Source organism: Hafnia paralvei (assembly GCF_020150375.1).
Taxonomy (GTDB): domain Bacteria; phylum Pseudomonadota; class Gammaproteobacteria; order Enterobacterales; family Enterobacteriaceae; genus Hafnia; species Hafnia paralvei.
On sequence record NZ_CP083737.1, the window covers coordinates 4487050 to 4602392 of the forward strand.

The 115343-nt window shown below is 48.1% G+C and carries 87 protein-coding genes, 1 tRNA gene and 1 pseudogene (2 of these 89 only partly in view); 37 read left to right on the forward strand and 52 right to left on the reverse strand.

The window, feature by feature from the left end; translation table 11 throughout:
• The 3 genes in view from bcsE to bcsG are tightly spaced (each overlapping or abutting the next) and all read left to right on the forward strand, a layout consistent with a single transcriptional unit that may run on beyond the window.
• Positions 1 to 1376: the 3' portion of a cellulose biosynthesis protein BcsE gene (bcsE, locus tag K9N75_RS20765; protein ID WP_064572479.1), read on the forward strand. It extends 187 nt beyond the left edge of the window; 1376 of the gene's 1563 nt are visible here — the last part of the coding sequence; the start codon falls outside the window, past its left edge; its stop codon occupies positions 1374 to 1376.
• On the forward strand, positions 1373 to 1594 hold the full coding sequence (gene bcsF / locus K9N75_RS20770; RefSeq protein WP_008815583.1) for a cellulose biosynthesis protein BcsF: 222 nt from the start codon (positions 1373 to 1375) through the stop codon (positions 1592 to 1594). Before bcsE ends, bcsF begins: the two co-directional genes overlap by 4 nt.
• Complete coding sequence (gene bcsG / locus K9N75_RS20775; RefSeq protein ID WP_008815584.1) at positions 1581 to 3248, forward strand: cellulose biosynthesis protein BcsG; 1668 nt, start codon at positions 1581 to 1583, stop codon at positions 3246 to 3248. Before bcsF ends, bcsG begins: the two co-directional genes overlap by 14 nt.
• 431 nt (positions 3249 to 3679) lie before the next feature.
• Here the strand turns inward: bcsG and dppF are convergent, their stop codons facing one another.
• The 5 genes from dppF to dppA form a co-directional block, all read right to left on the reverse strand.
• Entirely contained in the window at positions 3680 to 4687 is a 1008-nt protein-coding gene (dppF, locus tag K9N75_RS20780; protein ID WP_008815585.1) for a dipeptide ABC transporter ATP-binding subunit DppF, read from the reverse strand.
• A complete protein-coding gene (dppD, locus tag K9N75_RS20785; RefSeq protein WP_096080182.1) occupies positions 4684 to 5664 on the reverse strand; it encodes a dipeptide ABC transporter ATP-binding protein in 981 nt (326 codons plus the stop codon). Before dppD ends, dppF begins: the two co-directional genes overlap by 4 nt.
• Before the next feature lie 19 nt (positions 5665 to 5683).
• Positions 5684 to 6589 (reverse strand): dipeptide ABC transporter permease DppC, encoded by a 906-nt coding sequence (gene dppC / locus K9N75_RS20790; RefSeq protein ID WP_008815587.1) that lies wholly within the window; start codon positions 6587 to 6589, stop codon positions 5684 to 5686.
• A gap of 11 nt (positions 6590 to 6600) precedes the next feature.
• Entirely contained in the window at positions 6601 to 7620 is a 1020-nt protein-coding gene (gene dppB / locus K9N75_RS20795) for a dipeptide ABC transporter permease DppB (RefSeq protein ID WP_008815588.1), read from the reverse strand.
• A gap of 179 nt (positions 7621 to 7799) precedes the next feature.
• On the reverse strand, positions 7800 to 9428 hold the full coding sequence (gene dppA, locus K9N75_RS20800; protein WP_008815589.1) for a dipeptide ABC transporter periplasmic-binding protein DppA: 1629 nt from the start codon (positions 9426 to 9428) through the stop codon (positions 7800 to 7802).
• Between the two features lie 575 nt (positions 9429 to 10003).
• Between dppA and K9N75_RS20805 the strand changes: the two genes are divergently transcribed.
• Positions 10004 to 10492 carry a YbaK/prolyl-tRNA synthetase associated domain-containing protein gene (locus tag K9N75_RS20805; protein ID WP_224452067.1) on the forward strand — a complete coding sequence of 163 codons (489 nt, stop codon included), beginning with the start codon at positions 10004 to 10006 and terminating at the stop codon, positions 10490 to 10492.
• Between the two features lie 73 nt (positions 10493 to 10565).
• On the opposite strand, the gene K9N75_RS20810 is transcribed toward K9N75_RS20805, so the two are convergent.
• From K9N75_RS20810 to idi, 5 genes are all read right to left on the reverse strand, one after another.
• Positions 10566 to 12128: a methyl-accepting chemotaxis protein gene (locus tag K9N75_RS20810; RefSeq protein ID WP_008815591.1), complete on the reverse strand. Its 1563-nt coding sequence runs from the start codon at positions 12126 to 12128 to the stop codon at positions 10566 to 10568.
• 264 nt (positions 12129 to 12392) lie between these two features.
• Entirely contained in the window at positions 12393 to 14060 is a 1668-nt protein-coding gene (gene eptB, locus K9N75_RS20815; RefSeq protein WP_061059418.1) for a kdo(2)-lipid A phosphoethanolamine 7''-transferase, read from the reverse strand.
• A gap of 262 nt (positions 14061 to 14322) precedes the next feature.
• Positions 14323 to 15132, reverse strand: coding sequence for a pyrroline-5-carboxylate reductase (gene proC / locus K9N75_RS20820; protein ID WP_263481251.1), 810 nt, complete (start codon positions 15130 to 15132; stop codon positions 14323 to 14325).
• 207 nt (positions 15133 to 15339) lie between these two features.
• The gene (gene bhsA, locus K9N75_RS20825; protein WP_004091138.1) at positions 15340 to 15597 is read right to left on the reverse strand and encodes a multiple stress resistance protein BhsA; all 258 of its coding nucleotides are present in this window, start codon (positions 15595 to 15597) and stop codon (positions 15340 to 15342) included.
• Between the two features lie 329 nt (positions 15598 to 15926).
• Positions 15927 to 16436 carry an isopentenyl-diphosphate Delta-isomerase gene (gene idi, locus K9N75_RS20830; RefSeq protein WP_008815594.1) on the reverse strand — a complete coding sequence of 170 codons (510 nt, stop codon included), beginning with the start codon at positions 16434 to 16436 and terminating at the stop codon, positions 15927 to 15929.
• Positions 16437 to 16570: 134 nt separating this feature from the next.
• Here idi and K9N75_RS20835 point away from each other — a divergent pair, with 134 nt between their 5' ends.
• On the forward strand, positions 16571 to 16984 hold the full coding sequence (locus K9N75_RS20835; protein WP_039189154.1) for an ACT domain-containing protein: 414 nt from the start codon (positions 16571 to 16573) through the stop codon (positions 16982 to 16984).
• 68 nt (positions 16985 to 17052) lie between these two features.
• On the opposite strand, the gene adiC is transcribed toward K9N75_RS20835, so the two are convergent.
• The 3 genes from adiC to adiA all read right to left on the reverse strand — a co-directional run bounded on the left by adiC (position 17053) and on the right by adiA (position 22022).
• Positions 17053 to 18414: an arginine/agmatine antiporter gene (gene adiC, locus K9N75_RS20840; RefSeq protein WP_039189152.1), complete on the reverse strand. Its 1362-nt coding sequence runs from the start codon at positions 18412 to 18414 to the stop codon at positions 17053 to 17055.
• Between the two features lie 247 nt (positions 18415 to 18661).
• Complete coding sequence (locus K9N75_RS20845) at positions 18662 to 19423, reverse strand: AraC family transcriptional regulator (RefSeq protein ID WP_008815597.1); 762 nt, start codon at positions 19421 to 19423, stop codon at positions 18662 to 18664.
• 322 nt (positions 19424 to 19745) lie between these two features.
• Entirely contained in the window at positions 19746 to 22022 is a 2277-nt protein-coding gene (gene adiA / locus K9N75_RS20850) for an arginine decarboxylase (protein ID WP_040012426.1), read from the reverse strand.
• A gap of 519 nt (positions 22023 to 22541) precedes the next feature.
• Here adiA and K9N75_RS20855 point away from each other — a divergent pair.
• A complete protein-coding gene (locus tag K9N75_RS20855) occupies positions 22542 to 23087 on the forward strand; it encodes a class IV adenylate cyclase (protein ID WP_061059416.1) in 546 nt (181 codons plus the stop codon).
• 102 nt (positions 23088 to 23189) lie between these two features.
• Complete coding sequence (fliB, locus tag K9N75_RS20860) at positions 23190 to 24413, forward strand: flagellin lysine-N-methylase (protein WP_008815600.1); 1224 nt, start codon at positions 23190 to 23192, stop codon at positions 24411 to 24413.
• 207 nt (positions 24414 to 24620) lie between these two features.
• On the opposite strand, the gene K9N75_RS20865 is transcribed toward fliB, so the two are convergent.
• The 7 genes from K9N75_RS20865 to K9N75_RS20895 all read right to left on the reverse strand — a co-directional run bounded on the left by K9N75_RS20865 (position 24621) and on the right by K9N75_RS20895 (position 33693).
• On the reverse strand, positions 24621 to 25049 hold the full coding sequence (locus tag K9N75_RS20865) for a universal stress protein (protein ID WP_008815601.1): 429 nt from the start codon (positions 25047 to 25049) through the stop codon (positions 24621 to 24623).
• A gap of 165 nt (positions 25050 to 25214) precedes the next feature.
• The gene (pflB, locus tag K9N75_RS20870) at positions 25215 to 27509 is read right to left on the reverse strand and encodes a formate C-acetyltransferase (RefSeq protein WP_008815602.1); all 2295 of its coding nucleotides are present in this window, start codon (positions 27507 to 27509) and stop codon (positions 25215 to 25217) included.
• 83 nt (positions 27510 to 27592) lie between these two features.
• Positions 27593 to 28801, reverse strand: a complete 1209-nt coding sequence (gene tdcD / locus K9N75_RS20875) for a propionate kinase (protein WP_130954345.1) — start codon at positions 28799 to 28801, stop codon at positions 27593 to 27595.
• A 59-nt stretch (positions 28802 to 28860) separates the two neighbouring features.
• Positions 28861 to 30186, reverse strand: a complete 1326-nt coding sequence (gene tdcC / locus K9N75_RS20880; RefSeq protein WP_008815604.1) for a threonine/serine transporter TdcC — start codon at positions 30184 to 30186, stop codon at positions 28861 to 28863.
• Between the two features lie 72 nt (positions 30187 to 30258).
• A complete protein-coding gene (gene tdcB, locus K9N75_RS20885) occupies positions 30259 to 31251 on the reverse strand; it encodes a bifunctional threonine ammonia-lyase/L-serine ammonia-lyase TdcB (protein WP_004091192.1) in 993 nt (330 codons plus the stop codon).
• A gap of 846 nt (positions 31252 to 32097) precedes the next feature.
• Complete coding sequence (locus K9N75_RS20890) at positions 32098 to 32694, reverse strand: DNA-3-methyladenine glycosylase (RefSeq protein WP_224452069.1); 597 nt, start codon at positions 32692 to 32694, stop codon at positions 32098 to 32100.
• A 39-nt stretch (positions 32695 to 32733) separates the two neighbouring features.
• Positions 32734 to 33693, reverse strand: coding sequence for an AraC family transcriptional regulator (locus K9N75_RS20895; RefSeq protein WP_224452070.1), 960 nt, complete (start codon positions 33691 to 33693; stop codon positions 32734 to 32736).
• A 30-nt stretch (positions 33694 to 33723) separates the two neighbouring features.
• Between K9N75_RS20895 and K9N75_RS20900 the strand changes: the two genes are divergently transcribed.
• Together K9N75_RS20900 and K9N75_RS20905 are read left to right on the forward strand one after the other, a co-directional pair.
• Positions 33724 to 34485: an SDR family NAD(P)-dependent oxidoreductase gene (locus K9N75_RS20900; RefSeq protein WP_130961217.1), complete on the forward strand. Its 762-nt coding sequence runs from the start codon at positions 33724 to 33726 to the stop codon at positions 34483 to 34485.
• A gap of 203 nt (positions 34486 to 34688) precedes the next feature.
• Positions 34689 to 35657 carry a chemotaxis protein gene (locus K9N75_RS20905; protein WP_008815609.1) on the forward strand — a complete coding sequence of 323 codons (969 nt, stop codon included), beginning with the start codon at positions 34689 to 34691 and terminating at the stop codon, positions 35655 to 35657.
• 105 nt (positions 35658 to 35762) lie between these two features.
• Here the strand turns inward: K9N75_RS20905 and K9N75_RS20910 are convergent, their stop codons facing one another.
• Positions 35763 to 36791 carry an alpha/beta hydrolase gene (locus K9N75_RS20910; RefSeq protein WP_020303545.1) on the reverse strand — a complete coding sequence of 343 codons (1029 nt, stop codon included), beginning with the start codon at positions 36789 to 36791 and terminating at the stop codon, positions 35763 to 35765.
• Positions 36792 to 37371: 580 nt separating this feature from the next.
• Here K9N75_RS20910 and K9N75_RS20915 point away from each other — a divergent pair.
• Entirely contained in the window at positions 37372 to 38352 is a 981-nt protein-coding gene (locus tag K9N75_RS20915) for an IS5-like element ISKpn26 family transposase (RefSeq protein WP_000019445.1), read from the forward strand.
• A 285-nt stretch (positions 38353 to 38637) separates the two neighbouring features.
• Here K9N75_RS20915 and K9N75_RS20920 read toward each other — a convergent pair whose 3' ends face one another.
• The 7 genes from K9N75_RS20920 to ptsP form a co-directional block, all read right to left on the reverse strand.
• Complete coding sequence (locus tag K9N75_RS20920) at positions 38638 to 39000, reverse strand: PTS fructose transporter subunit IIB (protein ID WP_004091200.1); 363 nt, start codon at positions 38998 to 39000, stop codon at positions 38638 to 38640.
• A gap of 14 nt (positions 39001 to 39014) precedes the next feature.
• Positions 39015 to 39878: an AraC family transcriptional regulator gene (locus tag K9N75_RS20925; protein WP_039185938.1), complete on the reverse strand. Its 864-nt coding sequence runs from the start codon at positions 39876 to 39878 to the stop codon at positions 39015 to 39017.
• Positions 39879 to 40008: 130 nt separating this feature from the next.
• Positions 40009 to 40959 carry a transaldolase gene (tal, locus tag K9N75_RS20930; protein ID WP_224452071.1) on the reverse strand — a complete coding sequence of 317 codons (951 nt, stop codon included), beginning with the start codon at positions 40957 to 40959 and terminating at the stop codon, positions 40009 to 40011.
• Positions 40960 to 41096: 137 nt separating this feature from the next.
• The gene (locus tag K9N75_RS20935; protein ID WP_039185943.1) at positions 41097 to 41414 is read right to left on the reverse strand and encodes a PTS fructose-like transporter subunit IIB; all 318 of its coding nucleotides are present in this window, start codon (positions 41412 to 41414) and stop codon (positions 41097 to 41099) included.
• A 33-nt stretch (positions 41415 to 41447) separates the two neighbouring features.
• Positions 41448 to 42698: a class II D-tagatose-bisphosphate aldolase non-catalytic subunit gene (locus tag K9N75_RS20940; RefSeq protein WP_175320414.1), complete on the reverse strand. Its 1251-nt coding sequence runs from the start codon at positions 42696 to 42698 to the stop codon at positions 41448 to 41450.
• A gap of 18 nt (positions 42699 to 42716) precedes the next feature.
• Positions 42717 to 43769, reverse strand: a complete 1053-nt coding sequence (locus tag K9N75_RS20945) for a PTS fructose transporter subunit EIIC (RefSeq protein ID WP_004091211.1) — start codon at positions 43767 to 43769, stop codon at positions 42717 to 42719.
• A 43-nt stretch (positions 43770 to 43812) separates the two neighbouring features.
• Positions 43813 to 46329 (reverse strand): phosphoenolpyruvate--protein phosphotransferase, encoded by a 2517-nt coding sequence (gene ptsP, locus K9N75_RS20950; protein WP_039185952.1) that lies wholly within the window; start codon positions 46327 to 46329, stop codon positions 43813 to 43815.
• 358 nt (positions 46330 to 46687) lie between these two features.
• Here ptsP and K9N75_RS20955 point away from each other — a divergent pair, with 358 nt between their 5' ends.
• Both K9N75_RS20955 and tkt read left to right on the forward strand, forming a co-directional pair.
• On the forward strand, positions 46688 to 47341 hold the full coding sequence (locus K9N75_RS20955; protein ID WP_130996001.1) for an HAD-IA family hydrolase: 654 nt from the start codon (positions 46688 to 46690) through the stop codon (positions 47339 to 47341).
• A gap of 16 nt (positions 47342 to 47357) precedes the next feature.
• Positions 47358 to 49349: a transketolase gene (tkt, locus tag K9N75_RS20960; protein ID WP_224452072.1), complete on the forward strand. Its 1992-nt coding sequence runs from the start codon at positions 47358 to 47360 to the stop codon at positions 49347 to 49349.
• 396 nt (positions 49350 to 49745) lie between these two features.
• Here the strand turns inward: tkt and rhuM are convergent, their stop codons facing one another.
• The 3 genes and pseudogenes from rhuM to K9N75_RS20975 all read right to left on the reverse strand — a co-directional run bounded on the left by rhuM (position 49746) and on the right by K9N75_RS20975 (position 51360).
• Positions 49746 to 50783, reverse strand: a complete 1038-nt coding sequence (gene rhuM / locus K9N75_RS20965; protein ID WP_061059407.1) for a virulence protein RhuM — start codon at positions 50781 to 50783, stop codon at positions 49746 to 49748.
• Between the two features lie 87 nt (positions 50784 to 50870).
• Positions 50871 to 51050: pseudogene (locus K9N75_RS20970) on the reverse strand (DUF4942 domain-containing protein); the annotation flags it as partial.
• A 215-nt stretch (positions 51051 to 51265) separates the two neighbouring features.
• Positions 51266 to 51360: transfer RNA gene (locus tag K9N75_RS20975), tRNA-Sec, on the reverse strand.
• Between the two features lie 172 nt (positions 51361 to 51532).
• On the opposite strand from K9N75_RS20975, the gene K9N75_RS20980 reads away from it, so the two are divergent.
• From K9N75_RS20980 to yicI, 3 genes are all read left to right on the forward strand, one after another.
• The gene (locus K9N75_RS20980) at positions 51533 to 52108 is read left to right on the forward strand and encodes a DJ-1/PfpI family protein (RefSeq protein WP_008815620.1); all 576 of its coding nucleotides are present in this window, start codon (positions 51533 to 51535) and stop codon (positions 52106 to 52108) included.
• A 190-nt stretch (positions 52109 to 52298) separates the two neighbouring features.
• Positions 52299 to 53756 (forward strand): glycoside-pentoside-hexuronide family transporter, encoded by a 1458-nt coding sequence (locus tag K9N75_RS20985; RefSeq protein ID WP_008815621.1) that lies wholly within the window; start codon positions 52299 to 52301, stop codon positions 53754 to 53756.
• Positions 53743 to 56067: an alpha-xylosidase gene (gene yicI / locus K9N75_RS20990; protein WP_224452073.1), complete on the forward strand. Its 2325-nt coding sequence runs from the start codon at positions 53743 to 53745 to the stop codon at positions 56065 to 56067. Before K9N75_RS20985 ends, yicI begins: the two co-directional genes overlap by 14 nt.
• A 50-nt stretch (positions 56068 to 56117) precedes the next feature.
• Here yicI and K9N75_RS20995 read toward each other — a convergent pair whose 3' ends face one another.
• The 3 genes from K9N75_RS20995 to K9N75_RS21005 form a co-directional block, all read right to left on the reverse strand.
• Positions 56118 to 57305: a cyanate transporter gene (locus K9N75_RS20995; RefSeq protein ID WP_008815623.1), complete on the reverse strand. Its 1188-nt coding sequence runs from the start codon at positions 57303 to 57305 to the stop codon at positions 56118 to 56120.
• Entirely contained in the window at positions 57302 to 57760 is a 459-nt protein-coding gene (locus tag K9N75_RS21000) for a nucleoside deaminase (RefSeq protein WP_004091228.1), read from the reverse strand. Before K9N75_RS21000 ends, K9N75_RS20995 begins: the two co-directional genes overlap by 4 nt.
• A 792-nt stretch (positions 57761 to 58552) precedes the next feature.
• On the reverse strand, positions 58553 to 60211 hold the full coding sequence (locus tag K9N75_RS21005) for a putative transporter (protein WP_008815624.1): 1659 nt from the start codon (positions 60209 to 60211) through the stop codon (positions 58553 to 58555).
• A 443-nt stretch (positions 60212 to 60654) separates the two neighbouring features.
• Here K9N75_RS21005 and inaA point away from each other — a divergent pair, with 443 nt between their 5' ends.
• Positions 60655 to 61305, forward strand: coding sequence for a lipopolysaccharide kinase InaA (gene inaA / locus K9N75_RS21010; RefSeq protein WP_039186048.1), 651 nt, complete (start codon positions 60655 to 60657; stop codon positions 61303 to 61305).
• Positions 61306 to 61363: 58 nt separating this feature from the next.
• On the opposite strand, the gene ghrB is transcribed toward inaA, so the two are convergent.
• The 5 genes from ghrB to glnA form a co-directional block, all read right to left on the reverse strand.
• Positions 61364 to 62344, reverse strand: coding sequence for a glyoxylate/hydroxypyruvate reductase GhrB (gene ghrB / locus K9N75_RS21015; RefSeq protein WP_008815626.1), 981 nt, complete (start codon positions 62342 to 62344; stop codon positions 61364 to 61366).
• 210 nt (positions 62345 to 62554) lie between these two features.
• A complete protein-coding gene (locus K9N75_RS21020; RefSeq protein ID WP_371419455.1) occupies positions 62555 to 62680 on the reverse strand; it encodes a YshB family small membrane protein in 126 nt (41 codons plus the stop codon).
• Between the two features lie 142 nt (positions 62681 to 62822).
• On the reverse strand, positions 62823 to 64244 hold the full coding sequence (glnG, locus tag K9N75_RS21025) for a nitrogen regulation protein NR(I) (RefSeq protein WP_008815627.1): 1422 nt from the start codon (positions 64242 to 64244) through the stop codon (positions 62823 to 62825).
• A 46-nt stretch (positions 64245 to 64290) separates the two neighbouring features.
• Positions 64291 to 65367, reverse strand: a complete 1077-nt coding sequence (gene glnL / locus K9N75_RS21030) for a nitrogen regulation protein NR(II) (RefSeq protein WP_004096784.1) — start codon at positions 65365 to 65367, stop codon at positions 64291 to 64293.
• 259 nt (positions 65368 to 65626) lie between these two features.
• Positions 65627 to 67036, reverse strand: a complete 1410-nt coding sequence (gene glnA, locus K9N75_RS21035; RefSeq protein WP_004096786.1) for a glutamate--ammonia ligase — start codon at positions 67034 to 67036, stop codon at positions 65627 to 65629.
• Between the two features lie 366 nt (positions 67037 to 67402).
• Here glnA and typA point away from each other — a divergent pair, with 366 nt between their 5' ends.
• Complete coding sequence (gene typA, locus K9N75_RS21040; RefSeq protein ID WP_004096787.1) at positions 67403 to 69226, forward strand: ribosome-dependent GTPase TypA; 1824 nt, start codon at positions 67403 to 67405, stop codon at positions 69224 to 69226.
• A 97-nt stretch (positions 69227 to 69323) separates the two neighbouring features.
• Here the strand turns inward: typA and K9N75_RS21045 are convergent, their stop codons facing one another.
• The gene (locus K9N75_RS21045; protein ID WP_224452074.1) at positions 69324 to 70955 is read right to left on the reverse strand and encodes a methyl-accepting chemotaxis protein; all 1632 of its coding nucleotides are present in this window, start codon (positions 70953 to 70955) and stop codon (positions 69324 to 69326) included.
• Positions 70956 to 71253: 298 nt separating this feature from the next.
• On the opposite strand from K9N75_RS21045, the gene yihX reads away from it, so the two are divergent.
• From yihX to fabY, 4 genes are all read left to right on the forward strand, one after another.
• The gene (gene yihX, locus K9N75_RS21050) at positions 71254 to 71841 is read left to right on the forward strand and encodes a glucose-1-phosphatase (protein WP_008815629.1); all 588 of its coding nucleotides are present in this window, start codon (positions 71254 to 71256) and stop codon (positions 71839 to 71841) included.
• A gap of 132 nt (positions 71842 to 71973) precedes the next feature.
• Entirely contained in the window at positions 71974 to 72870 is an 897-nt protein-coding gene (locus K9N75_RS21055; protein ID WP_008815630.1) for a virulence factor BrkB family protein, read from the forward strand.
• Positions 72871 to 72879: 9 nt separating this feature from the next.
• Entirely contained in the window at positions 72880 to 73317 is a 438-nt protein-coding gene (gene dtd / locus K9N75_RS21060; RefSeq protein ID WP_008815631.1) for a D-aminoacyl-tRNA deacylase, read from the forward strand.
• Positions 73318 to 73398: 81 nt separating this feature from the next.
• Positions 73399 to 74328 carry a fatty acid biosynthesis protein FabY gene (gene fabY, locus K9N75_RS21065; protein ID WP_004096794.1) on the forward strand — a complete coding sequence of 310 codons (930 nt, stop codon included), beginning with the start codon at positions 73399 to 73401 and terminating at the stop codon, positions 74326 to 74328.
• 51 nt (positions 74329 to 74379) lie between these two features.
• Here fabY and K9N75_RS21070 read toward each other — a convergent pair whose 3' ends face one another.
• Positions 74380 to 75612 carry an MFS transporter gene (locus K9N75_RS21070; protein WP_008815632.1) on the reverse strand — a complete coding sequence of 411 codons (1233 nt, stop codon included), beginning with the start codon at positions 75610 to 75612 and terminating at the stop codon, positions 74380 to 74382.
• Between the two features lie 273 nt (positions 75613 to 75885).
• Between K9N75_RS21070 and K9N75_RS21075 the strand changes: the two genes are divergently transcribed.
• On the forward strand, positions 75886 to 76881 hold the full coding sequence (locus tag K9N75_RS21075) for an acyltransferase (protein ID WP_008815633.1): 996 nt from the start codon (positions 75886 to 75888) through the stop codon (positions 76879 to 76881).
• A 111-nt stretch (positions 76882 to 76992) separates the two neighbouring features.
• Here the strand turns inward: K9N75_RS21075 and xylR are convergent, their stop codons facing one another.
• Positions 76993 to 78174 carry a D-xylose utilization transcriptional activator XylR gene (gene xylR / locus K9N75_RS21080; RefSeq protein WP_008815634.1) on the reverse strand — a complete coding sequence of 394 codons (1182 nt, stop codon included), beginning with the start codon at positions 78172 to 78174 and terminating at the stop codon, positions 76993 to 76995.
• A 113-nt stretch (positions 78175 to 78287) separates the two neighbouring features.
• Positions 78288 to 79763, reverse strand: a complete 1476-nt coding sequence (gene xylE / locus K9N75_RS21085; protein ID WP_064572459.1) for a D-xylose transporter XylE — start codon at positions 79761 to 79763, stop codon at positions 78288 to 78290.
• Between the two features lie 377 nt (positions 79764 to 80140).
• Between xylE and xylA the strand changes: the two genes are divergently transcribed.
• The 3 genes from xylA (at position 80141) to metF (ending at position 84208) form a co-directional block, all read left to right on the forward strand.
• Positions 80141 to 81460: a xylose isomerase gene (gene xylA, locus K9N75_RS21090; protein WP_039186156.1), complete on the forward strand. Its 1320-nt coding sequence runs from the start codon at positions 80141 to 80143 to the stop codon at positions 81458 to 81460.
• A gap of 76 nt (positions 81461 to 81536) precedes the next feature.
• On the forward strand, positions 81537 to 83006 hold the full coding sequence (xylB, locus tag K9N75_RS21095; RefSeq protein ID WP_039186065.1) for a xylulokinase: 1470 nt from the start codon (positions 81537 to 81539) through the stop codon (positions 83004 to 83006).
• A gap of 293 nt (positions 83007 to 83299) precedes the next feature.
• Positions 83300 to 84208: a methylenetetrahydrofolate reductase gene (metF, locus tag K9N75_RS21100; protein WP_008815638.1), complete on the forward strand. Its 909-nt coding sequence runs from the start codon at positions 83300 to 83302 to the stop codon at positions 84206 to 84208.
• A gap of 111 nt (positions 84209 to 84319) precedes the next feature.
• Here the strand turns inward: metF and metJ are convergent, their stop codons facing one another.
• Positions 84320 to 84640: a met regulon transcriptional regulator MetJ gene (metJ, locus tag K9N75_RS21105; RefSeq protein WP_004096927.1), complete on the reverse strand. Its 321-nt coding sequence runs from the start codon at positions 84638 to 84640 to the stop codon at positions 84320 to 84322.
• A gap of 275 nt (positions 84641 to 84915) precedes the next feature.
• Between metJ and metB the strand changes: the two genes are divergently transcribed.
• On the forward strand, positions 84916 to 86079 hold the full coding sequence (metB, locus tag K9N75_RS21110; RefSeq protein ID WP_224452075.1) for a cystathionine gamma-synthase: 1164 nt from the start codon (positions 84916 to 84918) through the stop codon (positions 86077 to 86079).
• Positions 86080 to 86135: 56 nt separating this feature from the next.
• Positions 86136 to 88571 (forward strand): bifunctional aspartate kinase/homoserine dehydrogenase II, encoded by a 2436-nt coding sequence (locus K9N75_RS21115; protein ID WP_008815640.1) that lies wholly within the window; start codon positions 86136 to 86138, stop codon positions 88569 to 88571.
• Between the two features lie 585 nt (positions 88572 to 89156).
• On the opposite strand, the gene malT is transcribed toward K9N75_RS21115, so the two are convergent.
• Entirely contained in the window at positions 89157 to 91871 is a 2715-nt protein-coding gene (gene malT / locus K9N75_RS21120; RefSeq protein ID WP_020303543.1) for an HTH-type transcriptional regulator MalT, read from the reverse strand.
• A gap of 539 nt (positions 91872 to 92410) precedes the next feature.
• On the opposite strand from malT, the gene malP reads away from it, so the two are divergent.
• From malP to K9N75_RS21165, 9 genes are all read left to right on the forward strand, one after another.
• Positions 92411 to 94819, forward strand: coding sequence for a maltodextrin phosphorylase (gene malP / locus K9N75_RS21125; protein ID WP_185922608.1), 2409 nt, complete (start codon positions 92411 to 92413; stop codon positions 94817 to 94819).
• A 35-nt stretch (positions 94820 to 94854) separates the two neighbouring features.
• Positions 94855 to 96990, forward strand: coding sequence for a 4-alpha-glucanotransferase (gene malQ, locus K9N75_RS21130; protein WP_224452632.1), 2136 nt, complete (start codon positions 94855 to 94857; stop codon positions 96988 to 96990).
• Between the two features lie 331 nt (positions 96991 to 97321).
• On the forward strand, positions 97322 to 99541 hold the full coding sequence (glgB, locus tag K9N75_RS21135; protein ID WP_064572451.1) for a 1,4-alpha-glucan branching protein GlgB: 2220 nt from the start codon (positions 97322 to 97324) through the stop codon (positions 99539 to 99541).
• Complete coding sequence (glgX, locus tag K9N75_RS21140; protein ID WP_224452076.1) at positions 99525 to 101504, forward strand: glycogen debranching protein GlgX; 1980 nt, start codon at positions 99525 to 99527, stop codon at positions 101502 to 101504. Before glgB ends, glgX begins: the two co-directional genes overlap by 17 nt.
• Positions 101505 to 101569: 65 nt before the next feature.
• Positions 101570 to 102853 carry a glucose-1-phosphate adenylyltransferase gene (glgC, locus tag K9N75_RS21145; protein ID WP_224452077.1) on the forward strand — a complete coding sequence of 428 codons (1284 nt, stop codon included), beginning with the start codon at positions 101570 to 101572 and terminating at the stop codon, positions 102851 to 102853.
• Between the two features lie 46 nt (positions 102854 to 102899).
• Positions 102900 to 104330, forward strand: a complete 1431-nt coding sequence (gene glgA / locus K9N75_RS21150) for a glycogen synthase GlgA (protein WP_008815647.1) — start codon at positions 102900 to 102902, stop codon at positions 104328 to 104330.
• 94 nt (positions 104331 to 104424) lie between these two features.
• Positions 104425 to 106872: a glycogen phosphorylase gene (glgP, locus tag K9N75_RS21155; RefSeq protein WP_039186085.1), complete on the forward strand. Its 2448-nt coding sequence runs from the start codon at positions 104425 to 104427 to the stop codon at positions 106870 to 106872.
• Positions 106873 to 107116: 244 nt separating this feature from the next.
• The gene (locus tag K9N75_RS21160; protein ID WP_224452078.1) at positions 107117 to 107959 is read left to right on the forward strand and encodes a helix-turn-helix domain-containing protein; all 843 of its coding nucleotides are present in this window, start codon (positions 107117 to 107119) and stop codon (positions 107957 to 107959) included.
• A 316-nt stretch (positions 107960 to 108275) separates the two neighbouring features.
• Positions 108276 to 108563: a PapB/FocB family fimbrial expression transcriptional regulator gene (locus K9N75_RS21165; protein WP_008815650.1), complete on the forward strand. Its 288-nt coding sequence runs from the start codon at positions 108276 to 108278 to the stop codon at positions 108561 to 108563.
• Positions 108564 to 108644: 81 nt separating this feature from the next.
• Here K9N75_RS21165 and glpD read toward each other — a convergent pair whose 3' ends face one another.
• From glpD to glpE, 6 genes are all read right to left on the reverse strand, one after another.
• Positions 108645 to 110132, reverse strand: a complete 1488-nt coding sequence (gene glpD, locus K9N75_RS21170; RefSeq protein ID WP_224452079.1) for a glycerol-3-phosphate dehydrogenase — start codon at positions 110130 to 110132, stop codon at positions 108645 to 108647.
• Positions 110133 to 110374: 242 nt separating this feature from the next.
• Positions 110375 to 110776 carry a type II TA system antitoxin MqsA family protein gene (locus K9N75_RS21175; protein WP_224452080.1) on the reverse strand — a complete coding sequence of 134 codons (402 nt, stop codon included), beginning with the start codon at positions 110774 to 110776 and terminating at the stop codon, positions 110375 to 110377.
• A complete protein-coding gene (locus K9N75_RS21180; protein WP_004096963.1) occupies positions 110760 to 111071 on the reverse strand; it encodes a type II toxin-antitoxin system MqsR family toxin in 312 nt (103 codons plus the stop codon). Before K9N75_RS21180 ends, K9N75_RS21175 begins: the two co-directional genes overlap by 17 nt.
• A 249-nt stretch (positions 111072 to 111320) precedes the next feature.
• Entirely contained in the window at positions 111321 to 112079 is a 759-nt protein-coding gene (locus tag K9N75_RS21185; RefSeq protein ID WP_004096965.1) for a DeoR/GlpR family transcriptional regulator, read from the reverse strand.
• 33 nt (positions 112080 to 112112) lie between these two features.
• Positions 112113 to 112949: a rhomboid family intramembrane serine protease GlpG gene (gene glpG / locus K9N75_RS21190; RefSeq protein ID WP_008815653.1), complete on the reverse strand. Its 837-nt coding sequence runs from the start codon at positions 112947 to 112949 to the stop codon at positions 112113 to 112115.
• 152 nt (positions 112950 to 113101) lie between these two features.
• Entirely contained in the window at positions 113102 to 113431 is a 330-nt protein-coding gene (gene glpE / locus K9N75_RS21195; RefSeq protein ID WP_008815654.1) for a thiosulfate sulfurtransferase GlpE, read from the reverse strand.
• Positions 113432 to 113704: 273 nt separating this feature from the next.
• Here glpE and K9N75_RS21200 point away from each other — a divergent pair, with 273 nt between their 5' ends.
• Positions 113705 to 114139 (forward strand): hypothetical protein, encoded by a 435-nt coding sequence (locus K9N75_RS21200; protein ID WP_039186093.1) that lies wholly within the window; start codon positions 113705 to 113707, stop codon positions 114137 to 114139.
• 796 nt (positions 114140 to 114935) lie between these two features.
• Here the strand turns inward: K9N75_RS21200 and ugpQ are convergent.
• Positions 114936 to 115343 carry the 3' portion of a glycerophosphodiester phosphodiesterase gene (gene ugpQ / locus K9N75_RS21205; RefSeq protein ID WP_008815656.1) on the reverse strand. The gene runs 336 nt beyond the window's last position, so 408 of the gene's 744 nt are visible here — the last part of the coding sequence; its start codon lies off the right edge, out of view; its stop codon occupies positions 114936 to 114938.

Here is a 115343-nt window from a genome sequence, read left to right on the forward strand (position 1 = left end):
ATATTATCGGCGCTAACTACACGCTTGGCCCCAATAAACTCCCTATTTACTCACTTCCCGAAAAGCGTAAAGCGTTATTTCAGTTTACGGAAGATCTGATGCGCGGTCTGCATCCGAAAAACCGACTGCTGGTGTTATTCACGCCATCAGGAATTTGGGAGCAGCTGCAACCCTATGAACTGACCGAGTGGATGCGAGATACCACCCGCTGGCTACGCCAACAAAATTGCACCTTGCTGATTATCGATTACGGCAAAAGTGCAAATAGCCAGAGAACCATGCTTCAGTCCCAGCATCGTACGCTATGCGGCTTGGCAAGCTTACGCTGGCTGCAAGATCTGCACCGCTACGACGTTGCCTACTGGTGTAATCAAAACGGCGTTACTGCGCAGCAAGACGTGGGGGTCTATTTTGACGAGCGCGGTTGGCATGCCCATGAAGATACGCTACAAGCACCACAACCCCGCAACGATGAACAAATTTATATGGCGCATAAAGCCGTATTGGAAGGGGCTCCACCGCTCTCTGAAAACTGGCATCTGTTTGAAAGCAACCTTGCGTTGTTTAATGCCGCCTATGCCGCTCAAGCCTGTACGTTAGTTTTCCAACTTTCTAATAGTGATCAAATCGATACATTAGCGCGTGAAATTCATAGTTTGCGCCGCCAACGTGGCAAGGCGATCAAACTGGTGGTGCGCGAAAGTACTACCTGCCTACGTTTCAGCGACGAGCGACTATTGTTGGCCTGCGGGGCTAACCTGATAATCCCACACAATGCGCCTCTATCACGTTGTCTAACAATGTTGGAAAGTGTTCAAGGGCACACCTATCCTCGCCATGTACCGTCAGACATTGACCTACTGATTGAAGCCATGCGTCCGCTGAACTTGAAAGGATATATTCCTTACAATACCTTCTGCGAAACGCTGATGTCTTTGATGAATAACACTTTATTACCAGAAGATAGCAAAGGCATTTTAATTGCCTTACGCCCCGTTCCAGGATTGCGCACTGAACAGGTATTAACAATCTGCCGAACCCGTCGCTTTGGTGATTTGGTTACTATCGATGAAAACCGGCTAACGCTGTTTCTTTCATCATGTAGAATCAATGACTTAGATATCGCGCTTAGCCATATATTCCCATTGCCGGTCGATGAGGTCTTCACAAATCGCATGGTGTGGTATCAAGACAAGCTGATCATCGCCGAACTACAGCAGATGCAGTCCAACAAGCCATCTAACTGGCACCTTTCAGACCGCATCACACCGCTGGTAAATCGCAAAAACAGTGAATCTGCGGCGGAACATCCTTTACGCCATTCACCGCAGCCAATCAGGCTATTACTCACGCCAAGTCAGGAGCGTGTTGAATGATGAACAGCATGGATATTTTGCAAATCATCATCGTCTGTGCGGTGATACTTCTGCCATTGGGCTACTATTTGCGTAAAAAACTACCCCATATTCTACAATCAATACGCCAAGTACTCTTCACGCCGCGCTATTTAAAATCCGAGGGGATCCTGCGGCGTAATACTCGCTTACAACGTAACACTTCTGTCACGGTAGACCGTAAAAATGACCAAAAATAGTAACTCCACGAATACCTTAACGGACCTGTGGCACTACTGGCGCGGACTTGGAGGCTGGAATTTCTACTTCCTGCTGAAGTTCGCTCTGCTGTGGTTTGGTTATCTTAATTTTGATGCGCTATCAAATCTGATATTCCTCGCCTTTTTGCTGTTTCCTTTGCCAAACGTCCGTTTGCACCGCTGGCGCAACTGGATAGCGATCCCTATTGGGATTGGCTTGTTCTATCACGATACATGGCTACCGGGGATTAACAGCATCATGAGCCAAGGTTCGCAGCTGGCGGGCTTCTCGGCCTCCTATCTGCTGGACTTAGTGAATCGCTTCATTAACTGGAAAATGATTGGCGCGGGCTTTGTCATGCTGGTTGGCTATCTTTTTATCTCGCAGTGGATACGCGTTACCGTGTTCGTCGTCGGGGCCCTTGTATGGTTAAACGTGCTGCAGATTGCCGGACCTGCATTCTCACTCACACCGGATACCACTAGCGCGAATGCCACAACGGCAGCGGCAGAATCTTCCGATGCCAGCACAAATTCAGCAGGCGTTAACAGCGATCTTCCGGCTCAAACTGCACCACCTGACAATAAGAATCTTTCAGCTTACCTCGACGCATTTTATGCCAGTGAACAGCAGCGCCAAACCCAATTCCCGACGGCGCTACCGGCCGATGCACAGCCATTCGATTTGTTGATTATCAACATCTGTTCTTTGGCGTGGTCTGATGTGGATTCTGTTGGCTTGCAGGATCACCCACTGTGGAAGCACTTCGATATTCTGTTCAAAAACTTTAACTCTGCTACCGCCTACAGCGGCCCTGCGTCGATTCGTCTGTTACGTGCGAGCTGCGGCCAACCTTCGCATAAAGAGCTCTACTCTGCCGCAGGCCAGCAATGCTATCTGATGGATAATCTGGCTAAACTCGGCTTTGGCCAGAGACTCATCATGGACCACTCAGGTAAGTTCGGTAACTACTTGGAAGACCTGCGCAAAGATGCCGGTTTGCAGACGCCATTGGAATCTCAGGCAGGGATTTCGCACGAGCTCACGTCGTTTGATGGCGAACCGATATTTAACGATTTAGAAGTTTTACAACGCTGGCAGCAAACGGTTGAAAAGTCAGGCGATGCACGCACCGCCACCTTCTTTAACCTGATCCCACTGCATGACGGTAATCGTATGGTTGGTAGCAGCAAGAGCGCCGACTATAAGCCCCGCGCACAAAAACTGTTTGATCAGCTAGACGCATTCCTAACGCAGCTTGAGAAATCAAATCGCAAAGTGATGGTGGTTGTCGTGCCTGAGCATGGTGCCGCGCTTGTTGGGGACAAAATGCAAATGTCAGGCCTGCGTGATATTCCAAGCCCAAGCATTACGCATGTCCCCGTCGGTATCAAGTTTATCGGTATGAAAGCACCGCAACCGACTGAAATTATTGTCGATCAGCCAAGCAGCTATCTGGCTCTTTCCGAGTTAGTTGCTCGTTCCGTTGACGGTAAAATCTTCACGGAAAGCAGCGTAAACTGGCAAGCCTTGCTGAAAGGGCTACCACAAACGGCACCAGTTTCAGAGAACGATAACGCCATCGTTATTCAGTATCAGGGCAAACCTTATATCCGCCTCAACGGTGGCGATTGGGTGCCTTACCCGCAGTAATATCGCATGCAAAACAGCGTATCTAAAGGCTCCCCCAAAGGGAGCCTTCTCAATATATATTCCCTTAAATCGCATTTATAACGCGGTATTTACTATGCTCAAATATGCAGAGAATATTTCTGCCGTAACAGAAAGCATTTAATTATGTACACTTGTATGAACACTCTAGGCATTAAAAAAAATATATTTTTGATTGTTTAACGCCCCTACCAAATGCTTCAAATAATAACGATGACCATATTAAGATATTTCTATGCCCATGAATGAATCATAGCCAACTTATAGCTTGCTAATATAATGTACAAGCATACCTTTATAGAACATTAAAGACGCACTAAATACATGGTGATTTATCTCGCGATAGTCTTATTTTTCATATAAAAAAAGAGCTCTTTTCAGAGCTCTCAAAATAGAATCCTGATAAATCGATACTAAGCGCTTTCCGCAGCTTCATCCTGATCCACAGCAAAACAGGCAATCAGCTGTTCGCCATACTGTTTCAGCTGTGGCTGTAGCTGCTTGCAAGTGCCAAATGCACGACGGCAGCGCGCGTTAAAGGCGCAGCCAGGCGGTGGATTTAACGGACTTGGCAGCTCACCGGTCAACTTGATTCGCTCGCGGCGCATGTCTGGATTCAAGCGTGGCGTCGCAGAGAGCAGCGCTTGGGTATAAGGATGTCGCGGATTGTTAAACACGGCATCCTTTGGCCCTTTTTCCACACAGCGCCCCAAATACATCACCATCACTTCATCGGCAATGTGCTCCACCACCGACAAGTCATGAGAGATAAAGACATAAGACAGCCCCATCTCTTGCTGCAAATCCATCATCAGGTTCAGTACCTGAGCGCGCACCGAAACGTCCAGCGCAGAAACAGGCTCATCGGCGATCACCACGTCAGGATTGAGCATCAAACCGCGTGCAATCGCGATACGCTGACGCTGCCCACCGGAAAACATATGGGGATAACGATCGTAATGCTCAGTTTTCAATCCCACTTTCGCCATCATCGCTAATGCTTTTTCGCGGCGTTCAACGGCGCTAAGCGACGTATTGATAGTGAGCGGTTCTTCCAAAATAGCCCCGACCTTCTTGCGTGGATTTAGCGAAGCATAGGGATTTTGGAACACGATCTGGATTTTCTGCCGACGCAGTTTTTCCGCTGTTGCATCCGGCTTAAGCAAATCCTGTCCTTGATAATACAGCTCACCACCAGTAGGAATTTCAATCATGGTTAACAGGCGACCCAACGTCGACTTACCACAACCAGACTCACCAACCACCGCCAGCGTTTTGCCGCGTTCCAACGTAAACGAGACCCCATCAAGCGCTTTAACCAAACGTTCCGCGCCGAATAAACCTTTTTTCACCGGATAATGTTTTTTCAGATCGATAGCCTGAAGCAGCGGTGCCTGCTTATTCAGTGTTGCGTGACTCATAGTGTGGGTCTCCCCGCATCATCAAGCGGCGTATGGCATTTTGCCTTACGTCCGTTGATATCTTTAAGTTCTGGCTCAACTTGACGGCACAAATCGTTGGCATACGGGCACCGAGGGTTAAGCAGGCAGCCATTTGGACGATCGTATTTACCCGGAACAACACCGGGGAGCGATGCCAATCGCGCCTTATCAGCGGCAAACTCTGGCAACGCACGTAGCAGAGCCTGAGTGTAAGGATGGCGTGGGGTACGGAAAATTTCCTGCGCGGTCCCTGCTTCCACAACCTGTCCCGCATACATCACGATAATCTTATGGGCTGCTTCTGCGACCAGTGCCAAATCGTGGGTAATCAGCACCAGCGCCATATTCTCTTTTTGCTGTAGCTCCAGCAGTAGCTCAATAATCTGTGCCTGAATGGTAACGTCCAGCGCCGTGGTAGGTTCATCAGCAATGAGCAGTTTTGGCCGACAAGCAATAGCCATTGCAATCATCACTCGCTGGCTCATCCCCCCAGAAAGCTGGTGCGGATACACGTCCAAGCGCGAGCCTGGATCGGGAATGCCTACCAGCGTTAGCAGGTCGATAGCACGCTGACGACGCGTACTGCGGTTGCCCCCCTGATGCACCTTGAGCGCTTCCATAATCTGAAAACCCACGGTGTAACACGGATTCAGACTAGTCATAGGATCCTGAAAAATCATAGCCACTTCAGCACCTACAATCTGACGGCGCTCTTTTTCAGAAATCTTCTGCAAATCAATATTGTTAAAGCTCAAACTGCTAGCCGTCACACGTCCAGGAAAGTCAATCAGCCCCATGATTGCTAGAGAGCTCACTGACTTGCCAGAACCTGATTCACCAACGATGCCGACAACTTCACCCTGATTAACGCTGTAGCTGATGCGATCAACGGCACGGAACGGCGCTTCTTTTTCACCGAAGTGAACTGATAGCTCGTTAACGTCTAATAAAGCCATAATATTCTACCTCTACCCACTACTGCTTGAGACGCGGATCTAACGCATCGCGTAATCCATCGCCCATCAGGTTAAATGCCAAGACCGTCAGCAAAATCGCTAAGCCAGGGAAGGTCACGACCCACCACGCACTTTGCGCAAATTGCAGTACATCAGACAACATGGTTCCCCATTCTGGCGTTGGCGGCTGAGCCCCCATGCCAAGGAAACCTAATGCAGCCATGTCGAGGATGGCATTCGAAAAACCTAACGACGCCTGCACAATCAAAGGCGCTAAACAGTTAGGCAGAATATTGATAAACATCTGGCGCATCGCACCTGCGCCCGCTACACGAGAAGCGGTCACATAATCGCGGTTCACCTCAACTAACACCGCCGCACGCGTTAATCGCACGTAGTGCGGCAGCGCAACAAAGGTTAACGCCAATGAAGCGTTAACAATCGACGGGCCGAAAATAGCCACCAGAACCAGAGCCAACAGCAGGCTTGGCAAGGCCAGCATGATATCCACAATACGCATGATGACGGCATCAACCACACCGCCAAAATATCCTGCCAGCAGGCCGAATATCACGCCGAGGATCAGTGACAATACGACCACTAGACATCCCACCAGCAGTGACAAACGCGCACCATAAATCAGGCGCGACAGCACATCACGGCCTACATCATCTGTGCCAAGAATAAATTTCCAACTGCCACCGTCTTGCCATACGGGAGGTTTAAGCAAGGCATCGCGGAACTGTTCCGCTGGCAGATGCGGAGCCAACACGTTTGCACCAATCGCCAAAATTAAAACGATGACGATATAGACCAGTCCTACCACCGCGCCTTTGTTGCGTTTGAAGTAGTGCCAGAATTCTTGAAACGGAGTCATCGGCTTAGGCGCGCTTATTCCCGAGGACGTTGTTGTAACGTTAGACATCGTTGCGCCTCCTATTTCTTATGGCGAATACGTGGGTTAACGACGCCATACAGCACATCAACCAGCAGGTTAACCAGAATGATCATGATGGCCACCAATAGCACACCACCTTGTACCACCGGATAATCTCGGCGCTGCAAAGCATCAATCAACCAGCGTCCTAGCCCCGGCCAAGAGAAGATGGTTTCTGTCAGGATCGCCCCCGCCAATAGGGTCCCCACCTGTAGGCCAATGACTGTGACCACCGGCAACAGCGCATTGCGCAACGCATGTACAATAATCACGCGCATACGCCCCAAACCTTTCGCGCGAGCGGTACGGATATAGTCTTCACTCAGCACTTCCAACATCGATGAGCGGGTCATACGAACAATGACCGCCAATGGGATAGTACCCAGCACGATGGCAGGTAAAATCATGTGCATGACTGCATCTTTGAAATCACCCGGCTCTCCCCACAATAGGGTATCAATCAGCATAAATCCGGTTAACGGATAGCTATCATCAAGGAAAACACTGTCGTCTATGCGCCCCGATACGGGCGTGAGATTGAACTGTACCGATACCAACATGATAAGCATGATCCCCCACCAGAAAATCGGCATGGAATAGCCTGTCAGTGAGATACCGACAGCGGTATGATCGAATATGGAGCCGCGCTTCACCGCAGCTAATACGCCGACCGGTATACCGACCGCGATAGCGAATAACATCGCACAGATACCGAGTTCCAGCGTGGCCTTAAAACGGGGGACAAACTCAACCCAAACCGGCGTTCGGCTCTTGAGCGAGGTGCCTAAATCACCGTGCAGTACGTCTTTGACGTAGATGAAATATTGTTGATACAGCGGTTTATCCAATCCCATTTCCGTCATCATCTGAGCATGACGTTCGGCGGAGATCCCGCGCTCCCCTGCCATGATCGTGACCGGATCGCCGGGGATCATGTGAACAAAAGCAAACGTTAATAACGTTATGCCAATAAACGTTGGGATAACTAACCCCAAACGCCGGAGTATGAACTGCAACATATCCCGTACTCTCTATTTTTATGATTGAAGCATTGCTCACAGTACAGCTACGTCTAACGGAGACCCCACCCCAACGCTCCCCTTCACAGAAGAGCGTTGAATGATGAAAATGCCCACTCGGCACAATCTATTTCTATTCCTCCCCCTGACAAGAGGGAGGATGGGAGGGGTTAACGTGGTTAGTCGAGAGACACCTGATCGAAGTGATGTTTACCTAATGGATCAACCACATAGCCTTTCACTTCTTTACGCACTGGCTCATAAACGGTGGAGTGAGCGATGATCAACGCGGGTGCCTGATCATGCATAACGACCTGAGCCTGTTTATAAAGTTCGGTGCGTTTTTCGTGATCGGATTCAGCGCGTGCTGGCTGGATCAAATCTTCAAACGGCTTGTAGCACCATCTTGAGTAGTTAGAACCATCTTTAGCAGACTGACAGCTAAACAGCGTCGCGAAGAAGTTATCTGGATCCCCATTGTCCCCAGTCCATCCCATCATCACGGTCTGATGCTCGCCGTCTTTCGCACGTTTTAGGTATTCACCCCACTCATAGGTAACAATCTTGGCTTTTACACCGACCTTCGCCCAGTCAGCCTGAATCATCTCAGCCATACGGCGAGCGTTCGGGTTGTATGGACGCTGTACCGGCATTGCCCACAGGTCGATAGCAAAACCATCTGCCAAGCCCGCTTCTTTCAACAACTCTTTTGCTTTCGCTGGGTCGTAAGCATAGTCGGTGATTTTGTCGTTGTAGCTCCACATGGTCGGTGGGATCAGGTTCTTCGCTGGCTGACCCGCTTTCTGATACACCGCTTCAATGATCGCCTCTTTATTTACCGCCATCGTCAGTGCCTGACGCACTTTCACGTTATCCAGCGGTTTTTTCTCAACGTTATACGACAAGTAGCCAACGTTCAGACCCGGCTGCTCCATCAACGTAATACTTTTATCTTGCTTCATGCGGTCAATGTCAGCCGGATTTGGATACGGCATCACCTGACACTCATTTTTTTGCAGTTTGGCATAGCGCACGGAAGCATCCGGCGTTATGGAGAAGACCAAGCGATCGATTTTTGGCTTAGGTCCCCAGTAATCTTTGAACGGCTTGTACAGGATTTTGGAGTCTTTCTGATATTGCACCAGTTGGAATGGCCCCGTCCCCAGCGGCTCAAGGTCGATCTTCTCTGGTGTACCCGCCTTCATCATCGCATCGGCGTATTCAGCAGATAAAATAGACGCAAAATCCATTGCCAAATCAGCTAAGAATGGTGATTCAGGACGCGTCAGTTCAAAGCGTACGGTGTTATCGTCCACTTTTTCTACTTTGCTGATCAATTCACCCAATCCCATACCTTGGAAATACTCATAGGTGCCACCAGACACTTTGTAGTACGGGTTTTTTTCATCTTTCTGACGCATAAAGGAGAACACGATGTCATCAGCGTTCAAATCACGCGTTGGGGTAAACAGCTTGCTGCCTTGCCACTTCACGCCTTTACGCAGATGGAAAGTGTAGGTTTTACCATCTGGGCTGATCTCCCACTTTTCGGCTAAACCCGGCTGGATCTCAGTGGTGCCAGTTTTGAACTCAACTAAACGGTTGTAGAGCGGCACAGAACTCGCATCGTAAGTTGTACCAGAAGTGAACAACTGAGGGTTAAAACCTTCAGGTGAACCTTCTGAGCAATAAACCAGAGTTTTTGCCTGAGCACCGGCGGCCAGCGCCAGAGCAACCAGACCAATCCCCAACTTCAACGCACCTATTTTTTTTCCACGGTGAGTGGAGGTGTTCTTATAAGAAGACATAACGCTTGGCTCCGTAGTGATGTGTGTGTCTGCCAGATCTGTTTTTTTATATGCGACCCGTGCAGTGTTGGCTGAAAAGCCAAGGATGGGTGCAACCCGCATGCCAAAGAGAACGATTCTTCGGGGCCACATTGGGTAGCACTTGGAAGGGGCTTCCAGTGTTAATCACCCACCTTATGCATACCAATTTCGCAAGTGTTTAAGGTGACGTCAATATAACCAAAGGTGATTTACAAGGACTGTGATATACAGCATACAAACATTAAAGAAACGTCTTGATAACATTTACAGGATTAAAATTTATGCTAGCAGTCGTTGGTCAGCTTATTTCACTATGTAACAAAATTTTAATAGCGGATATCTCTGGCAGAATTGGTGAAAAAATTATCGCCAAATGCTGAATATCTGAACAATTGGGTTTGTAATTTGCGGCATCGACAGGAGGAAATGCTGTTCTGAGCGAAGTCATGCTCCATTTTGGGGAATCATTTTGGCTGTTTCGCATCATGTTAGGGCATGTTTAATCGCGGTAGAATGACTTCATACCAACAGGAATCCATACGGGAGAAAACGGAATGTCTATCGCAACCTTTGATCGCCTCAGTGCGCTGCTCAATGAACAGCAGGCTCGCTATCGAGTCGTTGAGCATCCAACGGCAGGCAAATCTGAAGAGGTGGCTAAGATCCGTGGCACTCAGCTTGGCCAAGGCGCGAAGGCACTGCTGTGTCATGTGAAAGGGAACGGTATTAAACAGCACGTGCTAGCAATTTTACCTGCGGATAAACAGGCCGATTTAAGCGCAGTGGCACACAGCATCGGCGGGACTCGTGCATCGCTAGCCAGCCCGGTTGAGGTGGATACGCTGACTGACTGCGTTTTTGGCGCTATCCCTCCGTTTAGTTTCCATCCTGACTTATTGCTCGTTGCCGACCCGCTGTTGTTTGAACGCTTTGACGAATTGGCCTTTAACGCAGGCACCCTTGAACGCTCAATGATCTTAAACACGCAAGACTACCAACGTATTGCGCAGCCTAAGCTGGTGTCGTTTGTAAAGCAGGAATAATTGGGTCTGCTCTCATCTGCTCTCAATAGAAAAGGCGCGACAAAAGTCGCGCCTAAACTTGTGTTATTCCACTTTAGTTTTGCGCCAGCTTAAACACGCTCATGCTCTGCATCAAATGCCCACTCTGCTCTTCTAAAGAGCCTGTTGCAGCAGCGGATTCTTCCACCAGTGCGGCATTCTGTTGCGCCACCTGATCCATCTGGGAGATAGCCTGATTTACCTGCTCAATGCCGCGACTTTGTTCGTGCGAAGCCTCAGAGATCTCCCCCATCAGCGTCGTTACCTGACGAATTTCGGTGGCGATCTCAGCCATAGTTTCACCCGCCGATGTCACCATTGACGACCCCTCTTTCACACGACGGGCAGAGTCTTCAATCAGCGTTTTGATCTCTTTCGCCGACTGGGCGCTGCGTTGTGCCAAGTTACGCACCTCACCAGCCACGACAGCAAATCCACGCCCTTGTTCTCCGGCACGAGCAGCTTCAACGGCCGCATTCAAAGCCAGAATATTGGTTTGGAAGGCTATGCCATCGATAACGCTGATAATATCGGCAATCTTCTGAGAACTGGTCGAAATACCCTGCATACGAGTAATCGCCTCGCTAACAATTTCAGCCCCTTTATCTGCCGTATGTGACACATTTCCAGCCAGGTGGTTGGCTTGCTCGGCGTTATCTGCGTTTTGCTTCACCGTGGCAGTTAACTGCTCCATGCTGGCGGCCGTCTCTTCTAGAGAAGCAGCCAGTTCCTCGGTGTGCTGTGATAAATTACGGTTACCTGCGGTCAGCTCTCGAGCCCCCACTTCCACCTGCACACTGGCATCACGCACTTGGCTGACGGTATCGGCCAGCGACGTCTGCATACTGCGTAAACGGCGGCCTAACTTAGCAATCTCTGATTTACCTTCACTTTCAAGATCCTGAGATAAATCACCGTCGGCAATCAGCGAAACATGCGCATCCAGACGATCCAACGGATGCAAAATAATTTTGCGCAGCGCAACCCAACACAGTGCTCCAATCAACAGCGAGAAGGCAAATGCACAACTGATGATGATCAGATCACGCTGGTAATCATTTTGCGCATCTTGCAGAGCTTTCTGCCCGACCTCGTCAGCAAAGGCACGGAAGTCGCGCAAATCCCGATCAAAATTAGCGGACAGGTTGCGCAACTGATCTTCCAACAGGGCGTAATATTTCGCGCTATCATTCGCTTTCAGAGCCTGTAACATTGGGCGTAACGCTTGGCTCACATAAATCTGATAGCTATTTTCCAACTCAGCGCTCAACTGTGCACCACGTGGAGTTAACTTCTTCAGATCGGTAAATTTCTGCATCGCAGCATCAGATTCACTGATTAATTTTTCAGCTCGTTGGCGGCTATCATCGGCTGCCGCTAGCTTCCCCATCTCCATTTGTCGCATCGATAACGCACCCGCAGTGCGTGCTCGCAGGGTAGCATTGAAACTGGCCGCCAACGGGCTCAGCTCTTCGGCCTGCACCTGATTGACGACGGCCAGTTTTTGATTGATTTGGCGAACAGATTGAATACCAATGATGCTAATCATCAGCAATAGCAACGTATAAACAAGCATGATGATGGCCAGCCCACCACGGACTGTCAGGTGTTTACTCATATGGCGATATCCCTAGGAATTAAAGAGCCTGCAAAAGAGAGCGTTAGACGGGGTATGTCTCGTCGCCAACGGGAATGCCTCTCTCTACGGAGAGTAAGTCCAGAACAGAGGAAACTGGCTAACGATTGATCAGTTTATCGGCGCTTTTAAGGGAAACTTGAGGAAAAATTCATGCAGAGGTATGAATGTTTAGATAAAAAAGCCGGAGCGATAGATTCTCTCCGGCTTTTTAAGCCAACTGATTAAGTAAGCTAACTGACTAAATTAGAAACGACACCAGTTATTGTTTTCATTAATACCGCCGTCTGGCGACGTATAACCTAAACACCCCAGAATGGAATCATAGAGCTCAACATGGCGATGTGTTTGTCCCTGTTTGGCCTGCTTTTGTACTTGCGCAAACATTTTAGCGTTATCACCAGATGCTAAGAACTTGTCGGATGCCCAGACCATCAGCGGTACGCGGAACTGTTCCGGCGGAGCCATTTCACGCGGAGTTCCGTGGAAATGTTCGTTATCACTGATCGATTCACCGTGATCGGAGGCATAGAATACCAACGCTTTTTTATCACGCACCTGATCAATCACGCTTTTAATCATGTTGTCCGTATACAAAATGCTGTTGTCATACGAGTTCATCAGCTGTTCTTTGGTGCAAGAGTCATCAACCCCCATGCATTCCGGCTGGAACTTTGCATAGCTACGCGGGTAGCGTTGCGTATACAGATAATGCGAACCGGAGGTATGCAGAACCACCAGATGTTTGCCGTTAGGGTGCTTTTGCAACGAGTTTTTCAGCTCTTCCACCAGCAACATATCATCTACCGGTTTGCCATCGTTACGATGCTCTGCCGCAATCAGCTCACGGAATGAGAAGTTATCGGCATCGGTATTGTTGTAGAACCAAATCTCACTTTGCATCGCAAACAGCTCTGAGCTGAAGCCAATATGGTGAAGCACAGAGAAAATGTTCTGCTCTTTTAGCGTGCGCTGAGCATTATTCTCAGTGCCGCCTTCCCGCACAAACATGCAGCGTAGCGAAAGCTTGGTCGAAGTATCACAAGACTCTCCGCGGAACGCAGCCAAATTAGGCTCTTTCGCCAACTGAGGCGTAGTATCGCGCTCATAGCCAAGAACGCCCATGTGGTCCCAACGGGCAGTTTCGCCAATGATGAATACGATATAAGTATCGTCAATCCCCTCAGGCGCAACATAGGTAAACTTCGCTGCAGGATCCAATAAATCGGCCTCATCCTGACGCTCATCTAGGGCAGTGTAAGCATAAAGGCCAAATGCCGCTAGCCAGTTTGATGGCAGATAAGAGTGGGCGACGACACCGCCATAGCTCGGCATATCCACGTTGTTTTTCTGATCAATTTTCTTCTGCGCGGTCCCCATCATGTTTAATGGAACCCAAACAACGGCAACGATTGCAGCCATAACGGCCAAGGATGAAATTCGCTTTCCAGGCGTTTTTAACTGTTCTAACAGTGTGTTACGCCCAGAACCTAACCAGATAATAGCTAAAGGAATGATGCTAGCAGCGATAAACCAAAGGAGAAATTTCCAACCGACAACCTCGGAAAACAGCCCCAGATCTCCGGGTGAAAACACAGAAATGATAATGCCGTAGCCAATCACAACGTTAAACGCTGTCATGTAGTAACTGGCTGCGACTGAAATCAGGGTAATTAATGTGGCTGCAATCTGAAAGAATCGGCGGCCGCCTAGCGAACAGACTCTCAGCACAAAGAAAGTGAAAAGGAGGACGACTAAAACTTCTAAACTTCCCGTCATCCATTTGGAAAAGTGGAGCCCCTCTTTAACTTCATCAAAACGGCGTAAAAAAACCGGAATATTGAGAAAAATACCAACATAAATCGCTAACAGCAGCGCCTGCATTGGTTGTGATAGCAATTTTATTTTTTGCATTACTTTCTGAAACCTTGTTACCAATCCTAGAAGACATGAGACACACCACATTCCGAATCGTTCAGACTCGGGGAGGGAATTTACCAAGAAAGTTCTCAATCGGCGACATAGTTCTCAATTGCTGAAAAGTCAACATCGATATGAGCACTTTATGAGTACCTTATAATCAATATCCTGACGAAATTTTGCGGGTAATAACATGAGCGATCGTCCTAGAAAAGGGCGATCGCTTCGACATAAGCATTCGGGAGAGAGGAGAGAACTAGCGGCGACTCATTTCTTCAGATTTAGCCATACAACTTTGCATTGCATCCATAACGGCTGCACGTAATCCTTTTTGCTCTAAGACTTTCACCGCTTCAATCGTGGTTCCACCCGGTGAGCACACCATATCTTTGAGCTCCCCCGGATGTTTCCCTGTTTCCAACACCATTTTTGCCGACCCCATTACCGCCTGCGCAGCAAATTGATAGGCCTGCGCACGCGGCATACCGCCAAGAACAGCGGCATCAGCCATGGCCTCAATAAACATAAACACATAGGCAGGCGCTGAACCACTTACACCAACCACGGAGTGAATCAGGTATTCAGGGACAATTTCTGCTCGACCAAAGCTACTAAAGATTTCAACGATAAGCGCGCTTTCATCTTCACTGACCTGTTTATTCGGCGTTATCGACGACATTCCCGCATTGACGAGAGCGGGCGTATTAGGCATGACACGCACCACTTTCTGCCCGTCTTTAAGGGCAAACTCTAGCGTTTCGAGAGTCACCCCAGCTGCAATAGAAACTATAATTGCGCTTGGTTTCAAAGCGTCACGGATCTCACCAAGAATGTTAGCCATCATGTTTGGCTTAACACCCACGATCAACACATCAGCCTCTTTAGCGACTTCATCAGCGCTGTTTGCACCACGGCTGCCAAATTCCTGGCTAATCGCTTCCACGCTTTTCGCACTACGGTTATACACCGTGATATTTTCTGCTGGGACCAATTTACTGGCGACCAATCCACCTAAGATCGCCTTGCCCATATTGCCACAACCGATAAAACCGATTTTTTTATCCACGATGTTAATTCCCACAATGCTCTCCTCAACGATCCCGTTGGACATGATTGACGCTTACGAATGCAATAGAGTTAGGCTACCACCAAAAACATGAGAAAGGCACCGTGTACCAACATGTTGCAGATCGTGGTAAACAAAAAGGCCTCTCCCCATCATGGGGAAAGGCCTTTTCTGTTTTTGAAACTCAGGGGCTAGAGGGGAGAAAACTTATTTGTACAGTTCCGCAGTAGCGTGCATGCGGTTATTCCCAGTAGTGGAAATGATGCGATAAGAAGATGCGCCTGCCTGCTCAGCTTTGGCAGCAACACGAGCTTCTAAACCATCAAGAGTCGTTGCACCGCTAACGGAAACCACACCCATTTTCTGCATATCAGAAGTCGGAGCGGAAGACAGATCTGCAGCAGAAGCAGCAAATGCAGTTACAGAAAGCGCTAAAACTACAGCTAAATTTTTGATGCTTTTCATAATATTTACCTTTCTTGAATTTTTCTATGTTTTGAAAGGCGCTTGCCTTCCGATGACTAAAGAATAGATCGGTTAACGAAGCGTTAAAATCGGATACTTTTGAGCTAGTTATTCAATTTTTTTGAATACAATTTGAACAACTTTACGAATAGCGTTTAACTTCTGAATCAAAGCAGGAATAGCCGCTCTGGTTCAGTGGATAAATATGAGGAAAAACAGAAGGTAGCCCGTTATCAGGCCCAGAGGACAAAAAACGACATGACCGACATTTCATTACAGAATAGGAATGGGTAAAACATTCCCTCTCCCATGACGGAAGAAGGAACCGGTTAGCCCAAGCGTTCAATCACTTTTGGCAGACATAGTCTAAACCACGGCGTAAAACGTTCAGGTTCTAATGCCATTTGCTCAATAATTTCCTCAAGCGGATGGTAAGCGAAGGCGTCAGCTTCTTCTGAGTTAAGCTGCGGCACAACATTGCTGTGGCCGATAAACACATGAGCCAGTTCGTGCTCGATCAGCCCGCCCCCAACGTCGAGGCGATAACTTAATTCAAACGATTCGTGCAAGGCACAGGCCATACCCATTTCCTGATATAAACGCCTCATTGCCGCCTCTTGGGTATCTTCGCCGGGAAATGGATGACCGCAGCAGGTATTGCTCCATTGCCCACCCGCATGATATTTACCCACGGCACGACGCTGAAGCAGTAGCTCTTGATGATCGTTAAAAACATACACAGAGATAGCCCGATGCAGCAGCCCTTGCTGATGAACGGCTAATTTTTCCATTCTGCCAACCGGCATGTCGCTTTCATCAACCAGAATCACTTCAATCATGGCCTTGTCCTCACGCAATCGCAGAGCATTACTATATGCCTATAAGCATACCTAATTGCAGCAAACTTTTTTTAATTTAACGCCACATGAATAGCCCGCTACTCTTGCGCAAAAAACGGAATGGAGAAGTCAATATGAGCGGAATAAAAGAGATCACTCAACTACTGGCCTCTATGGAGCCAGCACTGAATCCGAATACCTTTGTATTTTGTACCAGCCAGAATCTAACCTTGGAACAGGCTAGCAAACTCAATCCGCTTGGCCTTTTTTTTGAAGCCGAAGGGCTCACCCTGATCTTACCGCGAGAAAATGCCCAAGCCGCCGGATTAAACATCAGCAGCAATTTTCGCCAAATTACGCTAACGGTTCACTCTAGTCTCGACGCTGTTGGCTTAACTGCCGCTATCGCTACCGAACTAGCCGAGAATGGCATCAGCGCGAACGTAGTGGCCGCCTATTACCATGACCATATATTCGTCCCGGAAGGCGATGCTCAACGTGCACTTGCTGCTTTAGTTGCCCTACAGCAACGCAGCGCACTAGCATAAACAGAGACCGTAAAAACCGCAGGGCGGAAACCGCTGCGGTTTTTATATTCTATGATGTACGCCTGCTTTTAGTTGCTCGACGGAGCTTTCAGCGATCCGTCAGGATTGGTGCCATCCAACGGATATGGGTTTTTATGCAGACGGTTATAGTTCAACGCATACATGGCGGTAATCACCATCAGTACGACAAATGACCACATAACCTCCTGCGCACCGGACCCCACCACCGCCCAAATACAGTAGATAAAGGCAACGGTGACAACCGCAATATACACAGCGCGATATTTGCCAAAATGACCATGCCCTAGCAATAGCAGCGCCGCACAGGTATAGAGATAAGGTACCAGCGTAAAGATAACGGTCACTGACGAAACAAGGCCAAACTCTTTCGCCGCATTAGGTGAAATGCTCCCGAATTGGCAAATGGTCATCAGCACACCCACAATTAGCAAACCAGCTACCGGTGTACCTGCTTTGTTGACTTTGGCAAAAATAGGAGGGAATAATCCGTCATCAGCGGCCGCTTTTGCTGTTTGACCGGCCAGTAACGTCCAACCACCAAGTGAGCCTAAACAACCCGCGGCAGCACAGAAAGAAACGATGGCTCCTGCGGTATCTCCCAACGCTAAACGAGCAGCGTCACCGAAAGGAGAAGCGGAGACACGCAGCGCAGCATTTGGAATCATCCCCATAATGGCGGTTGTGGACAGCACATAACACACTGCAGCAATCAAAACCCCGCCGATGGTGGCAATTGGGACGTTACGTTTAGGGTTCTTCACAACACCGGCAGCAACCGAGGCGCTTTCAACCCCGATAAATGACCACAGCGTCACGCTAAGCGTGCTTTGAATGGCGCCAAATGTCCCCTGACCACTGACGTTCCACGCCGCCATATAGGTTTCACCCCGAAACCAAAACCACCCGAACACCGCGATGCCCACAATCGGGATCAAGGCCAAGACGGTTGCCACGGCCTGTACGCGAGTAATCATTTTTGGCCCAACGATGTTGAGTAAAACAAAAATCCAGAGTACGGCAACGCAGGTGACGGTTAGCACCATCGGATCTTTTAACGCAGGGAAGAAGTAGCTGAGATAACCTACGCCGATAACCACCATCGCGATGTTACCGACCCAGCAGGCAAGCCAGTACAGAACGTTAGTTTGATAACCAAGAAAAGGGCCAAAAGCACGACGAGCATAAGCATAAGAACCGCCGGGACTGGGATCTAAGGACGACATTTTGGCATAGACCATCGACAGCGCTAGCGCGCCAATGATGGTCACCAACCATCCGTAGATTGCAATCCCACCGGTGGATGCTAGATTTGCCGGCAATAAAAATACACCGGAACCCATAATATTACCTGATACCATGAGAGTAACAGGAATGAGTCCCACTTTATGAGATTCAGAATCCGTAGACATAATCTAACCTTAAGTTAAATAGAAGTTTTAGGGTAAAACCAATATTACGCTCAGAGTGAGATCATTCCAGAGGCTAACGGTGAATATCTCCATTATTAGCATATTTTTAGCCGACGACCATTTAGATAAAACTATATATATAAAGATAAAACATAAAAAGATTACATAACTTTTCAAACTTAAAATATATATAGACTAGCTAGTGATAAATTATATTAAATAATATTTACTCATTTTAATAGAAGAATTATGCAGTCATTCTATCTCGACTACGGTGTACATAGTTTAGGGGGGTGACACCGTAATATTCTTTAAAGACTGAGATAAAATATGACGTGCTGCTATAACCACAAAGAGAAGAAACTTGAGAAATATTTTTATTAAAAACAAGTAGTTGTTCTGCAGCATAACGCATTCTACAGTCAGTAATGATTTTACTGTAGGTAGTATCTTCATTTTTTAGCTTTTTTTTCAATGAGCTAGGACTTAAACACAGACAACTGGCGACTGAAGTCAAGCTCCACTCTTTGTGCATATTGCTTTGAATAATGTTGTAAACATTAGCACTTAAATTGCTTCTCACCTCACGAATAAGAAAAGGTATGAGGCTGTTATTATTGAGAAAAATTGATAGCACTGTGAAAGCAAGGCAACGTCTACGTTCGAGATCGACTTCACAAGTTAACGAATCTTGAGAGAGACGTGCAGCCTCTTGAAAGATGTGGGGAGTTTGGCACCGCTCAATCATAAAACACGGTACAGAGCGTAGATTGGGAGACACTTGGCTGATGTCTTTTTTTAAAAAATGGATATAGTCTTTTATTACATCTCTATTCAAATGCAGCACCGATGAAGGCTCTAATTCTGAGAAATCTATTACGTTATTTTCACAAGATATGAGCATCATGTGATTAGCTTTGAACGTGATTTCATTTTCTTCGTTGAAATTAACGGTGACATCTTTTCGAGTTAAAACGACAACACAATTGTCGTTGCTACTAAGTTTCATAATAAGACATCCTACAGACGTAAAGAATAAAATGCCGCTACTAAACTAGACTTATCGACTAGAGTAATAAGACATAAAAGAAAAAGTAATACATATGATGATTCAAATGCCAATGAATAAAATACAGTGCTTTTCTAATTATTCAATATCTAAAAGATAAATAGAGCCGTATAAATTTATTTACGCAGGGTATTTACTCGATTACAGATTAAAAAGTAAACATTAGAGACAAAAAAGCGCGGGACATGCCCGCGCAGATACTACAAGAGATAAAACTTTATTGTTTTTTGCTGTGGTGTCTTTGCTACATCACCAACGATAGTTACTCTGTGCGAACACACATCACATGGTAAACACCGTTGATAATTTCAGTCCCTTCAGTTTCATGCTCGAAACCAGGGAATTCATGATCCCACGCCTGTAAGGCTCGCAGATAACCAATCTGTGGGCTATCTTCTCCACCGAAGTTTTCACCAGACAGTAACATTGGGATTCCTGGTGGGTAAGGGATGATGGAGTTGGCTGCAATGCGGTTGACCAGACCGTCGATCGCAACCATCTCCACCTTATTCGCAACAATAGACTGATAAGCCTGACGTGGCGTCATCACCGCCTCAGGAAGACCCGAATATGCCGCATTCAGCTTAGCACCAGGGTTATTTTTACGCAGATAGGCAAACATCTTATCGCCCAAATCACGCAGACCTAACTTGCCATAGACCTCAGGATAATCGTCTACCAACTCAGGCAGAACCTGAGATAGCGGGGTATTGGCATCATAATGGCGTTTAAACGAAAGCAAGGTGTTGACCAACGTCCCCCACTTCCCTTTCGTTACCCCCATCGAGAACAGGAACATCACTTGGAAATCCGTAGTACGTGTTGGCACGATACCGTGGCGGCTCAGCCAAGCGGTAACCAAAGCAGCCGGAACCCCTTTCTCCTGTAGCTCACCATCATCACCCATACCCGGCGCTAAAATACTGACCTTAATTGGGTCAAGCATGCTCCAGTTTTCAGGCAGATCTTTGAAACCGTGCCAGTTGTCGCCCGGATTCATCACCCAGCAGCTTTGCTCCGACGCCAGCAGTTCAGCTGGGGCATCTTCGAATGCCATTTGTTTACCGGTGGCTGGATCTGTGACAATTTCCTGATTCCAAGGTTTAAAGAACCAGTCACCATCCTGAGTGAACTCTTTATATAAACGCGCCATCGCTTGACGGAAGTCCACTGCTTCATTAATCACTTCCTGAGTCAGTGACAAGCCGCTATTGCCGTCCATCATAGAAACAGCAACATCGTTAGAAGCGCAAATTGCATACAGCGGCGAAGTGGTCGCATGCATCATGTAAGCTTGGTTAAACCGAGAGAAATCTACCGAGCCACGGCCATCACGTACGTGAATGTAAGACGCCTGCGACAACGCATTCAACAGTTTATGCGTGGAGTGAGTCGCAAACAGCGTTGGACCGTTGCGATCGTTCTCTGTAGGTTCACCACGCATCGCATAGTGGTTGTGATACATCGGATTAAAACGGGCATAACCATACCATGCTTCATCAAAATGAATGCGGTCGGTGGTTTTTTCCAACAATCCCTGAGCGTCTTTCGCGTTATAGCAAACACCATCATAGGTACAGTTGGTGACGACGCTATAAGAAGGCTGCTGGCCGATTTTATCTTTAGTCAGTGGGCTGTTGGCTATTTTCTCTTTAATAACCTCAGGCTGCATTTGCTGAGGATAGATCGGCCCGATAATGCCATAGCGGTTACGGCTAGGGAGCATGTAGACAGGTTTAGCACCGGTCAGAATCAGCCCCTGCTCGATGGATTTATGACAGTTACGGTCAATGACCACTACGTCATCTTCGGTCATACAGGCTTGCATGATGGTGCGGTTGGAGCCTGAAGTCCCTACGACCACAGAATAGGAATGATCGGCGCCAAATACGCGAGCGGCGTTCTTTTCACTTTCACCAAATGCGCCGGTGTGATCGAGCAGAGATCCCAGAGAGGTACGCTCGATCCCCATATCAGTACGGAACAAATTTTCGCCGTAATAATCATGATAGAAACGTCCAGCTGGCGTTTTGGTAAAGCCAACGCCCCCCTGATGACCTGGAGCCGCCCATGAATATTCATGAACATCGCTATATTTCATTAGTGCCGACATCAGCGGTGGCAATAGTTGTTGATGATAACGTTTCATCGCAGCAACGGCGCGGCCAGCAATAAAATCTGCGGTATCTTCGAGGATCCACGCAAATTCGTCAATTTGCTCCATCATCTCGCGGCTCAGTTCCTGAGTCGCTTTTTCTCTGTCGCTGAGCAGGAATACCGGCACATTCTCTTGGCGTTCATGTAACTTATTCAGCAATTGCTGTGCCAGCACCTGCTCTGCTGAATCATCCATACTGCGGCTGAACATCAGGCAATCAATAGCTTCATTCGCAGACAAAATGGCGTAACCATCATCAAATGAAGTCGCTTTTAACACTTCGACGTCTTGCCGCACGAGTTCATCAGCCAACCGTTCAACCGCCGCTCCGACATAAGTGTCTTGATGTAAAAATTCACTTTCAACAATTAATACTTTCATCATGTTTTTATCCTTACAGATAAATAGACATAACGATTAGTCGTGCTGAGGATATTTTAATATATTCTCAGAATACTAGTCGCCATACTTTATAGAATAAGCACTTATCTATGCAGGTCTATTCAATGCTATATCGTTTTTGATTTCGTTAACACGCTGCTAGTATTGCCCCGTTTCATCGTTATTGTAAAGTGCATACCCTGACATGCGAAAACAATATAAAACCAATTAAAAACAATGCGTTAATGTTAATTATTATTATTTTAAACTTCTTGTGAATGACATATATGAACAACGATTTTATTTTTTTACCTCATAGTGATATTTATACTCACACAAGAAAAAAAACTAAACCAATGCTAGTAATATACATTATTAATACTTCACAAATCTTTACGTGAATTGATATTCCATAGCAAAATCGCAGTTTTTTATTTATACATTAGCCAATACGTCTCATAGTTATACTTTGCTAGCGTGTTATTATTGGCTGCATAGCCTCTAACCCTAGGAATAGTAATGAGACACGATCACTTCATCGGAAAATACGAAGCTGAGCTAAAATTTCATCTCAGCGAGCCCGACGCTTTTCTTCAGCACATCACCGCAGCGGGTGCAAAGCCCTTTCATCTTGATAATCGCGAAATTGATTGCTACTACGAGCTTCCCGGTTTTCCACTGATCAATCACGGCGTCAGCATGTGCATTCGTGAAATGCAGCCGTCTGGAATCAAGCTGTGGATAGTGAAGGGGCCAGATGCCTCAGAGTGTGAAGCAATTAACATCGAGGACTGCGAAAAAGTCGCCAGTATGGTCAAAAAGCTGGGGTTTGTCCCAAGCCTGCGTATGGAAAAAAACCGTAGCATCTATTTTCTTGGGCGCTATCACATCACCATAGATCACTTGCCAACGCTCGGGCATTTCGCCGAGATTGCCATTATGACCGACGACGAATCCGCGCTTCCCAGCTTGCTGCAAGAGTTACAGCAAAAAGCACAGGCGCTAGGTTTAAATGAATCAATGAGAGAAAAACGTAGTTATCGTCAGATGCTGAGTCAAACATGACAGTGATTTAAATTAACCTATTTTTCTCACGCTTATTCAAAGATCAAAAAAACGTGCTGGTGATAATTTAAACATTACGAGAAACCCATCACTGGCTAGCATATGAAAACACATAAGACCGTTACCCCAAATTTTTACACCCGATTCCAATGCTCTGGAGCTGAGTGTATCGATCATTGCTGTTCCGGTTGGCAGATCTTTATTGATAAGAAAACCTACAAAAAATACACCAATGCCCACCACGAAAAGATTCGCTCTTTTGCCAAAAACTCGCTGCTGTTAACCCGCAAAGGCTACAATGAATTTGCGATGGTCAAAGTGAATGAGTCAGGGAATTGTCCAATGCTAAATGCAGATAAACTCTGCACTATCCATGCTGAAATGGGCCCCAATGCGCTGAGTATGACTTGCAACACATTCCCTCGACTAAAAAGACAGTATGCAAACGAGACCTTACTCAGCCTGACAATGGCTTGCCCCGAAGTGGTTAATCAAGTGTTATTTCAACCAGATAGCATGCTAGTAAATGAGCATGAAAAATTAATCGTTGAAACGGCCATACGAATTAAGCAGAAGGGAGTAAACGCAGATCGCTCTCAAACGAGTCAATTAATCAATTTATTTTGCAGCCACCTCATCATGGCTGACAGCCCTACCATCGAAGATAATTTACTCGCCATCGTACATCTGATCCTTTATTTACAGCAGATTAAGTATGAAGTTGAAACCAACGTCGAGAATCTAGACTCTCTTTTCTTAAGTCTACAAAATCAATTGGCAAGTGGCGAAATTACCAAGCAACGTAAACAAATCAGTAGCTCAGCCAGCATGAAATTGATGCTGTTGAGTGTCTTTGGCACCGCTATTCAACAACTTCGTCGCGGCCGCAACTTCATGGTACAAAATCACCTGAATCTCGCAGCTTATTTAGAGCTAGATAAAGAACCCAACGAAGCTAAGGTGCAGGAAAAATTCACAGTTTTAAATATGCAATGGGAAAAGGTGTTAGCCAACAGTTGCCTCTCTGAAGAACATGTGGTGAAGAATTACATTCTTTACCATATGTACAACAACGCTTTTCCCGGCGATGAGATGGGCGACATCTTGCGTAAATATTATCTGATGATTGCGGATTATTTTTATCTAAAAACTCAAATATCCATGATATCCATGACGCGAGACGTGACTCAGGAAGAAATCATGCAGCTTTTTGGCTCATTTCATATGGTTTATAACCACAACCACAACTTAGCAAAAGAGCTAAACGCATACGTCGATCAGATAAACGCAAATGATGATTTATCCTGCTTGTTGCTACTCAATTAATGGGCGCTGATTGATAAAAAAGGGAGCCTGCAGAAGGCTAATGCCGGTCACTTAAGCGCGATTTTAGGGGAAGTACACCGATGGGGTCGTAGCAGCTTTAGCTGCCGGAGCGCCCCGCGGTGTACTAGCCCCGTGTATCTCGATCTCTTAAACGATCAGCTTTAGCCCCCTTTCATTGAAATATCAGAAGTACCGAAGAAGTAAAAACTAGCGAATTACCATCACATTCACTTTTGCATGACGCACGATACCTGCGGCGTTGGAGCCCAACAGATAGGTTTTCACGCTTGGACGATGCGACCCTACAATAATCAGGTCTGCCCCCATTTCATCTGCTTGCTGTAATGCTTCATCACGCGGTGTGCCGAAGCGAATGGTGTATGACATGCGATCTTTAGGCAGGTCAACGCCCTGAATAAGCTCCCGAATTTTCTCTTCCGCGTAGGTAACCGCTTTATTTTCAAACTCTTTGATACCAAACGAGTAAGCGGTGACGAAAGCCTGTGCATCGGGTAGTACATATAAAAAATGAACGTCGGCATCAGCCATTTTTGCCAGATACTCAACGTGGCGCAGTGCGTTTTGAGTCAGAATATCCTCTTCAATATCTACCGGCACCAAAATGCTTTTATACATATGTATGACCTCTCCATGTAGAAAACTTATGTATAGAATAGCCTTACTTAATTCAGGGTGGTACTTGTTTAGCGCAGATTTGTGAGACCAAACGTCCCCCCTTACGCCCATAAAAAATGCCTCGCAGGCTTTGCGAGGCATTGAGGATCAAACACGACTAGTCGATCACAGCGAGCTGGTGAAAGTTCTCGAAATGACGTCTTGTTGCTGTTCACGCGTTAACGCATTAAAACGCACGGCATAACCCGATACCCTAATAGTTAAGCTCGGATATTTGTCCGGGTTCTCAATCGCATCTAGCAACATTTCACGGTTCATGACGTTCACATTCAAATGCTGGCCGCCTTCCACGTGTTCTTCATGATGGAAATAACCATCAATCAGACCAACCAGATTGTTTTTACGGATAAATTCGTCTTTACCTAGTGCGCCGGGAACAATCGAGAAAGTATATGAAATGCCATCTTTCGCATATTTGAACGGAAGTTTCGCCACCGATGTTAATGAAGCAACGGCCCCTTTGCGATCGCGTCCGTGCATCGGGTTAGCGCCTGGACCAAACGGCGTACCCGCTCTACGCCCATCAGGGGTGTTACCGGTTTTCTGTCCGTAAACCACGTTAGAGGTGATCGTTAGAATAGACTGCGTTGGCTCAGCATCACGGTAGGTTGGCAGTTTCTGAATTTTCTTCATAAAGCGCTCAACCAAATCGCAGGCAATATCGTCCACCCGCTGATCGTTATTACCGAACTGCGGATATTCCCCTTCGATAGCAAAATCAATCGCCAAGCCGCTTTCATCGCGAATTGGACGCACCTTGGCATATTTAATTGCTGCCAGAGAATCAGCGGCAACGGAAAGCCCTGCAATACCACACGCCATGGTGCGAACAACGTCACGATCGTGCAGTGCCATTAACGCAGCTTCATAGCTATATTTATCGTGCATGTAGTGAATAACGTTCAGTGCGGTGATGTACTGTACCGCCAGCCAATCCATGAACGAATCCAGACTTGCCATCACCTTGTCGTAATCCAATATTTCATCGGTCATGGCTGGTACTTTTGGCCCAACCTGAATTTTTAGCTTTTCATCCACACCGCCGTTGATGCAATACAGCAGGGTTTTAGCCAAGTTGGCACGTGCGCCAAAGAACTGCATCTGCTTACCGACCACCATAGGGCTAACGCAGCAAGCAATCGCGTAGTCATCGCTGTCAAAATCAGGACGCATCAAATCATCGTTTTCATACTGCAACGATGAAGTCGCAATCGAGAGATTCGCCGCATAGGCTTTAAACGCTTTCGGCAGGCGCTCAGACCACAGAATTGTCAGGTTTGGCTCTGGCGATGGCCCCATGGTTTCAAGCGTATTTAGATAACGGTATGAGTTTTTCGTTACCAGCGTTCTGCCATCTAAGCCCATGCCGCCGATGACTTCCGTGGCCCAGATCGGATCGCCGGAGAACAGCGTGTCAAACTCAGGAGTACGTAAAAAACGCACCATTCTGATTTTCATGATGAAATGATCAATCAGCTGCTGGGCTTCCTGCTCGTTGATGACGCCATTTTTGAGGTCACGCTCAAGATAAATATCAAGGAACGTTGACGTCCGTCCCAATGACATCGCCCCGCCGTTCTGTGATTTCACCGCAGCCAGATAACCAAAGTAAAGCCACTGGATCGCTTCTTGTGCATTCTGCGCCGGACGCGAAATATCAAAACCATACTTCGCCGCCATTTCCTGAATCTGCTGCAGCGCACGTTTCTGCTCAGCAAGCTCTTCACGCTGGCGGATCACCTGCTCAAGTTGAATCCCTTTTTCCAGCTTGCCCTGCAGATCGGCAAACTGTAGCTCTCTTTCACGGATCAGATAACGAATGCCATACAGCGCCACACGGCGATAATCACCAATGATGCGCCCACGACCATAGCCATCAGGCAGACCTGTCAGAACGCCTGATTTACGGCAGCGCAGCATTTCTGGAGAATAAACGTCAAATACACCTTGGTTGTGGGTTTTACGAATATCGGTGAAAAGGTATTTAAAATTTGGATCCAGTTTACGATTGTAAGCTTCAAAAGAGCTCTCAATCATATTAATACCGCCAAACGGGAATAACGCGCGTTTCAGTGGTTTTTCAGTTTGTAATCCAACAATTTTTTCCAGATCTTGATGAATATATCCCGGAGCATGTGCCGTGATAGTTGTCGCGATATTATCGTCAAAATCAACCGGCGCATGAGTCGCGTTTTCAAGCCGCACACCTTCCATCACTTTTTCCCACAGTTTAGTGGTGGCTTCGGTGGCTGTGGAAAGGAAAGATTCATCGCCTTCATATGGCGTATAGTTATTTTGAATAAAATCTCTTACATTAATTTCTTCTTTCCATTGTGAACCAGAAAATCCGCTCCATGCGTCGGTAAATATATTCTCACATACATCTAGATCGATATTCATTCATCAAACTCCATATACGATGATATCGCCCCTGTCGAATATAGGGGCGAAAAGAGTATTTATTTCAGCTTTATTTCACTACGTTATGCGAACGCGATATTTTCAGCAGTGGAACTCACTCGCATGGCGTCCAGCGCAATCATTTTTTCTTCATTGGTTGGGATTACTGCGGCAATCACTTTGGAAGATGAAGAAGTAACGATCTCAGCGTCACCGGTACGGCGTATATGATTTTTAACGTCATCAATTTTCAAACCGAAGACTGCCAGATGATCGAGCGTTAGCTTACGAATAAGCTCGGAGTTTTCCCCAATGCCACCGGTGAAAATGAGGGCATCAAGCTTGGTCAATGATGCAGCGTGGCCGCCAATATGGCGGGCCAAACGATGGACAAAGACATTAATTGCCAGCTGAGCCCCTTCGTGCCCCTCTTCATAAGCTTTCTGCAAGACACGCAGATCGCTGGAAAGGCCGGAAACCCCCAATAGCCCAGACTCTTTGTTTACCATAAACATCAGGTCATCCAGCGTCTTACCGGTTTTATCCGCCAGATAGGCCAGCGCCCCGAAATCAACGTCGCCGCTGCGGGTTCCCATCACCAAGCCTTCTAACGGCGTCATCCCCATGGACGTATCCACACTTTTACCGTTCTGCACTGCGCATATCGACGCACCGTTACCTAAGTGAGCAACAATAATGCCTGAATTATTTTCATCCAAACCAAGCTGCTCAATAGCTTGCTGAGCAACGTAGCGATGTGAGGTGCCGTGGAAACCATAACGTCTTACACCATATTTCTTAAAATATTGCTGTGGTAATGCGTAAGTGTAGGCTTCTGGTTTTAGACTCTGATGGAATGCCGTATCAAATACGGCTACGTGGGGTAAATCAGGGAATATATGACGTGCTGCCATTATTCCTTCCAAGTTAGCGTAATTATGCAGTGGTGCTAAAGAGGAAACATTAGTTATTTCTTCCAATACTTCGTCATTAATCAGGGTTGCATCGCTAAAGGCTTCCCCACCGTGAGCAATGCGATGGCCTACACAAGAAATAGCCTCACTCAGCTTTCTTTTTTCTAATTCTCTGACGATAGAATTCAAAGCATCTTCATAACTACCGGTCTTTAAATTAATGCTGATAGTTTTATCTATCGTCATTGAGGTATTTTCAATACCAACGTTATCAACAATGCCAGACATCATCACATCACAGTTATTTCCCTGCATAACAGAGAATTTTATAGACGAAGATCCACAATTAATAACTAGCACTACAGATTTTGAAGACATAGAGATACCTCACAGCTAACTCCCCAGAGAGGAGTTAGCTGCTATTTTTTTAATTTAAATTAAACGAGTTTGTAGAAGATATTCAGGATAGTCAGCAGACCAACGATAGTGACAAAGTAGTTTTCTGGTTTGCCTTTGTATTTTGCCAGAGCAGGAACTTTACGAACTGCATACATCGGCAGTAAACACAGCAGAGAGGCAATAATAGGCGCACCCATCGCTTCAATCAGGTCGAGGATATTTGGGTTTACATAAGCGACGACCCAAGTCGAACCCATGATGAAGAACATGCTAATCATGTTCAGTTTGCCAGCTGAGTACTTCTTCTTATCGCCCTTACACGCGAACTTAACGATTAAGCCATTCATACCTTCCAGCGTTCCCAGATAGTGACCGAAGAACGATTTGAAGATAGCCACTAGAGCAATCAGCGAGGCTCCATATTCCAACACGGTTGAGAACGTTGATTTACCACCTGACATGGAAGAGAAATGGTTTGCCAAATAAGAAAGAACTGGAATATTTTGCGCTTTCGCATCGGCCATCATCGCTGGTGAGAGCGTGAACAGGCAGCTAAAGGCGAAGAACATCACCACGGCAACCATCAGCATACTGGCGCGAGAGATAATCTTAGAGCAACGGTCTTCAGTGAACTGCGCACCAAACTCAGGTTCATATTCTTCACGTTTTGACTCAACGAAAGAAGAGACGATTGGCGAGAAGTTAAAGGAGAACACCATGATGGCGATACCTAGCCAAACGTTGACTAAAATACCATCATGACCAAGCAAAGAAATACTGCTGGCATTTACCTGCTCAAATACAGAGGCGTTCCAGTAAGGGATGAGCGACAGAGAAATCAGAACTAGGCTGGCAATAAACGGGAATACCAGGAAGCTCATTACCTTAACCATCAGGTTTTTGCCGAAGAAAATGATGAAAGCCATCGCCATCAGCAGAACCAGAGCCACTAAGCCGCGGTTTAACGGCATGAGTTGCAGCTGATTTTCCCAAAATGTCATAAAGGTGTTGGTGATAGTGACACCGTAAATCCATAACAGTGGGCAAATCGCGAAGAAGTACAGGAAGGTGATGATGACACCACCGGTTTTACCAAAATGCTCTTCAACCGTGTCGGTGATGTTGCCGGAAATATTACTACCCGATAGGCATAAACGCGCTAATGCACGATGGCATAAGAAAGCGATAGGATAGGCCAATACCAGCATGATGAGGATTGGAATTAAACCGCCGAAACCTGCACGGATAGGGAAGAACAGAACCCCTGCACCGATAGCCGTACCAAATAACCCCAGAGTCCATGTGGTGTCCGATTTTCGCCACGTAGATCCTTGTTTTGCATAAGTTACGCTGTCTGTCGTCATACTATATTCCTCGCGGATTTGCCCTTTCTTGAGGTTGCGTTACCGCAACCTCAGTAGGGTCTTAACATATTATTAGTGAACGTGATTCAGTCCCGTTATCTCGGATATTCTGGATAAATCAATATTCCCACCGGAAATAAGGCTAACGGTCTTTTTATTTTCGATATAGCCCTTGAGCTTACCGCTTAATATTGCCGCAGATGCCAGCGCACCGGCACCTTCAGTCACGATCTTGTTTCTCTGAATAAGATCAATCATGCCGCGCTTAATTTCTTCTTCCGTGACTACCACAATATCGGTAACCAGCTCTTTGACAATCTCATATGTCAGTTTACCTGGCGTCGCTACGTCGCAGCCGTCCGCGATTGTACCTGTTGTGCGGTGAGATAAAAATTGTCCTTCATGGAAAGATTTGGCCATACCATGAACATTGACCGCTTGGACACCTATGATATTGATTGTTGGGTTAATTGATTTCAGCGCAATCGCGATACCGGAAATTAATCCCCCACCACCAATAGGGACAATAACGTTATCAACGTCATACAGGTCTTCAAGAATCTCTAAACCAATGGTGCCCTGGCCTGCAATTACTTTAACGTCGTCATAAGGTGGAATAAATATTCTATTCTCTGCTTCAATTAATTCCTGCGCTTTCGATATGGTGTCATTAAAACTATTTCCGTGCAGGATAACCTCGGCAGAATAATCTGCTGTCGCCGCGACTTTAGAGCTTGGAGCGCAGCAAGGCATGACAACTTTACTATCAATTCCTAACATCGCGCAGGAAAGAGAAACGCCCTGTGCGTGATTACCCGCTGAACAAGCGATAACGCCCTGCTCACGCTCTTCTCTAGATAAAGAACTCAATTTATTAAATGCGCCGCGGATTTTAAAAGAACCGGTGCGCTGCATATTCTCAAATTTAAGATGGATGGTGCCGTTACAACGTTCACTGAGGTAGTTTGACTTAGGCATGCCGGTTTTATAGACATGGCCTTTTATCCTTTGCTGGGCCTCGATTATGTCGTTAAGCGTCACTGGCAGATTATTATATATCTTCATTTTCTCATCCCGCAGATTATTTGACGCCGGCAGTATGCTTAAATATTTCAACGTTGAATGTGATAGGAGTCGCGATAATTAGATCCTTTATTTATTTTCTGCGTTATAAAAAATGAAGTTCTTTTTCATTTGAAATATTGGATGAATATTTAAATAAAAAAATATTTTTGCATTATTACAAATATAATTTAATTAATATTAACGAATTGTTATAAATGTTACCGTCACGTAGTCAACGCACCTATTCTCAAGAAGGCACAACGTAGATTTATTGTTAATATTCTAAAAATAGATTTAATTTTCACCCATTAATAAATAACATGCGGTATTAACTCTCCTATCTAAAATACCCAATTCATTACTAAGTTTATTTACTCTGTGATCAAGATCGTTCTCTTTTTCACTTATCTGTGTTTATAAATAAAAGACTCTTGTATCGATTGTAGGTATTCAGCGATGGACATCGTTAATGTTACTCGCGGCATAATTAGCTCACTTATGAATATCCACTTTCCATTCTCATTCTGTGTATTTAATGAGCAGATATATCTTCTGACAGAGGATAATCAGCGCTATATCATGAGGTACATTTCTGATCCCCACAGGATAGTTACATGCCAGAACTTTGATTGTACTTGGGAGGAAATGAGAGATTATTCGTTTGAGATAAAAACGTCTCACGATTTGCACAATGCATTATTTATCGGCCACTTAATGGGATGGTGGACAGCCGATGAAGTATTATTGCTAAAGACGTTTATTAAGCAGGTCAACGACTATATGACCGTAATCGAGATATGAAACATCTGAGTCAAATACTGCTTGTTATTCTATGTCACACAACGTCTAGCCAGTAAATCGCCAGAGAAAATCAACGGCTTCTTCCGCATAATCAATACCAATACGTTTGCTCGCAGTCACTGTAACCGGCAACTTTTGAAAATCTCTTATCTGCCCACAAATATACAGCCGACTGCCGGACAAAGGCTCATAGTCAAAAGTCCTATCTACGGATAGCGCACTACATAGCTTTCCTGGGCCGTTGGATAGGTTTTTAATCTGTGCCTTGGTTAACTCCTCCATCCGTTTACCATAGCGATTAAATGCGGCTAAATCGGCGCCTTGTACGACATCAATACCACGCAATAATACGGCTGCAGGCTCATCCATCACACCACTGACTACATTAAGACAATTGTGCATGCCATACACAAAATAAACATGTGCAATGCCACCAGCACGAAAAAGCGGTTCGTTCCTGACCGTTCGCTTACCGCCATAGGCATGACAGGCTTTATCGATAGCTCCATCATAGGCTTCCACTTCATTGATGCGTCCGATAATCGTCCCCTCTTCCAGCTCACGCACCAAATAGCAGCCAATCAGTCGCTTGGCGACGGTAATAACATCGGCAGAATAAAAATCTAACGCCAATTTTTTCATTCTCAGCGGCTCCTATCTCTGAATAATATTTTTTCATCATTATCTTAACGCCAGTGCATCTTTGCGCGGTGATAGGCCAAACATCCGCGAGTATTCACGGCTGAACTGGTTCGGACTGTTATAGCCTACTTGGAAAGCAATCGCTTCCGCCGTGTTGTTATGCGCTAGCAATAACTGGCGAGCCTCCAGCAATCGCAGTTGCTTTTGATAATCAAGCGGGCTCATTCCCGTTAGGTCTTTGAATTTTCGATGGAAGGCAGAGCGGCTAAGGTTTGCGGCTTTAGCTAATGCATCAAGGCTCAACGATTCAGTGTATTTATCACGCAGTAGCGCTAATGCGCTGAGAACGCCTGCCGAGTGGCCATCCCCCATGATAACGCGCGCAATATCCGCCCCGTTGGGCCCCGTCAGCAGCCAATAACACAGCTCCTGCATAAATCCCGTATGCAATACAGGGATCGCATCAGGCGTATCGAGTAAACGCAGTCCTCGAAGCACGCAACGATAAAGAGACTCATTGGTATCTACCACAAAGGCCGCATGAGATGCTTCATTTTTTTGTATGGGTTGCTGAGAGAGCTGAATAAACACATCTCTCAGGATCACCATATCGAACTCAACGATAATGCCTAAGTAAGGATGGAGGGCATCGGCTTCGATAATGCGGCTAACGCCGGGCATGGTGGTGGTAACGACTAGCGCCTGCCCAGCAGAGTAGTCAAAGGGCGTATCACCAAAAACTGTACGTTTGGTTCCTTGAAGCACCATGCAAAGAGCAGGACGATGCAAAATATAGCGGGGATAACGACCATTGCTCGCTCTGACCAAAGTGACACTGGGTAAAGCCGTGTGAAACGGAGTTTGCTCATGGCTGGAGAAAGTATGTTTTGCTAATAGAGCGAGTAATTCTTCAGTCATGCTCATGACCCGCAATAAAATACGATTAGGCAATAATACGCCGATAACAGGCACACCACTATCTCTCTCCTCGCCTATCATGAACTCATCGTTAATCGAGGAAATTTTGTCATGAAACAGAATATTAAAGTCGCTGTTATTACCGGTGGCAGTCGTGGTCTGGGTCGCAGCACCGTCATTAATCTCGCCAAGCGCGGAGTTCACTCTATATTTACCTTTAACTCTGGAGAGCAAGAAGCTAAAGAGGTTACTCAAGCGGCTACAGAAGCAGGTGCTAAAGCTATCGCTATTCATCTGGATACCGCTAACATCGCAGGTTTCGATGCTTTCGCCACTCAGGTAAAAAACGCACTGGCTGAGCTAAACACCGATAAATTCAACTATCTGGTCAATAACGCGGGTATTTCAAACCATACGCCGTTTATGCAGGTCACTGAGGAAGAGCTTGATTTACAGTTTCAAGTGAACTTCAAAGGTGTCTTTTTCCTGACTCAAAAATTACTGCCGCTGCTGCGTGATGGTGGCCAGATCGTGAATATTTCATCTGGAGTCACTCGCTTTGTGAATCCAAATAGTGTGGCCTATGCCACCGTTAAAGGTGCTATTGAAGTGTTCACCCGCTATATGGCTCACGATCTCGGCCCCCGCAATATTTCAGTAAATACCGTGGCGCCAGGAGCAATTCAAACCGATTTTAGCGGCGGCGTGGTGCGTGATAACCCCGAGATTAACCAGCTTGTCTCCAATATGACCGCATTAGGTCGCCCGGGATTACCTGACGATATCGGAAAAATGCTGGCATCATTTTTATCCGACGATAATCACTGGGTAAACGCGCAACGAATTGAAGTCTCTGGTGGAATGCGTTTGTAATTTATTATCTCCCTAGACTCAAGCGGGTGTAAGCCATCGGCTTGAGTTGCTTTCTTTAAACTCATTTTGTTTGCTCGGTCACATATCATTTCCCCACAACCACTCCATTTTCCCCAGTTGCTGCCGATAACCTCTATAGAAAATGTCTTCGTGTTGTTACCAACATTGTTACCCACACCTACCGATAAGCAACTGAGGTTTAGATGGATAGTTTTCAGAAAGATATCGATGAAAGGGCTAATCTGGCCTTATCCAATAAGTTCGAGCTGTTGCTGTTTCGGTTAGGAACCAGTCAACACGAAAGTAAATCAGAGCTTTATGGCATCAACGTTTTCAAGCTGCGTGAAATCGTGCCAATGCAAAAAATTAATCGTGCAGCAGGCATGATGTCCCCTCTATTAGGCGTGGTAAATATCCGTGACCAGATAATGCCGGTTATCGATCTCCCTGCAGCGCTTGGCTGCACACCGGAAACGGGTCTCAACCTGCTGCTTATCACCGAGTATGCACGCAGCACTCAAGCCTTTGCCGTGGAGTCAGTGGATAACATTATTCGCTTGGACTGGAGTCAAGTTCATGCCGCAGATTCAGGCGTCAGTAGCCGTAACATTACCAGTATCGCCAGCATGGAAGACGAAAACGGCAACAAAGATCTGGCGCTAGTACTCGACGTTGAACAAATTCTGTATGACATCATCCCCTCTGGCCGCGATGTCGATGTAGACGCTATCGAAGAGAAAATCTATGCCTTGAAGCCTGGCGCACTGGCGATTGTGGCAGAGGACTCTAAAGTTGCTCGCTCCATGCTGGAACAAGGCTTGAAAGGGATGGGGATTCCGGCGCTTATGCACACCACCGGCTTAGAGGCATGGGAAAAAATCCAGTCCATTGCCGCCGAAGCTAAAGCCGCTGGTCAGCCCATTACAGACCGCATTGGGCTAGTACTCACCGATATTGAAATGCCAGAGATGGATGGCTTTACTCTAACGCGAAATATTAAAAACGAACCAGCATTAAAACATATTCCGGTCGTGATCCATTCATCACTGTCAGGCAGCGCAAACGAAGATCATGTGCGTAAAGTCGGAGCCAATGGTTATGTCGCAAAATTTGATGTTGCCGAGCTCTCTGCAGTAATCCATAAAGCGCTGGCAGACGTTGCTGAAAGCTAACCATATAGCGTTCATTTTGGTTCAAATAGCCATCTTGCATCCTCTTTGAATAGAGATCGCAAGAGGCTATTGAACGCGACTAGAACCACAAGAAATAATAATTTATCACTCACTGTATTGATGCAAAAAACCTTTAGCTTTAAAAAAGGTAAACCACGCTTCCGGCCGGGAAAAATCGACCTGATATTGGTGAGGAATAACTCTAGACCCATTAAAAAAGGTCGTTTGAACAGGAACATTTTTATTTTTCAGCGTATCTGCCAACGCCTTTCCCTGATCGGAAAAAGACATGTAGTTTCCATCCGCAATAAAAGTTGGGGGGAATTTTGATGTTACATTAGTAATAATATCAAACTGCTCGAGTTCTTTACTTTGCCGCCATAGTTCCTTGCCAAGATAAGCTGACCCAATAGTATCAAAGGCCTGTTTTATCAATGGGCTATCAATTGCTAGCGTCTTCTCAACGCTATATGGGCCACAAAAGAGCAAAACACCGCGTATTATATTTTCTGGAATAGACTGCGTAATGTTCAGCTCACGACGCATTTTCGCATTACTCATCGCTAAAACACTTTGTGCTGAGATCTGCGCACCGGCCGAATCACCAGCCAAAAACACACGTTTGTCATCGATCTGAGGATAGGCCAGAGCTAAGGAAGGCAAGTAGTTAAGCAGCTCATATACTTGCAAGACTGGCGTAGGGTAACGAGCTTCTGGCGCCAATTGATAATTCATAGCAATAACCACATAACCCGCGCTTGCTAACATCGAAACAATACTTTCCACGTTCCGCTTGTCACCCGAAATAAAAGCACCACCATGCACCCAGATAATCACCGGCAAAGACGCCTTAAATGTGGATTGCGATGGATAGTAAATATCAAAATCACTGCTACCATATTTTGACGGATAGTGAAGATCACCAACGCGAGTGACATTATTAGTATATTTTGTGTAATCATCCGGTAACACAGAAATATCAGGGATCATATTCCTAGCAATATAAACCAGCGCTGCTTGACTTGTTACACTAAAATAAAGAAATGTAATAAAAACAATTAAGCATAGAGAAAAATACATTCTCTTTCTGGTTTTTCTGCTTTTTACGTTATAGACCTGTATAGCATCACTCATTCTTCAACCTACGCTATTCTAACCCAATGGGATAGTGGCATTAAGTAAAATGGTATAGCTGCCAGTTATGAATGAAACCATGACAACAAGAAATGACGATAAAATAAAAGCTAATAAGTAATACACGCCAAGCATCCTTTCATCTCAACATTATATATTTACGCCGCCGAGAAGATACTACATGCAGAAAAAATGAAGACCATGAGACTTTTCTATAATGGAATCATTGCTAAATAGATAGCAACGATCTTTTAGTGCGTTAAAAATATTTTTGATAAAATTAATTACTATTAAAATATTATTTTTGTAGAATTAAAAACCATTTATTTCATTGTTTACGATCTATTGCTTTGCACGATTAGTGTGATTCGCGTCACATTTTTGCGTAGAAAGGAGGGGGTGTTACCGCATAGGTATAGAGGAAACTTGCCTGTCATCTGATGTAACGGATCTATATATCATCCCGTAGCAGGCATTTTCAGTAACAAACAACCGTTACCAGTGGCCACTAGGGAAGGTGCGAACAAGTTCCTGATATGAGATCATCATATTCATCCGGAGCGCATCCCAGAGGGACATCATGAGCCATCAACTCACCTTCGCCGATAGTGAATTCAGCACTAAGCGCCGTCAGACCCGAAAAGAGATTTTCCTCTCCCGCATGGAGCAGATTCTGCCATGGCAGAATATGACCGCTGTCATCGAGCCGTTTTATCCCAAGGCGGGCAATGGCCGACGGCCCTATCCGCTGGAGACCATGCTGCGTATTCACTGCATGCAGCATTGGTACAACCTGAGCGACGGTGCCATGGAAGATGCCCTGTACGAAATCGCCTCCATGCGCCTGTTTGCCCGATTATCCCTGGATAGCGCCCTGCCGGATCGCACCACCATCATGAATTTCCGCCACCTGCTCGAGCAGCATCAACTGGCCCGTCAATTGTTCAAGACCATCAATCGCTGGCTGGCCGAAGCAGGCGTCATGATGACCCAAGGCACTTTGGTGGATGCCACCATCATTGAGGCACCCAGCTCTACCAAGAACAAAGAGCAGCAACGCGATCCGGAGATGCATCAGACCAAGAAAGGCAATCAGTGGCACTTTGGCATGAAGGCCCACATTGGTGTCGATGCCAAGAGTGGCCTGACCCACAGCCTAGTCACCACCGCGGCCAACGAGCATGACCTCAATCAGCTGGGTAATCTGCTTCATGGAGAGGAGCAATTTGTCTCAGCCGATGCCGGCTACCAAGGAGCGCCACAGCGCGAGGAGCTGGCCGAGGTGGATGTGGACTGGCTGATCGCCGAGCGTCCCGGCAAGGTAAAAACCTTGAAGCAGCATCCGCGCAAGAACAAAACGGCCATCAACATCGAATACATGAAAGCCAGCATCCGTGCCAGGGTGGAGCACCCGTTTCGCATCATCAAGCGGCAGTTCGGCTTCGTGAAAGCCAGATACAAGGGGCTGCTGAAAAACGATAACCAACTGGCGATGTTATTCACCCTGGCCAACCTGTTTCGGGTGGACCAAATGATACGTCAGTGGGAGAGATCTCAGTAAAAACCGGAAATAACGCCAGAAATGGTGGAAAAAATAGCCTAAATAGGCTGATTCGATGTGTTTGCGGGAAAAAAATCGGCCCAGATCCGCGAAATTTTAATCAGCGAGTCAGCTTGGGAAGAAATGACCTGCTTATTCGCACCTTCCCTAGTCGTCTTTGTGGGGTAAATAAATGCCAATTTTGCAAAATTATGCTGAGAGCTTGCAGATAATGAACCGGCAATGTCTAAGTTGATGATGCTCTTGGTGCAAATGCGGCTTTATAGAATAAAACCGCATCACAGGCTATATATCGAGAGTTTTCCCTTTCGAGTAATGCAATATTTTTTTGATATTCACCAATAAACTACTGCTATCCATGAGTAATGAACTGATCTTTACATTAATCACCCGGCAGCCAGAAAAACGGGCGGGCTCGTCGATAACAATATCGGCAGCAACAATCACCAAATCAGTTTGAGCTATGTCACTCTCTAATAGCTTGTTTTTGATACCAAGGACTCCTTGAGTCTCGATCTTGATGTTAAAATCGTATTTTCTAGCGAGCTTTTCGAGTATTTCTGCTGCCATATAAGTATGCGCCACTCCTGTCGTGCAAGCGGTAACCGCAAGGATGTTAATTTTTGAGGTGCCTTTTTGAGACGACATATCTCCTCCTTTTTTTATGATTTATTCGTCAATGAGTGGTTACGGTTAATTTTTCTATATTCCATCGGTGTGCACTCATTTATTAACTTAAAAACTTTGCAAAAATAATTATTGTCAATGAATCCGCTTTTAGCTGAGATTTCCCGTATTTTTAGAGTGGTATTGATTAAGAGTAAGCGTGATTTAGCAATACGAGTCTGTGTAAGGTATTCGTTAAATTTTACCTCAGACGACCGCGTAAATAATCGGGATAAATAACTGGGTGAAATATTAAAAAATGCAGCAACGGAATCGCGGCTAACACTTTGATCAAAGTTGTTGTCTATATAACACTTGATATCATCAATCAGCGAAACGTTTATATGGTTGGAGGTTGTCTGGCTGAGTTGATCATAAATGTTATTGGCTAGGGCAAGCACCAGATGAGAGAAGGTTTCACTGGTGGTATCCTGTGACCAGGCGAGTTCTTCCGTGAGTTGCAGGATGTGATCGCGGATATTAACGCTGGCGTGTTGTAAGGCGAACTTCTCCACTTCTTTAAACTGATGCCCATCCCAATTGATCATGCTAAAACCAATATCTTGACGCGAAAAAACCAACGAAAGGGAAATCACTGGCGTTGACCAGTCAGGCAAATTCCAGCCATTAGCGGGGATATAGGTGATGGTTCCCACTGGCTGTTCAAAGCGCATTATCTTATCGGTGCCTTTCGGCACCAGCATAGTCATCACACCTTTAACCGTCAGTTCGAGGCGAGGCAGAGGCAGTCGATAGGCCATACCAGGAGGTTCCGCCCGCCCGTTGGCGACAAAGACAGCGCTGGAATTGGCATAAATACTACTGTATTCACTCAGTATTGACTGGATAAATGCACTCATTGCCTATTTGATCCCACATCTGCTTAGAGAATGATAAATATTACATATTAACTTAGCATCAGCCTGTCATCTGTATACACGTCCACGCAGATAGATGACAAATGACAAGCCTAATCGCCGCAATACGAACCTAAAGCAATTCGATGATCAAGGCTTCAAGATTATTTTGATCGACAGCAAACAGCCGGATTCCTTCGGCAAGTTTATCCACGGCCATTGGATCCTGATGGTGTAGCCAGTTGAACTCGGCCTCACTCAGTGGAGCGGGTTTGGCAGCAATATCCCCGTTATAAACGATCGGTTGCGCAATACAATCATTGCTGTTTTGCAACTGAGCCAGCAGGGCCGGTGATACTGTCAGACGGTCGCAGCCGTTTAGTGCCAATACTTGTGCGGGTGTGCGGAAACTAGCCCCCATAACGATAGTGCGGTAGCCGTGCATTTTGTAAAACTGGTAGATCTTGCGCACGGACTGTACGCCGGGGTCATTCTCTGGGGTTGTCGCCTGCGAGGGATTGTTCTTCTGATGCCAGTCGTAGATACGACCAACAAAAGGTGAGATTAAAAACACGTCAGCATCAGCGCAGGCTCGTGCCTGAGCAAATGAAAATAGGAGCGTCAGATTACACTGGATCCCCTCTTTTTCCAGCACTGCGGCTGCGCGAATACCTTGCCAAGTAGCGGCAAGCTTAATTAATACGCGCTCTTTGCCAACACCTTGTTGTTGGTAAAGCCGGATAAGGTGGCGTGCTTTGTTGATACAAGCTTCCGTATCCCAAGAAAGGCGAGCATCCACCTCTGTTGATATACGGCCAGGAATACGTTTGAGGATCAATGTACCGATACTGACCGCCAGATAATCGGCAATCGCAGCGGCGCGTGCTGCATTATTCGGATAGGACTCCCCTACGCTCGCGATCGCATCGCTTAGCAATGTACGGTACTGCGGAAGCTGCGCGGCTTTGTAGATAAGCGAAGGGTTAGTCGTTGCGTCCTGTGGTTGGTATTGCAAAATGCTATCAATATCGCCGCTGTCGGCGACAATCACAGTATGTTGCTTTAACTGATCAAGTTGATTCATTGTATACTCTCATCGTTTTAGTTTTCTCTTGTCGGCGCTATTAAAGAACGCGGAGAACGGGACTGAACTGTGCAAAGGAGCAGACCCGAACGCCGCGAACTAAAGGTTAGTGACTGGCGCCAAGAGAGTTTAGATAGTTATTCGATGCCAAGATTTTCGGCAATTTTCACCATAATTTTGTCTGCGTGGCGGACAGCAGTGTTAGACCCCACGCGGACAATTTTTTTATGATTAAATCGGCCTTCATTTTTAATGCTGATATCGTTAGTTAGAATAACCATGTCGGCATTTTCAATGTCTGCGGAATTTAATTCATTTTCAATTCCACTGGCACCTTGAGTTTCAACTTTAATCGACCAACCTTTTTTCTGCGCAGCCGTTTGCAATGCTTCTGCTGCCATATAGGTGTGCGCGACGCCTGTAGGACATGCCGTTACAGCAATTAAAATTGTCATATTTTAATATCCAAAAGTGAGATGAATAATTACTTAGGCCTCAGAAACTCGACTGGTTAACCCTGGCATATTAAAACACTCGGCTTCATTCTGAATAATATCTTTAATTTTGTTGATCACATAACGCTGTGGCTCAACGCCAAATTGAGACAAGTTGGCAAACATTTTTTTCATTTCAACTACGACGTCATCTTTCTCGTAATTATAATGACCACTCAGCTCGAGAATCTCTTTTAATAAATCTGGCTCGCTGAAAATTTGCTCTTCAGATTTATTTTTATGTTCTTCGGTGATCCACTTTTCCCATTTATGGCTAAGAACACAGGCTTTAGTCAGTACGGTTTTAAAATTAGAAGCGGTTGGGATCAGTGCTTTTTCCGCTAAATCTTTCTCTACTTCATGGAGCTTGAGGTATGCTCGGGTTTCCCAAGTGCCATAAGCCGGAGCCACATTCATCGCAGTAATACCCAGACCTGGATGTTTGAGCAGAACATCGTCTGATAGGTAATCCCCATTGTGTTCTTTCAACCCAACGCCATATTGGCAGCTAATGTCAGAAAGTTGATTAGCCTGAATATCGTTAAAGTGGCCAACATTGCGAGTCAAACGAGTCAGTGTCCCGGTCTGCCCGACAATGAACAGCGGTCGCGGTAATCCCGCATCATCTAGGCGTTTATTCAGCTCAATAATAAAAGCTTCAAAAGCCTCAATGGAAGTCAGACCGCCGTTAGTCTCTTCAGTACCGACTTCGTAATAGAACTGCTTAAGGCCTTTTTCTTTGCGGTAATCTTCACAAAACTGAATAAGATCGATGGTCCGTTGTAATACGACTTCAATATCAATGGCTTTACCAACCACATACGGGTCTTTCGTTGGGTCGATATGCAACAGATCGAAACCAGCATCCATATCCACTTCATATGAGCGGCGAGCCAGCGCCATGGCCTGATCTTCAGGAATATGGTCTTTACGCTCTTTGTCACGCTGCCACGGGCCGCCGTGGTCACGGCATAGGAAGTAATCTCCGTCAAAGCCCACTTTTTCCGCGATGGCTTTAAGATCAGCAGCAAAGCGGAACTGATCCCAGTTATTGACATAACCGGCACCAAATTCATCTGCATCAACCTGATTACGGCTAGCGATAAACATTAGGGGTAAGTCTTTTTCTTTTCCCAATTCGAAGCAGGCCTGAATCAATGCCGGAGACATTGGCCCTATACCCAACATGGAGGATTTTCCGCCCTTAACAATGTAATCAACATACTGCTTTAAAGAGTTTTTCATACTATCTCCAGTTACTTATCAATCGAACGAAATATCGAAATCTTGCTGTTCTTTCACTCTTGGTTTCATCACGGTTTTCAATACTTTGACTGCAATAGCCGTGGCTGCAGCGCCGGCAATAACAGCGATGACATATCCAATAGGGTTGCCGACAACCGGCAGTACGATAAGCCCGCCCCAAGGTGCGGCATTGGTGGCACCAAACCACAGTGCGAGGACGGAACCCACGGCCCCCCCGATCATGTTGGCTGGAATGACTCTCATCGGATCGGCTGCGGCGAACGGAATGGCTCCTTCACTAATGCCGATACAACCCATAACAAATGCGGGTTTACCCGCTTCGCGTTCTTCATCGTTAAAAATACCTTTGAAGAAGAACGTTGCCAGAGCCATCCCCAGTGGCGGCGTACAAGCGGGTACGGCAACGGCGGCCATCAATTGCGGGTTGGTACTTATCAGAGCCACTGCGAAAAAGAAGGCCGTTTTATTAACGGGTCCTCCCATGTCGAAGGTGATCATGCAGCCCAAAATGATGCCTAACACCACGAAGGATGCGCCCTGCATACCTGCCAGCCATACGCTAAGGGATTTCATAATCCAGGCTACGGGATCGCCAACGACGTAATAAATAGCGATGCCAGTTAAGAATGTCCCCACCAGAGGAATAACAAAAATCGGTAATACCATGCGGAGGAAATCGGGCACTTTCAGTCGCGCGATTATCTGTAATAGCATCCAAACGACCAGACCCGCGATGATGCCTGCGAGCATACCGCCCAGAAATCCAGCCCCCATTTGGTTAGCCAGATAGCCGCCAATGGCACCCGGAGCAATACCTGGTTTTTCGACCATGGAATAAGCGATAAAGCCTGCCAGAATAGGAATAAATAGACTTAATCCAGCGATACCGATATCGGACATAGCTTTTAGGAAACCGTGGTCGGGTACCGCAGCTTTACCGCTAAACATCACGGCCAAAGCAAGTAATACCCCACCAGCGACAACGAAAGGAATCATATAAGAGACGCCAGTCATAAAATGGCGTTTAGTGTTTTTCAATAAACTGAGCATAGTGACCTCGTGTAGAGTGAGAGGTGATTCATGTTCTAATTAATTAAATAGCAGTTGAAATTGCCTGTGCGACAACTTTGTAAATATCATTTTTTGTATTGCTGCGGCTTATTTCATTTCTGAAATCCTCATTCATGATTTTCCTTGCCAATTGAGAGAAATATTTCATGTGTTCATTATCAGTACTGCTCTTACGAATGGTGAGCATAATAATAATGTTGACCTGTTGTTCTCCCCATTGAATAGGTTTCTGCAATTTGGCAATACTGATCGTAGAATTGGTAATAAAGTCGGATTTAGTATGGGGAATAGCAAATCCATAGCCGACCGCTGTCGGGAATGAATCCTCTCTTGCCCACACATCTTCTGCTAATTTTTCAGGGTTATGCGTTCTATCCTGAAGCCAAAGATTATCAGTAAGCATCTTTATTACTTCATTACGATTCTGTAAATCCAGATTATTTAAGATGCAGCTCTCAGAAATAATAGGAAGAGACGTTGTTATCTTGACGTTCGGGTTCTCCAGTATCTGCCGCACTTCTGCTGAACTCCCCAATGCAAGAGCCTGCTGTAAAAGATCGCCGCACTGCTCTTGCTTCATACTGGCAATTTCACTTTTGATAGTGGGGATTGCCGCCGAGCTCATACTTAATTCATCAAAACCCATACCAATTAACAGAGGTAGAAGTTGTAAGTTGGCCGCTAATTCACCACAGATACCAATCCAGCGGCCTTGGCGGTGAACTTCATCTACAGCGAACTTTAGCGCACGCAAAAAAGCCGGAGAGAAGTTATCGTAAACGTGTTCAACCCGTGTATTACCACGGTCTGCCGCAAAGAGATATTGGGTGAGATCGTTACTGCCTACGCTGAAGAAATCGGCGTGACGGGCAATTTCTGGCACAGCAAACAGAACGGATGGCACTTCTAGCATGACACCCATTTCGATATTTTCATCAAATTTTATATGGTTGGCTCGAAGATCTATTTTGACGGATTCAAGCACTTCGCGGCACCAAACCACCTCTTCCACGGATGCAATCATCGGGATCATGATTCTGGCGTAACCTGAGGCTGAGGCCCGCAAAATAGCCGACAACTGGGTTTTAAAGAGAGTAATAAATTCTGGATAGATACGAATAGCGCGATATCCGAGGAACGGATTTTCTTCAGGCTGAATATTTAAATATTCCAAAGGTTTATCTCCGCCAATATCGATAGTGCGGAAAATAACCGGTTGGTTGTTCGCATGTTTAATGACGTCAATGTACTGCTGAGTCAATTCATCTTCCGTAGGGGGAACCGCACGATCCATAAATGCCAGTTCGGTACGGAACAGACCAATTCCCTCGGCTCCATTGCTGAAGGCTCTGGCCGCTTCGAGATCGCTGCCAATATTGGCAGCGACTTCAATGCGACGCCCATCAGCTGTAGTGGCTGGATTAATGACCTGCGCGAGCATCTGCTTTTGCTTCTGGGTTTTAGCGTCGATGTCACTCTGGTAATAGCGTAATACCGCATTTGTCGGCGAAGGGATCAGTAATCCAAGATTCCCGTCGAGTACCATTAATTTGTCAGGGTCAAAACTCGGCGCATTATCATCAAGATCGGTTATTGTTGGAATACCGAGTGAACGAGCCAGAATCGCCGTATGCGATGTCTTACCCGTATTTGACAACACCATTCCTGCCAGCCGAGTTTTATCTAATGCCATAAATTTCCCAGGCGTCAGGCTATCGGCGACCAGAATTGACGATTCCACCAGTTCTATCCGTGAATGTGGAAGATGAATATCGCTATTAATTTTACTCAATAATTGCAGAGTAATATCCATCACATCCAGCACACGTTCTTTAATGTACTTACTGGAAGAATTATTCAGAATGTCGCAGAACGCGATAGCCGCTGAAATCACAGCAGAGAAAGCATTATGTTGTTGGCAAATATATTCCGTAACCTGTCCTGCAAAAGTAATGTCATTCACAATAGACAAGTGTGCTTCAATAATATCGCGTTCAACTCCGCAGGCATTTTCAAGCTGTGTTACTTTTTCATTTTTGAGATTTTCAATTCCCTGTTGGAACAATGCCAGCTCAGCTTTTTCACCCAAATACCCCACCGGTGCCAAACTCTCTAGCTGACAAAAAGTGATACTTTTGCTTACTACCGAGCGAGCTATGGCGATCCCACCGCTAATACGAGTACCGCGTATATATACAGGGTGAGTTTCCCGTAAGGTTCGTGGCAAGGAAAGATCGACATCTGGGGTTTCTTCGGTGTGGGTTTCTTCCTGCAAGGATATTTTTTCTAATAAGTCTGCAAGCTGAACACAAGCATCGAATTCATCATCGCCACTTAGCGTGATCTTGCATTCATCCTGAAACAAAGTATCAGTTCCCACCAGTGCTAGGGCACTTTTTGCATTGGCAGTGATGCCGGTGCGAGAATTGCTCCAGGAAATATCCGCGCTGAAGGTATTACACAGGCGTTCAATGTGTCCGGCAGGGCGGGCATGAATACCTTCTTTCAGCTTGCAGGCATAAATTAATTGCTCAGCCATAACTACTCCGCGTTAAGAATATTTAGCGACATTATTTTTCACGTCACCCATGCCTCTATCCTCGTGGGGCAAAAGCTGTTTTTACATAGTAAAATTGTGACCTTTGCTGTAGTTGAGTTTTATAATAGTAAAAGTGTGATTGCTATCTCAGTTTTATAGACAACCACATCTCCTTCATTCTATTGATTTAAATGAATTAATTTTCATATCTATTGTTCTGCGAGGTTTTGAGATATTCATCACAGGTTTGAAAAATGAAATGAAGGTAACTTTATTTATATAAATGTCTTTTTATTACTATTTTAATTACTTTCCTGCGCTCTAAGATGAAGTCAGATATTCATTAGAGGGCAGCGCTATGCACTGTAAGGCTTTATTATTTGATTTGGATGGCACGCTGGTAACTTCTCTCAATTTTGTTGAGCATTCTTGGACACGTTGGGCCGAGATGCATGGCCTGTGTGCGCTCGAGGTGAGAAATTTTTTACATGGCAAACCGGCAATAAGTACCCTCCGGCACTTTCTGCCGCAAGCGAGCGAAGCGGAATTACACCACCAGTTTTTAGCACTGGAAGAGTATGAAGCCACTCACACCGAAGGTATTGAGGCTCTCCCCGGTGCCAGCACATTTCTGACACGGCTGAATGAGTTGGAGATCCCGTGGGGGATTGTGACCTCGGGTTCGATGAAAGTAGCTGCCGCACGGATCCGCCAAACCGGTTTACCCCTTCCCCCCGTCCTGATCACCAGCGAAAACATAATCCATGGCAAACCTCATCCGCAGCCTTTCTTGTTGGGCGCTGAGCGTCTCGGCATACAGCCGGAGCAGTGTGCCGCGTTTGAAGATTCCCTCGCAGGACTACAGTCTGTTTGGGCTGCGGGCTGCCAAGCGGTTGAAGTGAAAACTGCACACTCGGTACCCCATAATTTGGGTCAGATTCCAGCGTTAGAAGACTACCGCTCGATACGGATTTCACCTCGTTACGATCACTTTTTCCTGAGTTTTCAATAAATTTTCAAGGTAGAACATGACAACACGACAAGAGTTATCCAATGCTATTCGTGCACTCAGCATGGACGCAGTACAAAAAGCCAAATCCGGTCATCCGGGCGCCCCTATGGGTATGGCCGACATTGCCGAAGTCCTGTGGCGCGATTTCCTGAACCATAACCCGCAGAACCCTGCATGGGCTGACCGCGACCGTTTCGTGCTGTCTAACGGCCACGGCTCAATGTTGATTTACAGCCTGCTGCACCTCACAGGTTATGACCTGCCGATTGAAGAACTGAAAAACTTCCGTCAGCTGCATTCCAAAACCCCAGGTCATCCGGAAGTGGGCTACACCGCAGGTGTGGAAACCACCACTGGCCCACTGGGTCAGGGCGTTGCGAACGCAGTGGGTATGGCGATTGCGGAACGCACTATGGCCGCACAGTTCAACCGCCCTGGTCATAATATCGTTGACCACTTCACCTACACCTTTATGGGTGATGGCTGCATGATGGAAGGTATCTCCCATGAAGTTTGCTCACTGGCCGGTACGCTGGGTCTGGGTAAACTGGTTGCCTTCTATGATGACAACGGTATCTCTATCGACGGCCACGTTGAAGGCTGGTTCACTGACGATACGGCGAAACGCTTTGAAGCCTACGGCTGGCACGTGGTGCGCGGCTTGGACGGCCACGATGCAGACGCTATTAAACGCGCTGTTGAAGAAGCGAAAGCAGTAACTGACAAACCTTCACTGCTGATGTGCAAAACCATCATCGGTTTCGGTTCACCAAACAAAGCCGGTACGCACGATTCCCACGGCGCACCTTTAGGTGACGCAGAAATCGCGCTGACCCGTGAGCAGTTGGGCTGGAAATACGCGCCATTCGAAATCCCGTCAGAGATCTACGCTCAGTGGGATGCGAAAGAAGCAGGCCAGGCGAAAGAATCGGCATGGAACGAGAAGTTCGCAGCCTACGCTAAAGCTTTCCCGCAGGAAGCCGCAGAATTTACCCGCCGTATGAAAGGCGAAATGCCTGCTGAGTTTGCTGCTAAAGCGCAGGAGTTCATCAAGAGCCTGCAAGCTAACCCGGCAAAAATTGCCAGCCGTAAAGCCTCCCAGAACACTATCGAAGCCTTCGGCCACTTTCTGCCTGAATTCCTCGGCGGCTCCGCCGATCTGGCACCATCTAACCTGACGATCTGGTCTGGTTCAAAAGCGATCAACGAAGATCTGGCCGGTAACTACATCCATTACGGTGTACGTGAATTCGGTATGACGGCGATTGCCAACGGTATCGCGCTGCACGGTGGTTTCCTGCCGTACACCTCCACCTTCCTGATGTTCGTTGAATATGCCCGTAACGCGGTGCGTATGGCCGCGCTGATGAAGCAACGCCAGGTGATGGTTTATACCCACGACTCCATCGGTCTGGGCGAAGATGGCCCAACTCACCAGCCGATAGAGCAGCTTGCTGCCCTGCGTGTGACGCCAAACATGAGCACATGGCGTCCGTGTGACCAGGTTGAATCAGCGGTGGCGTGGAAATACGCAGTAGAACGTCACGACGGCCCGACCGCGCTGATCTTCTCCCGTCAGAACCTAGCACAGCAGGATCGTACTGAGCAGCAACTGGCGGATATCGCTCGTGGCGCATACGTCCTGAAAGATTGTGCAGGCCAGCCTGAACTGATCCTGATCGCAACCGGTTCTGAAGTTGAACTGGCTGTTGCGGCCTGGGATCAGCTGTCTGCTGAAGGCATCAAAGCGCGCGTGGTTTCCATGCCGTCTACCGATGCGTTCGACAAACAAGATCCTGCTTACCGTGAAGCGGTACTGCCGAAAGCGGTTGCTGCGCGTGTTGCTATCGAAGCCAGCATCGCTGACTACTGGTACAAATACGTTGGCCTGAACGGCGCGGTTGTGGGCATGACCACCTTCGGTGAATCAGCTCCAGCAGAGCAATTGTTCGAAGAGTTTGGCTTCACCGTAGAAAACGTAGTGAAACAGGTTAAAGCCGTTCTGTAATTGCTTTATGTTTGATAAGTGGGTCACTCGTGGATCCGCGGTCACTAGCGGGTAAAAAAGGACGGGCATAGAGTTATGTGATCTACTGATTGTGCAACCAATTAAGTAAGTTCACCTCTATGCCACAGCCACTCTTCTGCCCGCAAATAAAAACGTAGCACCTAAATCCATTAAGGCTAGAAGTCGTATCAATTTCTGACGAACAAAAAATCACAGGATTCTGACTACGGAACACAGGATTGATTGAATTACGTGGGGTTCAGTAGAGGCAAATTGGCGATTACAGGAGTCGTATTTGATGGTTCACTTGTTGATTTAATATTAATATTTGATAAATGAGTAACTCCCATAAGCACCCCCAAATGATTTTCCTTGTGAGGGCGGAGGCATTCTGAGTTACTTTTTCGGCTCTGTTTTCCACTGTAGCAAAGCGGCAATATCCTTCTCGCCTTCGGCTTCTTTTAAGCGGCGCTGCTGCTCAGCAAACTGACTATATTCAGCCTGGGCTTTTTCATCGGCCATTTTCTTACTGACCGTACCAGCACCTTGCAAAACCTCACGGTCGTTAAATTGCAGGAACTGATCCAGCTTATCCTGCCAGTCGCGCAGAAATACCTGCTGACGGCGGCGGGCCTGATCTTCGGCAAAATCCAGCCACATGTTAACCACGCGATTGAGTTCGCTAACCTCATCCTGAGTGAGATAATTTTTTGCCACCGTCACGTCACCCTTACGTACCTCTTCACCTTTATAGCTGGTCAGCCCCATATGCGGCTGGCTGGCGTCAGCACGCAGATGAATGAGTTCAGCGGCGGTATGTCCGGTGCAGGCAAAATGCAACTTGTTCTGGATGGTTTGAAAGAACTGAGTGGTTTCTTTTAGCGACGGTTGATAGTCGGCAGCTAACGCAAAAATCTCCCGCACCCGTAAATAAACCCGTCGCTCGCTGGCCCGAATATCGCGGATGCGTTCGAGCATCTCATCGAAGTAATCGGGCACAGCAGAAGAACCCACTGGCGGATTTTTCAGCCGCTCATCGTCCATCACAAAACCTTTGATCAGATATTCCTGGAGCGTCTGGGTTGCCCACTGGCGGAACTGCGTGCCGCGAGGGGAGCGAACGCGGTAGCCTACAGCAAGAATAACAGGCAGGCTGTAGTGAAGCCTGTTGCGGCTTACCTGACGGCCACCTTCCTGTTGAACTTGTAAGTAAGACTTACAGGTTGCGTTTTGTTCAAGTTCGCCTTCTTCATAGATCGCTTTAATGTGCTGTGTAACGGCCTGAGGAGTGATCTGATAAAGGCTTGCGATGGTTGCCTGAGAGAGCCATAACGTCTCTTGCTCAAAGCGGCATTCAACACGAACTTCACCGTCATCACTGGCAAACATAACAAATTCGCCTGCCGGGGATTGGGTTAAGTATTTATCTGTCATGCCGCCTCCGCTTACATCTGACTAGCAATGCTGTAATCCGCTTAGTATGCCAGAAATTCCTGGTGAAGCTCATTACGCAGATAGCGTTTATTTTGCGGGCAGCGCTCCCAGATAATGCTTCGCTACAATGTCATTCATCTTCTCCACCAGTTCAAGGCGTTTAAACGTGATATGTCCGCTACCTTTCTGGAAATAGCGAATGGTGAACAGATCGTCCTCAAAGACCTGCTGATGCGGATTGTCGCGAACAAAATCCATGAACCGGATAACTTCGCGGTTTTAACTTTAGCATCGGTTAGCGCTATGACATCCTCCGGCCTTTGATGAATCCATCCTCCTGAGGGATTTCCGCCAGTAACTAACCTGATACCCCCCCAAAACCGTTTGATGCCGGTTGACCTCGGGATATATGGAGAGCTTGATACACAAAGGTTTAACAGGGGGGGCCTAGTTGACGTTGGAAGAGTTCAGTAGAGGCAAGTTGGCGGAAGATCACAGGAGTCGAACCTGCCCGGGACCGCTGGCGGCCCCAACTGGATTTGAAGTCCAGCCGCCCCACCGGGGACGATGATCTTCCATTAGGAGATCGAGAGAGTCGGCAATTATACCCCGAAATCCCTGCAATGCTAAAGGATAAATCCTTGTTTCGCGACGCCTATGGCATATTCAAAACATCGTTTTATTTTTATCGGTACAAATTTGGTACTCTTCGCTGCATAAATAACCGCCCCTAATTTGCAGGAGATACCATGTCTAAGAAAGTCGCTGTATTGCTGGCTAAAGGGTTTGAAGAAGCCGAAGCTATCATGACCATCGACGTGTTGCGCCGCCTTAATATCAGCGTCACCACGTTAGCCTGCCAAGATATGTTGGAAATCACCAGCTACCATAATATTCGGATGTTTGCCGATGCACTTCTGGAACGCAATATGGATGAAACCTTCGACGCCGTTGTGATCCCCGGCGGGCCAGAAGGAACCGTTAATCTTGCCGCGAACCCCTTAGTGGTTGAATTCATTCGTCGCCACGACGAAGCAGGGAAATGGATTTGCCCCATCTGTTCTGCCGCTGCCCGCGTACTGGGCGGTAATCATCTGCTCAAGGGGCGCCGCTATACTTGCTCAGGCGAGCTTTATCAGGATGTGAAAGACGGTATATACGTGGATGAAAAGATCGTTGAAGACGGCAACTTACTGAGTGGTAAAGGTCTGGGCGTCGCCTTTGATTTTGCCTTCCATCTAGGCTGGAAGCTGACCGGCGATAGTGCCAACGTTGATTTTCAGGTAGACCACATCTATTACGATTTCTGGCGTACGCGCGCCTAAAATATAGACGCAGCTAATAACTTAACTGCGTCTCATCTTTCCCTATAATAACTCTGTTTCAAAACCGGTTACCTTGATCACATAAAACACAAAACATAATTTCAGAACCAAAAAACACAATGGTTAGCGATATATCCTTGCTCTAAAAATGGCGTATTGAATTCACACTAGATGCGCCTCAGAGGGATATATGAGCAACCATATTCTGTCAATGCGGGAAAAAATCGGTTATGGGCTAGGCGACGCCGCTAGCCATATCGTTTTTGATAATGTCATGTTTTACATGATGTTTTTTTATACGGATATTTTTGGTATTCCAGCCGGCTTCGTTGGCACCATGTTTTTAGTGGCTCGAGCGCTGGATGCTATTTCCGACCCCGTCATGGGTCTGGTGGCCGATCGCACCCGTACCCGCTGGGGGAAGTTTCGCCCCTATGTGCTATTCGCCGCCATTCCATTCGGCATCGTCTGTGTCTTCGCCTACAGCACGCCAGATCTTAGCCTAACGGCAAAAATGGTTTACGCCGCATGTACTTATACGCTGTTAACGCTTATGTATACCGTCGTCAACATTCCATATTGCGCACTAGGCGGCGTTATCACTGCCGATCCAACACAGCGTATTTCCCTACAGTCCTATCGCTTCGTGCTGGCGACCGCCGGCGGCATGCTAAGTACCGTACTCATGATGCCACTGGTCAATTTCGTCGGTAAAGGCAATCAGGCTTTCGGTTTTCAAGGAGGGATTGCGATACTCGCCCTTGTCGCTGTATTCATGTTGGCTATCTGTTTCGCTACCACCAAAGAACGTATTAGCGATGAAGGCGCGATTCAGGGCAGCATGCGTGAAGATCTCAGAGACATCATGCGCAATGATCAATGGCGTATCGTCGGCCTGCTAACCATCTTTAATATTTTGGCGGTGTCTGTGCGCGGAGGGGCAATGATGTACTACGTCACCTATGTGCTTGGTGCTCCACCAGAAGGCTCAGCGTTGTTTAATCTTCTATCCCTACTTCACAATCCCCCCGTATTTACCGTGTTCTTAACCGTTTACTGCGTTGGCAATCTTTTTGGCAGCGCTGCTGCCAAGCCACTGACTGATTGGAAATGCAAAGTAAGCGTATTCTGGTGGACCAACGCGATTTTAACGGTATTGAGCGTAGCGATGTTCTTTGTACCTATCGGCGCGAATATCACCATGTTTGTATTCATCTTTATCATCGGCATCCTGCATCAGTTGGTCACCCCAATTCAGTGGGTGATGATGTCCGATACGGTTGATTACGGCGAATGGAAAAGCGGAAAACGTCTCACAGGGATCAGCTTTGCCGGTACGTTATTCGTTCTAAAACTGGGTCTGGCACTCGGCGGTGCGTTGATTGGTTGGATGCTCGCGGGCTCAGGCTACCAATCCGGCGCAGCAACTCAAAATAGCGCCACCATGGCCAGCATTATTGCCCTATTCACGCTGGTTCCAGCCATTTGCTACTTCCTTAGCGCCGTGATTGCGGCTCGCCTTTACACCCTACGTACTCCTTTCATCAATCGCATCCTAAAAGAGCTAGCCGCAGGTGTACGCCGTAACGAACAAGAATTTAATCAAGAGATGAAGACATCAGAGGACTTAAGTCATGAAAATCAGTGACGGTAACTGGCTCATCCAAGAAGGACTCAGCCTAATCCACCCATTATATGTATTCGAGGTGGAACAACATGACCGTGAGATGATCGTCTATGCCGCCCCACGCGACGCGAGCGTTCGTTCTGCACAGCTAGACACACCGTTGTTTACGCTGCGTTTATTCTCCCCGCAGGAAGGCGTGATCGGTGTACGCATCGCACACTTTGCTGGACGAGTGGAACGCGGGCCACAGTATCCCTTAACTCACTCCACCGAACATCTCATTCGGATGGAAGACACCCATAGTTTTGCCGCGCTGCATAGCGGAAATCTCAGCGTGCGAGTCACCAAAGGTGAAAACTGGGCGTTAGACTTTCTACGCAGTGGCGAACGTATTACTGGCAGCGTAGCGAAATCCAATGGCTATGTTCAGAACGCTAAAGAGGGCAAAACACATCTGTATGAGCGTCTCGATTTAGGCGTCGGTGAAACCGTCTATGGCTTAGGTGAACGATTCACTGCTTTCGTGAAAAACGGGCAAAACGTTGAAACCTGGAATCGAGACGGCGGCACCAGTACCGAACAAGCCTACAAAAATATTCCATTCTACTTAACCAACCGCGGTTACGGCGTGCTGGTGAATCATCCCGAATGCGTGTCATTTGAAATAGGCTCAGAAAAAGTCTCGAAAGTGCAGTTCAGTGTAGAAGGCGAATATCTGGAATATCTGATCTTTGACGGCCCAACGCCGAAACAGGTTCTCGATCGCTATACTCGTCTAACAGGCCGCCCAGCACTGCCGCCTGCGTGGTCATTCGGCCTATGGCTAACGACTTCATTCACCACTAACTACGACGAAAAAACCGTCAATAGCTTTATCGACGGCATGGCGGAACGTAATCTGCCGCTACACGTATTCCACTTTGACTGCTTCTGGATGAAGGCATTCCAATGGTGTGATTTTGAATGGGATGCAGAAACCTTTCCCGATCCGCAAGGCATGCTCAAACGCTTGAAAGCGCGAGGATTAAAAATCTGCGTATGGATTAACCCCTACATTGGACAAAAATCTCCGCTGTTCAAAGAGGGGATGGAAAAAGGCTATCTGCTTAAACGCCCGAACGGCGACGTATGGCAGTGGGATAAATGGCAACCAGGACAGGGAATTGTCGATTTCACTAATCCAGCCGCCTGTGACTGGTATGCCAACCATCTGAAACGCCTGATTCATATGGGAGTGGATTGCTTCAAAACCGATTTCGGCGAACGCATCCCGACAGATGTCGTATGGCATGACGGTTCATGTCCACAAAAAATGCATAACCACTATGCTTTTATTTACAACAAGTTAGTTTACGAAGTCTTGCAGCAGACATTGGGTAAAGATGAGGCGGTGTTGTTTGCACGCTCGGCATCCGTGGGCGCACAGCAATTCCCCGTTCACTGGGGCGGCGACTGCTACGCCAACTATGAATCCATGGCTGAAAGCCTGCGTGGGGGATTGTCGCTAGGGTTGTCTGGGTTTGGCTTTTGGAGTCATGATATTGGCGGATTCGAAAATACCGCGCCAGCTCACGTCTACAAACGTTGGTGCGCATTTGGTTTGCTCTCCAGCCACAGTCGCTTGCACGGTAGCAAATCTTATCGTGTGCCATGGGCATATGATGATGAAGCCTGCGACGTAGTGCGCTTCTTCACCGAGTGGAAATGCCGCTTGATGCCGTATCTGTATGCCGCATCTGCACAGGCAAGGGATACGGGTTCACCAGTGATGCGCGCCATGATGCTAGAGTTCCCAGACGATCCTGGCTGTGATTATCTGGATCGCCAATACATGTTGGGAGATTCGCTGCTGGTTGCACCGGTATTCAGCGAAAACGGCGACGTTAGCGTCTACTTGCCGACTGGCCGTTGGACACATTTGTACACCAACCAAGAAGTCACCGGCGGCTGGCGTAAAGAGCGCCATGACTTCAACAGCCTGCCGCTATATGTTCGCCCAAATAGCCTGATTGCGATTGGAAATAATAGCCAGAAACCAGATTACGACTATGCCGACGGCACTGTTTTCCACCTGTTCGTCCTCGAAGACGGCGCACTGGCTCAAGCGGTGATCCCTGCCGCCGACGGCAGTACTCAGTTCACGCTTAGCGTACGACGTGAAGGCAAGCAACTCCATGTCAGCAGCACAGGTAACGCGCGCAACTGGAGTCTGTGCTTACGCAATATTCACAGCGTGAATTCTGCGACCAACGGTTCAGTACAGCCTGACGAAATGGGTATTATCATTATCCCACAGCAAGGCTGCGGAGAGCTGACGGTCTCCTTGAAATAGCCGTTTTGACGCCAAAGACAATCGCCAGCGCTTTAAACGCTGGCGATTTTTTAATGGCGGCTCAGTGCCCATTCTCGTGGATAATGTGACGGAACAAAGCGCAGCGTCAGCAGCATAAGCCCGACCACCAGCACTGCATGGAACATCCAATCCAGCAGGAAGTTACCGCTTAAGCTACGTAGTAAACCGGAAAGATACGGCGATAGCCCGGCGACGATAAAACCAATACCTTGCATAAAGGCCACTAAACGCCCCGCAATAGCTGGCTGAGGTGAATGGTCGAGAGCCAGAACCAAACACAGCGGGAAAGCACCACCGAGCCCAAAACCGCACACTACCGCCCACAGTACCGACATCTGGAGTGGCAACCAGATAAATCCGCAGAAACCGATCAGTTGTAACGTAAGCGCCGCCATTAATAGGCTGCGCCGATCTTGTTTACGCGCAAACATAGGCAGAATGAGCGCGCCTGCCGCCTGCCCTACCGTCATCAACGCCAGCAAACTACCACTGAACTGTGCCGTGGCACCAAGCTGCATATAGTAAGGTGGAAGCCATGCAATCAGGCTGGTATAACCGCCGTTGATCAACCCAAAATACAGGCCCAGCGTCCACGCGCGTGGACTAAGATGTAGCCGCAATGGCTGCGCTAATTGCGACGATTTTATCGGCTGGTTGAGCGATTTACTCTGCGGCCACCAGCCAATTAACGCAACCAGTGCTGGCAACGCCCACCATGCTAAAGAACGATGCCAAACGTCGCTATGCTCAGCTAACCAAGGTGTTAGCGCCGCGCCTAAACCACCACCACCCATCAATGCCGCTGACCACAGTCCCATCACCAATGGCATACGCCGCTGGAATGTTCGTTTGATCACCGCCGGCATTACCGCTTGAATAATCCCGATGCCAATACCGCCAAGCAACGCGCTGCTCAGCAGCAATAGGCTTTGCGGTGCCAGTTCCCGCAGTAAAGCCCCCACGGCAATGGCCAACAGGCTCAATGCCACACTATTACGCTCGCTGAAATGGCGATCAACCCAACCACCCGCCAATGCTAAAACGCCCATCGCGACAACGGGCAACGCGGTTAACAACGAAACGGCAGTGAAACTCATCCCACTGGCTTCACGTAACTGTGGCAGCAATGGACCAATAGACGTCAACAACGGACGCATGTTCAGGCCGATCAACACCAAAACTAACAACATCAATCCATGCTTTTGTGTTTGGCTCATGACTGCTTTTGCGCCCAACGTTCATACAGCTTACGACCATTCAACTGCGGTAAATGATGGATTGGCAAAGTTTGCTGTTCTAACGGTAACTGCAGTTGCTGATAAATCGCTGCAGTAGAGAGTTTATAGTCTTCCCCATCCTGATTACCGTTGGCGAAATACACCGCCTGCACGCCGGTCAGATACATGGCACTCAAGCACATTGGGCAAGGCTGACCGCTTGCATAGACCACACACTCACGCAGCGCAGTACTACCATGACGTGTAGAAACATCACGAATGCCGTTCAGCTCGGCATGTGCCGTTGGGTCACCGTTAAGATGAATGGTATTCACCGCTTCGGCGACAACCTCTCCATTACGTACGATTACCGCACCAAATGGACGCCCGCCCTGCTCAACGCTCTCCGCCGCCAACGCTAAAGCGCGCTGTAGGTACTCATCATGAGAAGACATTCGTGACTCCTGTTAATAAAAAGTTAGCAGAGTAAGAATATTCGAGAGTGAAGGGGAATAATAGTGTGAAGTGAGAATTCGTGGGGCTGCGGTGTAATGTTTCGATCGCCTATGTCACTGTTGTGCCGTGATTCCACACGCCGATCGTTTATGGGACTGAAGTGTAATATTCCGCCCGCCTGTCCATACCGAGCTTCATTGATACACTAGTTTAGGCGTACGGGCAGAGGCCACCAGCGCGTGGTCTCTGCACTCGCGCGCTTTTATCCGAGACGCCATCTCCGCTACGGTTTGGTATCGCCCATCCAGGGCGCCCCAAACTCAGTCACGACATCCCTGTCGTGCCGGCTCTACCTACCAAGACCTAAACAAAGACAAACAATATTGTTTTGTCTTTTCGTGTTAGATGAAATACATGATAGAACCGCCATCAGGGAAGATGGCGGTAGGTCGAGGGCGTACAGGATGTGCGCTCCGAGACCGGTCGGCCAAGCGACGCGGTAAAAAGCGCGAGAGTCGAGAGGTTACGCGCTGGTAACCTCTCGTCGGACGCCTACGCCAGCGGTGTCATGGACACATAAATGCTAACGGGCGGACGAAACCTTTCACCGTTGATGCATAAATTCAAACACCCTAGATGAAATACATCCTAGAACCGCCATCAGGGAAGATGGCGGTAGGTCGAGGGCGTACAGGATGTGCGCTCTGAGACCGGTCGGCCAAACGACGCGGTAAAAAGCGCATCCACCGCGATAGCATAGAAGCCCCTTCCATAGACCCGAGCTTATGCCACTACATTGTCCAAAAAATCACCGCTAACAGCTGCGGAGACATAATCCTTAAGAACATCGCCAATGGGTAAACTGTTGCATATGACAGCGCTGCTGCGCCGCTAGTGGGGTGTAGGCCATTAGCAAAAGCCAGCGCCGGAGGATCGGTCATTGAGCCAGCCAACATACCGCAGATAGTCAGGTAGTTCATTTTTGCCATGGCTCGAGCCAGAATACCTGCCGTGAGCAGCGGGATAGCGGTGATCAAAATACCGTAGCCAATCCATGAAACCCCATCGCCGTTGACCAGCGTATCGATAAAATTCCCACCCGATTTCAGCCCCACAACCGATAAGAACAGCACAATCCCCAGCTCGCGCAGCGCAAGGTTAGCGCTTGGAGGCATAAACCAATACAGTTTACCGATGCTGCCGATACGTCCCAAGATTAATGCCACGACAAGAGGGCCACCGGCCAATCCCAGCTTCAGCGCCGCAGGGAACCCAGGGATAAACAGCGGGATAGAGCCAAGCAAAACACCGAGACCGATACCGATAAATACCGGTAGCATCTGCACCTGTTGCAGCTTCTGCTGAGCATTCCCGACGATATCTGCAACCTGATCGATAGATTCAGGGCGCCCTACCAAATTCAAAATATCGCCAAACTGGAGACTAGCATTGCTGCTCGCCACCAGCTCTACACCGGAACGATTAAGGCGTGAAATAACGACGTCATACTTCTGCTTTAGATTCAGATCACGGATTTTCTTGCCCAATACTTTTTCGTTAGTCACCACGACACGGCTTACCTGAAGCTCAGTACCACGTGTGGAAAGCGAAGTATCGACCTGATCGCCGATCACCAGACGCGCGTTTTCCAAATCCTGTCGTTGCCCCACCAGATGGATAAGATCTCCCAGCTCCAATATTGTATTTGGCATGGGAACCATCAAATGTTCACCCCGTTTTAGGCGTGAACAAACAATTTCATCACTGTTGATAATAGGCACATCACGGATAGGCAGCCCCGCGAGATTTGGATTTCGCACCGAGATATTCATCGTTTGCAGCAGTTCATGCTTCAATCCATTTTTTGAATCAAAGTCTTTAGCTTCAGCATCAACACTGATGCGAAATATTAAACGCAGGATCCACATCACCAGCAAAATGCCACAAATCCCGAACGGATAAGCCATTGCATAGCCCATCCCCATTTTATCGACTAACGCAGGATCCGAGCCTAAATCAGTCAGGATTTGTTGCCCAGCACCTAGCGCTGGAGTGTTGGTTACCGCGCCTGAAAATACGCCTAAAATGACAGGCAGAGGAACATCAAAAATCTTATGCACTAACGCAGTTACGATACCGCTCAGAACCACCATAAGAATGGCAAAGCCATTCAACCTCAATCCAGATACACGCAGAGAGGAGAAGAAGCCAGGACCGACCTGAATCCCAATGGTATATACGAATAAAATCAGGCCGAATTCCTGAATGAAATGCAGCATATCGCCGTTAAGACTGAGATCATACGATTGTGCAAAATGACCAACCACAATCCCGCCAAACAGCACACCACCAATTCCGAGCCCCACACCATATATACGCCAATTGCCGATCCACAATCCCAGAACAGCAACAAGCGCCAGCATACTCACCGTAAGGGCGATATCGCTCATCGTACACATCCTTGATTAACAGGTAATAAAAGGCGGCATATGACTTGCTCGCCAGTGGTCTATGAAAATGTCATAACCACTTATAGTTACTGCAGATTCTCGCAAAAGCCGCTGCATACAACTGTGGTGTAAACCACATAACCGCTGCCATTATGAAACGTTTCACCTATTAAAACTGCAAATTGGATATTTGCTGTCCGCTAATTCGATTTCTCTCTTCTTCCAATCACATGCCTCATGCATTACACCGCGCGAGTTTTCTACAAAACAATAATTCCTACAAAACAATAAATAGCAAGGAGAGCGCTGGTAAACATAGCCCTTTAAGCTAAGTTAACTATTAGTTGTTGTGATTATTATTTCATTGTTTGGTATCTTCTCCTGTGGATTTAGGGATGTCCAAACAGTGATTAAGTGAAGAAAATTTCTCGCGAGGGGCGAGTATGGCATCGAAAAAAGAGTTAGATGAGTTTCAGCGCTGGTGGGCAACCGAAGGTGATTGGGTCGAAGAGCCCAACGAACGGCGCAAAGGTATGAGTGGCGTTCAGCGCATCGAACGTGACGGAAAAACGCTCTATGTAAAACGTCAGGTAGCGCATCTATTCCACTCGCTACGTTATCCGTTTGGTCGCCCAACGATTGTGCGTGAGATTCAAGTCATTGATGAACTCGCCGCAGCTGGTGTGATTGTTCCCAAAATCGTTTATGGCAAAGCGTTACAAATTAACGGTGAGTGGCGTGCATTATTGGTGACGGAAGATATGAAGGATTTCGTCAGCATTGGTGACTGGTATGAACAAAATATGCATCTCGACTGCAGTCCTGAAGTAAAGGCAGAAATGTTTAAACAGATCGCCGTTGCTTTCAAAAAAATGCATAGCGTTAATCGCCAGCATGGCTGCTGCTACGTGCGTCATATTTATGTGAAGAGCCGTGGTGAAGTATTGGCTGGATTTTTGGACTTAGAAAAAAGCCGCCGCCGCTGGGTTAGGCAAAAGGCGGTACTGCACGATTTTAAGCAGTTAGAAAAATATTTGTCCCCCATTCCTCCTGAAGATTGGCAGAAGGTCAAAGAGCAGTATTATTCTTTATAGTTCAAATGGTTGGGTAAATAAAAATGTTATGGGCAGGTTAAACCTGCCCTAATAATTTCTATTTTTTATGCACCACCTGCGGATTCACGCAGTTTTCCTTTGCTGTTCCCGTCAATGCCGCAATTAAGTTATCTACTGCGCACTCCGCCATGCCATAACGAGTTTCATGTGTCGCAGAGCCAATATGGGGGGCTAGCACGACATTTTTAAGCGTCATTAGCTCAGAGTCTTTTGGCAAAGGTTCCCGCTCGAAAACATCTAAGCCGGCCGCATGGATTGTTCCATCTTTAAGCGCTTCAACCAGTGCATCTTCATCAACCACAGGACCGCGCCCTGCATTGATTAAAATGGCACTCTTTTTCATTTTGTCTAATTGTTCACGCCCAATCATGTGGTGCGTTTGTGGCGTCAGCGGCAGCGTAATGCAGACGAAATCAGACTGCGTCAACAGCGTGTCCAAATCGCAATGCTGAGCCGCATATTTTTGGTTGGCTTCCAGGTTTGGCGTACGCGTGTTGTAAAGCACCTTCATACCAAAGCCAAAGTGGGCACGCTGCGCCAGTGCCATCCCGATACGCCCCATGCCAAGAATGCCGATGGTTTTATGGTGAACGTCTGTTCCGTAATACTTCGCATCAAGGCTATCATTCCAATGACCTGCGCGTACCCATGCATCCAACTCGGGAATGCGGCGAGCCGTTGCCAACATCAAGCCCATCAGCGTGTCTGCCACAGTTTCAGTTAACACCGTCGGCGTATGCATCAGTAAAATATGACGGCGCGTCATCTCATCGACATCAAAATTATCGTAACCCACCGATATCGTTGAAACCGCCCGCAGTTTTGGCGCCTGAGCCAGCAGGTCTGCATCAATGCGCCCACCCGAGCCAATCAGCCCTTCAGCATTTTTCAGCGCCTGTAAAAATGCGGGATAGGTTTGATGAGAAAGCTCGTCAAAGGCAGTTACGTTAAAATACTGGTTGAGCTTCTGCCGTAGATCGGCCGGCAGTGTTTTATACAACACGATGGCAGGTTTCATGTTCGCTCCTTGGAGATCCGCGATTTTATAGTGAGGGGCGCGTCAAGATTGTCTGATAATTCAGCCCCTTTCATTTCAGCATAACAGCGAAAGGCACACACAGGGTTCCGAATTACGTCTTAATCAGAGTGCATTTTAAAGATTGTGCCAACAAAAAAGGGCGTTGTTAGAACAACGCCCTTTCAGAGATGGGGAAGAAAGTGAAATTGATTAACCAAAAAAATTAAATAGCGCAGCGCATAATACAGCAGCAAATGCAGTCTGCGAGGTGTGCCCAGCCGCAGCGCTTAATTCAGTACCATGCGAGATCATGGCAAGCAGCGAATCGATCATCATAATCCTCCAAAAACGGTGTCGACGATCATACCGATCCACACGGTGCGGTTAAAGATCTGACCAGCTCTTTTTTTGTGCGCTCGATTGTATTTTTATTAACCAGATACCATTCATTAACACACAACCGATAGATCGTGTCACATTACTCCATGCCCAACTCTTTTAACTTACGCGTCAGGGTATTACGCCCCCAGCCAAGCAATCTCGCCGCTTCCTGTTTATGTCCTTGGGTATGGCGCAGAGCCGTTGTTAACAGAATACGTTCCATCTCTGGCTGTGCTTCAGATAACAAATCTTGATGCCCTGAACGTAAAGCATGTTCTGCCCATTGGGCTAATAAGGCTGACCAGTGACCAGAGGGAGACGTTCCGCCCGTGGTTTCCGGTACGCTAGTTTCAAATAGCTCGCTCGGTAAATCCTGAACGAGCAGTTCCTGCCCCGCAGCCATTACTGTTAGCCAGCGACAGGTGTTTTCTAACTGACGCACGTTGCCTGGCCACGGCAAACGCGTTAGCGCCAGCTCGGTATCGGGATGCAATACTTTGGCTTCCACGCCTAATTCGGTAGCGGCAACTTTTAAGAAATGACGCGCCAAGCGTGGAATATCCTCACGGCGCTCACGTAAAGGCGGAAGGTGTACACGGATCACATTCAGGCGATGGAATAAATCCTCACGGAATTTCCCCTCCTGAACGCGCTGCTCAAGATTTTGATGCGTTGCGGCAATAATACGTACATCCACTTTTACCGGCGCATAGCCCCCCACGCGATAAAACTGACCATCTGCCAGCACGCGTAACAAGCGGGTTTGAACATCCAACGGCATGTCACCGATTTCATCCAAAAACAACGTGCCGCCATCGGCTTGCTCAAAGCGCCCCTGACGGATTTGATTGGCGCCAGTAAACGCCCCTTTTTCATGGCCAAACAATTCCGACTCAATCAGGTCTTTAGGGATTGCCGCCATGTTCAGTGCAATAAAGGGCGCTTTTCCGCGAGGGCTGTGGCGATGCAGAGCATGGGCAACCAATTCTTTACCAGTACCCGACTCGCCGTTAATCAGCACGCTGATGGAAGAGCGAGACAGGCGGCCAATAATGCGGAAAACATCCTGCATAGCAGGCGCTTCGCCGATGATATCGGCTGCGGGATCGTTTACGGGTTGACTACGTGCTGGCTGCTGCTGTTCTTGATAATGACTGATTGCACGTTCAACAAGAGCCACCGCTTCATCAATATCAAACGGTTTTGGCAGATAATCGAAAGCCCCTTGCTGATAGGCACTGACCGCAGCATCCAAATCAGAATGCGCCGTCATTATGATGACCGGAAGCATCGGATGACGTTGTTTAATCTGCTTAAGCAACGCCAAACCATCCATTCCCGGCATGCGAATATCAGAGAGTAAAACATCTGGCGTTTGGGTGGCTAAGGCATCTAGCACCTGATTTCCGTTCTCAAACGTGACACAGCGCATACCCGCGCCGGTCAGTGCTCGTTCCAGCACCCAGCGAATGGAACTGTCATCATCTACGATCCAGACGATTCCTTGTTGCGTTGTCATAGTCGTCACCTCTGTTTACAGGTGGGCGATACGCCGGTTTGGTCAGTTACTTGCGAATAGGCAAGTAAACTGAAAATTCGGTGTGGCCCGGCCAGCTATTAAATTCTATTTTACCCTGATGCTGATCGATAAGATTTCGCGCAATCGATAGGCCAAGTCCAGTACCACCTTCACGGCCGCTGACCATCGGATAAAACAAAGTATCGTGCAGATGGGCGGGGATCCCCGGGCCATCATCTTCAATATCTATACGCGCCGCGAGGCGATAGCGCTCGCCATGCAGCGTGAGTTGAAATGCAGTGCGCGTGCGCAGCGTTATGGTGCCGCCAGCATTGCCTAGCGCCTGTAGTGCGTTGCGTGTGATATTCAGCAACACCTGTTCTATTTGTTCTGGGTCGTGCTCTAGCTCTGGTAGGCTGGGATCGTAATCTCGCACCAGCGTGACGTTATCGGGGCACTCCAACGATACCAACTGACACACCCGTTCTGCCACCTGATGAATGCTCTGCGTTACATGCTGACCCGGACGCTGTGGCCCAAGCAGACGATCAACCAGATTTCTCAATCGATCGGCTTGCTCAATAATCACCTTGGTGTATTCAGTCAGTGACTGATCCGGCAACGCTTTAGCCAATAGTTGTGCTGCACCGCGTAATCCCCCTAGCGGATTTTTAATCTCATGCGCCAAGCCGCGAACTAAATCGCGAGCGGCAACCTGCTGGGCGTGTTGCAGTTGTTCTTGGCTAAGGCGACGCTGGCTATCCATTGGTGACAGCTCCAGCAAAATAAAATCATCGCTCATTGGCTGGGCGGTCAGCGCCATGATGTGCGCATGCCCGTCGATCACCAGCGTCACTTCGTTATCGGTAAACCCCTGCCCCGCATGCAAGCTGTCGTGCATCAAGCGCACATTCAGCGAAAAATACCCCAACAAATCCGGCAACGGCGTACCAAATAATTTGCGTGAACTTTGCGCCAGTAGCTGCTGAGCAGCAGGGTTGGCATAGTGCACTGCCAGATTACGGTCGAGCAGCAAAACACAGGTAATAAGAGAATTGAGGATCTGCCCAGAATCAGGCTGTTTACGTGCGGTTTGTGCATCGGTCAGGGATTGGTCAGCCATACTACGAGCTCCTGCACTGTTTTGGTGCAAATAAGATAAATGCACTTTAGCATGCTTTCAAAACCTTGGGATTTAGCGAGTAAAATTTCGCTACTGCCACCCAGAAGTTGAGTTGCTCAGAAAAGTGGAGAAAAAAACCCATCCGAAGATGGGTATAAAGTTTCCACGGCAACAAAAAATCGACGAACCAATTTGAATCTTTTAACGGCACCTCACCAAGAGATGCCAAACGCATAAACGAGTGTAATTAAACGCTGTTTTAAACGCTGTAGTACAGTTCGAACTCAACCGGATGTGGAGTCATGCGCACACGTTCCATCTCTTCCTGACGCAGTGCAATGTAAGCATCAATCGCGTCATCGGTGAACACGCCACCACGGGTCAAGAATTCGCGGTCTGCATCCAGACAGGCCAGCGCTTCGTCCAGAGAACCCGCCACGGTTGGGATCTCTTTCGCTTCTTCTGGCGGCAGGTCATACAGGTTTTTATCCATCGCATCGCCCGGATGGATTTTGTTTGCAATGCCGTCTAAGCCAGCCATCAGCAGTGCCGCGAAGCACAGGTATGGGTTAGCCGCTGGGTCTGGGAAACGAACTTCGATACGACGCGCTTTAGGGCTTGCAACCACTGGAATACGGATAGAAGCAGAACGGTTACGGGCTGAGTACGCCAGCATAACTGGAGCTTCATAGCCTGGAACCAAACGCTTGTATGAGTTAGTGGTTGGGTTAGCCAGCGCGTTAATTGCTTTCGCGTGTTTGATAACGCCGCCGATGTAGTACAGCGCCATTTCAGACAGACCGCCGTATTTGTCGCCTGCGAACAGGTTAGTCCCGTTCTTGGAGAGAGACATATGGCAGTGCATACCAGAACCGTTATCACCAAACATTGGCTTAGGCATAAAGGTGGCGGTTTTGCCAAACGCGTGAGCCACATTGTGAACCACGTATTTGTAAATCTGAATTTCGTCAGCTTTTTTGGTCATGGTATTGAAGCGGGTTGCCACTTCGTTCTGACCAGCAGTTGCCACTTCATGGTGATGCGCTTCAACCACCAAGCCCATATCTTCCATAGTCAGACACATGGTAGAACGAATGTCCTGCGAAGAATCGACTGGAGGAACTGGGAAATAACCGCCTTTCACCGCAGGACGATGGCCTTTGTTGCCGCCTTCGTACTTGGTGCTGGAGTTCCATGCGCCTTCGATATCGTCGATAGCGACGTGGGAACCACGGATACTGCTACCGAAGCGAATGTCATCGAACAAGAAGAATTCTGGCTCTGGCCCAAACAGAACGGTGTCCGCAATGCCAGAAGAACGCAGGAAATCCTCTGCACGTTTAGAGATGGAACGCGGATCACGATCGTAGCCCTGCATGGTGCCTGGCTCAAGAATGTCACAACGGATAATCAGAGTTGGCTCTTCAAAGAAAGGATCCAGAACCGCAGTGCTTGCATCAGGCATCAGCACCATGTCGGATTCATTGATACCTTTCCATCCACCGATAGAGGAGCCGTCAAACATTTTGCCTTCTTCAAAGAAGTCAGCATTGACTTGATGAGCAGGGATCGTAACGTGCTGTTCTTTACCTTTAGTATCAGTAAAACGCAGGTCTACGAATTTGACTTCATGCTCATTCAGCATTGTTAATACGTGTTCAGCGGACATACTCTACTCCCGGTTGCCTAAGGTCGTCGTGGAACGAATCTGTATATTTAAATGGTTTATTCACCATAAATTTATACAAGCTAAAACCATGCCAACTTTACAAATCGCTCGGAAAGCGCATAATTGGCGTATCTGGTGGTAGGAGACTATGCACTAGAATAGAATTCCGCACCAGAATGGTGCAATGTAAGATTTCATATGCACCATTCCAGTGCAAATTGTTCATTCCCGCGCCGTTTGGCATCGTGAATAGGATCACAAACTCACCTTTTTACGGTTGTTTATAAGAGATGCTTGTGATCTTGTTTAGTCCCTCGCTTATTACGTGTACAATAGCGCGCTATTTCTAATGCCTGAGGCAAAGCTGTGATCGAAAATCTGCGTAACATCGCCATTATTGCGCACGTTGACCATGGGAAAACTACCCTGGTTGACAAGTTGCTACAACAATCCGGTACATTCGGTGAACGTGAAGAAGCAACTGAACGCGTAATGGACTCCAACGATTTGGAGAAAGAGCGTGGGATTACCATCCTCGCGAAAAACACCGCTATTAATTGGAAAGACTACCGTATCAACATCGTGGATACCCCGGGGCATGCTGACTTCGGTGGTGAAGTTGAACGTGTAATGTCTATGGTTGACTCGGTACTGCTGGTTGTTGACGCAATGGATGGCCCTATGCCGCAGACACGTTTCGTGACCAAAAAAGCATTTGCTAATGGTCTGAAACCTATTGTGGTTATCAACAAAGTTGACCGTCCTGGCGCGCGTCCTGACTGGGTTGTCGATCAGGTATTCGACCTGTTCGTCAACTTGGATGCAACCGACGAGCAGCTGGACTTCCCAATCGTTTACGCTTCTGCGTTAAACGGTATCGCGGGTCTGGACCATAACGATATGGCCGACGACATGACTCCGCTGTATCAAGCGATTGTTGACCATGTATCTCCGCCACAAGTTGAAGCTGACGCACCTTTCCAGATGCAAATCTCTCAGCTGGACTACAACAACTATGTAGGCGTAATCGGTATCGGCCGCATCAAACGCGGTAAAATCAAACCTAACCAACAGGTGACTTTGATCGATAGCGAAGGCAAAACACGTAACGGTAAAGTCGGTAAAGTTCTGACCCATATGGGTCTGGAGCGTATCGAAGCTGACGTTGCTGAAGCTGGCGACATCATCGCAATCACCGGTCTGGGTGAACTGAACATTTCTGACACCATCTGTGAAGTCGGTAATGTTGAAGCTCTGCCTGCGCTGAGCGTTGATGAACCAACCGTGACCATGTATTTCTGCGTAAACACCTCTCCGTTCTGCGGTAAAGAAGGTAAGTACGTGACCTCCCGTCAGATTCTGGAGCGTCTGCAGAAAGAACTGGTACACAACGTTGCTCTGCGCGTTGAAGAAACCGAAGATGCTGACGCATTCCGCGTTTCAGGCCGTGGTGAACTTCACCTGTCGGTTCTGATCGAAAACATGCGTCGTGAAGGCTTCGAGCTGGCAGTATCTCGTCCTAAGGTTATCAACCGTAAGATTGATGGCCGTATGCAAGAACCGTTTGAAAACGTCACTCTGGATATCGAAGAGCAGCACCAGGGTTCAGTCATGCAAGCCATGGGTGAACGTAAGGGCGACGTTAAAAACATGGTTCCAGATGGCAAGGGTCGTATCCGTTTGGATTACATCATCCCTGCTCGTGGCCTGATCGGCTTCCGTACTGAATTCATGACTATGACTTCTGGTACTGGCTTGCTGTACTCCACTTTCAGCCATTACGACGATGTACGTCCAGGCGATATCGGCCAACGTCAGAACGGCGTGCTGATCTCTAACGGTCAGGGTAAAGCGGTTGCGTTTGCTCTGTTCGGTCTGCAGGATCGCGGTAAGCTGTTCTTGGGTCACGGTGCTGAAGTTTATGAAGGCCAGATCATCGGTATTCATACTCGTTCTAACGACCTGACTGTAAACTGCCTGACCGGTAAGAAACTGACTAACATGCGTGCTTCCGGTACCGATGAAGCAACCACTCTGGTTCCTGCGATCAAAATGTCTCTGGAACAAGCGCTGGAATTCATCGATGACGACGAACTGGTAGAAGTTACTCCAGTATCAGTACGTATTCGTAAACGTCACCTGACAGAAAACGACCGTCGCCGCGCAGCTCGTGGCCCTAAAGAAGACTAATCTTCTTTAACGATCGTTCACGTCTGATATCAGGGCACCTTAGGGTGCCCTTTTTTACGTTTAAAATTTAAAACCCCTGACGGAAAATAGGCGGCACTTAAATCCAGTTTTCGTCTAGGTCTGCCACCTTAGCCGCCGTTTGCTTGACAGAAAACTTGTCATTCATCCCTTTAATCTGAAAGACCGCTACGGCATTGCTTAATGAGCCAGAGAGCTCTTCCACGTTGGTCGCCGTCGTTGCCACCTGTTCTACTAATGCGGCGTTCTGTTGCGTCACCTGATCCATCTGAGTGATCGCCACGCGGATCTGTTCTACTCCACGGCTTTGTTCTTCAGACGCATAAGAAATGCTATCCATCATCGTGCTTGCCTTAGTAATGGCACCCGTCATTTCCGCTATGGTTAACCCAGTTTTGTCTGCCAGCTCCGCACCTTCCTGAATATGGTGGGAAGACTCAGATATTAGGCTGTTAATCTCCTTAGCGGACTGCGCAGACCGTTGAGCAAGATTACGAACCTCGCTAGCGACCACAGCAAATCCACGACCAGCCTCTCCAGCCCGAGCGGCTTCTACCGCCGCATTTAGCGCCAGAATATTGGTTTGGAACGCAATACTGTCTATGACGCTAATAATGTCACCCATCTTCTGCGCATTGGTTTTAATCACGTGCATTTTGCTATTCATCTCTTTCATCTGCTGCTCACCTTCATTGGCGATGGTGGCAGAAGCTTGGATCATTGACGAAGCCTGCACAGCATTATCAGCGTTAAGCTTAACGGTAGATGAAATCTGCTCCATGCTCGCAGCAGTCTGCGCTAGAGCAGAGGCTTGCTCCTCGGTTCGGCTAGACAGATCGGTATTACCCGCAGAGATTTCTTGAGTGCCAATGTTGATAGAATCCACGCCGTCGCGGATGGATTTCACCGTCTCGATCAATTCATACTGCATTTCTTGCAACGAGGCACACAACCGACCAATTTCATTATTGTTTTCGACTTCAATCGTATGGCGAAGATCGCCTTTACCAATTTGCTCAAAATAGCCAGAAACCTTGCTTAAGGGTTTCACTAAAATACGATCTAGCCAGAAATAGGCTGCCAAGAATAGTAGAGCGACCACCACCAAAATCGCACACATCACCAAAATAGAGATTCGATATGAAGCCTTACTGATTTCGCTGATCTTGACCAGATTCTCCTGACGCAGTTGTTCATAATTTTTGTATTTTTCATCGTAACCGCTACGAGCCTTCTGACGAGCATCCTGATAGTCCGTCATGCTCTTTTGCAGCTGCTCTGGGGTAGTGAAATTCTCGAAGATACCAATATTGGTTAATGCGCTCGCCACCTGATCCTCCTGAGCTTTTTTCATGATCTTACCCAGCTCTGGCTGTTCCATGGTTAGCCCAGGAATTTTCATAAACAGTTCAAAGTTCTGCTGCGAGGTTTGCAATTCATGACGCAAAGCCTTAACCACTTGAGGAACATTAACCGGCATGCGATTGGTTAATTGAATAAACGTGCTATCGATAATTGATCTCAGACGCAATACGGCATCACGAGAATCGGATAAAACCTTCTGTTCATTGGCCGTCGTTTCAAGAAAATTAATGTCCTTATCATTTTGATTAATAAAATATATTCCCATACCGCTAGCGGCAAGTTGAAGTATGGCAAATACTGCTAGCAGCAGTAACAATCCTGTTCTGATTTTTAGGTTTTTAAACATAGTGTCCTTGCCTTGTCTTGGGGAAAAATATGCACTCTGATTGGCTATCGGCGTAAGTTAGAAAAGTCTTATACCCACAGCAAAATAAAGGTTTTGCTGCTAATGAATTTGGGTTTGGTAGCGAACAATTGTGATCTATGTCCAATTTTTACGCGTTTAGGGACCCAGTTTTGCTATAGAGGTGTTGTGAAAAAGGAGATAACAGGGGAGTTTGGGTTAAGGCGTTTATAGTTGGTGTGTATTCCCACCTGCGGTTTCAAGCTAAAGTTAAAAACTCACAAAAAATCAGGAGCGTCACATGTTGTACATCTTTGATTTAGGGAATGTGATTGTTGATATAGATTTCAAACGTGTACTTGGGGTGTGGAGCAAGTATAGCGGCGTACCATTGGCGACGCTCTCTGAACGCTTCAAGATGGGAGAGGTTTTTCAGCAGCACGAACGTGGAACCATTACCGACGAAGAGTTTGCCGAAAAACTCTGTGCAGAAATGGGCATCGCACTTAGCTTTGAACAATTTGAGCTAGGCTGGCAATCGATATTCGTTGGCCTGCGTCCAGAAGTCATTGAGCAAATGAAGAAGTTGCGTAGCTACGGCAATCGCGTTGTCGTGCTGTCTAATACCAACCGTCTGCATAGCAACTATTGGCCGAAACACTATCCTGAAGTTGAAGCTGCAAGCGATCACATGTATCTCTCTCAAGATCTCGGCATGCGTAAACCTGAGGCGGAAATTTATCGGTATGTACTGGAGCAGGAGCATTGCCCCGCAAGCGATGCCGTATTCTTCGATGACAATGAAGAAAACGTGACAGCAGCGAGAGCATTGGGGATTAAGTCTATTCTGGTGACGGATAATAAAGTGGTGCCAGAGTATTTTGCGTAACGCGATATCTACATTTATTTTGTCGATACCGTCACATTTTTTTGCGCAACCCTAAGAAAACGTTAACATTAAAAGATGTTTAATCGCTCAGGCAGCAATTTCGTTGTCTGGGCGTTGTTTTCAGGAGGGGTTATGTCCCTGTTTTCTCGACAGTCTGCTAAATCCTGCGTCTCCTTTGGGCGTTTGCTATGGGCCAGAGTGAATCACGATCGGGTGAGTATGATGGCGGGCAGTCTGGCCTATATCTCTCTGCTTTCGTTGGTTCCACTCGTCACGGTTATTTTCTCCCTGTTCGCGGCGTTTCCGATGTTTGGCGAAGTTTCCGAGCAGCTAAAGCACTTTATCTTCACCAATTTTGTCCCTGCAGCCGGTGATGTGGTGCAGTCCTATCTCGAACAGTTCGTTGCAAACTCCAGCAAAATGACCGCCGTGGGTGCCGTTGGGCTGATTGTGACCGCATTGCTGGTGATTTCTTCCGTCGATGGCGCACTCAATCACATTTGGCGCAGTCGAACCCAGCGCCCTATTGTCTATTCATTTGCCATCTATTGGATGGTACTTACGCTTGGGCCTATTCTCGTCGGTGCCAGTATGGCAATCAGCACCTACTTATTATCGATCCGCTGGCTAGCCATGGCTGGCGTGTATTCACTGGTCGATCAGGTACTACGTATCTTCCCGTTACTATTGTCATGCGCCAGCTTCTGGTTAATTTATTGCGTGGTGCCGACTCAAAGAGTCCCTGCCCGTGATGCTCTATGTGGCGCGATAGTAGCGGGATTGCTGTTTGAACTCGGTAAAAAAGCCTTTGGCTTATACGTAACAATGTTTCCGTCGTATCAATTGATTTATGGCGTGTTGGCCGTGATCCCGATACTGTTTGTGTGGGTCTATTGGAGCTGGTGCATTGTCCTGCTCGGAGCGGAGATCACCGTTTCATTGAGCGAATACCGCGCGATGCACCAGCGAGAAAGGCGAGAAGAAAGTAAGCAAATTCAACTAACATCGCCAGAAAACGATAAGGAATAGAGAAACGAAATGATAGCGTTAATTCAAAGAGTCACGCAGGCCAGCGTTGTTGTTGAGGGGAATACCGTGGGTGAAATTGGCCCAGGGCTGCTGGTATTACTGGGTGTTGAAAAAGATGATAACGAGCAGAAGGCTCAACGACTCAGAGACAAAGTACTCGGCTACCGCATTTTTAGTGATGAAAACGACAAGATGAATCTTAACGTTACACAAGCTGGCGGCAGTGTGCTGGTAGTTTCTCAGTTTACGTTGGCAGCTGATACCCAAAAAGGCATGCGCCCAAGTTTTTCTGGTGGGGCGGCTCCAGACGAAGCCGAACGCCTGTATGAATACTTTGTTGGCCAGTGTCGTGAAACAGGAATAAATACCCAGACAGGGCAGTTTGCGGCAGATATGAAGGTTTCGTTACTTAACGATGGGCCGGTCACTTTCTGGCTTCAAGTTTAGGCTATTTAGCACTCAGGCTGTGTGTTCAAGCCATGATGTTTATCTGTATCTTTGCGATTGTACGATGAGAGAGAGCAAGTCATGTATCACCTGCGAGTTCCAGTTACAGAGCAAGAGCTAAAAGATTATTACCAGTTCCGCTGGGAGATGCTGCGTAAGCCGCTACATCAACCGGTGGGATCGGAGCGAGATGCCTATGATGCCATGGCGCATCATCAAATGGTGGTCGATGAATCGGGAAAGCCCGTGGCGATTGGGCGCTTATATATCAATGCCGATAATGAGGCCTCAATCCGCTTTCTCGCCGTAGATCCTGCCGTACAGGCCAAAGGTCTAGGAACACTAGTGGCAATGACTCTGGAGTCCGTGGCACGCCAAGAAGGGGTTAAGCGCGTAGTATGTAGCGCGCGTGAAGATGCCGTAGAGTTTTTTGCCAAGCTCGGTTTCGAAAATCAGGGCGAAATTACCGCACCGCAAACGACCCCCGTACGCCACTTTCTTATGATTAAACCCGTAGCAACATTAGATGACATCTTGCACCGCCCCGACTGGTGTGCGCAGTTGCAAAAAGCGTGGTACGAAAATATTCCGCTCAGCGAAAAGATGGGCGTACGTATCAGCCAATATACTGGTCAGCGTTTCGTGACAACCATGCCAGAGTCAGGCAATCAAAACCCTCATCAAACGCTGTTTGCAGGTAGTCTATTTTCGCTCGCCACGCTCACAGGCTGGGGACTTATTTGGTTGCTGCTGCGTGAACGGCATCTTGGGGGAACGATTATTCTGGCAGATGCCCATATTCGCTATAGCGCACCGATTACTGGCCGTCCGCGAGCGGTGGCCGATCTCAGCTCTGTCAGCGGCGATCTTGACCGCTTGGCGCGTGGGCGCAAGGCACGAGTGCAGCTTTCAGTTAACTTATACGGTGATGAACACGCTGGCGCTGTGTTTGAAGGCACCTACATGGTGTTGCCAGCAACAGAGGATGATGAAGAGGGAAATATTCAGTAACCTTCCTGATATCGCCCCTCTCCAGCCAAGGCGAGGGGGATAACAAATCGCTTATGCTGCCTGCGGCATACCAACCTGCTTATTGCGCAAGAATAGCACCACCAGCGTCAGCCAGATAATTCCGCTCATGAGATTAAACAAGCTAAACCAGCTATTACCGCCCAGCAGATAAGCGTGCTTGGTTAACTCAATGCCAACGGTAAATATCAGCATGCTCAGCATCCCCATTGCGGCAGAAACTGTCCCTTTGCTCATATCACTGGAGAACAGCGTTAAGCGATACAAACCGGCGTTAGCAATACCGATACCGAAAGCATAGATGCTCAGGCCTGCCGTCATCCACAGATAGGCATGAGAAGCATGAACCGTCGCAATAGCCGCCAACGCTAACCCAAACATCATGGGCCATGCGCCCAACTTGATCAACGAGCGCACGCTGCGTTTGCTGGTCAATTTAGCTAACGTGAAGTTACCCAGAATCAGCGCGCCAAATACAGGCACCTGTAGCAAACCGTAATCATAACTGCTTAACCCTTCCCCGCTAATAATGATCACCGGAGACTGTGCGATCCATGCTAACAGTGGCAGGCTAGCGAAGCCTGTCGCCAGCGCACCACACAAAAAGTGGCGGTTAGACAGTACCTGCTTGTAGTCCGAGCCTAATGCCTGTAGCGAAAGCTTCTCACCACGACGCGTTGCGGTTTCAGGCATGGCACGCCACAGCCCATAAAACGCAAACGCCGCCAGTGCGGCAAACATCACAAACATCATTTGCCACGGAAACACATGCACCCAAGCAGCTCCGGCAAGCGGCCCAAGCAGAGGTGCGATAAGCGCTACGTTGGCCATCAGCGCGGTGATTTTTATACACACCGCCTCGTCAAAGGACTCCTGAATCGCGGCATAACCTACGGCACCGATAAAGCACAAGCTCACTCCCTGCAAAAAGCGCAGCAGCGTAAATTGCTCGATCGTTTGCGCCAGTAAGATCGCCAAGCAGGTCACGACAAAATAAGCCACGCCGGTCAACATCACCGGACGGCGCCCAATTCGATCTGACAAGGGACCTAGCAACCATTGCAGGAACATTCCCCCAGCCAGATAAGCCGTCATGGAGGTTGGCACCCACTCTTGGCCAACGTTAAATTCTTGCACCACGGTAAGCATACCGGGCTGAATCATATCGTTACCGATATAAGTGGTGAATTCATAGAGAACCAAACAAAGCGGAAATAACAGCGCCTGTCGGCCCAATCGCCCTGCGGCGGAAAGAGACTTTTGCATATTTATTAGTTATTTGAATATTCAGAAAAGAAAAAAGAAACCCGGCGATGTGTTGGTTAACAGATAAACCTTACGAACAACATTAGGCTGGGTGGCTATTTTGCCGCCAATTGTCACTCTTGGCAATCAGTGATGTGTAACTCAAAACATAAATCCTGATTAAGCTTGAGCATTGTTCTGATTGCCGTTGCAAGGGATGGAAGGTTAACCTGTTTTTAACAAAAGACACCGTGGATAGTAAGCGGAATTCAGGTAAGGGTTTGACGCACAGACATGAGTCAGAAAATCATTTGGATAGACAATTTACGCGCCGTTGCCTGCTTGATGGTCGTGATGATCCACTCTACGACATATTACGTTACCAACGGATTCAGCATAGGCCTATTCAATTGGGACGTAGCAAACATTCTGAACTCAGCTTCGCGCGTGTGTGTGCCGCTGTTTTTCATGATTTCAGGCTATCTTTTTTTCGGTGAAAAATCGGCTCAGGGACGACATGTTTTGCATGTTCTGCGCTGTTTACTGTTTTATAGCGCGTTGGGATTACTGTATATCAGCACGCTTACCCATATAAATCCGTGGCTTTCGGTTCGCTATTTCCTTGTCAAACCGGTGTTTTATCACCTGTGGTTCTTCTATGCGATTTTAGCGCTGTATATTATTTCGCCACTGATTAGCGTTCGCGCCGTCAGCGCCCGTTATTTGGTCGTCGTGGTCGCGGTACTTGCCGTTATCGCTAATCCCAACCTGCCTGCCTATAGCTATGCTGGTATAAAGCTGTTGCCCGTCAATCTTCATATCTCCGGCGACATGTTTTACTACCTGCTGTATGCGCTCATGGGACGTGCTTTAGGCATGCTACATACCGAAAGAGCCCGTATTTCCTGGGGCGCTGCGCTGATATTCATTGGCTGCGTACTCGCCATTGCTTTCTCGACCTATCGCCAAACGCAGCACAATGGCGGCTTTACTGATACCTATTACATGTACTGTGGCCCGCTGGTGTTCATCGCCAGTTGCGCTATTTTGCTGTTCTTCAAAAATAACTTTAACCATTCGCAAGCAGGATGGATGGCATTTATTTCACGCCATTCCCTCGCCATCTATGGTTTCCATGCATTCTTTATCCACTTCATTCGTACTCATCATTTCGACATCAGAAGTTGGCCACTACTCGATATTTTCTTGGTCTTTGGGCTAGCACTGGCGGGAAGTTTGGCATGCAGTTGGGGGCTGGGAAAAATAGACAGAAAAGGATGGGTATCGTAATAAACTCCATCACTACTACATGAAAATGGAGTTCCCGCGATACCAACGTCTAGGCATTATTGGCTCGTTTTTATACATAATAATTACGGCACACGAGATGGCTATTTTTTATTAAGCCATATTATCGCCATAGCGGTCGCGATAGTCCTTTGGCGTCATCTGGTAGCCTTTTTTGAAAACCGAATAAAAATATTGCAGCGACGGATAGCCACACATCTGAGAGATCTCGTTGATCGACAGAGAAGTAGCGATCAGCAAATTACGCGCGCGATCGAGTTTCTCTTCATGGATCACGGCGTGGATTGTATGCCCTGTTTCATCTTTAAAACGTTTTTCCAAATTGGACCGAGACATCCCAACCGCATCCAACACCTGTTCAACCTTAATGCCTTTACAGGCGTGGTGGCGGATAAAATGCATCGCTTGAATAACCGAGGGATCGCGTAACGAGCGAAAATCTGTCGATCTTCGCTCTACGACGCGCATCGGAGGTACTAAAATTCGCTGCGGGGCGATCGGACTATCGCTCGACAACAACTGATGCAGCATTTTTGCCGCACGGTAGCCCATTTGGCGAGTCCCTTGCGCCACTGACGATAAAGCGACCCGCGACAAATAACGGGTTAACTCTTCATTGTCGATGCCGATAACGCTGATTTTTTCAGGTACAGCAATATCCAGATGCTCACACACCTGCAATAGATGACGTGCGCGCGCGTCCGTTACAGCAATAATTCCGGTTTGTGGCGGCAGTGTTTGCACCCAGTCAGCCAAGCGGTTTTGTGCGTATTGCCAGTTATCTGGCGTGGTTTCCAGCCCTTGATACACCACACCTTGATACTGTTCGGTAGCGACTAACTGTCGAAACGCATACTCGCGTTCCTGTGCCCAGCGCTTACCGCTGCTGCTAGGCAAACCGTAAAAAGCAAAACGGTTAATACCCTTCTCTTTGAGATGCATAAATGCGCTCTCGACCAGCGCATGATTATCGGTGGCAATATAGGAAACCGGAGGGTAATCCTCTTCACGATGGTAAGATCCCCCTACGCCCACGATAGGAACATCAACGCCGCGAAGCAAAGCTTCAATTTCGCGATCGTCAAAGTCAGCAATCACGCCATCGCCCAACCAGTCTTTGATATTGTCGATACGACAGCGGAAATCTTCTTCAATAAAAATATCCCAATCACACTGGGAAGCCTGCAAGTATTCGCCCACCCCCTCGACAACTTGGCGGTCATACGCTTTGTTGGCATTGAATAACAATGTAATGCGATAGCGTTTGGCAAACATGCTGGCTCCATTGAACAGTGATGGCGATGAGAAAAGATAAACCAGAATAAACAATGGGAAATGATGTTCGTAGAAAACTCATCCGGCTTTGTGCCGGATGAGTATGACCGATTTCACAGTTTAATATCTTGCTCCTGCGCACGTGGGCGATAAGTCCAGAGTGACTCCAGTTCCTCCAAAGATTTACCTTTAGTTTCAGGCACAAACTTCCACATGAACAATGCCGCAAGAATCCCCATCACACCGTAAATCCAATAAGAAAAACCGTTATGGAAATGGGCGACCAGATAGGAGTTTTTATCCATCATCGGGAAACTCCAGGAAACAAAGTAGTTAGCTATCCACTGAGCAGCAACGGCAATTGCCAGCGCTTTACTCCGGATCGCGTTAGGGAAAATTTCTGCCAGCAGAACCCAGCAAACCGGTCCCCATGACATGGCAAAAGCCGCCACATAAAACAGCATCGACGCCAAGGCCACTACGCCAGAAAGTTGAGCATAGAATGCAGTTCCTAAGCCAAACATCCCCAATGACATCCCGAGTGCGCCGATAATTTGCAGCGGTTTACGACCAAACTTATCCACCGTCATGATAGCAATCACGGTAAAGGTCAGGTTGATAACACCTACGATAATCGTTTGTAGCAACGCAATATCAGTACTCGCCCCCAGGGTCTTAAAGACTTCTGGTGCGTAGTACAACACCACATTAATGCCGACAAATTGCTGGAATACCGAAAGCATGATGCCAATAACGATCACTCCAGCACCAAACATCATCAGTCGTCCACTGGTATGTTCTGGATTATTCAACGATCGAGTAATATTTTTCAGCGCCACATCGGCCTGCAGTTTCCCCATAATGCGCGTTAATACATCGCCCGCACGTTGAGTTTGACCGCGAGCAATGAGCCAACGAGGACTTTCCGGCACGGTAAACAAAAGGCCAAAAAAGAGGATCGCTGGGATAGCCTCTGAAGCAAACATGTAACGCCAGCCGATACTGTTTAGCCACAGCGCATCGCCAGAGCGAGCGATAGAATAATTAACGCAATAGACCATGAGTTGGCCAAATATAATGGCGAACTGATTAAATGAAACTAACTTCCCGCGAATATCGGCCGGTGCAACTTCTGCAATATACATCGGTGAAAGCATCGAGGCCAATCCCACCCCTACGCCACCAATAATTCTATAAATAACAAACTCAGGTATATAACCAGCTAAATAAACGGGTATCCCGCCATCGGGGTTAATATCGCTAAGCCCCAATTCAGGCCAGGCAGAACCGATAGCAGAAATAAGAAATAGCAATGCTGCTATCATTAACGAATTGCGGCGACCAAAACGATTGCTGAGATATCCCCCCATAGCGCCGCCAATAATACAGCCAATCAGTGCGCTAGCAACACAGAAACCAAGCAGCGAGTTAGCCGCCGCCTCGCCTAAGCCTTGAGGCTGTACAAAGACTTGGTTAATGGAATCAACGGTACCTGAAATAACGGCGGTGTCATAACCAAATAGCAGCCCTCCTAAAGTGGCGACAAGCGTAATTCTAAAGATGTAGGATGAGTTGTAATTCTGTTTCATGTTAATTGCCCTGCCTTGATTTTTAGACATGCAACATCTGATTTTTAATAAAAATTCTTTTTATTTCTGTCCATAGAGTGAAATATTAATAAATCAGATAAGAGAGTATTCTTCGAGAGTAATTAAACTCGCTATTAATCCTCCGGTGGTCGTAGACTTAAAACAATTACCATATTTTACTTCTTGGTTATGAATTGTGTTTTTTATGACAATCATCATGTTTTGTTGCTAATTTTATTATTTTAGGAATTTTTGCGATATGGAGCACACTTAATAATTCTCTTAACGACAGTGTGAAATATCGTAATTGAGCTGTCGTAAATAGGCTTTCAATATGGAGGGGTTGATTACATTGAACCTATTTTGAGGGCATCACCATGCAAGCTTATTTCGATCAACTAGAACGTGTTCGTTTTGAAGGAACTAACAGCACCAATCCTTTAGCCTTCCGCCACTACAATCCAGACGAAATTGTTCTTGGTAAGCGCATGGAAGATCATCTGCGCTTCGCCGCATGTTACTGGCATACCTTCTGCTGGAACGGCGCCGATATGTTCGGTATCGGCTCATTCGATCGCCCATGGCAGCAGCCGGGTGAGGCTCTGGCTCAGGCGAAACGTAAAGCGGATGTGGCCTTTGAGTTCTTCCACAAACTCAATGTGCCGTACTACTGCTTCCACGATATCGACGTCTCTCCGGAAGGCGCGTCGCTCAAAGAGTACATCAACAACTTTGCAGTAATGACCGACGTGCTTGCCGAGAAGCAAGAAACCAGCGGAGTGAAACTGCTGTGGGGCACGGCTAACTGCTTTACCAATCCGCGCTACGGCGCAGGTGCGGCAACCAATCCAAATCCTGAAGTTTTCGCTTGGGCCGCCACTCAGGTTTGTCAGGCAATGCAAGCCACCAAAAAGCTGGGCGGTGAAAACTATGTATTGTGGGGTGGCCGCGAAGGTTATGAAACATTACTGAATACGGATTTGCGCCAAGAGCGCGAGCAATTAGGCCGCTTCATGCAGATGGTTGTCGATCACAAACACAAAATCGGCTTCCAAGGAACATTGCTGATTGAACCAAAACCTCAGGAACCGACCAAACACCAATACGATTATGATGTCGCCACAGTCTACGGATTCTTGAAGCAGTTCGGCTTAGAAAAAGAGATTAAGGTGAATATCGAAGCCAACCATGCCACGCTGGCGGGTCACACCTTCCATCATGAAATTGCTAACGCGATTGCCTTAGGTATCTTTGGCTCTGTCGATGCTAACCGCGGTGACGCACAGTTGGGCTGGGACACCGATCAGTTCCCCAATAGCGTTGAAGAAAACGCATTGATTATGTTCGAAATCCTCAAGGCAGGTGGCTTCACCACCGGTGGTTTAAACTACGATGCGAAAGTTCGCCGCCAGAGCACAGATAAATATGATCTGTTCTATGGTCATATTGGCGCAATGGACACAATGGCGCTGTCATTGAAGATCGCGGCAAAAATGATTGAAGATGGCGAATTAGATCGTCGCGTGGCTAAGCGTTATGCAGGCTGGAACGGTGAGTTTGGTCAGCAGGTCCTGCAAGGTAAACTCTCTCTGGACGCGATTGCGCAATACGCTCAGCAAAACCAACTGGCACCACAGCACCAAAGCGGGCATCAAGAGCTGCTGGAAAACGTAGTTAATCGCTATATTTTCGGCTGATACATATCGCTCCCTTAACCTCTCCCTGTCAGGGAGAGGTTTTTGATGAACACCAAACCATGACAGGAGTTTCACCATGTATCTGGGTATTGATTTAGGGACTTCCGGCGTAAAAGCCATATTACTCAGTGAAGACGGCAAGGTCATTGCCAGCCACGGCGAACCGTTACAGGTGAATCGACCGCACCCGCTGTGGTCGGAGCAAAACCCTGATGCCTGGTGGCAGGCCACTGACGCAGCGATTCAAGCGCTAGGCCAACATCGCTCGCTCAGCGCAGTACGGGCTATTGGCCTGACTGGCCAGATGCACGGTGCGACACTGTTAGACAAACAGCACAAAATTCTACGTCCAGCGATCTTGTGGAACGACGGACGCAGCGCACAGGAATGCCGAGAGCTAGAGCAGTGTGTTCCTAATTCTCGCCAAATAACCGGCAACTTAATGATGCCCGGATTTACCGCCCCCAAGCTAAAATGGGTGGCTAAACATGAGCCCGAGATCTTTGCGCAGGTCGATAAAGTACTCCTACCGAAAGACTATCTACGTTGGAAAATGAGTGGCGTATTCGCCAGCGATATGTCCGATGCGGCCGGAACCATGTGGCTAGACGTTGGCAAGCGTGACTGGAGCGATGAATTGCTGGCCGCCACAGGGTTAAAGCGCAGCCACATGCCTGCACTATTCGAAGGTTCACAAATCACGGGTGAACTGCTTTCAACCCTCGCAGAACGCTGGCACATGCCAGTGGTACCGATTATCGCCGGCGGCGGCGACAACGCAGCAGGTGCCGTCGGCGTTGGCCTATACCAGTCAGGCCAAGCCATGCTATCGCTGGGTACATCCGGCGTCTATTTTGCCGTCAGTGACGGTTTCTTAAGTAACCCTGAAAGCGCGGTACACAGCTTCTGTCATGCTTTACCGAATACATGGCATTTGATGTCAGTGATGCTTAGCGCGGCCTCTTGTCTCGACTGGGTGGCTAAACTGACAGGTATTCGCAGTGTAGCTGAACTGCTAAAGGAAGTAGAAAACAGCACTCCGGCTGAAGCTCCACTATGGTTTTTGCCATATCTCTCAGGAGAACGCACGCCGCATAATAATCCGGAAGCCAAAGGCGCATTCTGGGGATTAACCCATGAGCACCAACGTGCAGATTTGTGCCGTGCGGTGTTGGAAGGGGTGGGTTATGCACTCGCAGACGGCATGGATGTCCTGCACGCTACGGGACTCAAACCGCACAGTATTACACTCATCGGCGGTGGCGCTCGCAGCGCATATTGGCGGCAAATGCTGGCTGATATCAGCGGGCAAACGCTGGAATATCGCACTGGGGGCGACGTGGGGCCAGCCCTTGGCGCTGCGCGTTTAGCCCAGATAGCGCTGCATCCAAATACCCCTCTTGCAGACCTGCTGCCTGAGCTCCCATTGGAGCAAATGCATAAGCCTGACGCTGCTCGCCATGCGTGCTATCAGAAAAGACGCAAAGTTTTCAGAGAGTTGTATAAGGTATTGGAGCCATTGACAGCGCAAACGATATCGATGTGATGTGCAGACTGATACAACGGATTTAGACCACTAATCTGTGGTATATCGGTGGTCTAAATCTTTCACGCCCCGCAGGATAACCCATATGTACCACTGGCCGCCGCTGCGCGCGCACATGAATTAATTTCACCTTCCCCTGAACATTCATCATGCGAGAAATTCATTTAACTGTTGACTCAGTGACCAACTTACGGCAATTTCATGTTTAGACGTCTAAACGTATAGACGCTTAATGAAAACGATAATAAAAAGTGCGGCTACGCGCGAACAGGTCAACAAGAGGAAGACGGGGTATGAGTTTCTTTCACGCAAATCAGCGCGAGGCGTTGAACCAAAGTCTGGCAGAACTGCACGGACAAATTAATGTGTCATTTGAGTTCTTCCCGCCACGCACTAGCGAAATGGAAGATACTCTCTGGCAGTCCATCGATCGTTTGAGCAGCCTGAAACCCAAGTTTGTCTCTGTAACCTACGGCGCAAATTCTGGTGAACGTGACCGTACCCATAGCATTATTAAAGGCATCAAAGAACGCACCGGACTTGAAGCCGCGCCGCATCTTACCTGCGTAGACGCCACACGTGACGAACTGCGCACCATTGCTCAGGACTACTGGAATAACGGTATTCGCCATATCGTTGCCCTGCGCGGCGATTTGCCAGCCGGTGGCGGCAAACCGGATATGTATGCCTGCGATCTGGTTTCTTTACTGAAAGAGGTCGGGGATTTTGACATCTCGGTAGCGGCGTATCCAGAAGTACATCCAGAAGCGAAAAGCCCACAGGCCGATCTGATCAACCTCAAGCGCAAGATAGATGCCGGCGCCAATCGCGCAATTACCCAATTTTTCTTCGACGTTGAAAGTTACCTACGTTTTCGCGACCGTTGCGTGGCAACGGGCATTGACGTTGAAATCGTGCCAGGAATTCTGCCGGTATCCAACTTCAAGCAGCTACAGCGTTTTGCCACCATGACGAACGTGCGCGTTCCTCATTGGATGACCAACATGTTTGAAGGTCTAGATGACGACGCAGAAACCCGCAAAATGGTCGGAGCTAATATCGCGATGGATATGGTGAAAATCCTCAGCCGCGAAGGCGTGAAGGACTTCCATTTTTACACGCTAAACCGCGCTGAGATGAGCTACGCAATTTGCCATACTCTGGGTGTGCGTCCTGAAATACATGCCCCTATCACCGCTTAAACTGCATTCGTTACCCGTCTCCTCCCCCGTCAAAGGGGGTTAAAATCCGTTTCTACTCGATAAAAAAAACCACGCTACAAAGCGTGGTTTTTATTTTGACACCAGAGCAAATTAATATTCCCAAGTATCTGGGTCGATACCCATCTCACGCATCAGCAATTTCGCTGCTTCAGGAATTTCATCGCTACGTTCTTTACGCAGGTCCGCATCATTAGGCAGTGGCTGACCAGTGAATGCATGCAAAAAAGCCTCACACAGCAATTCACTGTTGGTTGCATGACGTAGGTTGTTAACCTGACGGCGAGTACGCTCGTCGGTTAAAATTTTCAGCACTTTCAGCGGAATAGATACAGTGATCTTTTTCACCTGCTCGCTTTTTTTGCCGTGCTCAGCATAAGGGCTGATGTATTCGCCATTCCATTCAGCAGCCATGGGGATACCTTCGTTAGACTTAGTTATTTTGAGAAACGGCTAATTATGTCCGATTCTCACGATTTATGCTCACAAAGTGTCTGATTTATCAGTTTATGTCACTATTCTGTGACCTCAGCGCACTTCAAACTGACATAATTTTAGCGGTTATTTCCTCAAGGCTCAATCTATACGCAAAGAAGTTTAGATGTCTAGAAGTATTGACGTCTATATTCGAAGCGATTAATCTTTATTCCACTTTCACCCTACACATCACCCAGCGCGGAGAGAACAACGTGACTTATAAGCAGGCAACACTTGCAGTGCGCAGCGGTTTGAACGATGACGAACAGTATGGTTGCGTGGTTCCACCGATCCATTTGTCCAGCACCTACAACTTTACCGATTTCAATGAGCCACGCGCACATGACTATTCTCGCCGTGGAAATCCTACGCGTGATGTGGTTCAGCGTGCTTTGGCTGAGCTTGAGGGGGGCGCTGGCGCAGTCATGACTAGCTCCGGTATGTCTGCTATTCATCTGGTGTGTACCGTATTCCTCAAACCAGGCGATCTTCTGGTTGCACCGCACAACTGTTACGGCGGCAGCTATCGTCTGTTTGATAGCCTCGCCAAGCGCGGTGCGTATAACGTGCTGTTTGTCGATCAGGGTGATGCACAGGCGCTCGCCGCAGCGTTAGAACAAAAACCTAAGCTAGTGCTGATTGAAACACCCAGCAATCCACTGCTGCGCGTGGTTGATATCGCCGCAATCTGCTCGGCGGCAAAAGCGGCGGGAGCATTGACCGTGGTGGATAACACCTTCTTGAGCCCCGCGCTACAGCAACCACTGAAGCTAGGCGCGGATTTGGTGTTGCACTCCTGCACAAAATATTTGAACGGCCATTCTGATGTAGTGGCGGGAACAGTAATTGCCAAATCCCCTGAACACGTCACCGAGCTCGCATGGTGGGCAAATAATATTGGGGTTACCGGTGGTGCATTCGACAGCTATCTACTGCTGCGCGGCTTGCGTACCCTAAACCCACGAATTCAGCTACAGCAGCAAAATGCGCTGAAAATCGTTGATTTCCTCAAGCAGCAGCCGCTGGTTAAAAAGCTTTATCATCCATCATTACCAGAAAACCAAGGCCATGAAATTGCCTGCCGTCAACAGTCTGGTTTTGGAGCCATGTTAAGTTTTGAACTGGATGGCGATGAAGCCCTGCTCCGGCGATTCCTAAATGCACTGCAACTGTTTACACTGGCAGAATCTTTAGGCGGCGTGGAAAGTCTGATTTCCCACGCAGGCACTATGACTCACGCAGGTATGGCTCCAGAAGCCCGTAAAGCCGCAGGTATTTCAGAAAGCCTGCTACGTGTTTCTGTGGGCATCGAAGATAGCGATGATTTAATTTCCGATCTGGAACAGGCGTTCCAGAAAGCTAACAGCCAACGCTAACGTGCTGTTTTTCAAGCGATGACGCTGCATATTAGGCTGGCTTTAAGAGGTAAAGAATGAGCGCACAACCGGTAGCTGGGCAGGCGGTAGGACGCCAACTGCATAAGTTTGGCGGCAGTAGTTTAGCCGATGTGAAATGTTATCTGCGCGTCGCGGGGATCATGGCGGAGTACAGCTTCCCTGGCGATATGATGGTCGTTTCCGCCGCAGGTAGCACCACCAACCAGCTTATTAGCTGGTTGAGGCTGAGCCAAACTGACCGGATCTCTGCTCATCAGGTACAGCAGGCGCTGCGCCGCTATCAGTCGGAATTGATCACTGGCTTGCTGCCTGCCGAATTGGCCGAGCCTCTGGTTGCGCGTTTTACTTCAGATCTGGAGCGTTTGGCCACATTGCTCGATGAACCTATGTGCGATGCAACCTACGCTGAGGTGGTCGGACACGGTGAGATCTGGTCGGCACGTCTGATGTCTGCACTACTAAACGTCAAAGGCATGGAGTCAGAATGGCTTGATGCACGCGATTTCCTCCGCGCCGAGCGCTCCGCTCAGCCGCAGGTGGACGAAGGTCGCTCTTATCCTCTGTTACAGCAACTGTTAGCGCAGCATCCCAATAAGCGTTTGGTTGCGACCGGTTTTATCAGCCGCAACGATGCAGGAGAAACCGTACTGTTGGGACGTAACGGTTCCGACTACTCTGCAACCCAAATCGGCTCACTGGCCGGCGTTTCCCGTGTCACGATCTGGAGTGACGTAGCCGGTGTGTACAGCGCCGACCCACGTAAGGTTAAAGATGCTTGTCTGCTGCCGCTGCTGCGCTTAGATGAAGCCAGTGAACTGGCACGTTTAGCCGCGCCGGTGCTGCATGCGCGTACTTTACAGCCAGTTTCCGCTAGCGATATCGATCTGCAGCTGCGTTGTAGCTACCAGCCAGAGCAGGGCTCGACGCGCATTGAGCGCGTCTTAGCTTCTGGCACCGGTGCCAAAATAGTTACCAGCCATGATGAAGTTTGCCTGATTGAACTCAACGTTCCGCAAAGCCATGATTTTGAAAACGTACGTCAAGAAGTTGATCGTGTGCTGAAGCGTTCACAGCTGCGACCGTTAGCCACTGGCGTACATCGCGACCGTCATATGATTCAGCTGTGCTATACCGCAGAGGTCGTTGGCAGCGCACTGAAACTGCTAGAAGAGTCTGGCGTACCGGGACTGTTGCAGTTGCGCGAAGGTTTGGCTCTGGTTGCGTTAGTCGGTGCTGGCGTATGCAAGAATCCACTGCATAGCCACCGTTTCTATCAGCAGCTAAAAGATCAGCCAATCGAATTCTTCTGCCAGTCGGAAGACAGTATCAGCTTAGTAGCCGTATTACGCCGTGGCCCAACCGAAGCGTTGATTCAAGGGCTGCATACCAGCCTGTTCCGTGCTGAAAAGCGCGTCGGGTTGGTGTTAATGGGCAAAGGCAATATCGGCTCCCGCTGGTTAGAGCTGTTTGCCCGTGAGCAGGAAAATATTTCGGCTCGTAGCGGATTTGAATTTGTGCTGGCAGGCGTGGTCGATAGCAGCCGAAGTTTGCTCAATTATGAAGGATTAGATGCCAGCCGTGCATTGGCATTCTTCGACGATGAAGCGCAGGAAATGGATGAAGAAAATCTGTTCCTGTGGATGCGTGCCCATCCTTACGACGATTTAGTGGTGTTAGATGTTACGGCCAGTGAATCGCTGGCACAGCAGTATCGTGATTTTGCCAGCTATGGTTTCCACGTCATCAGCGCCAATAAATTAGCGGGCGCATCAGGCAGTGATGAATATCGCCAGATCCGAGATGCGTTTGAGAAAACGGGTCGTCACTGGCTGTATAACGCAACCGTCGGCGCGGGCTTACCGGTAAACTATACGGTGCGCGATCTACGCGACAGCGGTGACTCCATTTTGTCCATCAGCGGAATTTTCTCCGGTACCCTGTCTTGGCTCTTCCTCCAGTTTGATGGCACTGTGCCATTTACCGATTTAGTAGACCAAGCATGGCAGCAAGGACTCACCGAACCCGATCCACGCGTCGATCTCTCTGGCCAAGACGTTATGCGCAAGCTAGTGATTCTGGCACGTGAAGCGGGCTACGATATCGAGCCTAATCAGGTTCGCGTGGAATCACTGGTACCCGCCGGTTGTGAAAGCGGTTCTATAGATCACTTCTTCGAGAACGGCGAAGACTTGAACGAGCAGATGATCCAGCGCTTAGAAGCGGCTAACGAGCTAGGTTTAGTATTGCGCTATGTGGCACGCTTTGATGCTAACGGTAAAGCTCGCGTTGGCGTAGAAGCAGTACGTCCAGAACACCCGCTGGCAGCGCTGTTACCGTGTGATAATGTGTTTGCCATTGAAAGCCGCTGGTATCGCGATAACCCACTGGTTATTCGCGGCCCAGGAGCGGGGCGCGATGTGACTGCGGGAGCCATTCAGTCGGATTTGAACCGGCTGGCAGCGTTATTGTAAGTGTGAGCGCAACGGGTTCGTGTATGCCATTGCGGTGAAGGATTTTTATGCCGCTCGTGTATGGAACTACGGTGTGATATTCCGCCCGCCTGTCCATATCGAGCTTCACTGATACACTGGTGAAGGCGTACGGGCAGAGACCACCAGCGCGTGGTCTCTGCACTCGCGCGCTTTTATCCGAGACGCCATCTCCGCTCCGGTTTGGTATCGCCCATCCAGGGCGCCCCAAACTCCGTCACGACATCCCTGTCGTGCCGGCTCTCCCTACGAATGCTTAAACTAAAAGCCGTCCACGCTTTTTGTTTTGACGTTGACCTTTTCCGGCACATTACCGGACAGCCAAGTGAATCATGCAGGTTAGGATTCGCCGATTGATATCGGCGAAAGAACGACGGAGGCATGGATGCCGATTGTCGTTCGTTCCGTTAAGACCGGAATGATGAAACGAGGGAACCCGCGTAGCGGGCTGGTAGGGGGTGCCAAGCCTGGATGCAAGGCGGCGGCGATTGAGCCGCCTTGCTCGGACGCCTACACAAATAATTATGTAGAAAGCCGTTGTATTAGGCGTACGAAATATTTCGCGACTTACACCCCATACCCCATCATCTTCATAATATTCTGCGCCTGCTGCACCGCTTCTTGGCGATGTGCTACACCGAGTTTTTGGTACAGGTTGCGGATGTGAGTTTTGATAGTGGTTGCCGCAACATCCAGTTCACTGGCAATTTGCTCATTGCTGTAGCCGGAGTAGATAAGTCCAAGTACCTGCCACTCGCGTTGGGTTAGCGGGCTAGTGCGGATCAGTTCCGGCACTTGCGGATGGTTTAACAATCGCTCGACAAAGCTTTCGTCGAAATGAGCGAATTTATGGCGATGATGTTGGTTAATGTCACGCAAAATACGCTGTGCACGATGCTGATCTAGCTCTGGTAACGTGTTGAGCTGCAATAGCTGGCGCAACTGCTGAGCCATTACCTCTCCTTCAATCACAAAGTGGCTCACAAAACCCGTGCGGTTGGCTAAATTCAGCGCTTCAATCAGTACACGTAGTGCCTCGCTTTTGCGATCGGTATTCCAATACAGCAAATTGCATAACAATAGATTACGGTTGAGATCGCTAACCAAACGCAGCCGACGAGCCTCTTCATTTAGCTCGTCCAACACCACTTCGGCTTCCTCATAGCGCCCTAATAAAATCTGTACTCGAGCAATATTACGCCATTGTCCTTGCAAGAAGTGGTTATCAGCACGAGAAGGTTTCTCGGCCTGCATTAACCACTGTGAAGCAGCCGCGCGATCACCCGTCATTTGCCAAGCTATCACCCGAGGCTTATCGGCGTTAGTTTGCCAATCACGATGATAATGCCCAGATTGCAGCAGGTTCTCACAGCGGCGCAAATACTGATTGGCGTTATCCAAATCGCCGCGCGCTAATGAGCACTTCGCCAGCATCGCCAAACACTGTAACTGTTGCTGAGGTTCATAGTTAGCAAGGACGGCTAAGCCTTTACGCGCGGCCTCTTCAGCTTCATCTAAACGCATCCACGACCATAGAACCTGCGAGCGAATCCTCAGCAAAAACTCATGCATTGGCAGTTGTTCTAAGTGCTGCTCATCGATGAGCTCGAAGGCTTTTTCCTGTGTCTCATAGGCGGCCTGTAGGAAGCCCTGTGCAATCAGGATTTCGCTCTGTTGCAGCATAGCCCATAGCGCGTAGTGGTAAGCCTGATGACGGCGAGCCACCTGCTCGGTTTGCTGCATCATTGGCAACGCGCGGGATAAATCCCCTTTGCAGTGGTGCACTTCGCCAATCACGGAGCTGGTGACAATGCGGCTATAATAGCTGCTGATCGGTAAATGTTTCAGAGCCTCAACGGCAAGCTTTTCTGCCTCGTCAGGAAGTCCATCATTGATTGCCACCTGCGCGCGCAACGCATCAAACTCGGCCAACATAGCGGCATCAATGACAATATTCTGCACATTCATTTCATGTTCGGCACGTTCCAGCAAAGTATTCACTTCGCTGTAGCGATGTTGGCTCTGCGCCAGCCACGCCTGTAGCAACGCCAAACGCGGATTCTGGATCAGTTTTTCATAAGGAAGGGCATTCAAGCACTCTTCCAGCAACGAGAGTTCACTTTGATGGAACAGCTCCCATGCATGCTGCAATAAAACATCGCGCAACATGTCGACATCTCCGGCCGCTAAGGCATGATGAATGGCCTCAGCGGGAAATCCTTGGTCCAGCCAGCCTTGAGCAGCACGACGATGCAGGTCAGGTAAATCAGCGGCCAATTCCCATTGGCAACGCTGCCGCAAGAAGTTGGCAAACAAGGGATGAAAACAGAACCACTCCCCATCAGCATCCATGCGATGAATAAATAAGCCTTGTCGCTCCAGCTCTTCCAACTGTTGCTGACCGTTATCTTCGCCGGTTAGCCGCACCAGCAAAGCATCATTCATCGAGCGCAGCACTGAGCAGCGCAACAAAAAGTTACGTGTACTGGCATCAACCCGATCGAGAACCTCATCAACCAAATAGTCAGAGAGATGGCTGGCATTAATCTTAGCAAGACGGCGCGCAGACTCTTGTGCGGTAGTCGTAGACTGGCGCACAGAGAGTGCAATCAGCTGAAGCGCCGTCGGCCAGCCTTCAACTTCATCACACAGTTGATGACTTTCAATATCAGGCAGCGGAGATTTCAAACGATGATTGAAAAACTGAGAGGCTTCTTGATGGTTAAAGGCGAGCTGTTTGGTACCCACTTCCAACAACTGTTCACGTACGCGGAGGTTCGCAATGCCCAGCGGCGGCAGAGTTCGTGAAAGCAGCATCACCGTGAGATTGTCCGGCTGGTGGCGCAGGAAAAAGCGCATCGCTTCATGGATTTGTGCATTAGTAATCAAATGATAATCATCGATGACTAAACACAGCGGAGAATGCCAATCAGAAAGCTCGATAAAGAGCTGCGCAAATAATGCAGAAAGCGTGGCGTACTGATGCTTTTGGCTCATCGCTTCGCTTTTGTGGCAGTGTCCACCGGTTGCCTGCTGCAAAGCGGCAATCAGGTAACTTGCAAAACGCTCTGGCTGATTATCGCTTTCATCAAGAGAGAACCAACCTAAATTGGTATTTTCCTCTGCCCATTGCGCCAGCAGCGTCGTTTTACCATAGCCCGCTGGCCCATTCACTAATACCAGCCGGTAATTACCGGCTGACGCTAGTTTGGTTAATAGCCGTTCGCGTACCACCGTATTTTGTAGCCGTACCGGACGGCTTAATTTCGACGGAATTAGCATGGTAAAACCCCACAAAGAAAGCCCAAAGCAAACCACAGCAATATTCACTAAAAATATGGCTTTATTTATTTCGCGCTTCGTAATTAATTAGTCATGTTTAACTTGGGATATCACGCCATTTAATGCAACAGACCACGATGACTTGGTAGCAGGAAATTGCAGTCGATCACATTTCTCATAACTTCTTACCTCTTTGCCTAAAAATTGAATCAACGCCGTTTCATTGATCCTCGGTTTAGGTTACGGAGGTCTCTTTACTGACTCCAAAGCAAATATTTTCGGCTTCCTCACATTTCATATCTATTCTTAACAATTTAGTTGTTGGTTTCTTATACAAGAACTGAGTTTTTGGCGTTACATTCAAGTTATCGAAACTAGATTTTTCCATCTGCTGTACGACAGAGAGTAGGTATGGATCACAGTTTTGACTACGCCCCGCCCCTCCTCCCCGCCTCATCCCTCTTCGGGAGGATGTTATAAAACCGGTGGGTCGGCAGGATATCGTCAATTCCTGAACTTTATGCTTGAGAGAGACTGATATGTCGCACATCCCATTTGATAAGGACGTATTCCTGGCGGCACTTACCCGTCAATGGCAACACTTTGGACTAACCGCATCCAGCCAGATGACGGAGCATCAATGGTGGCAGGCGGTAAGTGCAGCTATTGCTGAGCAGCTATCGGCGTTACCTCAGCCAAAGGCACTGGCCAAAAGCGATCTCCGCCACGTGAACTATCTATCCATGGAGTTTCTCATTGGGCGCCTCACTGCCAACAATCTGATCAATCTGGGCTGGTATGACGCGGTAGAAAAAGCGCTCGCCAAGCATGATGTTTTGCTCAGCGATTTATTGGAACAAGAAACCGACCCCGCCTTGGGCAACGGCGGATTAGGTCGCTTAGCAGCCTGCTTCCTTGACTCCATGGCGACCGTAGAACAGCCAGCTACTGGCTATGGCCTATGCTATCAGTATGGTCTGTTCCGCCAATCCTTCAGCGACGGTCATCAGATGGAAGCGCCAGACAACTGGGAGCGCGAAAGCTACCCGTGGTTCCGTCATAACAGCGCATTAAACGTAGACGTGAATTTTGGCGGTAAGCTGATTAAGCAAAAGGAGGGTAACGTTTTATGGCAGCCAGCATTAACACTTCGCGGAGAAGCGTGGGATCTGCCCATTCTGGGTTATCACAATGGTGTAAGCCAACCACTGCGTCTGTGGCAAGCCACCCACGCGCATCCATTTGATTTAACCAAATTCAACGATGGTCAGTTCTTAAAAGCGGAAAGCGATGGTATTGAAGCAGCCAAACTCACTAAGGTTCTCTATCCAAACGATAACCATCAAGCGGGTAAACGCCTACGACTCATGCAACAGTACTTCCACTGCGCTTGCTCTGTAGCCGATATCCTGCGCAAACACCATTTAGCGGGACGTAAGCTGGCCGATTTACCTAAGTATGAGGTTATCCAGCTTAACGATACCCATCCAACCATCGCGATCCCAGAACTACTGCGTGTGCTGTTGGATGAGCATCAAATGTCGTGGGATGACGCATGGGCAATCACCAGCAACACCTTCGCCTACACCAACCATACCCTGATGCCAGAAGCACTAGAGTGTTGGGACGAACGTTTGGTGCGTAGCCTGTTGCCGCGCCACTTCGACATCATCAAACAAATTAACGCCCGCTTCAAAAAGCAGGTGCAGAAACAGTGGCCAGGCGATGAGGCCGTGTGGAGCAAACTGGCCGTTCATCACAACAAGCAGGTGCGCATGGCAAACCTGTGCGTCGTCGGCGGTTTTGCCGTCAATGGCGTTGCCCAACTGCATTCTGATCTGGTCGTAAAAGACCTGTTCCCTGAATACTACCAACTGTGGCCGAATAAATTCCACAACGTGACCAACGGTATCACGCCACGCCGCTGGCTGAAGCAGTGTAATCCAGCACTCGCAGGACTGATCGACAGCACGCTGAAAACCGAGTGGGCCAATAATTTAGACGCGTTGAAAACGCTAGAGCCTTATGCCGACGATGCGAACTTCCGCCAGAAATATCAGAGCATCAAGCGTGAGAATAAAATCGCACTGGCGAAGTATGTAAAAAACGTGATGGGGTTAGAGCTGAACGTTGATGCAATCTTCGACGTGCAGATTAAACGACTGCATGAATATAAGCGCCAGCATCTAAACCTGCTGCATATTCTGGCTCTCTATCATGAGCTACGCGACAACCCACAGGCAAACCGTGTACCGCGCGTATTCCTGTTCGGGGCAAAAGCCGCTCCGGGTTACTACCTCGCAAAAAATATTATCTATGCGATCAACAAGGTTGCAGAAAAGATCAATAACGATCCGTTAATGAAAGGTCGTTTGCAGGTAGCATTCATCCCTGATTACCGTGTCTCTGTGGCGGAATTGATGATACCTGCGGCCGATATCTCAGAGCAGATCTCCACTGCGGGTAAAGAAGCCTCTGGCACCGGCAATATGAAGCTCGCGCTCAACGGCGCGTTAACCGTTGGGACGCTGGATGGCGCTAACGTTGAAATTGCACAGGAAGTGGGTGAAGAGAACATCTTTATCTTCGGACAAACCGTAGAACAGGTAAAGGCGACCTTAGCCAAAGGCTATCAGCCAAAAGCAATTTATCGTAAAGACAAACAACTGAAGCTCATTCTGGATGAGCTCGCCAAAGGGCATTACAGCAATGGCGATAAGCATGCCTTCGAGCCAATGCTGCATAGTCTGTTAGACGGCGGCGATCCGTATCTCGTATTAGCCGACTTCGCCGACTACTGTCGTGCCCAGCAAGAAGTGGACGTGCTGTATCGCGATCAGGATAAATGGACTCGAGCAACCATCCTCAACACCGCTCGCGTGGGTATGTTCAGCTCTGACCGTTCTATCCGCGATTATCAACAGCGAATCTGGCAGGCCAAGCGTTAAGGAGCTGTTCCATGAAAGAGAAAACAACACCGCCAATGGAACAAATTACGCAGCATCAGCAAGACGAACGCAAGCTGCTGGAAAGTTTGGCGGCGCAAGCAGGTATCGCCGCCAGCTATATCAATGCCCATGGACAACAGCAAGCGATTAGCACTGAAACCAAACAGCGTCTGGTGGAAGCGATGCACCCATTCACGCCGACGCAGGTCGGCTCACCGGTTCCACCGGTGGTGGTGTTTACTCAGGGGCGCCCTTGCCATCTCAATCTCCAGACCGTTGGGGAATACACGTGGACGCTGACTTTAGAATCTGAACCAGCAGATAAGCAGGCGCGAACGGGCGTACACAACGGCAAAGTACAGCGGCGTAAAAACCTGACCCTGCCGCGTGATTTACCGTTGGGCTACCATCAGCTAACGTTGCGTGATGAACAACAAGCGTGGACGTGCCAAATTATTGTCACGCCTACGCGCTGCTTTGAACCCGATGCGCTGCTCACCGGCCGTAAACTCTGGGGAGCCTGCGTACAGCTTTACACCTTACGCTCGGACAACAACTGGGGAATCGGTGATTTCGGCGACCTTAAGCAGATGGTGCTGAACGTCGCTAAACGCGGGGGCGCTTTTGTCGGCCTAAACCCTATTCATTCTCTCTATCCTGCTAATCCGGAAAGCGCCAGCCCCTACAGTCCATCTTCTCGTCGTTGGCTCAACGTGGCCTATATCGACGTGAATCAGGTTGAAGAGTTCAAGCATAGCGCTGAAGCCCAAGCATGGTGGAATAATGCAGAAACTCAGTTGCGCCTCAGCGAAGCCAGAGCTAGCGAATGGGTCGATTACACCAGCGTTATCACACTCAAGCTCAATGCACTCCAACGGGCATATCCTGAATTTACTAAACAAAAAAGCAGTAGCAAGCGTCTGAAAGCTTTCCAGCACTTTGTGCAACAGGGTGGAGAAAGCCTGTACCAACAGGCCGCCTTCGATGCCCTGCATGCGCATCTCAGCGCTCAGGACCCGACTATGTGGGGGTGGCCAGTTTGGCCTGATAATTTACGCAACGCAGACAGCAGCGGCGTGGCCGAGTTTTGCCACCAACATGCGGATAAAGTCGATTTTTACCTCTGGCTACAGTGGCTGGCATATTGTCAGCTCTCTGAATGTTTTGAAGTTTGCCAGCAGCAAAAAATGCCGATTGGCTTATATCGCGATTTAGCGGTAGGCGTAGCCGAAGGCGGCGCCGAAACATGGGGCGAAAATGGGCTCTACTGCTTGAAAGCTTCCGTTGGCGCACCGCCGGATATTCTCGGCCCGTTAGGGCAAAACTGGGGGCTACCACCGATGGACCCTCACGTTATGGCCGCTCGAGCCTATCAACCGTTCATCGATATGTTGCGCGCTAATATGACCTGCTGCGGTGCCCTACGTATCGACCATGTCATGTCAATGCTGCGTTTATGGTGGATACCCTACGGTGAAACTGCCGATAAAGGTGCCTATGTACGCTATCCAGTCGATGATTTGCTGGCAATTTTGGCATTAGAAAGTCAGCGCAATCACTGTATGGTTATCGGCGAGGATCTGGGTACCGTACCGGTTGAAATTATCGCTAAATTACGCGATTGTGGAGTGTACTCCTACAAAGTGTTGTATTTTGAGCACGATCAGGACAATAGCTTCCGTGCCCCGCAATCCTATACCGTGCAGGCCATGGCGACTATTACTACCCACGATCTACCGACGCTACGCGGCTACTGGCAAGCCGATGATTTACATCTAGGCAGAGAGCTCGGCCTTTATCCCGATTTAGACGTCCTCAGACAGTTACATGCCGATCGCGAAGCGGCTAAGCAAGGATTGCTAAACGGTTTACATCAATACGGATGTGTACCGAAAAAAGTAGGTCACCGCGCCAATCACTTAGCAATGAGCCCGACGCTTAATCGAGGTTTGCAACGCTATGTCGCCGATAGCGCCAGTGCCCTACTCGGCTTACAGCCTGAAGACTGGCTGGATATGGAAAAACCGGTCAACATTCCCGGTACCAGCGATCAATATCCAAACTGGCGTCGTAAGCTGACACATACCCTTGAAGAGATGTTTAACGATCCTAACGTTAACCTTTTGATTCGCGATTTAGATAAACGCCGCCGTAAGGTTTCAGCGGAATAATCATTGCCTTCACGTTAAGAGACCGTAGGCATATTTTCTACGGTCTCACACCACGCTTATTTCTTTCCCCAGAAAAATAACTGCTGTTTAGCACATACATCTATAAAAGCTGACTATGCTTAAAAATGGTTAATTTTAAAACTAACCAAAGAATAAGAAAGCCTGCAAACGTTCGCGCTGTAGCGATTTGTGCCTTTGTTTTTTTGTTGAGAAATTATTGAGCAACGCTCCACAAAAAACATTCTAAATGGCGAGCATGATGTTATTAGCAACTATTCGAAAACGAATAATTGAAAAATAGACTCATGCTGTGAATTAAAGGAAGAATGCCATGTCCGTACTTCCCAGCAGTCAAATGATGCATCAACTGCTCTCAGGCCAGTGTGCTGACCCTTTTTCTATTTTGGGCATGCACAACACATCCAAAGGCCTCGTGGTGAGGGCTTTATTGCCAGATGCAACATCTGTACAGGTACTCGATCGTAAAACGATGCGCAAAGTCGCTGAGCTTGAGCGAATTGACGAACGCGGCTTTTTCAGCGGCCTCCTACCGAGACGCAAAGCGCCTTTTGATTATCTACTCCGTGTCGAATGGAACGATCACCAGCAGATCATCGAAGATCCCTACCGCTTTGGGCCGTTACTCGGTGAAATAGATAATTGGCTACTCACCGAAGGTAAACACCTACGCCCCTATGAGCGTTTAGGTGCACACCCCACCCATCTGGCGGACATCAGCGGCGTAAGCTTTGCCGTTTGGGCGCCAAACGCACACAGGGTTTCCGTTGTAGGCGAATTTAACTTTTGGGATGGCCGCCGTCATCCAATGCGGATACGCCAAGAGAGCGGAATTTGGGAACTTTTTATTCCCGGTGTCCATGCGGGTCAGCTGTATAAATTCGAACTTATTGATGCCAACGGCAAAACGGTTTTAAAAGCCGATCCCTATGCTTTTGAAGCCCAAATGCGACCGGATACTGCGTCCTTGATCACTCAGTTGCCACCCAAAGTCCCCACGGATGAGAAACGTAGTGCAGCTAACCAACTTAATGCCCCAATCTCTATCTATGAGGTGCATTTAGGCTCATGGCGACGCCATAGTGACAACAATTTCTGGCTCAGCTACCGCGAAATGGCGGAACAACTGGTGCCTTATGTCAAAGAGATGGGATTCACCCACCTTGAACTGCTACCGATCAACGAGCATCCCTTCGATGGCTCTTGGGGCTACCAACCACTAGGGATGTATGCTCCAACGCGCCGTTTCGGCACGCCGGAAGATTTTCGTTACTTCATGGATAAGGCGCACGAAGCTGGCATCAACGTACTGCTTGATTGGGTTCCAGGACATTTCCCTAGTGATATCTGGGGATTAGCAGAATTCGATGGTACTGACCTATATGAATATTCAGATCCGCGCGAAGGCTATCATCAAGATTGGAACACGCTGATTTATAACTATTCACGCTACGAAGTACGTAACTTTTTGGCTGGTAATGCGCTGTATTGGATGGAACGCTACGGCATTGATGGCCTACGTGTGGATGCCGTCGCCTCAATGATCCACCGCGATTACAGCCGCAAAGAGGGCGAATGGATCCCCAACTGTTTTGGCGGAAACCACAATCTGGAAGCCATCGATTTTCTACGCTATACCAATAAAACCATCGGTGAGCAGCGTCCCGGCGCAGTCACGATGGCAGAGGAATCGACGGATTTTCCAGGCGTAACTTTGCCACCAGACGCCAATGGGCTGGGTTTTCATTACAAGTGGAATATGGGATGGATGCACGACACGCTGGATTACATGAAGCTCGATCCGGTGCATCGCAAATACCATCATAATTTAATGACATTCGGCCTGCTGTACGCATGGAGCGAAAATTTTGTGCTGGCGCTATCGCACGATGAGGTGGTGCACGGCAAGCGTTCCATGATCGACAAAATGCCCGGTGATGCATGGCAAAAATTTGCCAATCTGCGTGCCTACTACGGCTTTATGTGGGCTCATCCAGGCAAAAAGCTGCTGTTTATGGGCTGCGAATTTGCACAGGGGCGCGAATGGAATTTCGAGACCAGCCTCGACTGGCATTTGCTAGAGGGCGAAGACAACTGGCACAGCGGCGTACAGCGTTTGGTGCGCGATTTAAACCATTGCTATCGCGACTATCCTGCACTGCATCGCTGGGATTGTGATTCGCGCGGCTTTAGCTGGCGCGTGGTCGATGACCACGAAAACTCCGTTTTCGCCTTTGTACGCCGCGATGAAGTCGGCAACGAGGTTCTGGTTGTGAGCAACTTTACGCCAGTTCCACGTAGCTATTACCGCATCGGCGTCGAGTATGCAGGTCACTATAGCGAAATCCTGAACACCGACTCTTTCTATTACCACGGCAGCAATAGTGGGAATCAGGGGGGGATCGATAGCCAGCCAGTCGGCAGTCATGGCTGCGAGCACTCCATTGAGCTCACTGTTCCACCACTAGCAACGCTTTATCTACAGCTAACCCCTCCATTGCAAGAGGAGCTGATTGATGCTGAAACCCGGTAAACCGGGCCCGTTGGGTGCCCACATCACGCCAGAAGGCATCAATTTCGCCCTTTTTTCGTCACATGCGACGCGAGTTGAGCTGTGCATTTTTGATAAAAGCGGGCATCAGGAATCTTATGAACTCCCCGCCCGCAGCGGTGACGTTTGGCATGGGCTTTTAACGGGGGCTAAAGCGGGATTGGAATATGGATACCGCGTACATGGTGATTGGCGGCCAGAGAAAGGCCAACGGTTTAATCCAGCCAAATTGCTGATCGACCCCTACGCTCGAGTTTTAACCGGCACGCTTCCGCTCGATGAACGTCTCAGCGGGGGGCTAAACGAACCTGACTGGCGCGACAACCGTGACGTGGTTCCCCATTGCATCGTGAGTGAAGAAGCCTACGACTGGGGAAACGATCGACCGCCAAATGTGCTGTGGGGCGATACTATCATCTACGAAGCTCATGTCCGTGGGCTCACTCAGCAGCATCCAGATATTCCCGAAGAGTTACGAGGCAGCTATGCCGCGCTGTCTCATCCGGTGATGACTGAATACTTCAAACGGTTAGGTATCACCGCACTCGAATTGCTACCGGTACAGCTACATGCAGATGAACCACGCCTGCAAAAAATCGGTCTGACTAACTATTGGGGCTACAACGTCCTTGCCCCTTTTGCCATTGAGCCCAGTTTTCATTCTGGCAGTGCCAAAACAACGCCGCTTAGCGAATTTCGCGATGCGGTAAAAGCGTTACATGCCGCGGGCATTGAGGTAATCCTCGACATCGTGTTTAACCACACCGCCGAGCTAGATGAAACGGGCCCGATGGTGTCGTTACGCGGCATCGACAATCGCAGCTATTACTGGCGTAACCAACAGGGCGCCTTGGAAAACTGGACGGGGTGCGGCAATGCGCTGCGCTTAACTCAGCCTCACAGCGTGCAATGGGTGATGGATTGCCTACGCTATTGGGTTGAGGAGTGCCACGTCGATGGTTTCCGCTTTGACCTCGGTACCGTGCTCGGTCGAAACCCCAATTTTCATCGCCATGCGCCTCTGTTTATCACCATCGCTCAAGATCCTGTGCTCGCGCGAGTAAAGTTTATCGCCGAACCGTGGGATATCGGCCCCAATGGCTACCAATTAGGCCATTTTCCGCTCACATTCTCCGAATGGAACGATCGCTTCCGCGACGAAATCCGCCAATTCTGGCTATGGGGAAACATCAGCGCTGGCGTCTTTGCTGAACGCTTCGCAGCTTCCAGCCCGTTGTTTCGACATCATGGTCGGGCTCCTTCCTCCAGCATCAACCAAATCACCGCTCACGATGGTTTCACCCTGCACGATTTAGTCAGCTTTAACGACAAGCATAATCTGGCTAACGGAGAAGAAAATCGTGACGGCACCAACAGCAATTACAGCAATAACCACGGCGTTGAAGGATTAGACGCAAATGAGGATATTCAGCGCCACAGAAACCGCAGCCAGCGGGCTCTGCTCGCCACGCTACTTCTGTCACAAGGCGCGCCAATGCTGCTCGCCGGTGATGAAATGGGTCATAGCCAGCAGGGCAATAACAATGCCTATTGCCAAGACAATGAAATTGCCTGGCTGGATTGGTCTTGCGCGGACGTCGCTTTAACTGAATACACCGCTTCACTTATCCAGCTACGAAAACGTATTCCTGCCCTGTGTGCAAATCGTTGGTGGGATGAAAACGACGGTAGTGTCCGTTGGCTGAATGCCAATGCAAAGCCGCTAACAACCGAAGAATGGCAGTCCCAGTCACCAACACTACTACAAATTCAGCTGTCTGGAGACTGGCTCGTGATCGTCAATCCTGCGCAGCACGACGTAGAGATCGGCCTGCCAGCAGGTCATTGGCAGGTGTCTGCGCCGTTCAAAATGCTCACAGCAGGCAGCAATTCAGCACAGGCGATCATGCCCGCGCATAGCGTTTGTGTACTGACACGTTCATAGCCCTACATCGCCCAGTCCAAGATGAAAATAAGCGGACTGCGCGCATAAAAACAAGGAGTCAGGAAATGGTTAAGTCAGAAAATCAGAACCAATTGATGTTGGCGCGTCAATTACCTCCGAAGTCTGTTGCCCTGATTCTGGCAGGTGGCCGCGGCTCCCGCTTGAAAGATCTCACCAAGACGCGCGCTAAACCCGCGGTTCACTTTGGCGGTAAGTTTCGCATTGTAGATTTCGCACTATCAAACTGTATCAATTCCGGCATTCGTCGTATCGGTGTCATCACTCAGTACCACTCACACACGTTGGTGCAACATATCCAGCGCGGTTGGTCGTTTCTCAATGAATCGATGAATGAGTTTGTCGATCTGCTGCCTGCCCAACAACGTGATGCGTCCGAACATTGGTACAAAGGTACCGCTGATGCGGTATATCAGAATTTAGATATTATTCGCCGCTATCATGCCGAATTTGTCGTGATTCTAGCGGGTGACCATATCTACAAAATGGACTACTCGCGCATGCTGATTGACCACGTGGAAAGTGGAGCAGAATGCACCGTGGCCTGTATTCCGGTTCCTCGGCATGAAGCGAGTGAGTTTGGCGTGATGGAGGTCGGCGACGATAACAAGATCCTACAATTTTTAGAAAAACCGCAAAATCCACCCGCCATGCCAGGCAGCGAAGATATGTCTTTAGCCAGCATGGGGATTTATGTTTTCAACGCCGAATATCTTTATCAGTTGCTAGAAGAAGATATGAGCCTTGCAGACTCCTTCCACGATTTCGGTAAAGACCTGATCCCCAAAATCACGGCTCAAGGCAAAGCGTGGGCGCATCCGTTCACACTCTCCTGTGTCACTAGCACTGACGACGATACCGTTCAACCTTATTGGCGTGATGTGGGCACGCTGGATGCCTATTGGCGTGCCAATCTTGACCTCGCCTCTGTCACACCCGAGCTCGACATGTACGATAAGCGTTGGCCAATTCGTACCTACATGGAATCGCTGCCTCCGGCTAAATTTGTGCAGGATCGCTCCGGTAGCCATGGCATGACCATGAACTCGTTAGTGTCTGGTGGCTGCATCATTTCTGGCTCAGTTGTCGTGCACTCTGTGTTATTCCCCCGCGTGCGTGTGAACTCGTTTTGCACAATTGATTCCTCCGTTTTGTTACCCGACGTCAATATCGGGCGCTCATGCCGTCTGCGTCGATGCATCATTGACCGAGCCTGCGTACTGCCGGAAGGGATGGTCATTGGAGAGAACGTTGAAGAAGACAGCAAACGCTTCTACCGCTCTGAAGGCGGCATAGTGCTAGTTACGCGCGAAATGTTGGCTCGTTTGTGACGAAGCATAGGGCCGATCTATCACTGGTTTCGATTGAGGAGTACCGATGTACGTATTGCACGTCTGTTCTGAATTATTTCCCCTGCTGAAAACAGGTGGATTAGCCGACGTTGTCGGTGCAATGCCTGCGGCGCAAATTGCTCAGGGAGCAAATGTGCGCGTTCTGCTTCCCGGATTTCCTGCTCTAAAAGAGGGAATCCCTGAGACTCACGAAGTCGCGACGCTGGATACCTTTGCTGGGCGCATAACGTTACGCTTTGGCCATTTTCAAGGCGTTGGTATTTATTTGATTGATGCACCGCACCTGTATGATCGTCCCGGCAGCCCTTATCACGATCAGGCGATGTATGCCTACTCGGACAACCATCGCCGTTTCGGATTATTGGGATGGGTTGCTGCCGAACTGGCTAGCGGATGTGATCATTACTGGCGTCCGCAGGTGGTACATGCCCACGATTGGCATGCGGGTCTTGCCTGTGCTTATCTCGCTGCCCGAGGTCGCCCAGCCCGTTCGGTATTTACCGTGCATAACCTCGCCTATCAAGGGCTCTTTTCTGCCCATCATATGGCTGAATTATATCTGCCACAGGATTTCTTTCAGATTTATGGGCTTGAATTTTATGGACAAATCTCGTTCCTCAAAGCAGGTTTGTTCTATGCCGATCATGTCACCACGGTCAGCCCGACTTACGCCAAAGAGATCACTCGCCCCGAATTTGCCTACGGAATGGAAGGGTTACTGCAACAGCTTCTACGAGAAGGCAGGCTGAGCGGAATTCTCAACGGCGTCGACGACGCTATCTGGAACCCTGCCACGGACGAGCTTATCGCCAATCCCTATCAGCGTGAGAACCTCAAAGACAAGGCCGTGAATAAGCAACATCTGCAAACCGCAATGGGGCTGGATGTCGATCCAGAGAAACCTATTTTTGCCGTTGTAAGCCGCTTAACCAGTCAGAAAGGTTTGGATTTAGTGCTCGAAGCATTGCCCACATTGTTGAAAGGAGGTGGGCAGCTGGCATTGCTGGGTGCCGGTGATGCACCTTTGCAAGAGGCTTTTCTCGCGGCAGCGGCAGCTTATCCTGGTCAAGTTGGCGTGCAAATCGGCTACCACGAAGCATTCTCACACCGAATTATCGCTGGAGCAGACGTCATTTTAGTGCCAAGTCGCTTTGAACCTTGTGGGCTCACCCAACTTTACGGGCTGAAATACGGCACGCTGCCGCTGGTGCGCCATACTGGAGGTTTAGCCGATACGGTTAATGATTGCTCACTGGAAAACCTCTCCGAAGGCAGCGCCAGTGGTTTTGTCTTTAATGAATGCGATGCTAAAGACCTATCGAACGCGCTGCGCCGCGCCTTTGTCCTTTGGACTCGCCCGACATTATGGCGATATGTACAACGGCAGGCGATGGCGCAGAACTTCAGTTGGGAGAAAGCCGCCGTAAGCTACCTTGACCTCTATAACCGACTTTAGTCTGAGACAGAATTTGTCGGCATCGATGGACTAATCACATTCGATCACCATCCATGCTGTAACCCATGTTTTTCATTACCGGGGTGTACTGATTATGACTTCACCGTTTAGCTATACTTCGCCCGTTGTCAGCGTCGAAGCGCTCAAACATTCGATTGCTTACAAGCTCATGTTTGTCGTCGGTAAAGACCCGTCAATTGCTACTCAGCATGACTGGCTAAACGCCACGTTATTTGCAGTACGCGATAGAATCGTCGAGCGTTGGCTGCGTTCAACCCGAGCTCAATTCTCACAGGATGTTCGTCAGGTTTACTATCTTTCAATGGAGTTTTTGCTAGGCCGCACGTTGTCTAACGCATTGATGGCGATCGGCGTATACGACGAAATTAAACAAGCTCTGGATGAAATGGGGCTGGACCTCGAGGAGCTGATCGATGAGGAGATCGACCCTGGGCTCGGCAACGGCGGTCTAGGCCGTTTAGCGGCCTGTTTTCTCGACTCAATGGCCACACTCGCCCTCCCAGCTCGCGGCTACGGCATTCGCTATGAATACGGTATGTTCAAACAAAATATCGTTAACGGGCAACAGGCAGAATCTCCCGATAACTGGCTAGAGTATGGAAATGCATGGGAGTTCGTGCGCCATAATACTCGCTACCGTGTTCGCTTCGGAGGACGAATTCAGCAAGAAGGCAACCGCACTCGCTGGCTCGAAACGGAAGAAGTTTTAGCCCTTGCCTTCGATCAAATCATTCCTGGTTTTGATACCGATGCGACAAATACCCTGCGCCTTTGGTCTGCACGCGCCAGTAATGAAATCAATTTGGGTAAATTTAATCAGGGCGACTACTTTGCCGCCGTGGAAGATAAAAATCATTCTGAAAACGTATCGCGGGTACTTTATCCTGATGACTCGACTTATTCAGGCCGAGAACTGCGCCTACGACAAGAGTATTTCCTCGTATCCGCGACGGTGCAGGATATCCTCCATCGTCATTGGCAAACACATCACACACTAGAAAATCTAGCTGAAAAGATCGCTATCCACCTGAACGATACCCATCCGGTGCTTTCTATCCCAGAACTCATGCGCCTGCTGATTGACGACCATAAATTTGAGTGGGAAGCAGCTTGGGTCATCGTCGTACAAGTATTCTCCTATACCAACCACACGCTAATGAGCGAAGCGTTAGAAACTTGGCCTGTCGATATGCTAGGCAAGATCCTGCCGCGCCACCTACAGCTGATTTTCCAGATTAACGACCACTTCTTAAAGGATGTAAAAGAGCAATACCCCGATGACGATGCGCTGCTTTCTCGTGTTTCAGTGATTGACGAAACGAACGGCCGCCGAGTACGCATGGCATGGTTAGCCGTGATCGCTAGCCATAAGGTGAACGGCGTTTCTGAGCTTCATTCAGAACTCATGGTACAGTCACTGTTTGCCGATTTTGCTCGCTTATTCCCAAACCGCTTCTGTAATAAAACCAACGGTGTGACACCGCGTAGATGGCTAGCGTTGGCCAATCAGCCATTATCTAAAGTATTGGATGAAAATATTGGGCAAAGATGGCGCACTGATTTAAGTCAGCTCAATGAGTTACTGCCACACATTGATTATCCGACGTTCATTCGCGATATTCAGCAAGCCAAACTGCATAACAAAAAGCAGCTTGCCCTTTACGTTGCACAAAAGCTGAACGTGGTGTTAGACCCGAATGCTCTTTTTGATGTCCAAATCAAAAGGATCCACGAATATAAACGCCAGTTACTCAACGTGTTACACGTCATCACTCACTACAATCGTATTTTACAAGAGCCGGAAAAAGACTGGACACCACGAGTGAAAATCTTTGCGGGTAAAGCGGCCTCCGCATACTACAACGCCAAACAGATTATTCATTTGATTAACGACGTGGCGAAAGTTATCAATAATGACGAGCGTATCAAAGGCAAGCTGAAAGTTATATTTATCCCTAACTACGGCGTAAGTTTGGCACAAATGATCATCCCTGCAGCGGATCTCTCCGAACAAATTTCAACGGCAGGCACGGAAGCATCAGGCACCAGCAATATGAAATTTGCGCTCAACGGAGCACTGACGATTGGTACGCTGGATGGTGCTAATGTAGAGATGTTGGATCACGTGGGTGAAGAAAATATCTTTATATTTGGCAACACCACAGAACAGGTTGAGGCTCTGCGGAATAATGGCTACAACCCGCGCCAAATCTACGAACAGGATCCTGAGCTAAATCAAGCACTCACTCAAATTGCTACGGGTGCTTTCAGTCCTGACGATTCACGCCGCTACGCAAGCCTGTTTGACTCATTGGTAAACTTCGGCGATCACTATCAACTATTAGCGGATTATCGAAGCTATATTGATACGCAAGATAAGGTTGATGAACTCTACAAGAATCGCGATGAATGGACTCGCCGCACAGTGATGAATATTGCCAATATGGGGTATTTCTCATCCGACCGAACGATTCAAGAATATGCCGATGAAATATGGAATATTAAGCCAGTGAAGCTGTAGGGGGATTAGCAGGGCTATGAGGGTTGTGCAGGCTCTTGCTGTGGGTCACACAATCAGAACACCTTCGTAGCCCTTCTCCATTCATCTCACGCTCACAGTGTGATACTCATCCGAGTGAGAAGGTGTACGGAATAGCACATCGCGAAGTGAAAATTTAAAAAAAAATTATAAAAATTTGCGCAAAATGGAACGTATATAACATCTGGAGGACTAAAATCATCATCGGTCGCTTCGGAGAGGATATATGGACAGCAAAACTTGCCGTAACATTCTTTATTGGGTTGAGCGCAATATCTATACTGGCGCATCGATAGCACAATTGGTTGACGTTATTGGCATAAGTCGTCGAACGCTAGAAGTTAAGTTTCGACAAAATTATGGTATTTCTTTGGGCGCATATATTTTTCGCCGCAAGATGACTCGAGCAGCCGTCACTTTAAAGTTTAGCCGGTTGCCAATTACAGAAATCGCTATAGGGCTTCATTATCATAGTGGGCAGAGTTTTTCTCGAGCATTCCAGCGTTTTTTTGGTAAAAGTCCGACGGCTTACCGAAATGACATAACGTGGAATACTCATATTTTGCAGTTTACTTTTTTGTACGCACTCCCTGATTTTCGAGCAGAGATAATTTTTTGGGATGAGCCTCGGTTTATTGCTGGCAATAAAATAAATTACAAAGCTCGTACCAACATAGACGATCGTAGCTTTATTGATAATATTAGAGGTTATGCTAACGAGCATCTAAACAATGATGCTGACAGTATTTGGGTCACCACCTCGATTAATGATATTAGTTGCATCACAACTAGTAGAGATGATTTAGTGTGTGTTGAGGCAACAGTAGGTATTACTGTTGAAAATGAAGAAGAATGCTCCATGACTATCCCTAAGGGGCAATATGCCATGTTTAGTTTTCATGGCTCTTGGGAGGATTATTATCTTTTCTCAAAGCTGATATTTATAAAGTCGCTTGCTGAGCACGATTTACAGTGGGCTAATAACACAAGCATCTTAAATATTCATTCATTATGCAATGAGAATCATAAAATTCATTGCGACATGTATATACCTATTTTAAAGATATAAGAGCTTGATGTGACTATTACTTTTTCCTTTGCACATTTATAACTGAGTGCCGTTTAGCAGATAAATATTAAAGTGGCATATTTACACTACATTAATTGAATAAATCACATTTTAAATAATAGAGAGCCATTAATATAGTTTTAATATCACCTTTAAGCTTAGTTTTTTATTTAAAAACCGAATTCGTAACGTAAACAAGTTATCAATTCAATATCAATTCGTTACATGATAATAACCCAGAAGCGGTGGATAAGGTAAGACTGCGCCAAATTATAAATTTAGGCGATGAAGTATCCTTAATAAATGGAGAATAGTGATGGAAAATAACCATGAGGAAAAGCATGTTAATAAAAGACATGCGAAGCTAGGAAAACTCATCCCAGGTCAGGTTGATATCAGACTTTTTCGCCTACTATCGATGGTTTGCGTCATGCATAGCCCAAGTATCAGACAATCACTCGAAGATGTATTAGTCCATGGCAAAAACCGTCGAGAGGCATGTGAATCTAACGGTGTTGCGCAGAGCTATTTTTCTGTTAAATATCGTCACATGCAAATGGTCAGCCATACCGTCGCTCAAATTTGCAACTTTACTGGAGAATAGAACATCCCCCCCCAATGGTACATGAGTGCAGTGACACGCTTTGGTGGTCACTGCACTCATAATCATAACCAACAGGCTATCCTAATTCACACGGTGTTCTCTTATCCACTCAGCCACACGCTGTTTCTGCCCTTCATCCAACCACATACCCAGCTTAGTGCGTCGCCAGATAGCATCATCAAGCTCGACAACCCACTCTTCTGCGATAAGGTAACGCAATTCTGCCTCATAAAGGTTGTGGCCAAAATGTTCGCCCAGATCCTCCAGCGATTGTGCCGTACCCAACAGTTGTTCAGTGCGAGTACCGTAGGTACGTGCATAGCGGCGCGCCAGAGCCTCTGGTAACCACATGAAACGGCGACGTAACTGCGCTGCATAGCTATCACGATCGGTACCTAAGTCGCCCCCCGGCAGTACCGCGTTTTTAGTCCATGCTGGACCGCAGTTTTCGTAATAACCAGACAGCTTCTCAAGCGCATGTTCAGCCAGCTTACGATAAGTTGTTAACTTACCGCCAAACACGGAGAGCAATGGCGCTTTGCCATCCTGATCGTGCACATCTAACGTGTAATCACGAGTAATCGCCTGTGGTGAATCAGACTCATCATCACACAACGGACGAACACCAGAATATGTCCAGACGATGTCTTCTTTGCCCAGCTGTTTCTTAAAGTGATCGTTGTAAACTTTTAGTAGGTAATTCACTTCGTTATCATCGATTTTCACATCATGCGGATCGCCATGATATTCCACGTCGGTCGTGCCAATGATTGAAAACTCATCCATCCAAGGAATAACAAAGACAATACGATGGTCTTCGTTTTGCAGAATGTAAGCCTGTGGCTGATTATGCACACGCGGCACAACAATATGGCTGCCTTTAATCAGACGAATACCATATGGAGACTTCAGTTCTAAACCGTCATCAAAGAAGTGTTTTACCCATGGGCCAGTCGCATTAACCAGACCTTTGGCACGCCACGTCAACGTTTCTCCGGTGTCTGCATTTTTGGCCTCAACCACCCACAGGCCGTTTTCACGATAGGCACGAGTAACCTGAGTTCGCGTGCGAACCTCACCACCACGCACCACAACTTCTTGCGCATTAAGCAACACTAAACGCGCATCATCCACCCAACAGTCTGAATATTCGAATCCGCGCGTTAAGCTGGATTTCAACACTGAGTCTGGGCCAAAACGCAGCCCTTTACTGCTTGGTAAGCTAGTACGCTTGCCCAAATGGTCGTACAGGAATAAACCAGTACGAATCATCCAAGCGGGACGCAAATGGGGCTGGTGCGGTAGGCGAAAACGCATTGGGAAAGCAATATGAGGTGCAAGTTTCAGCAAAACCTCACGCTCTGCCAGCGCTTCGCTGACCAAACGAAACTCGTAGTGTTCCAGATAGCGTAGACCGCCATGGATTAATTTGGAACTCGCCGATGATGTTGCGCAGGCCAGGTCTTTTGCTTCCAGCATCAGAACGGAAAGCCCGCGTCCTGCCGCATCCGCAGCGATACCGGCACCGTTAATGCCACCACCGATAACGATCAAGTCTTTGGTTTCCACTTTCCCCTCCGGATGCTCGAAACAGTTCTAATTCTGTCATTGATGATAGAAAAACAAGCAAATAATGTTCGTTTACGAGCATTATAATACTCACAAACAAACATTAGCGCCACAAATTAACCAAACAAAAACATTTTCGCGTGATGAAGATAACAGTTAAGAGATAATAAAATTACATATTGTGTGGTTATTTGGTGAGGGGACGCCCAAGCAGAACGGCTCAGGCACAAGGAATAGTTAGGTTAATCGCGGATTTCAGCGAGCAGTTCGGGATGTTTATCTAACAGCTTTAACAGTTTGATGGTGGAAACATGGGGAAGAGCCTTGCCTGTCTCATAGCGTGAGAAGGCGTTGACCCCACCGCCAAAGATCTCACCGGCCTCACTTTGAGACAGATTAAGCTTTTTTCGCATCGCGATAACGAACTCAGGTTCAATGATAGAGGCATTTACCTGTTTGTTAAAATCTCCCATGATGCTATCAATACGAATTGACTCCTCAGTGAAAACAACACCCTCCCCACAGTTGAGACACCAATCAGCGCCAATAGCCTTAACGATTATCGTCTGACCTTTGTAGGTATAAGGCATATCACGGTATTCCTTTACCGTATTCACTGAGCCACATTCAGGACATATCATCATTCAGCTCCTTAAAAGAAACGATCAACACTTCATCAATTACCGTTAACTTCACATAGAGAGACACTTTATCCAGATGGCAGTGGTAAACATCTTGCCAAACTCGGTGGTTCTCATAGGTCGTCATACTTTTATGAAAGTCCTGCGTAGACAATTCGCTCACTATTCGATACATATCAGCACGACTAAAATTTAGCTGTCTTGCGTTCCGAGACGACAATGCTGTTGCTCTAATCAACCCCTTCCCTATCAGACTCCGTATCTTTTCTAATCGGCAATGCGGTGTTCGCTTTTCCATCTGCTCTCCTTAGCAATATAACCTAGTAGGTTAGTTTTATCGATGAATAAACCACCCGATAGCAATTTATTTCGCCATCTAAATGTCTCAAGGAGTAAAGCGTTCACTTGCGAGGTTTGATCGGAGAAATCAGAGACAGATGCACAGCAGACAGAATATTTTGGAATCACCAACGCATTTGTAACAAAGCAAAACGCACAGAACAAACAGGCTCTGTGCGTTTAGGCGCGAGGCGCGGGAAGGGGAAAATCAGCAGATTTCGAGCTGTACTTCGTGCTGTTCGATAATTTTCTGGATACTTGCCGGTGGCTGTTCATCGGTGAAAAGATAATCGATGAGGTCCATATTGCCCAAGTTAACCATCGCGTTACGGCCAAATTTGGAGTGATCCGTAACCAGAATGACGCAGCGTGAGTTTTCTATAATCGCTCGCTTGGTGCGTACCTCATGGTAATCAAACTCCAGCAGCGAACCATCCATATCGATACCGCTGATACCAAGAATGCCGTAGTCCAAACGAAACTGTGAGATAAAATCGAGCGTTGCTTCCCCCATGATGCCACCATCCCGAGTACGCACTTCGCCACCAGCCAAAATCAAACGAAAATCCTCTTTGCCCATTAACAACGTTGCTACGTTTAAGTTATTGGTCACGACTCGGAGGTTGCGGTGATTCAGTAGTGCATGAGCTACGGCTTCTGGCGTAGTGCCGATATCAATAAACAGCGTAGCGCCATCTGGGATCAGGCTCGCAACGTGCTGAGCAATACGTGCTTTTTCATCCGACCACATGATTTTACGATCGTGATAGGCCGCATTTACTGAACTGGATGGCAGCGCAGCACCACCGTGATGGCGCTGGATTTTGTTTTGTTCAGCCAGGTCATTCAGGTCGCGGCGAATCGTCTGTGGGCTTACCGCAAAATGTTCAACCAATTCTTCTGTGCTTACATACCCTTGCTGGCGAACAAGATCGATTATCGCGTCATGGCGCTGTGTTTGCTTCACGTCAATTCCCCTGAGTTACCGGATGTCCGGCGGTTAGGCGTTATTTTTACGCTGATGATGGGTATCCCAAAACGCCATCAACAATCCAATCACTAAACCAGCAATATGCGCGCCGTTTGCAACCGACATTCCGAACCAGTCGAAATGCCCAGCCACCAGCCACAGTACTGAAATCACCATCAGGCCACGCGGCATATTCACGCCCATCTGAGGCGATCGCTCACCACACCACCATACATAGCCCATTAGCGCATATACCACACCAGATAGACCACCAAAATTGGAACCACTAAACAGAGACTGCGCCCATCCGCTCATAAAGGCCGATACCAACGCAATTTGCAGCAGTTTCCCAGCACCGAGGCGTTTTTCAACCTGCCCACCAAGATACCACCACCACATCAGGTTGAAGATGATATGCACCGCAGAGAAATGCAAGAAAGCATGACTCACCCAGCGCCAAACTTGAAGGTATTGGCTAGAATCAACAGGCCACGCCAGCCAGTTCATCACTGCGGCGTCACCGAGTACTACCATAAACAAATAGACGACGACGCAAATAGCCGTGATGCCTACGGTGAGTGGCCCGGTCTGACGAGTAAAACTCTTTAGATAGCTAAAATTGGAATATTTCAAACCGCTATGGGTTGACCCAGAATGCCAGCTTGCCGCCTGATAACGTGGATGCAAAGGCTCCTGAAGGAAACGAGTCAGCTCTTGTTCCACCTGTGCCTGTCGGGAGTCATCGGCGAGCCAAAGCACAACTTCATCATTGTGAACTTCCAGTTCTAAACGAACGCCTTGTGTCGCCATGTAGTCAATAAACGCCTGCGCCAGACGTGGATTAGACAGGGAAATAATACGAACCATGAATACCTGCTTATTAAAATAGCACCGCATATACCCTAAATAATTCAAGTTGCAGGACAAAAAGGCTAATCTTCAGTTAGAGACTGGGATGAACACACATAGCCAATGCACATGCAACTTGAGGTATGACGGGTATAAATGCCTTATGAGCGCTACAGGGATGAAGTCTCAACCTGCTGGGGATAAGCGCGCACCCACGCTTCAAACCCGCCGTCGATGCTATAAACCTCTTCAAATCCCTGATGCAGCAAATACTGAGCCGCACCTCGGCTACTATTACCGTGATAGCACATCACCATCACCGGCGTATCAAATTCATTGTTTTGCATAAAGTTTTGTAATGTGGCATTGGTCAGATGGAACGCTCCTGCGGCATGCCCAGCGGCATAGCTCTGCGGATCGCGAATATCAACTAACACTACATCTGGCTGCTGTAACTTTTGCTGTGCCTGCTCAACTGAAATTGCGACAAACTGTTCCATAACACCGATCCATTTTCTTCATCAAATTGCCCGCATTGTAACGAACATGTTATAAACAAAAAACCGCATTAAGCGCATGGATTCGTTGTCAAAACAGCCTATCAGCTTAGCTGAAAGACCTTCAAGAGATTGCGGTTTTTCGCAAAAAAAGCAAGAACAAAACGAGCAATGACGAAAATTTAGGGAATAAAATCACTCATATTTGCCTTCTCCTGCCACGCAAAGCACGATGAAATACCTTAGACTTAAAGCTATAGCGTTATAGGAGGTCTTATGAACACCCGACTACGTCTTTTACTTCCAGCCCTATTGCTTTCCCCGATGGCGCTCCAACTATTGAGCACCGATGCCAACGCTCAGTCTGCGGTTATGCAGCAACAACAGCAAATGATCCAGCAGCAACAGCAGGGGTTCCAAAATCAGAGCAACACCTTCAATCAGCAGCAGTTACGCAATACCCAAACACAGATTCAGCGTGACAATCAAGCACAGCAACTACATCAACTCAATGAAAATATGCGATTGAATGCCGATCAGCAATGGCAAAACAACAATCAACAACGCATGCTCAATAACCAGAATCGTCAGCAACGCCAACAGCAATTACAGCTGAATCAAATGGATCAGCAGAAAAAGGCAAATAACCAAAGAATGCTAAATCAGCAGAATACGGTGGATCAGAATAAGAAGAATAATGGGGGGTACTAGTGGGATAGCCCCGTCTTACGGGCGCCTATTCGTATCGAGCTTCATTGGTATATGAGTAAAGGCGTACGGGGAGCGCTAATCCTCTATGGGATTGCGGTGAAATGTTTCGACCGCCTATCAATTACAGTATTTATATACAACCTCCGTCGAAGGCGTCCGAGCCGGGTGTGCCAGCGCACACCCCCGGCACCCGTGCGCTTTTATCCGAGATGCCATCTCCGCTCCGGTTTGGTATCGCCCATCCAAGGCGCCCCAAACTCCGTCACGACATCCCTGTCGTGCCTGCTCTCCCTTCCAAGACTTAAACTAAACCCAAAGAAGGTTTTGACTTTATCTTTTGGTTTTGACGTTGACCTTTCCGGCACGTTGTTCTTCAGCCGAAGGGAGGAATGTAGGCTAGGATTCGCCGACAGGGACGTCGGCGAAAGAACGGAGGAGTCAGGACAAATTTGCCTGGAGCAAATTTGAACAACGCTAGCGTTGGCCCCGTAGGGGTGAGGCGCAGGGATGCGCCGAATACTCGCGATTGCCGTTCGTTCCGTTAAAGCCGGAATGACGACATTCGGGTACCTGCGAAGCAGGCTGAAGGACGGTGCCAAGCTGGGGTTTCGGGGGGCAGCGACTGGCCCCCCGACTCGGACGCCTGCACAAATAATAATGTAGAAAGCCGGTGTATTAGGCGGACGAAACCTTCCACCTATGATGCGTATTCTTGACGTACTAGTTGAAATGCATAGCCACAAAAAGCACAAGAATCGATAGGTTGCGCGCTAACGGCGTACTCCTCAACCAACAATCACCCAAAATCCGCTCCGATCACATCAATCCTATCGGTACAGATACAATCCACCCCCCAATCTAATAATTCGCGTGCTCGTTTTGGGCTATTCACGGTATAAACCAGGATCCGTAAACCTGCGGCTTTAATGTCGGACACACGCTCAGCGGTCAGTTCATTGTGGTCAATATGCAATGATACGCAGCCCAATCGCGTGGTCATCGCCAACCACTCTCCATCCCATTTCTCTAGCAGCAATCCCCTCGGCAGTTCTGGCACAGCTTGCTGCGCAGCCTCTAGAGACTCAACCGAAAACGACGACAGTAATGGTGCAATAGGATGCGTTGACCACAAATTCTTAGCGGCAAGCGCGATCACCCGCCCAGTTTCACTTTCTACGCCCGTGGTAGGCTTAATCTCGATATT

What these genes read in the sequence shown, in the direction of transcription:
- K9N75_RS20935 (WP_039185943.1), bottom strand. Translation starts at nt 41,414, where the DNA reads ATGACAATTTTAATTGCTGTAACGGCATGTCCTACAGGCGTCGCGCAC.
- ghrB (WP_008815626.1), bottom strand. Translation starts at nt 62,344, where the DNA reads ATGAAACCTGCCATCGTGTTGTATAAAACACTGCCGGCCGATCTACGG.
- tdcB (WP_004091192.1), bottom strand. Translation starts at nt 31,251, where the DNA reads ATGAAGATATATAATAATCTGCCAGTGACGCTTAACGACATAATCGAG.
- K9N75_RS20845 (WP_008815597.1), bottom strand. Translation starts at nt 19,423, where the DNA reads ATGAAACTTAGTAGCAACGACAATTGTGTTGTCGTTTTAACTCGAAAA.
- K9N75_RS21005 (WP_008815624.1), bottom strand. Translation starts at nt 60,211, where the DNA reads ATGAGCGATATCGCCCTTACGGTGAGTATGCTGGCGCTTGTTGCTGTT.
- fliB (WP_008815600.1), top strand. Translation starts at nt 23,190, where the DNA reads ATGAAAACACATAAGACCGTTACCCCAAATTTTTACACCCGATTCCAA.
- tkt (WP_224452072.1), top strand. Translation starts at nt 47,358, where the DNA reads ATGACAACACGACAAGAGTTATCCAATGCTATTCGTGCACTCAGCATG.
- yicI (WP_224452073.1), top strand. Translation starts at nt 53,743, where the DNA reads ATGAAAATCAGTGACGGTAACTGGCTCATCCAAGAAGGACTCAGCCTA.
- bhsA (WP_004091138.1), bottom strand. Translation starts at nt 15,597, where the DNA reads ATGAAAAGCATCAAAAATTTAGCTGTAGTTTTAGCGCTTTCTGTAACT.
- K9N75_RS21160 (WP_224452078.1), top strand. Translation starts at nt 107,117, where the DNA reads ATGGACAGCAAAACTTGCCGTAACATTCTTTATTGGGTTGAGCGCAAT.
- K9N75_RS21115 (WP_008815640.1), top strand. Translation starts at nt 86,136, where the DNA reads ATGAGCGCACAACCGGTAGCTGGGCAGGCGGTAGGACGCCAACTGCAT.
- idi (WP_008815594.1), bottom strand. Translation starts at nt 16,436, where the DNA reads ATGATTGAAGTGATTCTGGTTGATGAAAGCGACATGCCGGTTGGCAGA.
- K9N75_RS20980 (WP_008815620.1), top strand. Translation starts at nt 51,533, where the DNA reads ATGTCTAAGAAAGTCGCTGTATTGCTGGCTAAAGGGTTTGAAGAAGCC.
- tdcC (WP_008815604.1), bottom strand. Translation starts at nt 30,186, where the DNA reads ATGACGACAGACAGCGTAACTTATGCAAAACAAGGATCTACGTGGCGA.
- K9N75_RS21055 (WP_008815630.1), top strand. Translation starts at nt 71,974, where the DNA reads ATGTCCCTGTTTTCTCGACAGTCTGCTAAATCCTGCGTCTCCTTTGGG.
- dppF (WP_008815585.1), bottom strand. Translation starts at nt 4,687, where the DNA reads ATGAGTCACGCAACACTGAATAAGCAGGCACCGCTGCTTCAGGCTATC.
- K9N75_RS20865 (WP_008815601.1), bottom strand. Translation starts at nt 25,049, where the DNA reads ATGTATAAAAGCATTTTGGTGCCGGTAGATATTGAAGAGGATATTCTG.
- glgX (WP_224452076.1), top strand. Translation starts at nt 99,525, where the DNA reads ATGCTGAAACCCGGTAAACCGGGCCCGTTGGGTGCCCACATCACGCCA.
- glgC (WP_224452077.1), top strand. Translation starts at nt 101,570, where the DNA reads ATGGTTAAGTCAGAAAATCAGAACCAATTGATGTTGGCGCGTCAATTA.
- rhuM (WP_061059407.1), bottom strand. Translation starts at nt 50,783, where the DNA reads ATGACAGATAAATACTTAACCCAATCCCCGGCAGGCGAATTTGTTATG.
- glpG (WP_008815653.1), bottom strand. Translation starts at nt 112,949, where the DNA reads ATGGTTCGTATTATTTCCCTGTCTAATCCACGTCTGGCGCAGGCGTTT.
- K9N75_RS20945 (WP_004091211.1), bottom strand. Translation starts at nt 43,769, where the DNA reads ATGCTCAGTTTATTGAAAAACACTAAACGCCATTTTATGACTGGCGTC.
- eptB (WP_061059418.1), bottom strand. Translation starts at nt 14,060, where the DNA reads ATGCAAAAAATAAAATTGCTATCACAACCAATGCAGGCGCTGCTGTTA.
- dppB (WP_008815588.1), bottom strand. Translation starts at nt 7,620, where the DNA reads ATGTTGCAGTTCATACTCCGGCGTTTGGGGTTAGTTATCCCAACGTTT.
- K9N75_RS20910 (WP_020303545.1), bottom strand. Translation starts at nt 36,791, where the DNA reads ATGAGTGATGCTATACAGGTCTATAACGTAAAAAGCAGAAAAACCAGA.
- K9N75_RS20855 (WP_061059416.1), top strand. Translation starts at nt 22,542, where the DNA reads ATGAGACACGATCACTTCATCGGAAAATACGAAGCTGAGCTAAAATTT.
- K9N75_RS20890 (WP_224452069.1), bottom strand. Translation starts at nt 32,694, where the DNA reads ATGAAAAAATTGGCGTTAGATTTTTATTCTGCCGATGTTATTACCGTC.
- K9N75_RS21075 (WP_008815633.1), top strand. Translation starts at nt 75,886, where the DNA reads ATGAGTCAGAAAATCATTTGGATAGACAATTTACGCGCCGTTGCCTGC.
- K9N75_RS21020 (WP_371419455.1), bottom strand. Translation starts at nt 62,680, where the DNA reads ATGATGATCGATTCGCTGCTTGCCATGATCTCGCATGGTACTGAATTA.
- tal (WP_224452071.1), bottom strand. Translation starts at nt 40,959, where the DNA reads ATGAATCAACTTGATCAGTTAAAGCAACATACTGTGATTGTCGCCGAC.
- xylE (WP_064572459.1), bottom strand. Translation starts at nt 79,763, where the DNA reads ATGAAACAGAATTACAACTCATCCTACATCTTTAGAATTACGCTTGTC.
- bcsG (WP_008815584.1), top strand. Translation starts at nt 1,581, where the DNA reads ATGACCAAAAATAGTAACTCCACGAATACCTTAACGGACCTGTGGCAC.
- dtd (WP_008815631.1), top strand. Translation starts at nt 72,880, where the DNA reads ATGATAGCGTTAATTCAAAGAGTCACGCAGGCCAGCGTTGTTGTTGAG.
- K9N75_RS20900 (WP_130961217.1), top strand. Translation starts at nt 33,724, where the DNA reads ATGAAACAGAATATTAAAGTCGCTGTTATTACCGGTGGCAGTCGTGGT.
- dppA (WP_008815589.1), bottom strand. Translation starts at nt 9,428, where the DNA reads ATGTCTTCTTATAAGAACACCTCCACTCACCGTGGAAAAAAAATAGGT.
- glnL (WP_004096784.1), bottom strand. Translation starts at nt 65,367, where the DNA reads ATGGCTGACCAATCCCTGACCGATGCACAAACCGCACGTAAACAGCCT.
- pflB (WP_008815602.1), bottom strand. Translation starts at nt 27,509, where the DNA reads ATGAATATCGATCTAGATGTATGTGAGAATATATTTACCGACGCATGG.
- K9N75_RS20985 (WP_008815621.1), top strand. Translation starts at nt 52,299, where the DNA reads ATGAGCAACCATATTCTGTCAATGCGGGAAAAAATCGGTTATGGGCTA.
- K9N75_RS20995 (WP_008815623.1), bottom strand. Translation starts at nt 57,305, where the DNA reads ATGAGCCAAACACAAAAGCATGGATTGATGTTGTTAGTTTTGGTGTTG.
- glgP (WP_039186085.1), top strand. Translation starts at nt 104,425, where the DNA reads ATGACTTCACCGTTTAGCTATACTTCGCCCGTTGTCAGCGTCGAAGCG.
- dppC (WP_008815587.1), bottom strand. Translation starts at nt 6,589, where the DNA reads ATGTCTAACGTTACAACAACGTCCTCGGGAATAAGCGCGCCTAAGCCG.
- xylA (WP_039186156.1), top strand. Translation starts at nt 80,141, where the DNA reads ATGCAAGCTTATTTCGATCAACTAGAACGTGTTCGTTTTGAAGGAACT.
- K9N75_RS20925 (WP_039185938.1), bottom strand. Translation starts at nt 39,878, where the DNA reads ATGAGTGCATTTATCCAGTCAATACTGAGTGAATACAGTAGTATTTAT.
- adiC (WP_039189152.1), bottom strand. Translation starts at nt 18,414, where the DNA reads ATGTCTACGGATTCTGAATCTCATAAAGTGGGACTCATTCCTGTTACT.
- fabY (WP_004096794.1), top strand. Translation starts at nt 73,399, where the DNA reads ATGTATCACCTGCGAGTTCCAGTTACAGAGCAAGAGCTAAAAGATTAT.
- K9N75_RS20905 (WP_008815609.1), top strand. Translation starts at nt 34,689, where the DNA reads ATGGATAGTTTTCAGAAAGATATCGATGAAAGGGCTAATCTGGCCTTA.
- dppD (WP_096080182.1), bottom strand. Translation starts at nt 5,664, where the DNA reads ATGGCTTTATTAGACGTTAACGAGCTATCAGTTCACTTCGGTGAAAAA.
- K9N75_RS21180 (WP_004096963.1), bottom strand. Translation starts at nt 111,071, where the DNA reads ATGGAAAAGCGAACACCGCATTGCCGATTAGAAAAGATACGGAGTCTG.
- bcsF (WP_008815583.1), top strand. Translation starts at nt 1,373, where the DNA reads ATGATGAACAGCATGGATATTTTGCAAATCATCATCGTCTGTGCGGTG.
- K9N75_RS21200 (WP_039186093.1), top strand. Translation starts at nt 113,705, where the DNA reads ATGAACACCCGACTACGTCTTTTACTTCCAGCCCTATTGCTTTCCCCG.
- K9N75_RS21070 (WP_008815632.1), bottom strand. Translation starts at nt 75,612, where the DNA reads ATGCAAAAGTCTCTTTCCGCCGCAGGGCGATTGGGCCGACAGGCGCTG.
- glgA (WP_008815647.1), top strand. Translation starts at nt 102,900, where the DNA reads ATGTACGTATTGCACGTCTGTTCTGAATTATTTCCCCTGCTGAAAACA.
- glgB (WP_064572451.1), top strand. Translation starts at nt 97,322, where the DNA reads ATGTCCGTACTTCCCAGCAGTCAAATGATGCATCAACTGCTCTCAGGC.
- malQ (WP_224452632.1), top strand. Translation starts at nt 94,855, where the DNA reads ATGGAACAAATTACGCAGCATCAGCAAGACGAACGCAAGCTGCTGGAA.
- adiA (WP_040012426.1), bottom strand. Translation starts at nt 22,022, where the DNA reads ATGAAAGTATTAATTGTTGAAAGTGAATTTTTACATCAAGACACTTAT.
- K9N75_RS21175 (WP_224452080.1), bottom strand. Translation starts at nt 110,776, where the DNA reads ATGATGATATGTCCTGAATGTGGCTCAGTGAATACGGTAAAGGAATAC.
- metF (WP_008815638.1), top strand. Translation starts at nt 83,300, where the DNA reads ATGAGTTTCTTTCACGCAAATCAGCGCGAGGCGTTGAACCAAAGTCTG.
- K9N75_RS20940 (WP_175320414.1), bottom strand. Translation starts at nt 42,698, where the DNA reads ATGAAAAACTCTTTAAAGCAGTATGTTGATTACATTGTTAAGGGCGGA.
- K9N75_RS21045 (WP_224452074.1), bottom strand. Translation starts at nt 70,955, where the DNA reads ATGTTTAAAAACCTAAAAATCAGAACAGGATTGTTACTGCTGCTAGCA.
- metJ (WP_004096927.1), bottom strand. Translation starts at nt 84,640, where the DNA reads ATGGCTGCTGAATGGAATGGCGAATACATCAGCCCTTATGCTGAGCAC.
- K9N75_RS20835 (WP_039189154.1), top strand. Translation starts at nt 16,571, where the DNA reads ATGAGCGGAATAAAAGAGATCACTCAACTACTGGCCTCTATGGAGCCA.
- glnG (WP_008815627.1), bottom strand. Translation starts at nt 64,244, where the DNA reads ATGACAACGCAACAAGGAATCGTCTGGATCGTAGATGATGACAGTTCC.
- K9N75_RS20920 (WP_004091200.1), bottom strand. Translation starts at nt 39,000, where the DNA reads ATGTCGTCTCAAAAAGGCACCTCAAAAATTAACATCCTTGCGGTTACC.
- inaA (WP_039186048.1), top strand. Translation starts at nt 60,655, where the DNA reads ATGGCATCGAAAAAAGAGTTAGATGAGTTTCAGCGCTGGTGGGCAACC.
- glnA (WP_004096786.1), bottom strand. Translation starts at nt 67,036, where the DNA reads ATGTCCGCTGAACACGTATTAACAATGCTGAATGAGCATGAAGTCAAA.
- xylB (WP_039186065.1), top strand. Translation starts at nt 81,537, where the DNA reads ATGTATCTGGGTATTGATTTAGGGACTTCCGGCGTAAAAGCCATATTA.
- malT (WP_020303543.1), bottom strand. Translation starts at nt 91,871, where the DNA reads ATGCTAATTCCGTCGAAATTAAGCCGTCCGGTACGGCTACAAAATACG.
- yihX (WP_008815629.1), top strand. Translation starts at nt 71,254, where the DNA reads ATGTTGTACATCTTTGATTTAGGGAATGTGATTGTTGATATAGATTTC.
- K9N75_RS20810 (WP_008815591.1), bottom strand. Translation starts at nt 12,128, where the DNA reads ATGAGTAAACACCTGACAGTCCGTGGTGGGCTGGCCATCATCATGCTT.
- malP (WP_185922608.1), top strand. Translation starts at nt 92,411, where the DNA reads ATGTCGCACATCCCATTTGATAAGGACGTATTCCTGGCGGCACTTACC.
- K9N75_RS21165 (WP_008815650.1), top strand. Translation starts at nt 108,276, where the DNA reads ATGGAAAATAACCATGAGGAAAAGCATGTTAATAAAAGACATGCGAAG.
- xylR (WP_008815634.1), bottom strand. Translation starts at nt 78,174, where the DNA reads ATGTTTGCCAAACGCTATCGCATTACATTGTTATTCAATGCCAACAAA.
- K9N75_RS20915 (WP_000019445.1), top strand. Translation starts at nt 37,372, where the DNA reads ATGAGCCATCAACTCACCTTCGCCGATAGTGAATTCAGCACTAAGCGC.
- tdcD (WP_130954345.1), bottom strand. Translation starts at nt 28,801, where the DNA reads ATGTCTTCAAAATCTGTAGTGCTAGTTATTAATTGTGGATCTTCGTCT.
- ptsP (WP_039185952.1), bottom strand. Translation starts at nt 46,329, where the DNA reads ATGGCTGAGCAATTAATTTATGCCTGCAAGCTGAAAGAAGGTATTCAT.
- K9N75_RS20955 (WP_130996001.1), top strand. Translation starts at nt 46,688, where the DNA reads ATGCACTGTAAGGCTTTATTATTTGATTTGGATGGCACGCTGGTAACT.
- K9N75_RS20895 (WP_224452070.1), bottom strand. Translation starts at nt 33,693, where the DNA reads ATGATAGGCGAGGAGAGAGATAGTGGTGTGCCTGTTATCGGCGTATTA.
- K9N75_RS20805 (WP_224452067.1), top strand. Translation starts at nt 10,004, where the DNA reads ATGTCTATCGCAACCTTTGATCGCCTCAGTGCGCTGCTCAATGAACAG.
- K9N75_RS21000 (WP_004091228.1), bottom strand. Translation starts at nt 57,760, where the DNA reads ATGTCTTCTCATGATGAGTACCTACAGCGCGCTTTAGCGTTGGCGGCG.
- glpE (WP_008815654.1), bottom strand. Translation starts at nt 113,431, where the DNA reads ATGGAACAGTTTGTCGCAATTTCAGTTGAGCAGGCACAGCAAAAGTTA.